Source organism: Microbacterium testaceum StLB037 (assembly GCF_008763945.1).
Classification (GTDB): Bacteria; Actinomycetota; Actinomycetes; order Actinomycetales; family Microbacteriaceae; genus Microbacterium; species Microbacterium testaceum_G.
On the sequence record NZ_VTQH01000001.1, the window covers coordinates 1,646,491 to 1,741,041 of the forward strand.

Annotated in this window: 81 protein-coding genes and 2 riboswitches (1 of these 83 only partly in view); of the genes, 56 read left to right on the forward strand and 25 right to left on the reverse strand. The window is 71.2% G+C overall.

Annotation, left to right across the window (positions count from 1 at the left end):
- The 4 genes from cofC to cofG form a co-directional block, all read right to left on the reverse strand.
- On the reverse strand, positions 1-454 hold the 5' portion of the coding sequence (cofC, locus tag F9B98_RS07720; protein WP_150955160.1) for a 2-phospho-L-lactate guanylyltransferase. It extends 182 nt beyond the left edge of the window; only the first 454 of its 636 coding nucleotides appear in the window; the start codon lies at positions 452-454; its stop codon lies off the left edge, out of view.
- Between the two features lie 198 nt (positions 455-652).
- Positions 653-1,663: a glucose-6-phosphate dehydrogenase (coenzyme-F420) gene (gene fgd / locus F9B98_RS07725; protein WP_150955163.1), complete on the reverse strand. Its 1,011-nt coding sequence runs from the start codon at positions 1,661-1,663 to the stop codon at positions 653-655.
- Positions 1,664-1,680: 17 nt separating this feature from the next.
- Positions 1,681-3,150 carry a flavin-containing monooxygenase gene (locus F9B98_RS07730; RefSeq protein WP_150955166.1) on the reverse strand — a complete coding sequence of 490 codons (1,470 nt, stop codon included), beginning with the start codon at positions 3,148-3,150 and terminating at the stop codon, positions 1,681-1,683.
- Positions 3,147-5,501, reverse strand: a complete 2,355-nt coding sequence (gene cofG / locus F9B98_RS07735; protein WP_150955170.1) for a 7,8-didemethyl-8-hydroxy-5-deazariboflavin synthase CofG — start codon at positions 5,499-5,501, stop codon at positions 3,147-3,149. The genes F9B98_RS07730 and cofG overlap by 4 nt, the downstream gene beginning before the upstream one ends.
- 120 nt (positions 5,502-5,621) lie before the next feature.
- Between cofG and F9B98_RS07740 the strand changes: the two genes are divergently transcribed.
- Positions 5,622-6,011 (forward strand): hypothetical protein, encoded by a 390-nt coding sequence (locus F9B98_RS07740; RefSeq protein ID WP_150955173.1) that lies wholly within the window; start codon positions 5,622-5,624, stop codon positions 6,009-6,011.
- Between the two features lie 10 nt (positions 6,012-6,021).
- Here F9B98_RS07740 and F9B98_RS07745 read toward each other — a convergent pair whose 3' ends face one another.
- The 3 genes from F9B98_RS07745 to F9B98_RS07755 all read right to left on the reverse strand — a co-directional run bounded on the left by F9B98_RS07745 (position 6,022) and on the right by F9B98_RS07755 (position 8,975).
- The gene (locus F9B98_RS07745) at positions 6,022-6,840 is read right to left on the reverse strand and encodes a sulfite exporter TauE/SafE family protein (protein ID WP_150955176.1); all 819 of its coding nucleotides are present in this window, start codon (positions 6,838-6,840) and stop codon (positions 6,022-6,024) included.
- Between the two features lie 69 nt (positions 6,841-6,909).
- A complete protein-coding gene (locus F9B98_RS07750) occupies positions 6,910-7,728 on the reverse strand; it encodes an ABC transporter permease subunit (RefSeq protein ID WP_150955178.1) in 819 nt (272 codons plus the stop codon).
- Positions 7,725-8,975 carry an ABC transporter ATP-binding protein gene (locus F9B98_RS07755; protein WP_150955181.1) on the reverse strand — a complete coding sequence of 417 codons (1,251 nt, stop codon included), beginning with the start codon at positions 8,973-8,975 and terminating at the stop codon, positions 7,725-7,727. Before F9B98_RS07755 ends, F9B98_RS07750 begins: the two co-directional genes overlap by 4 nt.
- Before the next feature lie 109 nt (positions 8,976-9,084).
- Between F9B98_RS07755 and F9B98_RS07760 the strand changes: the two genes are divergently transcribed.
- The 5 genes from F9B98_RS07760 to F9B98_RS07780 all read left to right on the forward strand — a co-directional run bounded on the left by F9B98_RS07760 (position 9,085) and on the right by F9B98_RS07780 (position 12,828).
- Positions 9,085-10,200, forward strand: coding sequence for an enoyl-CoA hydratase/isomerase family protein (locus tag F9B98_RS07760; RefSeq protein ID WP_150955185.1), 1,116 nt, complete (start codon positions 9,085-9,087; stop codon positions 10,198-10,200).
- Positions 10,201-10,218: 18 nt separating this feature from the next.
- Positions 10,219-11,052, forward strand: coding sequence for an LssY C-terminal domain-containing protein (locus tag F9B98_RS07765; RefSeq protein ID WP_150955189.1), 834 nt, complete (start codon positions 10,219-10,221; stop codon positions 11,050-11,052).
- Positions 11,049-11,591 (forward strand): hypothetical protein, encoded by a 543-nt coding sequence (locus F9B98_RS07770; RefSeq protein ID WP_150955192.1) that lies wholly within the window; start codon positions 11,049-11,051, stop codon positions 11,589-11,591. The genes F9B98_RS07765 and F9B98_RS07770 overlap by 4 nt, the downstream gene beginning before the upstream one ends.
- A 94-nt stretch (positions 11,592-11,685) precedes the next feature.
- Positions 11,686-12,612: a DnaJ domain-containing protein gene (locus F9B98_RS07775; protein WP_150955195.1), complete on the forward strand. Its 927-nt coding sequence runs from the start codon at positions 11,686-11,688 to the stop codon at positions 12,610-12,612.
- Positions 12,613-12,645: 33 nt separating this feature from the next.
- Positions 12,646-12,828 (forward strand): DUF5302 domain-containing protein, encoded by a 183-nt coding sequence (locus F9B98_RS07780; protein WP_150955198.1) that lies wholly within the window; start codon positions 12,646-12,648, stop codon positions 12,826-12,828.
- Positions 12,829-12,885: 57 nt separating this feature from the next.
- Here the strand turns inward: F9B98_RS07780 and thiD are convergent, their stop codons facing one another.
- The 5 genes from thiD to F9B98_RS07805 all read right to left on the reverse strand — a co-directional run bounded on the left by thiD (position 12,886) and on the right by F9B98_RS07805 (position 18,590).
- A complete protein-coding gene (gene thiD, locus F9B98_RS07785; protein ID WP_150955201.1) occupies positions 12,886-14,322 on the reverse strand; it encodes a bifunctional hydroxymethylpyrimidine kinase/phosphomethylpyrimidine kinase in 1,437 nt (478 codons plus the stop codon).
- Entirely contained in the window at positions 14,319-14,981 is a 663-nt protein-coding gene (locus F9B98_RS07790) for a thiamine phosphate synthase (RefSeq protein ID WP_150955204.1), read from the reverse strand. Before F9B98_RS07790 ends, thiD begins: the two co-directional genes overlap by 4 nt.
- On the reverse strand, positions 14,978-15,802 hold the full coding sequence (gene thiM, locus F9B98_RS07795) for a hydroxyethylthiazole kinase (RefSeq protein WP_150955207.1): 825 nt from the start codon (positions 15,800-15,802) through the stop codon (positions 14,978-14,980). The genes F9B98_RS07790 and thiM overlap by 4 nt, the downstream gene beginning before the upstream one ends.
- Positions 15,794-15,885: riboswitch (TPP riboswitch) on the reverse strand. It overlaps the preceding gene by 9 nt.
- Positions 15,886-16,439: 554 nt before the next feature.
- On the reverse strand, positions 16,440-16,796 hold the full coding sequence (locus tag F9B98_RS07800) for a GntR family transcriptional regulator (RefSeq protein ID WP_150955210.1): 357 nt from the start codon (positions 16,794-16,796) through the stop codon (positions 16,440-16,442).
- Between the two features lie 3 nt (positions 16,797-16,799).
- Positions 16,800-18,590 (reverse strand): D-alanyl-D-alanine carboxypeptidase family protein, encoded by a 1,791-nt coding sequence (locus F9B98_RS07805; protein WP_225310256.1) that lies wholly within the window; start codon positions 18,588-18,590, stop codon positions 16,800-16,802.
- A 37-nt stretch (positions 18,591-18,627) separates the two neighbouring features.
- A riboswitch (TPP riboswitch) is annotated at positions 18,628-18,738 on the forward strand.
- On the opposite strand from F9B98_RS07805, the gene F9B98_RS07810 reads away from it, so the two are divergent.
- The 3 genes from F9B98_RS07810 to F9B98_RS07820 all read left to right on the forward strand — a co-directional run bounded on the left by F9B98_RS07810 (position 18,730) and on the right by F9B98_RS07820 (position 21,595).
- Positions 18,730-19,365 carry an ECF transporter S component gene (locus tag F9B98_RS07810; RefSeq protein ID WP_150955213.1) on the forward strand — a complete coding sequence of 212 codons (636 nt, stop codon included), beginning with the start codon at positions 18,730-18,732 and terminating at the stop codon, positions 19,363-19,365. It overlaps the preceding riboswitch by 9 nt.
- The gene (locus tag F9B98_RS07815; RefSeq protein ID WP_150955216.1) at positions 19,365-20,813 is read left to right on the forward strand and encodes an ABC transporter ATP-binding protein; all 1,449 of its coding nucleotides are present in this window, start codon (positions 19,365-19,367) and stop codon (positions 20,811-20,813) included. The genes F9B98_RS07810 and F9B98_RS07815 overlap by 1 nt, the downstream gene beginning before the upstream one ends.
- Positions 20,810-21,595 carry an energy-coupling factor transporter transmembrane component T family protein gene (locus tag F9B98_RS07820; RefSeq protein ID WP_150955219.1) on the forward strand — a complete coding sequence of 262 codons (786 nt, stop codon included), beginning with the start codon at positions 20,810-20,812 and terminating at the stop codon, positions 21,593-21,595. Before F9B98_RS07815 ends, F9B98_RS07820 begins: the two co-directional genes overlap by 4 nt.
- A 28-nt stretch (positions 21,596-21,623) precedes the next feature.
- Here F9B98_RS07820 and F9B98_RS07825 read toward each other — a convergent pair whose 3' ends face one another.
- Complete coding sequence (locus F9B98_RS07825) at positions 21,624-22,118, reverse strand: GNAT family N-acetyltransferase (protein ID WP_150955222.1); 495 nt, start codon at positions 22,116-22,118, stop codon at positions 21,624-21,626.
- A gap of 140 nt (positions 22,119-22,258) precedes the next feature.
- Between F9B98_RS07825 and F9B98_RS07830 the strand changes: the two genes are divergently transcribed.
- Genes F9B98_RS07830 through F9B98_RS07845 form a run of 4 tightly spaced genes read left to right on the forward strand, consistent with a single transcriptional unit; the run spans position 22,259 to position 25,652 of the window.
- Positions 22,259-23,224 carry a hypothetical protein gene (locus F9B98_RS07830; protein WP_150955225.1) on the forward strand — a complete coding sequence of 322 codons (966 nt, stop codon included), beginning with the start codon at positions 22,259-22,261 and terminating at the stop codon, positions 23,222-23,224.
- Between the two features lie 45 nt (positions 23,225-23,269).
- On the forward strand, positions 23,270-24,031 hold the full coding sequence (locus F9B98_RS07835; protein ID WP_150955228.1) for an SDR family NAD(P)-dependent oxidoreductase: 762 nt from the start codon (positions 23,270-23,272) through the stop codon (positions 24,029-24,031).
- Positions 24,028-24,804 carry an enoyl-CoA hydratase/isomerase family protein gene (locus F9B98_RS07840; RefSeq protein ID WP_150955231.1) on the forward strand — a complete coding sequence of 259 codons (777 nt, stop codon included), beginning with the start codon at positions 24,028-24,030 and terminating at the stop codon, positions 24,802-24,804. The genes F9B98_RS07835 and F9B98_RS07840 overlap by 4 nt, the downstream gene beginning before the upstream one ends.
- Positions 24,801-25,652: an SDR family oxidoreductase gene (locus F9B98_RS07845; RefSeq protein ID WP_150955234.1), complete on the forward strand. Its 852-nt coding sequence runs from the start codon at positions 24,801-24,803 to the stop codon at positions 25,650-25,652. The genes F9B98_RS07840 and F9B98_RS07845 overlap by 4 nt, the downstream gene beginning before the upstream one ends.
- 219 nt (positions 25,653-25,871) lie before the next feature.
- On the opposite strand, the gene F9B98_RS07850 is transcribed toward F9B98_RS07845, so the two are convergent.
- Positions 25,872-26,729 (reverse strand): Cof-type HAD-IIB family hydrolase, encoded by an 858-nt coding sequence (locus tag F9B98_RS07850; RefSeq protein WP_150955237.1) that lies wholly within the window; start codon positions 26,727-26,729, stop codon positions 25,872-25,874.
- A 314-nt stretch (positions 26,730-27,043) separates the two neighbouring features.
- Here F9B98_RS07850 and F9B98_RS07855 point away from each other — a divergent pair, with 314 nt between their 5' ends.
- The 12 genes from F9B98_RS07855 to F9B98_RS07910 all read left to right on the forward strand — a co-directional run bounded on the left by F9B98_RS07855 (position 27,044) and on the right by F9B98_RS07910 (position 40,102).
- Entirely contained in the window at positions 27,044-28,945 is a 1,902-nt protein-coding gene (locus F9B98_RS07855) for a beta-glucoside-specific PTS transporter subunit IIABC (protein WP_150955240.1), read from the forward strand.
- Positions 28,932-30,383, forward strand: coding sequence for a glycoside hydrolase family 1 protein (locus tag F9B98_RS07860; protein WP_150955242.1), 1,452 nt, complete (start codon positions 28,932-28,934; stop codon positions 30,381-30,383). The genes F9B98_RS07855 and F9B98_RS07860 overlap by 14 nt, the downstream gene beginning before the upstream one ends.
- 44 nt (positions 30,384-30,427) lie before the next feature.
- Entirely contained in the window at positions 30,428-31,258 is an 831-nt protein-coding gene (locus F9B98_RS07865; RefSeq protein ID WP_150955246.1) for a PRD domain-containing protein, read from the forward strand.
- 18 nt (positions 31,259-31,276) lie between these two features.
- The gene (locus F9B98_RS07870) at positions 31,277-31,543 is read left to right on the forward strand and encodes an HPr family phosphocarrier protein (protein ID WP_150955250.1); all 267 of its coding nucleotides are present in this window, start codon (positions 31,277-31,279) and stop codon (positions 31,541-31,543) included.
- 191 nt (positions 31,544-31,734) lie between these two features.
- Entirely contained in the window at positions 31,735-33,018 is a 1,284-nt protein-coding gene (gene rlmN / locus F9B98_RS07875; protein ID WP_150955253.1) for a 23S rRNA (adenine(2503)-C(2))-methyltransferase RlmN, read from the forward strand.
- 83 nt (positions 33,019-33,101) lie between these two features.
- Positions 33,102-33,977 carry an ABC transporter ATP-binding protein gene (locus tag F9B98_RS07880; protein WP_150955256.1) on the forward strand — a complete coding sequence of 292 codons (876 nt, stop codon included), beginning with the start codon at positions 33,102-33,104 and terminating at the stop codon, positions 33,975-33,977.
- On the forward strand, positions 33,974-34,777 hold the full coding sequence (locus tag F9B98_RS07885; RefSeq protein WP_225310257.1) for an ABC transporter permease: 804 nt from the start codon (positions 33,974-33,976) through the stop codon (positions 34,775-34,777). The genes F9B98_RS07880 and F9B98_RS07885 overlap by 4 nt, the downstream gene beginning before the upstream one ends.
- Positions 34,777-36,000 carry a sensor histidine kinase gene (locus tag F9B98_RS07890; protein WP_150955260.1) on the forward strand — a complete coding sequence of 408 codons (1,224 nt, stop codon included), beginning with the start codon at positions 34,777-34,779 and terminating at the stop codon, positions 35,998-36,000. Before F9B98_RS07885 ends, F9B98_RS07890 begins: the two co-directional genes overlap by 1 nt.
- Complete coding sequence (locus F9B98_RS07895; RefSeq protein WP_150955264.1) at positions 35,997-36,629, forward strand: response regulator transcription factor; 633 nt, start codon at positions 35,997-35,999, stop codon at positions 36,627-36,629. Before F9B98_RS07890 ends, F9B98_RS07895 begins: the two co-directional genes overlap by 4 nt.
- Positions 36,630-36,742: 113 nt before the next feature.
- Complete coding sequence (locus F9B98_RS07900; protein WP_150955267.1) at positions 36,743-37,756, forward strand: aldo/keto reductase family protein; 1,014 nt, start codon at positions 36,743-36,745, stop codon at positions 37,754-37,756.
- Between the two features lie 214 nt (positions 37,757-37,970).
- On the forward strand, positions 37,971-39,617 hold the full coding sequence (locus F9B98_RS07905; RefSeq protein ID WP_150955270.1) for a DUF4407 domain-containing protein: 1,647 nt from the start codon (positions 37,971-37,973) through the stop codon (positions 39,615-39,617).
- Positions 39,617-40,102 (forward strand): NUDIX domain-containing protein, encoded by a 486-nt coding sequence (locus F9B98_RS07910; RefSeq protein WP_150955273.1) that lies wholly within the window; start codon positions 39,617-39,619, stop codon positions 40,100-40,102. Before F9B98_RS07905 ends, F9B98_RS07910 begins: the two co-directional genes overlap by 1 nt.
- Before the next feature lie 168 nt (positions 40,103-40,270).
- Here F9B98_RS07910 and F9B98_RS07915 read toward each other — a convergent pair whose 3' ends face one another.
- Entirely contained in the window at positions 40,271-41,245 is a 975-nt protein-coding gene (locus F9B98_RS07915; RefSeq protein WP_150955276.1) for a zinc-binding dehydrogenase, read from the reverse strand.
- A 91-nt stretch (positions 41,246-41,336) separates the two neighbouring features.
- Here F9B98_RS07915 and F9B98_RS07920 point away from each other — a divergent pair, with 91 nt between their 5' ends.
- The 6 genes from F9B98_RS07920 to F9B98_RS07945 all read left to right on the forward strand — a co-directional run bounded on the left by F9B98_RS07920 (position 41,337) and on the right by F9B98_RS07945 (position 47,675).
- A complete protein-coding gene (locus F9B98_RS07920; RefSeq protein ID WP_150955280.1) occupies positions 41,337-41,921 on the forward strand; it encodes a TetR/AcrR family transcriptional regulator in 585 nt (194 codons plus the stop codon).
- 197 nt (positions 41,922-42,118) lie between these two features.
- The gene (locus F9B98_RS07925; RefSeq protein ID WP_150955283.1) at positions 42,119-42,748 is read left to right on the forward strand and encodes a GntR family transcriptional regulator; all 630 of its coding nucleotides are present in this window, start codon (positions 42,119-42,121) and stop codon (positions 42,746-42,748) included.
- A complete protein-coding gene (locus F9B98_RS07930) occupies positions 42,745-44,271 on the forward strand; it encodes an MmgE/PrpD family protein (RefSeq protein WP_150955286.1) in 1,527 nt (508 codons plus the stop codon). Before F9B98_RS07925 ends, F9B98_RS07930 begins: the two co-directional genes overlap by 4 nt.
- Positions 44,271-45,170: a methylisocitrate lyase gene (prpB, locus tag F9B98_RS07935; RefSeq protein ID WP_150955289.1), complete on the forward strand. Its 900-nt coding sequence runs from the start codon at positions 44,271-44,273 to the stop codon at positions 45,168-45,170. Before F9B98_RS07930 ends, prpB begins: the two co-directional genes overlap by 1 nt.
- A gap of 142 nt (positions 45,171-45,312) precedes the next feature.
- Positions 45,313-46,497: a bifunctional 2-methylcitrate synthase/citrate synthase gene (locus F9B98_RS07940; protein WP_150955293.1), complete on the forward strand. Its 1,185-nt coding sequence runs from the start codon at positions 45,313-45,315 to the stop codon at positions 46,495-46,497.
- Complete coding sequence (locus F9B98_RS07945; RefSeq protein WP_150955296.1) at positions 46,497-47,675, forward strand: thiolase family protein; 1,179 nt, start codon at positions 46,497-46,499, stop codon at positions 47,673-47,675. Before F9B98_RS07940 ends, F9B98_RS07945 begins: the two co-directional genes overlap by 1 nt.
- 170 nt (positions 47,676-47,845) lie before the next feature.
- Here the strand turns inward: F9B98_RS07945 and F9B98_RS07950 are convergent, their stop codons facing one another.
- Entirely contained in the window at positions 47,846-48,283 is a 438-nt protein-coding gene (locus F9B98_RS07950; protein ID WP_150955299.1) for a GNAT family N-acetyltransferase, read from the reverse strand.
- A 74-nt stretch (positions 48,284-48,357) separates the two neighbouring features.
- Here F9B98_RS07950 and F9B98_RS07955 point away from each other — a divergent pair, with 74 nt between their 5' ends.
- Positions 48,358-49,089, forward strand: coding sequence for a Type 1 glutamine amidotransferase-like domain-containing protein (locus F9B98_RS07955; RefSeq protein WP_150955302.1), 732 nt, complete (start codon positions 48,358-48,360; stop codon positions 49,087-49,089).
- 109 nt (positions 49,090-49,198) lie between these two features.
- Here F9B98_RS07955 and F9B98_RS07960 read toward each other — a convergent pair whose 3' ends face one another.
- Positions 49,199-52,945 carry a choice-of-anchor I family protein gene (locus F9B98_RS07960; protein WP_150955305.1) on the reverse strand — a complete coding sequence of 1,249 codons (3,747 nt, stop codon included), beginning with the start codon at positions 52,943-52,945 and terminating at the stop codon, positions 49,199-49,201.
- A 150-nt stretch (positions 52,946-53,095) separates the two neighbouring features.
- Between F9B98_RS07960 and F9B98_RS07965 the strand changes: the two genes are divergently transcribed.
- The 3 genes from F9B98_RS07965 (at position 53,096) to F9B98_RS07975 (ending at position 56,052) form a co-directional block, all read left to right on the forward strand.
- Complete coding sequence (locus tag F9B98_RS07965; protein ID WP_150955307.1) at positions 53,096-53,830, forward strand: VIT family protein; 735 nt, start codon at positions 53,096-53,098, stop codon at positions 53,828-53,830.
- An 80-nt stretch (positions 53,831-53,910) separates the two neighbouring features.
- A complete protein-coding gene (locus F9B98_RS07970; protein WP_150955310.1) occupies positions 53,911-55,089 on the forward strand; it encodes an acyl-CoA dehydrogenase family protein in 1,179 nt (392 codons plus the stop codon).
- A gap of 174 nt (positions 55,090-55,263) precedes the next feature.
- Complete coding sequence (locus tag F9B98_RS07975; RefSeq protein WP_150955314.1) at positions 55,264-56,052, forward strand: enoyl-CoA hydratase-related protein; 789 nt, start codon at positions 55,264-55,266, stop codon at positions 56,050-56,052.
- A 4-nt stretch (positions 56,053-56,056) separates the two neighbouring features.
- Here F9B98_RS07975 and F9B98_RS07980 read toward each other — a convergent pair whose 3' ends face one another.
- On the reverse strand, positions 56,057-56,584 hold the full coding sequence (locus tag F9B98_RS07980; protein ID WP_150955316.1) for a MarR family winged helix-turn-helix transcriptional regulator: 528 nt from the start codon (positions 56,582-56,584) through the stop codon (positions 56,057-56,059).
- Positions 56,585-56,761: 177 nt separating this feature from the next.
- On the opposite strand from F9B98_RS07980, the gene F9B98_RS07985 reads away from it, so the two are divergent.
- From F9B98_RS07985 to F9B98_RS16130, 3 genes are all read left to right on the forward strand, one after another.
- On the forward strand, positions 56,762-57,538 hold the full coding sequence (locus tag F9B98_RS07985) for an electron transfer flavoprotein subunit beta/FixA family protein (RefSeq protein ID WP_150955319.1): 777 nt from the start codon (positions 56,762-56,764) through the stop codon (positions 57,536-57,538).
- Positions 57,538-58,503 (forward strand): electron transfer flavoprotein subunit alpha/FixB family protein, encoded by a 966-nt coding sequence (locus F9B98_RS07990; RefSeq protein WP_150955322.1) that lies wholly within the window; start codon positions 57,538-57,540, stop codon positions 58,501-58,503. Before F9B98_RS07985 ends, F9B98_RS07990 begins: the two co-directional genes overlap by 1 nt.
- Positions 58,504-59,298: 795 nt before the next feature.
- Positions 59,299-60,333 (forward strand): cytochrome b/b6 domain-containing protein, encoded by a 1,035-nt coding sequence (locus F9B98_RS16130; protein WP_225310258.1) that lies wholly within the window; start codon positions 59,299-59,301, stop codon positions 60,331-60,333.
- Between the two features lie 129 nt (positions 60,334-60,462).
- Here F9B98_RS16130 and F9B98_RS08000 read toward each other — a convergent pair whose 3' ends face one another.
- Positions 60,463-61,011: a TetR/AcrR family transcriptional regulator C-terminal domain-containing protein gene (locus F9B98_RS08000; RefSeq protein WP_150955328.1), complete on the reverse strand. Its 549-nt coding sequence runs from the start codon at positions 61,009-61,011 to the stop codon at positions 60,463-60,465.
- Positions 61,012-61,064: 53 nt separating this feature from the next.
- On the opposite strand from F9B98_RS08000, the gene F9B98_RS08005 reads away from it, so the two are divergent.
- Genes F9B98_RS08005 through F9B98_RS08015 form a run of 3 tightly spaced genes read left to right on the forward strand, consistent with a single transcriptional unit; the run spans position 61,065 to position 62,949 of the window.
- Complete coding sequence (locus F9B98_RS08005) at positions 61,065-61,667, forward strand: biotin transporter BioY (protein ID WP_150955331.1); 603 nt, start codon at positions 61,065-61,067, stop codon at positions 61,665-61,667.
- Positions 61,664-62,350, forward strand: a complete 687-nt coding sequence (locus F9B98_RS08010; RefSeq protein ID WP_150955334.1) for an energy-coupling factor ABC transporter ATP-binding protein — start codon at positions 61,664-61,666, stop codon at positions 62,348-62,350. Before F9B98_RS08005 ends, F9B98_RS08010 begins: the two co-directional genes overlap by 4 nt.
- The gene (locus F9B98_RS08015; protein ID WP_150955337.1) at positions 62,344-62,949 is read left to right on the forward strand and encodes an energy-coupling factor transporter transmembrane component T family protein; all 606 of its coding nucleotides are present in this window, start codon (positions 62,344-62,346) and stop codon (positions 62,947-62,949) included. The genes F9B98_RS08010 and F9B98_RS08015 overlap by 7 nt, the downstream gene beginning before the upstream one ends.
- Before the next feature lie 152 nt (positions 62,950-63,101).
- On the opposite strand, the gene cofE is transcribed toward F9B98_RS08015, so the two are convergent.
- Together cofE and F9B98_RS08025 are read right to left on the reverse strand one after the other, a co-directional pair.
- On the reverse strand, positions 63,102-63,860 hold the full coding sequence (gene cofE / locus F9B98_RS08020; protein ID WP_150955340.1) for a coenzyme F420-0:L-glutamate ligase: 759 nt from the start codon (positions 63,858-63,860) through the stop codon (positions 63,102-63,104).
- Between the two features lies 1 nt (position 63,861).
- On the reverse strand, positions 63,862-64,368 hold the full coding sequence (locus F9B98_RS08025) for a GNAT family N-acetyltransferase (RefSeq protein ID WP_150955343.1): 507 nt from the start codon (positions 64,366-64,368) through the stop codon (positions 63,862-63,864).
- 141 nt (positions 64,369-64,509) lie between these two features.
- Between F9B98_RS08025 and F9B98_RS08030 the strand changes: the two genes are divergently transcribed.
- Positions 64,510-65,070 (forward strand): acyl-CoA thioesterase, encoded by a 561-nt coding sequence (locus tag F9B98_RS08030; protein ID WP_150955346.1) that lies wholly within the window; start codon positions 64,510-64,512, stop codon positions 65,068-65,070.
- A 10-nt stretch (positions 65,071-65,080) separates the two neighbouring features.
- On the opposite strand, the gene F9B98_RS08035 is transcribed toward F9B98_RS08030, so the two are convergent.
- On the reverse strand, positions 65,081-66,058 hold the full coding sequence (locus F9B98_RS08035; RefSeq protein WP_150955349.1) for an acetylxylan esterase: 978 nt from the start codon (positions 66,056-66,058) through the stop codon (positions 65,081-65,083).
- Positions 66,059-66,314: 256 nt separating this feature from the next.
- Here F9B98_RS08035 and F9B98_RS08040 point away from each other — a divergent pair, with 256 nt between their 5' ends.
- The gene (locus F9B98_RS08040; protein WP_150955352.1) at positions 66,315-71,822 is read left to right on the forward strand and encodes an alpha-L-arabinofuranosidase C-terminal domain-containing protein; all 5,508 of its coding nucleotides are present in this window, start codon (positions 66,315-66,317) and stop codon (positions 71,820-71,822) included.
- Between the two features lie 77 nt (positions 71,823-71,899).
- On the opposite strand, the gene F9B98_RS08045 is transcribed toward F9B98_RS08040, so the two are convergent.
- Complete coding sequence (locus F9B98_RS08045; protein WP_225310259.1) at positions 71,900-73,027, reverse strand: S1 family peptidase; 1,128 nt, start codon at positions 73,025-73,027, stop codon at positions 71,900-71,902.
- A 211-nt stretch (positions 73,028-73,238) separates the two neighbouring features.
- Between F9B98_RS08045 and F9B98_RS08050 the strand changes: the two genes are divergently transcribed.
- From F9B98_RS08050 to rocD, 4 genes are all read left to right on the forward strand, one after another.
- Positions 73,239-76,979 carry a proline dehydrogenase family protein gene (locus tag F9B98_RS08050; protein ID WP_150955355.1) on the forward strand — a complete coding sequence of 1,247 codons (3,741 nt, stop codon included), beginning with the start codon at positions 73,239-73,241 and terminating at the stop codon, positions 76,977-76,979.
- A 91-nt stretch (positions 76,980-77,070) separates the two neighbouring features.
- On the forward strand, positions 77,071-78,585 hold the full coding sequence (locus tag F9B98_RS08055) for an alpha-N-arabinofuranosidase (protein ID WP_150955358.1): 1,515 nt from the start codon (positions 77,071-77,073) through the stop codon (positions 78,583-78,585).
- A gap of 275 nt (positions 78,586-78,860) precedes the next feature.
- On the forward strand, positions 78,861-79,745 hold the full coding sequence (gene ddaH / locus F9B98_RS08060) for a dimethylargininase (RefSeq protein WP_150955361.1): 885 nt from the start codon (positions 78,861-78,863) through the stop codon (positions 79,743-79,745).
- Positions 79,742-80,959, forward strand: a complete 1,218-nt coding sequence (rocD, locus tag F9B98_RS08065; RefSeq protein WP_150955365.1) for an ornithine--oxo-acid transaminase — start codon at positions 79,742-79,744, stop codon at positions 80,957-80,959. The genes ddaH and rocD overlap by 4 nt, the downstream gene beginning before the upstream one ends.
- Before the next feature lie 132 nt (positions 80,960-81,091).
- On the opposite strand, the gene F9B98_RS16280 is transcribed toward rocD, so the two are convergent.
- Positions 81,092-81,913: a molybdopterin-dependent oxidoreductase gene (locus F9B98_RS16280; RefSeq protein ID WP_412177034.1), complete on the reverse strand. Its 822-nt coding sequence runs from the start codon at positions 81,911-81,913 to the stop codon at positions 81,092-81,094.
- An 861-nt stretch (positions 81,914-82,774) separates the two neighbouring features.
- Here F9B98_RS16280 and F9B98_RS08075 point away from each other — a divergent pair.
- The 7 genes from F9B98_RS08075 (at position 82,775) to F9B98_RS08105 (ending at position 90,848) form a co-directional block, all read left to right on the forward strand.
- Positions 82,775-83,833: an acyl-CoA dehydrogenase gene (locus tag F9B98_RS08075; protein ID WP_225310260.1), complete on the forward strand. Its 1,059-nt coding sequence runs from the start codon at positions 82,775-82,777 to the stop codon at positions 83,831-83,833.
- Complete coding sequence (locus F9B98_RS08080) at positions 83,827-85,194, forward strand: bifunctional PIG-L family deacetylase/class I SAM-dependent methyltransferase (RefSeq protein WP_150955371.1); 1,368 nt, start codon at positions 83,827-83,829, stop codon at positions 85,192-85,194. The genes F9B98_RS08075 and F9B98_RS08080 overlap by 7 nt, the downstream gene beginning before the upstream one ends.
- A gap of 5 nt (positions 85,195-85,199) precedes the next feature.
- Positions 85,200-85,910, forward strand: a complete 711-nt coding sequence (locus F9B98_RS08085) for a glycosyltransferase (protein WP_225310261.1) — start codon at positions 85,200-85,202, stop codon at positions 85,908-85,910.
- An 85-nt stretch (positions 85,911-85,995) separates the two neighbouring features.
- On the forward strand, positions 85,996-87,177 hold the full coding sequence (locus F9B98_RS08090; RefSeq protein ID WP_150955377.1) for a zinc-dependent alcohol dehydrogenase: 1,182 nt from the start codon (positions 85,996-85,998) through the stop codon (positions 87,175-87,177).
- A gap of 131 nt (positions 87,178-87,308) precedes the next feature.
- Positions 87,309-89,030 (forward strand): circularly permuted type 2 ATP-grasp protein, encoded by a 1,722-nt coding sequence (locus F9B98_RS08095; protein ID WP_150955380.1) that lies wholly within the window; start codon positions 87,309-87,311, stop codon positions 89,028-89,030.
- On the forward strand, positions 89,024-89,956 hold the full coding sequence (locus tag F9B98_RS08100) for an alpha-E domain-containing protein (protein WP_094733836.1): 933 nt from the start codon (positions 89,024-89,026) through the stop codon (positions 89,954-89,956). Before F9B98_RS08095 ends, F9B98_RS08100 begins: the two co-directional genes overlap by 7 nt.
- 46 nt (positions 89,957-90,002) lie before the next feature.
- Positions 90,003-90,848, forward strand: coding sequence for a transglutaminase family protein (locus tag F9B98_RS08105; protein ID WP_150955383.1), 846 nt, complete (start codon positions 90,003-90,005; stop codon positions 90,846-90,848).
- 9 nt (positions 90,849-90,857) lie between these two features.
- Here the strand turns inward: F9B98_RS08105 and F9B98_RS08110 are convergent, their stop codons facing one another.
- Positions 90,858-91,478 carry a TetR/AcrR family transcriptional regulator gene (locus tag F9B98_RS08110; protein ID WP_191966713.1) on the reverse strand — a complete coding sequence of 207 codons (621 nt, stop codon included), beginning with the start codon at positions 91,476-91,478 and terminating at the stop codon, positions 90,858-90,860.
- 73 nt (positions 91,479-91,551) lie between these two features.
- Between F9B98_RS08110 and F9B98_RS08115 the strand changes: the two genes are divergently transcribed.
- Positions 91,552-93,024, forward strand: a complete 1,473-nt coding sequence (locus tag F9B98_RS08115; protein WP_150955389.1) for an MDR family MFS transporter — start codon at positions 91,552-91,554, stop codon at positions 93,022-93,024.
- A 63-nt stretch (positions 93,025-93,087) separates the two neighbouring features.
- The gene (locus F9B98_RS08120) at positions 93,088-94,344 is read left to right on the forward strand and encodes an alpha-hydroxy acid oxidase (RefSeq protein ID WP_150955391.1); all 1,257 of its coding nucleotides are present in this window, start codon (positions 93,088-93,090) and stop codon (positions 94,342-94,344) included.
- Positions 94,345-94,551 lie beyond the last annotated feature (207 nt).

Consider the following 94,551-nt stretch of genomic DNA (forward strand, 5'->3'; position numbering starts at 1 on the left):
ACACGGCTCCGGCGCGAGCGGTGATGAGCGTGGAGCCGGTGCCCTCGGCATCCGGGACCAGACCTCGCTCGACGGATGCCGCGAGCTCGAGCGCGGCGTCGAGATCGGCGGGGCGCAGGGCGGGGACATCGCCCAGCAGCGCGGCGCGCGGGGTGCCGACACCCGCGGCGGCCGCGCCCCGGGCGATCGCGGCGTCGAGTCCGCGGGTGTCTCCTTCGGGGACGACCTCGACGGTGCGCGAGCGCCGGAACTCGGCGCGGACGCCCTCGTCGTCGGTGACCACGATGACACGCGACACCAGATCGGCCGCGGCCGCGGCGGCGATGGTGTCGAGCGCGATGGCGCGCGCGAGCGTCTCATGGTCGGTGCCGACGTCGGTGAGACGCGTCTTGCCGACCGCCGCGGGCTTCACCGGCACGATGATGGTCCAGCCGGACGTGTCAGGGGTGCTCATCGGTTCTATTGTGTGCCGGGCATCGGACATTCCCGTGCGGGGGTGGCGGGGAGCCGCGAAACGTGCAGGCGGCGCGGCGAGATGACCGGACCTCGCCGAGATGACCCGGGATCAGAGCCAACCGCGGGTCATGTCGACGAAGGCGCGTGATCTGGCCGCGCCGGGCGTCGGGCCCGACGCGTGCAGCCCCGCCCGGCCTCAGGCGAAGCGCTTGCGCAGGCGCGGCAGGATCTCGTCGCCGTACATGCGCAGGAACTCCTCCTGGTCGTGGCCGGGGTCGTGGAACACGAGGTGGCGGAAGCCGAGGTCGACGTACCGCGCGATGCGTTCGACGTGCTCGTCGGGATCGGTCGAGACGATGAAGCGCGAGGCCGCTCGCTCGATCGGCAGCTCGTTCGCGAGGCGCTGCATCTCGATCGGGTCGTGCACGCTCATCTTCTCTTCGGCGGTGAGCGCGAGGGGAGCCCAGAAGCGGGTCTTCTCCATCGCGGTGTCGTGGTCGGGGTGGTACGACACCTTCACCTCCATGAGGGTGTCGACGTCATCGCGCGAGCGACCGGCCTTCGACAGCCCGTCGTCGAGGGCGGGCAGCAGCTTCTCGGTGTACAGCTCGGGGTGCTTGCCGCTCGTGGTGATGTACCCCTCGGCGATGCGTCCGGCCAGGCGCGTGGCCGCGGGGCCCGACGCGCCGATGTAGATCGGCACCTTCTGCTCGGGGCGGTCGTAGATCGTGGCGTCTTTGACCGAGTAGTAGGTGCCCTCGTAGGTGACGCGCTCGCCGGCCCACAGCTCGTTGATGATCGTGATGGCCTCCTTCAGCCGCTGGAAGCGCTCGGGCGGTTCGGGCCACTCCAGCCCGAGGGTGACCTCGTTGAGGGCCTCGCCGGTACCGACGCCGAGAACGACGCGACCCGGGTACATCACGCCGAGGGTCGCGAACACCTGAGCGATGACGCCCGGGTGGTAGCGGAAGGTCGGGGTGAGCACGCTGGTGCCGATGATGACGCGTTCGGTGCGCGCGCCCAGGGCGCCCAGCCAGGGGAGGGCGTTGGGAGCGTGGCCGCCGTCGTGCATCCACGGCTGCAGGTGGTCGGAGAGGAAGACCGAGTCGAAGCCGACCTCCTCGGCCAGGACGCCGAAGTCCAGCAACTCGTTGGGCCCGAACTGCTCGCTCGAGGCCTTGTAGCCGAATCTCAGGGGAACGCTCATCTGTGACTCCTCCAGTGTCAGCTGCGCACGGGGCTGTGCGCGGGTTCGAACTCCGACCCGTCGGCGCCGGCGAGGCGCTCGCGGAACGCTTGCACGGTGCCCGGCCACAGCAGGGTGAGCCGGCCCGAGCGCGCGTCGACGTACCAGTTGCGGCATCCGCCGGTCATCCAGGGAGTGGATGCCGCGGCGGCGTCGATCTCTGCGGTGTAGGCCGCTTCGGCCTCGGGGCGCACGCGCAGCACCCGCTGGGGGCGGCGGTCGCGCTCGGCGAGGGCGCGCACGACGTAGGCGGCCTGCTCTTCGGCCATGAGCACGGCCGAGTTGTGGCCGAGGCTCGCGTTGGGGCCGTTGAGCACGAAGAGATTGGGGAAGCCGGCGACGACGGTCGAACCGAACGAGGTCATGCCCGCCGACCAGTGCTCGGCGAGGGTCTCGTCCTCGCCGCGGACGAGGTCGGCGTAGGGCTGCTCTGCCGAGGCGAATCCGGTCGCGAGCACGAGCACGTCGGCCTCGTACGTCTCACCGCTCGCGGCGGTGAGTGTCGACCCATCGACGCGCGCGAGGGCCGTCGGCTCGAGGGTCACGGCGTCCGACGCCACCGCGGGATAGAACGCGTCGGAGAGCAGCACGCGCTTGCAGCCGAAGGCGTAGTCGGGGGTGAGCGCGGAGCGCAGCGCGGGGTCGGCGACCTGCGCGTGCAGGTGCGCAAGGGCCGTGTCACGGGCGGTGGCGGATGCCGCGGCGTCACCCGAACGCGACGCGAAACGCTGCTCGCCCTCGGCGTAGAGCTCCGCCCGCAGGCGCGCGAGGGCCCCGGGGCTGTCGGCGAGACGTTCGCGCTCGGCGACGGGGATGTCACCGCCGCCGCGGGGGACGATCCACGCCGGGGTGCGCTGGAAGAGCGTGACGTGCGCGGCGCGGCGCGCGAGCTCGGGCACGAGCTGCACGGCGCTCGCCCCGGTGCCGACGACGGCGACACGCGTGCCGGTGAGGTCGACGTCGTGGTTCCACCGCGCGGAGTGGAACAGCGGCCCCGCGAACGACTCGAGTCCGGTGATTGTGGGGACGAACGGCTCGGTCAGGCGCCCGCACGCGAGCACGAGCGAGCGGGCGAGGAGCTCTTCGGCTCCGGTGTCGATGCGCCACACCGACGTCTCGGCGTCCCACGCGGCGCCCAGCATCGGGGTGCCCAGCCGCAGCTTGTCGCCGAGCTCTTCGCGAGCGGCGACGTCGCGGAGGTAGTCCTGGATCTCGCCGCCTGGAGCGAAGGTGCGCGACCAGCCCGCGTTGGGGTGCGCGGCGAGGCTGTAGAGGTGTGCGGGCACGTCGCACGCGACGCCGGGGTAGGTGTTGTCGCGCCACGTGCCGCCGACGTCGGCCGCGCGTTCGAGCACGATCACGTCGTCGCGTCCCGCGCGGCGCAGCGCCCCGATCATCGCGAGACCGGCGAACCCGGCCCCGACCACGACGGTGTCGACGACCCTCACGCGCGGGCTCCCTCGGCGGTGCGCGGCGCCACCCGGTAGTCGGTCGTCCGCAGGCGGAACGGCCGCATGAGGCTGCGGGCGATGCGCTCGGCCGCAGCGACCGGCAGCTCGAGCCCCTGCTCGATGCCCGTGTCGGGCAGCACGCGGCCGTCGTAGAGGGTGCCGCCGAGGTCGTCTCCGCCCGAGCGCAGCAGCACGGCCGCGGTCTCGCGTCCGACGCGGGTCCACGGGATCTGTACGTGCGAGATGCTCCCCGACAGGGCGAGGCGCGACACGGCGACCATCGCGCGGTGTTCGTCGAGCGCGCTGCGCCCCTCGACCAGCGCGACGTCGCCGCCGGGCAGGGGGATCGGCACGAACTCCGCGAAGCCGCGAGTCTCGGCCTGAATCTCGCGCAGGCGTCGCAGGTGCGCGATGCGCTCCTCGGCGGTCTCGACGTGGCCGTAGAACAGCACCGAGGTCGAGCGGAACCCGGCGCGGTGCGCCGCGGCGATGCCCTCGACCCAGCGATCGATCTCGAGGTCGCCGGGCGCGACGAGGGCGCGCACGCGCTCGCTGAGGATCTTCACGCCCGTGCCCGGGACGGTGTCGACCCCGGCCTCACGCATCGCGGCGAGGGCGCCGTCGAGTCCGAGCCCCCCGCGCTCGACGAGGTCGCGCACGTCGAGCGGACGGTACGCGTGCACGTGAATGCCGGGAGCTGCGCGCTTCGCCGCCCGCACGAGGTCGAGGTAGCCCGAGGGGTCTTCGTCGGATCGGAGCGCGCCCTGGATGCAGATCTCGGTCGCGCCGAGCGCGGCGGCATCCTCGGCGATCTGCTCCGCATCGTCGAGGTCGAACTCTCCGGCGCCCGCCCGACCCGTGCGACGGAAGCCGGTCGAGGTGAGGTTGCGGTTCTGCACGAGGGTGATCGGCTCGCCGACCGTGTAGCGGCGGGCGTCGTCCGCCGCGGCGGTGAGGGCGTCGAGCTCGGCACCGGTGGCGCGAAGCAGCCGGACCCAGTCGTCGTCGCCGAGGTCGAGAGGGGCGGATGCCGCCCGCTCGGCCAGCCGCTTCACGCCCGGGTCGACGGCACTCGCGGCGGGCACCGTCACCGGGGCGAGCGCTGCAGCGGGCTTCACGTCGGCCGCGAGTCCCGCGGCATCCGCCAATGCCCGAACAGGAGCGTGCAGCGCCGGGTCGATCCAGCGCTCGGCGTCGCCCACGAACTCGGGGTGCGCGGTGAGGCGCTCGCGGAGGACGTATCCCCGCTCCGCGGTCTGGGCCGCGAGGTCGTCGATCTGCGGCCACGGACGCTCGGGGTTCACGTGATCAACGGTGAGGGGCGAGACGCCGCCCCAATCGTCGATACCCGCGTCGATCAGCAGGCTCAGCTCGCGCGGGTCGGAGAGGTTCGGCGGCACCTGGATGCGCATGTCGGCGCCGAACACGAGTCGCGCGACGGCGACGGTGGCGAGGTATTCGTGCATATCGGCATCCGGTGCGCCCTGCATCGCGGTGCGGGGCTTCGCGCGGAAGTTCTGCACGATGACCTCTTGCACGTGGCCGTGGCGGTCGTCGATCTCGCGCAGAGCGACGAGCGACTCGGCGCGGTCGCGCACCGTCTCGCCGATACCCACGAGAATGCCGGTCGTGAACGGGATGCTGGCAGCCCCGGCGTCGTCGATGACCTTGAGGCGCAGAGCCGGGTCCTTGTCGGGCGAGCCGAAGTGCACCTGCCCGGGCTCTTCGTACAGGCGCCGGGACGTGGTCTCCAGCATCATGCCCATCGACGGCGAGACCGGCCGCAGCGCGGCGAGTTCGTCGGGGTGCATGACGCCGGGATTGGCGTGCACGAGCATGCCGGTCTCGGCGGTGATGAGCCGGGCGACATGGGCGACGTAGTCGATGGTGGAGGCGAATCCATGCTCGTCGAGCCACGCGCGGGCCTCGGGCCAGCGCTCTTCGGGCCGGTCGCCGAGGGTCAGCAGAGCTTCTTTGCAGCCCATCGCCTGGCCCTGCCGCACGACCGTGAGCACCTGCTCGGGGCTCATGTACGCGGGCTTGCGCAGCAGGGCGAGCTGGCCGGGGGTGTCGACGAAGATGCAGTAGTGGCACCGGTCGCGGCACAGGGTCGTCAGCGGCACGAAGACCTTGCGCGAGTAGGTGAGGACGCTCGGTCGGCCCGCGCGGTCCAGTCCCTCGTCGCGCAGCGCCGCCGCGACGCGGAACAGCGCGGGCAAGGGGGCGTGGAGAAGCGCCTCGGTCTCATCGACGTCGGGGCGGTGACCCCCCGAGATCGCCGCGAGGAGATCGTCGATCGAGGTGCCTCGGGCCGGTGCGACTCGCGGCGCAACGCTGCCCGTGCTCATTCGTCCAGGCTATCCCCCGGCTCCGACATCCGGGCCGTGGTCGCGCACAGCGGGTGATCGTTGCGGTCCTGTGAGGTGAGGCACCGGTGCGTGCCGCCGGACGCTGGCAGGATGGAAGCCATGGTGACCCTGCTGCTCGATTCGACGCAGCTCGAGGTCGTGCTCTCGCCGACCGAGCGTGCGCTGTCCTTCCGCAAGAGCAACATCGTCGTCCCGCGTGAGCACATCGAACGGGTGCAGCTCACCGACGACGCGTGGACCTGGATCCGCGGCGTGCCGAACCCCGGGATCAACCTGCCCGTCGCCGTCGGCGCGGGCACGTGGAAGTCGGCCGGGGGCAACGACTTCGTCATCATCCGCGGCCGTAAGCCCAGCGTCGTCGTCGACCTCCGAGGTCATGCCGAGTTCGAGCGACTCGTGCTGACGACCAAGCACGGGGTCGCGTTGCTCAAGGCGCTGCGGCTCGACGTGGCATCCGAGCCCGAGAACGTCGCCGACATCGTGAGCTGACGAGCGCCGTCTACGACGTGAACTGCACCACCGTGTCCCACGCGAGCTTCACGATCAGGATCGACAGCGTCACGAGGAACACGATCCGCACGAAGCCGCTGCCGCGTCGCGTCGCCATGTGAGCCCCGATGAAGCCGCCGGTGATGTTCATCGCGGCCATCGCGAGCCCGAGCACGAGCAGGATCTCGCCGTGCACTCCGTACACCGCGAGCGCGGCGAGGTTCGTGGTGAGGTTGGCGATCTTGGCGTTGACGCTCGCCTGCAGAAAGCCGTAGCCGAGCACGCTCACGATGAGGATCACGAAGAACGAGCCGGTTCCCGGACCCAGGATGCCGTCGTAGAACCCGACCGCGAGACCGATCGCCGCCGCACGCCAGGCGATGGCCGTCGCCTTGTCGTGCCGGGGCTCGTGGTGCAGGCCCATCTGCGGCTTGAAGAGCGTGTAGAGCGCGACGGCGATCACCGCGACGAGCACGATCGGGGTCAGCACCTCTCGAGGGACGAACCGCGAGAGTGCGGCGCCGACCGTGGAGCCCGCGTACGCCCCCGCCACGAGCGGGATCAGCAGCACGAGCTGCACCCTGATCTTGCGCAGGTAGACCCAACTGGCCGAGAGCGTGCCGAAGAACGACGACAGCTTGTTCGTTCCGAGGATGAACGGGGTCGCGACGTCTTTCGGGACGCCGATCACGAGGGCGGGGAGCTGGATGAGCCCACCCCCGCCGACGACGGCGTCGACCCAGCCGGCGACACCCGCGGCGATCAACAGCAGCACGAGCGCGGCCACCGAAACGGGGAGCCACTCGGCGATCACCGGTCCATCGAGCACGGTTGATTCTCACCGAACCGAGACGGGCCGACCAAATGCCCGGACGGTGCGCGCACACGCGCGGCTCGTTCAGTCGATGTCGCGGCGCCAGGTGGTGAAGAAGCCGATGACGAGGAAGACGACCGCGTACCCGAGCAGCACGAGGCCGCCCGCCCACCACTCGAGACTGCTGTTGGCGCCCGTCCCCATCGTGCCGAAGATCGTCTGGCCGACCAGGGCGTCGCTCGCAGCGCTCGGGAACCACTTGACGACGTCGCCGAACCCCTCGACCAAGCCGCCGATGGTGCGCACGATCGGCTCGACGAAGAGCGTGACCGCGAGGACGATGACGATCGCGGCGACCTGGTTGCGCACGACCGTGCCGACTCCGATGCCGACGAGGGCCCAGAGGGCGAACGCCAGCAGCATGCGTCCGATGAGCACCCACGTGTCGGAGTCGCCCAGGGCGGCGTCGATCCCGAAGATGCTCAGGACCCCCGCGCCGGCGGCGACCGCGGCGATCGAGCCCAGGATGCCGTAGAGCAGCCCGACCACGATGCCGACGACGAACTTGCCGACGAGGACGACGCCGCGGCGCGGGGTCGACAGGAACGTCGGCGTCAGCGTCTTGTGGCGGAACTCGGTGGTGACCATGAGCGTGCCGATGAGCAGCGGGAAGACGTAGCCCACCGCCGTGGCGGAGCTGTAGACGAGAGGGGGGACCCCCTCGGTCGACATCGCGGGGCCGTTCGCTCCCGCGAGCTCGCCGGAGGCGACGCCGCCGAAGACGAAGGCGAGGGCGGCGGCGGTGAAGCCGACGTACGCGACGAGGACGATCGCCAGCACCCACCATCCGACGGTGCTGAACTGCTTGGTGTACTCCGCGCGCGTGGCGGCGACGAGGCTCATCGCTGGACCTCCTGGTCGGCGGGCTGTGCGGCGGGTCGATCGGCCGGCTGGTCGGGCGAGACGATGTCGATCACGCCGGTCGAGGCGACGGCGTACGACTGCCGCGGACCCGTGTCGGGTGCGGCGGTCGCGGGGCGCAGCGTGCGCGGCGGGGTCAGAACCGCCACGAGGGCGGTCGAGGGGCGGGCCTCGTCACGCGGGGCCGAAGCTTCCGCCGAGAGTGCGTCGTGGCTCACGGCCGGCGCGGGTTCTGCGGCCGGGTCAGGGAAGGCGTCGAGGCTCGTCGCGGGCGCCGGGGTGCCGGCATCCGGAATCGATCCTGCCGCGGAGACCGCGCCCGCGCTCTCGTGGACGCGCACGCCGCTCACGAGTTCGAGGAAGATGTCTTCGAGGCTCGCGCCCTTGCTCTGGAGGTTCGACAGGGCGATCCCCGCACCGGCGGCCAGCCCGCCGATCTCGACCGGATCGTGGTGGCGGATCGTGAAGCCGTTGCGCAGCAGCTGGTACTCGATGCCGCTCTCGTCGAGCACGCGCGACAGACCCGGGCGATCGGGGGAGTCGACGACGGTCGCGAACTCGTCGGGATCGGCGAGGTCTTCGATGCCGCCCTGGAACACCAGACGGCCGCGCGAGATGATCAGCAGCGCGTCGACCGTCTGCTGCACCTCGGCGAGCAGGTGCGAGGAGATGAGGACCGTGCGTCCCTCTTCGGCGAGGTGCCTCAGCAGCGAGCGCATCCAGCGGATGCCCTCGGGGTCGAGGCCGTTCGACGGCTCGTCGAGCACGACCACCCCCGGGTCGCCTAGGAGGGCGGTGGCCAGCCCCAGGCGCTGGCGCATGCCGAGCGAGAAGCCGCCGACGCGGCGACCGGCGACGTCGGCCAGTCCGACGAGACCCAGCACATCGTCGATGCGGGAGGTCGGCAGGCCCGCGGCGCGGGCGTAGACGTTGAGGTGGTTCGCGGCGGATCGACCCGGGTGGAAGCTCGAGGCCTCGAGCGCCGCGCCCACCGTCTGCAGCGGTGAGGACAGCTCGCTGAAGCGCTTGCCGCCGATCGTGGCGGTGCCCGTGGTGGGGCGGACGAGCCCCAGCAGCATGCGCAGGGAGGTGGTCTTGCCGGCGCCGTTGGGACCGAGGAAGCCGGTGACCTGCCCGGGTTCGATGCGGGCGGAGAGATCGTCGACCGCGGAGATCGCACCGAAGCGTTTCGTGAGCCCGGCGAGCTCCAGCACCTGTCCGTCGGGCATACGGCACCTTTCGTTCTGCGTGCGTTCTTCCCATCTTCCCCGATCCGGGGGCGAAAACACAGTTGTCCACAGCCGAGGGCGCGGCGGGGCGGCTGTGTAACGTGGCACCGTGCACGCACAGCGAACCGAAGACGTCAGCGCGGGCGAGAGCGCGGGCGAGACCCCCGCCGCCGGCGCCCCCGCCGACAGCGTCCTCGTCGGAGGCCGGGGCGGCCTCGGTCACCTGACGCTGAATCGCCCGCGGGCCATCAACGCCCTCGACCTCGAGATGATCCGCGCTCTGCACCTCACGCTCGACCGCTGGGAGAACGACACCGACGTCGACGTGGTCCTGCTCGACGGCGCGGGCGAGCGTGGCTTCTGCGCCGGCGGAGACGTACGCGCGCTCCACGAGATGGTCACGGCGGGTCGGGTCGACGAGGTGCACGCCTTCTTCCGCGAGGAGTACGCGCTCGATCACTGCATCGCGATCTCCCGCAAGCCGGTGATCGCGATCGCCGACGGCGTCTGCATGGGCGGGGGCATCGGGCTCGCCGGTCACGCGGCCATCCGCATCGTGACGGAGCGCTCGAAGCTCGCCATGCCCGAGACCCGCATCGGCTTCACCCCCGACGTGGGCGGCTCATGGTTGCTGGGTCGCGCCCCCGGCCGGATCGGCGAGTACCTGGCTCTCACGGGCGGGACGATGGATGCCGCGGACGCGGTGTACGCCGGCTTCGCCGACCACATGGTGCCCACCGCGCACCTCGAGGCGCTGTACGAGGCGCTCGAGAACCGCGCCGACCCGTCGAGCCCGACCGAGCTGGTTCTGCTCTTCGACGAGACCCCCGAGCGCTCGCGGCTCGAGGACGCGCGCGAGTGGATCGACGACGCTTTCGCGGCCGAGGATGTCTTCGGCATCCTGGACCGCCTGCGTCGGCGACCCGAACCCGAAGCGCGCGAGACGGCCGAGCTGCTCGCGTCGTCGGCGCCGACGGCGCTCGCCGTGACGCTCGAGGCGGTCCGCCGCGCTCGGGAGCTGCCGTCTTTGCGGGCGGCTCTGGCGCAAGAGTACGGACTGGTCATGTGGTTCGCCTTCACGCAGCCGGATCTCGTCGAGGGGATCCGCGCCCAGGTCGTCGACAAGGATCGGTCGCCGTCGTGGTCGCCCGCGCGCCTCGAGGATCTTCCCGCCGAGCGCGTCGCCGAGGCCTTCGCCTACGCTCCCGACCCCGCGCTGTGGTGACGAAGAGGTGATCCGGACGTGACCTCGCCGCGGCGCCGCTGGTCGATCGGTCGAGCCCTCGACGGGTTCTTCTTCGTCTTCGCCGGTCTCGCCGCGATCTGGCTCGCGTACCTGAGCCTGACGCAGTCGTTCTCGCTCGGGTGGGCGGGCGTGCTCATGGCCATGGCCTTCTGGGTGCTGCTCGCCTATCTGGTGCTGCCGCGGTTGCACCGGATCCTCACCGCGATCTACGTCCCCGACTACTTCATGGGGCGCACCCGCACGTCCGACGGTCTGCTGGGCGACCCGGTCAACCTGGCTCTGCTGGGCGAGCGCGCCCAGATCGAGGCGGTGATGCTCACGGCGGGATGGATCCCGGCCGATCCGGTCGATCTCCGGTCCTCGTGGCGCATCATCGCGTCGACGCTGACCCGTCGCAGCTACCCCCGCGCGCCGGTGAGTCCGCTGTTCCTCTTCGGTCGGATGCAGGATCTCGCGTACCAGCAGGAGGTCGCCGGCTCTCCCGCCCAGCGTCACCACGTCCGCCTGTGGCGGTGCCCGGACGGATGGTTGCTGCCCGGGGGACGTCGGGTCGACTGGCTGGCGGCCGGCACCTTCGATCGCGCGGTGGGCCTGTCGCTGTTCACCCTGCAGGTCACGCACCGGATCGATGCCGACACCGACATCGAGCGCGATCACATCGTCTCGAGCGTCACCGCCGTGCCCGGGGTGCGGGTCGACGTCATCCGCGATTTCGCGACCGGGTATCACTCCCGCAACGGCGGAGGGGACAGCATCACCACCGACGGCGACCTGCCCATCGTCGACGTGCGGGGCGTCCGCCCGTCGGGCCAGGCGGGGGTGACGTCGTGACGGCGGATCGATCCGCCGGGGGCGCTCCGCGCAAGAGACCCGCGTTCGAGCCGCCTCTCGACCCGGCGGCCGATCCGCCACGGCGCCGGCCGATCGCCATCGTGGCGGGAGCGGTGCTCGTGCTGCTGCGGGCGGCCGCGGGGGCGCTGTGGGCGGTGAGCGTGGCGTTCTCGCTCCCGCCCTGGCTCCGGCAGATCGCGGGGGCGGCCAGCGGCGACGCCAGCGAGCCCGCGGACTTCACCGTGTCGGATGTCGGAATCGGCACGACGGTGTTCCTCGTGATCCTCGGCATCGTCTGCGCGGTGCAGGTGGTGCTCGGCATCCGGATCCTCTTCGGGGGGAACCTCTCGAGGGTCGTCGTCATGCTCATCTCGGTCGGCTCGATCTCGGCGAGCTTCGTGGGGTGGTGGGAGTTCGGTCAGGAGATCACGGTGAGAACGACCCTGCTGACGCTGAGCCTCGACATCCTGGTGCTCCTCGCCCTCTCGAGCCGGGATGCCGCGGCGTTCTCGCGCGCGAAGAGGTCGCGGCTGGGGTGAGACGGCGCGTTCCGGGGGTGCGTCCGGGCCGTACCCAGCCGTGGCGGGTTAGCCTGAGAGGCGCCGCGTCCTGGCGGCAGAACGGATGACGCACGTGTTCGACAGTCCCATGTCGTCCTCGGCATACGAGGTGCTCCGCGTCGCGGCCGACATCGACGATGAGGGTCTGCGCCGCGCGTATCGCGTGCGTCTGCGCGAGACCCACCCCGACACCGGTGGCGACGCCGCACTCTTCGTCCAGGTGCAGCGCGCCTGGGAGCTCGTCGGAACGCCCGAGGCGCGCAGCGCCTACGACCGCGGTCGCGGAACGGCTTCCGGGGAGTGGGGCGGCGGGGTGCCGGCATCCGCCCCCTCTCGTCCGACCGACACGCGTCCGCGTGCACGCTCGCACGGCCAGCCCGGTGGGTGGCGTCGCGAACGGTATCTCGGACTCATCCGCGAGTGGGTGGGGCGCGGCGTCGACATCCCCGACCCCTACGACCCGGCGCTGGTCCGTTCGGCCCCGCCCGAGATCCGGCACATCCTCGCCGACGCGCTCGCCGAGGAGGAGACCGCGCGCCTCGTCTCGGAGCTGGGCATGGGGTACACGGTGTGGCACGACGTCTTCGCCGACCGCGACGGCCGCGATCCGGAGCAGAAGCTCGACCACCTCGTGCTCGGACCCAGCGGCCTCTACGCCCTGCTCAGCGAGGACTTCGGCGGTCCGGTGGGCGTGCGGCGCGGTGAGATCACCGGCCCGAACGTCATCGGGTCGCCGGTGACCGAGCTCGTCTCGCGCGCCCGCGTGATCGCCCGTGCGGCGGGCGTCCGCTTCAGCGGAGCGATGGTCGTCCTTCCCGACGACGCCGTGCTCGACGCGATCACCGAACTCGGCAAGGTGCGCGGGACGCCCGTGGCCCTCGTCACCCGCAGCGCCCTGACCACCCTGCTCCGACGCGGTATCACCGGGGGGCGCGAGGTCGGCGGCACCGAACTGTTCGACATCCGCACGCGACTGCAGCAGCGCGTGCGACACGTCTAGATCCATCCGCGCGGGCGTGTCTAGGGTGGAGTCATGAGTACCGACGAGACCTCGGGTGCCTCGGCATCCGACGACATGAAGCGCAAGTTCAAGGAAGCGCTGGAGAAGAAGAACGGTCAGCAGCGTTCGGGCCAGGCGCACCTCGACGGCCACTCCGCCGTGCAGGGCACGCACGGAGCGGTCACCAAGCGGGAGTTCCGTCGCAAGAGCGGCTGAGCCCCTCTCCCCGACGTGAGGTGCCGGGGACCCCTCTCGCGAGCGGTCCCCGGCACCTCACGTGCGTTTCAGGGGCGCGTCGAAGAACGCCCGCTCGAGCTCCATGGATCGGTCATAGGCGGCGGCCATCTCGCGGCGGGCGGCGGGAGATGCCGATCGTGCGGCGGCATCCGCGATCCTCTCCGCCTCGGCGGATGACGCGGCGAACGTCTCGTCGCCGTAGGCCGTGAGCCAGTCGGCGTAGGGATGGTCGGGGGTGAACGTGCCACGCCAGCGGACCCCGATGTCGGTGTAGAGCACGTAGCAGGGCAGGATCGCCGCGACCAGGACCGCGTACGACCCGCCCGCGGCAGCGGCGTGGAGGTGGTCGGTGTACGCCCACGTCGTGGGTGCGGGCTCGAGCCCCGTCGGATCGACGTGCGACTGGTGCAGCGCCGCCTCTTCCACCAGGCACGACACCGAGGCCGCCGCCCAGAACCGCTGCTCCTCGACGGTGGGCGCGAGGGCTGCGGCGCGCGCGAGCACGCGGGCGTATTCGCGCAGATACAGCAGATCCTGCCCGAGGTACCGATCGAAGGCATCGCGGTCGAGATCTCCGGATGCCAGACCCCGCACGAACCCGCACGCGTCGACCTCCGCGCGGATCGAGGCGGTGGCATCCCACCGCTCGCCGCTCCACGATCGACCGAGGTCGAGGTGCGGGCGCAGTTCGTGCAGGTGGTCGATCGGGCCGTTGCCCCGACCGACGTGCAGGGCTTCGGCGTGCTCCAGGGCCCCGGTGAGCCAGCGCTTCGCGCGGGTGAGGGCGTCGGGCCAGGCCAGACCGTGCGCGGCCAGTGTCGCCATCGCCGACGACAGCGAGCAGCCGGTGCCGTGGGTGTGCGGGGTGTCGACGCGGCGGCCCGAAACCTCGTGCACACCGGTGGCGTCGACGATGGCATCCGGGCAGTGTCGGCCGTCCAGGTGACCGCCCTTGAGGAGGACCGCGGTGTCGGCCACTGCCGCGAGCTGTACGGCCTGGGCGACCGCGGCCTCCCAGGTCGTCGCGACGGCTTCGCGCACCAGCACCGCGAGTTCGGGGAGGTTGGGGGTGACGAGGTCGGCGCGGTGGCAGAGTGCGCGCACGGCGTCTTCGGCGTCGGCCTCGAGGAGGCGGTCACCGCTGGTGGCGACCATGACGGGGTCGAGGACGACGATCGGCGGTCGCGTGGCGGTGAGCCACGCATCGACGGTGGCGATGACGTCGGTCGAGCCGAGCATGCCGATCTTTACCGCGTCGATCTCGACGTCGTCGCTGACCGCACGCAACTGCTCCTCGAGGAAGGTCGTCGGCGGCACGTGGACGCTCCGGACCCCGCGGGTGTTCTGGGCGACCAGGGCCGTGACCGCGGCCATTCCGTATCCGCCGAACGCGGCGATCGACTTCAGGTCGGCCTGAATGCCCGCCCCGCCAGTCGGATCGGTGCCGGCGATGCTCAGGACGCGGGGGATCACGCCTGTTCCTCCCACGCCGCGCGGAGGCGCCGGACGACCTCGCCCGGGTCGTCGGCCTCGCTCACCACAGAGACGACGGCGACTCCCGCCGCACCGGCGCGGCGGAGGGCGGTGACGTCGTCGAGACCGATTCCCCCGATCGCGACGCACGGGAGGGGAGTGGATGCCGCGAGCTCGCCGAACCCTCCGATGCCGAGTGGTCGCGGGTGGTCGGGCTTCGTCGAGGTGGCTCGGATCACGCCGACGCCGAGGTAGTCGACCGTGCCCGCGGGCAGCGCCTCCACCGCGGTGAGGTGCGCCGGGGTGTTCGCCGTCCATCCGATGAGGGCGTCGGATCCGAGCAGGGCGCGCGCCGCGTCGGCGGGCAGGTCGTTCTGGCCGAGATGGACGCCGTCGACGCGAGCGCGGTCGTGGTGACGGAGGTGCTCGCGCGCGGCCAGGACGACGTCGAGGCGATCGTCGACGACGAACCTGCAGCGTCCCGCGACGACGTCGGCGAGGTCGAGGGTACGGGCGAACAGTTCTGCGCCGCTCGCGACCTTGTCGCGCAGCTGCACCACGCTCGCGCCCGCGGTGACGGACTCGTCGACGAGGTCGCGCAGGCGCGAGAACGGCACGCGGTGATCGGTGACGAGGTGCAGGGACAAGTCGGCGGTCATCGTGCGACCTCGGTGTCGACGCCGACGCGTCCGTCGAGGTCGGCGGGCTGGATCGCGGCCAATTCGTCGAGGAACGCCACCGCGAACGACCCCGGCCCTCCTGTTCGGGATGCCGCCCGCTCCGACGCCACGGCCCAGATGGCGCTGGCGGCGCTCGCCGCATCGAACTCGGGGGCGACGGCGAGCAGGCTCGCCATCGCGGCCCCGAGCGCGCAGCCGCCGCCGGTGACCTTGGTCAGCAGGGCGCTGCCGCCGGTCACGCGCGCCGTGCGGGTGGCATCCACGATGAGGTCGGTCTCTCCCGAGACGGCGACGGTGCCGCCGGTGCGGATCGCGAGGGAGCGTGCGGCGTCGAGGGCGTCTTCGGCGGAGTCGGTGGCGTCGACCCCGCGGCCGCCGGCGCCGGCTCCCGCGAGGGCGAGGATCTCGGACGCGTTCCCGCGGATGATCGCCGGTCGGTGTTCGAGGAGCTCGTGTGCGAGGGCGGTGCGCACGGGCAGGGCGCCGACGGCGACGGGGTCGAGGACCCAGGGGGTTCCCGCGGTGACGGCCTCTCGGGCGGCATCCCTTTGCTCGCTGGTGGGGGTGCCGAGGTTGATGAGCACCCCGCCCGAGATTCCGGCGAACATCCCGGCCTCTCCGGGGATGTCGCACATCGCGGGCGCCGCGCCGAGGGCGAGCAGCGCGTTGGCGGTGAAGTTCGTCACCACCGCGTTCGTGATGCACTGCGTCAGCGGGGCGGCCTCGCGCAGAGCGTCGAGGGCTGCTACGGCGGTGCTGGTTGTGAGGGTGGACGGAGACGACGACGTGCGAACGACCATTCGCGACATCCCTTCGCTAGTACGAACTAGATCAGGTTCGACGGGTGTGTTCTCAGCCCTTGCGGGCACCCCGTGTCACTGTCTGGCACGCTAGCAGGTCGTCGGCCTACGGATGCCGGGCTCCGGATGCCGCGCCTCAGTCGTCGCGCGAGCCCGCGGCGGCGTTCTCGGAACGAGGGCCGGTCTCTTCGTCGTCTTCGAGACGAGGGGCGATGGGGCCGCCGAGGCCGCGTCGCTCGTCGCGGCGATCGGAGCGTGAGCCCGCGCCCATACCTCCGGCGCCCCGGCTGCCGGCGGCGCCGGCCGTGCCGCCGCCGGCTCCACCGGTGGTGGCCGACGTCCCGGCTCCACGGCTTCCGGCCGCGGCGGCGTTCGCGCCGGTTCCGGATGCGCCCGTGCCGCCTGCGCCGCCGCCCAGGGAGCCGGTTCCCGGGCGTCCGCCGAGCCCCGTGCCGGTGCCCGAGGCTCCGCTCTTGCCGGGTTCGTCGGGGAGGAGCCATCGTGCATGTGTGCATGCTAACGGGGACCTCCGACATTGGCCGGGGGAGAAAATCCCAGGTGGGGATAATTTCTCACGGGGTGGGCCTGTGGAGGAACAGTGCCCGAGGGGGAGTCCGGCTATGGAAGCAGGGGCACCTCACCGATCGCGCAGCGCCGCCCGCACGAACTCGACCGCATCGTCGGCCGAGACCCCGAGGCGGCGCACAGCCTCGACGTACGTGCGCGCTGCACCCGCGGCGCGAGCGGAGGCCGCGTCGGCCCCCTTCACGAACGTGCCGGCACGGCCGCGCGTCTCGACGTAGCCCGCCTCCTCGAGTTCCTTGTAGGCGCGCGCGACGGTGTTCGCGGCGAGACCGAGCTCCGTCGCCAGAGCCCGAACGGGCGGCAGCCGCGTCCCCGCGACGAGCTCGCCGGCGTCGATCTGCGCGATGACCTGCGTCCGCACCTGCTCGAACGGCGGCGTCGGGGAGGTGGCATCCACGGAGAGGTTCATGACTCAGTCGTTCAGGCCGAAGAGGTCGAGAGGGTGGGTGAGGCGCCACCACGGGCTCGGCGGGTCGATCTCGCCGGTGAGCTTCACATCGACCGTGTCGGCGTCGACGGGACCGGTCGCGGTCAGTGTCCCGACGGTCGAGCCCGCCGTGGTGGTGTCGCCGAGGCTGAACGACGTCGAGGTCTGCGCCGCTCCGCCGTTCCACAGCACGACCGTGGCGTCGGACGCGGTCACGAGATCGATGTCGGGACCCCACAGCGTCTCGACCTTGCCGACCAGCGTGCCGGCGGACACCGACGGCTTCGGCTGCAGCTCCTGCTCGATGCGGGAGAACAGATCCCGGGCCGCCTGATTGCGGCTGTCGGGACCGGGCTGACCGAGCACGGCGGCATATGCCCTCACGGTGGCGGAGCCGATGGTGATGTCTTTCGCGGTCAGCAGGTTCCAGGCGTCGAGGGTGCCCGTCTTCACCCCGACCACTCCGGGGTCGGCCAGCAGGGCGTTGCCGTTCTTGAACGTGCCTGCCCCGGGCAGGGTCAGCTCGGGGGTGCGCACGATCTCGGCGATCACGGGATTGGCGAGCGCGCGCTCGGCCAGGGCGATGAGCGCCGCGGGAGTGGCGGTGTTGCCGGCCTCGATGCCGGTGGGGTTCGCGATCGTGATGCCCCCGATAACCCGCTCGGCGAGGTACTGGGTCGCGGCGGCCGAGAACTCGGCATCCGTTCCGAAGAGGTCGTTCGACAGCCGCTGCGCGTAGTTGTTGGCGGAGGCGATGAGCATGCCCTGCAGCATCTGCAGCTGCGTGAGGCTACCGTCGACGGGGACGTCGAGCGAGGACTCCCCGCGCGCCCGGTACTGCCAGTAGTCGGCGCTGTCGGCCTGGGTGAAGGAGTAGCTCTTGCCCTGTTCTCCGGGGGCGAGCGGCAGCCGGTCGAGGACGACGAGAGCCGTCACGACCTTGGTGATGCTCGCGATCGACTCGGGCGCGCTGGCCGACGACGACAGGGTGTCGGGGACGCCGTCGATCGCGATCGCCGCTTCGCCCTCGGTGGGCCACGCCGGAACGGCCGCCGCAGCGGCGATCGGCTGCACGGCCACGGGACGGGTCGTCGGCATGACGGCGTTCAGCGGCCACAGCAGCGTCGTCGCGGCGTACGCGGCGATGATCAGCACGAAGAGAAGCGTGGGGATGACCGTGCCGGGGCGCAGGATCGGCCGGCGCGCGCCGGCGAGCAGATCCGCGGAGCGGGACGTGGCACCCGAGACGACGAACGCGGGGGCCGGGCGTGGGGCTCCCGCATCGTCGGGATCGACCCAGAGCAGCGCACCGAGCGCCACAGGAAGAGACGTCGCGGGGGTGGATGCCGCAGGCTCGGTCGCCGCGGCGGACGCAGCGCCCGCAGGGGAGACGGATGCCGGAGCCGTCACGCCGGGGGCGTCGCCGGCGGGGGAGTCGGATGCCGGGATCGCGGCGGGTGCACCGCCGGCGAGGGGGACGGACGCCGCGGAAGGTGCGTCAAGGGAAGAGTCTCCGGATGCCGTGGACTCACCCGCCGCGATGGGCGCGGGCGTCACATCGGTCGAGCCGTTCAGCGCGGGCGTCGAGGACACCTCACCCTCTCGGACCGCCGGCTCCGACCGCACGGCCGGGTACGTGGCATCCGAAATCGAGAGGGCGGGGCCCAGATCGCCCGTCGTCGACAGGGCGGGCCCGAGGTCGTCGGCGATCGCCGCGCGAGGCGGGGAATCCTGGGTACGCAGCGCACGCCGTGAGGCCGGGGTCTGCTCGTGCACCCGCCCACGCTACCCCGCGACACCCCTCTATACTCATCACGACAACCACGGGAGTCCGGTGAGCCGGGCTGAGAGGAAGCGAATCCACGCTTCGACCGTCGAACCTGATCCGGATCATGCCGGCGCAGGGAGGAGAGAAATGCACACGTCCCCGTCTGCCCTCGCGAACCGTTCGTCGGTCGCCACCACGGACCGGTTCCGCTGGCGCGTCGTCGACATCGTCGTCGCCGCCGTCCTCGGCGTCGCGATCGGACTGCTCTTCTGGGGCTGGAACACCGTCGGCGGCGTCTGGTTCACCTCGATGGACGGCCTCACCCCGGGCCTGGGCGGCATCGCCGTCGGCATCTGGCTGATCGGCGGCGTCATCGGCGGCCTCGTGATCCGAAAGCCCGGCGCGGCCCTGCTCGTCGAGCTCATCGCGGCGATCGTGTCGGCCCTGATCGGGAACGTATGGGGCGTCACCACGATCTTCTCGGGCCTCGCCCAGGGCCTGGGCGCCGAGCTGATCTTCCTCGCCTTCCTCTACCTGCGCTTCACCCTCCCCGTCGCGATGCTCGCGGGTGTGGGCGCGGGCGTCGGCGCGTGGGTGCTCGAGCTGTTCCTCACGCCCAACCTCGCCAAGTCGCTCGAGTTCAACCTCATCTACCTCGGCACCCTCGCCATCTCGGGCGCTCTGCTGGCCGGCCTCGTCGGTTGGCTCCTCGTGCGCGCCCTCGCCGCCACCGGAGCGCTCAGCCGCTTCGCCGCGGGCCGGGAAGCGCGCCGCGACGTCTGATGACGGGCCCCGCACGCGTCGACGTCGAGGGCTGGGGCTGGCGCTACGCCGGTCGTAAGCTTCCCGCCACGCGCGAGGTCGACCTCGTCATCGAGCCCGGGGAGCGCGTCCTGCTGCTCGGCGCCTCGGGGTCCGGCAAGTCGACCCTGCTCGCGGGCCTGGCGGGCTTGCTCGGCGGCGCCGACGAGGGCGAGGTCACCGGACGCATCCTCGTCGACGGCGCCCCGCCCGAGACGCAGCGGGGCGGCATCGGCCTGGTGCTGCAGGACCCCGAGGCGGGCATCGTGCTGTCGAAGGTCGGCGACGACGTCGCCTTCGGGTGCGAGAACCTCGGGGTTCCGGCCGCGCAGATCCCGGCGCGGGTGGCCGAGGCCGTGGCATCCGTGGGTCTCGCCGTTCCCCTCGACCGCCCCACGAAGGCGCTGTCGGGCGGGCAGAAGCAGCGTCTCGCCCTCGCCGGGGTGCTGGCGATGCGACCGGGACTCCTGCTGCTCGACGAACCCACGGCCAACCTCGACCCCGAGGGCGTTGCCGGAGTCCGAACCGCCGTGGAGCGGGTCGTCGCGCGCGAGAGGACAACCCTCGTGCTCATCGAGCACCGCACGGCGGTCTGGGCCGACCTCATGACCCGGGTCGTCGTGCTCGCCCCCGGCGGCGGCGTGCTCGCCGACGGCCCGCCCGAGCGCGTGTTCGCCGAGTACGGGGACGCCCTGGCCGCCGCGGGCGTGTGGGTGCCGGGTCGCCCGGTCGACCTTCCCATGCTCGAGCCCGTCTCGCGTCCGGATGCCGTGCTGTCGGCGTCCGCGCTGTCGATCGGGCGCGAGCGGCGTACGGTCGTCGCGTCCGGGCTCGACGTGGTCGTTCCGCGCGGGGCCGGAACCGTGATCACGGGTCCCAACGGCGCAGGCAAGTCCACCCTCGCGCTCACTCTCGCGGGACTGCTCCCCGAGCTCGCGGGCGAGGTCCTCGCCGCCGACGAGCTCACGGCCCGCGGAATCCGACGCCCCTCGCGGTGGCGGTCGACCGAGCTGCTCACCCGCATCGGCACGGTCTTCCAGGAGCCGGAGCACCAGTTCCTCGCCTCGACCCTGCGCGACGAGCTCGCCGTCGGACCCCGCGCCCTGCGCAAGACGCCGACCGAGGTCGACCGCATCGTCGACGAGCTACTGGAGCGACTCGATTTGGCATCCCTCGCTCTGGCGAACCCCTTCACGCTGTCGGGAGGGCAGAAGAGACGCTTGTCGGTCGCGACGGTGCTCGCCGCGTCTCCCGCGGTCATCGTGCTCGACGAGCCGACGTTCGGCCAGGATCGCCGCGGGTGGATCGAACTGGTCGCTCTGCTGCAGCGCGAGATCGAGCGCGGACGCTCGGTGGTCGCCGTCACGCACGACGCCGACGTGGTGCGTCACCTGGGGCAGCACCGCATCCGGTTGGGGGAGGCCGCGTGAGCGCCCTGACCGTCGAGAGCCCGCGCACGGCCTGGCTCGACGGGGTGAACCCCGTGACGAAAGTCGCTATGGTCCTCGTGCTCGCGGTGCCCCTGCTCGTCTCGATCGACGCGGTGAGCGCCGGGACGGCGTTGGTCCTCGAGCTGCTGTGCGCGCCGCTGACGGGAGTGGCCTACGCCACCGTGCTGAAGAGGCTCGTGCCGGTGATCGTCTTCGCCCCCGTGGCCGCGGTGAGCATGCTGCTGTACGCCCGCCCAGGCGGGACCGTCTACGGCACCTTCCTGTTCGCCACGGTCAGCGACGACTCGATCGCGCTGTCGCTCGCGGTTCTGGTGCGCGTCGTGGCTCTGGCGGCGCCGATCATCCTGCTCTTCGCACGAACCGACCCCACCGAGCTCGCCGACGCCCTCGCCCAGGTGGCGAAGCTGCCCAGCCGGTTCGTCCTGGGGGTGCTCGCCGGCGCCCGCACGGTCGGGCTGTTCGTCGACGACTGGCGCACCATGACCCTGGCCCGTCGAGCGCGGGGACTCGGCGATCGGGGGGCGCTCCGCCGGTTCTTCTCGATGGCGTTCGTGCTGCTCGTGTTCGCCGTGCGGCGCGGCACGAAGCTGGCCACGGCGATGGAGGCCCGGGGGTTCGGCTCCGACATCGAGCGGACGTGGGCTCGTCCATCGACTCTTTCGGCTCGGGATGCCGTGGCCCTCGGCGGGGCGATCGTGCTCATCGTCGTGGCGCTCGCGGCGGCGGTGCTGTCGGGGGCGTTCCGGGTGGTGGGGACGTGAATTCTCCTTCCCGCGCGCCGGCTTCGTTTCAGAACACGTACTCGAAACAGAGCGAGCGCGGCATCGTCTCGAGGTACGGCTCGTAGACGGGGATGGGGGTGAAGCCGGCGGCGGCGTACATCCGCAGAGATTCGGGCTGCATGCGCCCGCTCTGCAGGATCACGCGTCGCGCACCCCCGCGCCGGGCGAGATCGACCACCGCGGCGGTCAGCGCCGAGCCGATGCCGCGCCGACGCCCCGCGGGCACCACGATCAGGCGCTTGAGCTCCCACTCCTCGTCGAGGCGGCGCAGGATCACATGCCCGAGCGGGGTGTCGTCGGCATCGATCGCGAGAAGCGTCGCCACGACCTGCTCGGGATGCACGGCGAGGGCCTCGCCGCGCTTCGCGGCGAACTCGGGGGTGTCGTCGGCGTCGGCGTCGCGATACCGCTCGTCGAGATCGGCGTCCAGAACGCTGCGCAGCGCGACGGCACGGGGGTCGTCGACATCGACCTTCTCGATGCGGAAACCGGGGGAAGTCACCCGTCGAGCCTAAGCGTCAGCGGGGTACCGGTGAGCGGGGGGTCGCGCTGTTGCGCATCCGAGGGGTGCGCCGGGTCGGAAGGGAATGCGCGCGGCGGCCGATCTGTTTCGACAGCGGCAGAATGTGCACGGGGGATGCCATGGAACTGTCGTTCGGATTGCTCGCGGTCAGCGCGGCCGTCGCGGGTGCGGTGATGTTCGTCGCCCTGCCCCGCCTCGGCGCTCCCGCTCCCCTCACTCTCTTCTTTCGGTTCGCCGCCGTCGCCGGCGTGACGGCGGTGGGATCCAGTTGGATGTACGCCATCTACGGCGCGGGCGGCGGCATCCCGACCCTCGTCGTGGGGGATGTGGCGATGGTCCTCGCCCCCGGGCTGCTGCTCATCGCGCTGACCGCCCTGGCGGGGCGGCGCACGCGGAACGCGACGGTGGTGGTCCTCGCGCTCGCGGTCGGGGTGGCCGTCGTCACCGCCACCGTGCCGCTGCCGGGCTCGCTCGCCGTCAAGGCGCTCGCTCTGGCGGCGACCTGCGGGGCGTGCGCGTGGGCCGCGAGCCGTTCGCCCGTCGAGCCGTTCGCCCCGCTGCGCGTGATCGCCCTGACCACCGCGATGTACGCGGCGTATTCGCTCTCGCGGGTGGTCGTCGGCGGCACGGTCGGGTGGGACTCCGCGCTGTACGGCATGGCGTTCTCGTTCGTCCCCGCCACGGTGCTGGGCGCGCTCGCCGTGCTCGCGGTCGGCGCCGCGGTGGTGCGCGTGCGGTTCGGACCGCGCGACGAGGCGGAGACCCCGCAGTGCCCCGCGGGGGCGGCGGTCGTCGTGGGCGATTGGGATCTGGCATCCGCCGCCTATGGCCCCGATCGCATGCGGAACCTCGTCGCCGACCTCCGCGCGGCGGCCCGCGACCTCGACCCGGTCGCGGTCGATGTGCCCCGCGGTGTCGAAACCCACGTCCCCGACGCGATCCCCGCTCTCGGTAACCGCTTGCGGAGCGCGTACGGATGGGAGCCCGAGCAGACGATCCTGCTCGTCGACGGCGCGGCCACGGCGGCGATCCGCACCCGGCCGGGGCGTCGGGCCCGTAAGGTCCGAATCTCGGCGCGGACCTGAGTCTCGACTAAAGTGGGACTCGGTTTCAGCTTCGAAGGAGAACGCATGGATATCGCAGGAGCATCCGCCCTCGTCACCGGCGGCGCCTCGGGCCTCGGGCTCGCGACCGCGCGGCGCCTGGCGGAGGCCGGAGCCCGGGTCACGATCGTCGACCTGCCGTCCTCGAACGGCGCCGCGATCGCCGAGGAGCTGGGAGGCTCGTTCGCCCCCGCCGACGTGACGGACGCCGAACAGATCGCCGCCGCCGCCGCCCTCGCCGCCGACGCGGGTCCGTTGCGGGTCGTCGTCAATTGCGCAGGCATCGCGCCCCCGGCCAAGGTGCTCGACCGCGACGGTCGTCCGTCTTCTCTGCAGGACTTCGAGCGCGTCGTGCGCGTCAACCTCATCGGCACGTACAACGTGATCGCGCAGACCTCGGCGGTCATGGCGAAGGTCGAGCCGACCGCCGGCGGTGACCGCGGCGTCATCGTGAACACCGCGAGCGTCGCGGCCTTCGACGGGCAGATCGGCCAACCGGCGTACTCGGCGAGCAAGGGCGGTGTGCACGCGATGACGCTCCCGGTCGCACGGGAACTCGCGCGCTACGGCATCCGCGTCGTCACCATCGCCCCCGGGATCATGGAGACCCCGATGCTCATGGGCCTGCCGCAGGCGGCTCAGGACTCTCTCGGCCAGCAGGTGCCCTACCCCTCGCGGCTCGGCGCCCCCGACGAATACGCGCGTCTCGTGCTCGCGATCGCCGACAACGGCTACCTCAACGGCGAGACGATCCGTCTCGACGGCGCGATCAGAATGGCACCGAAGTGACCGACGGCATCCTGCTCCACATCTCGGAGGGCCTGGCGCGCGTCACGTTCGACCGGCCCGCGTCGCTGAACGCGATGGACTTCCCGATGGCCGCGCGCTGGCGCGAGGTCGCGCACGAGGTCACCTCCGACTCCTCGGTCGGAGCGGTGATCCTGGATGCCAACGGCCCCGCGTTCTGTGCGGGCGGCGACGTGGTGGCCATGGCGACGACCGGCTCGTCGGGCGCCGAGGTGACCGAGACGGCCGCGGCGATCCACGACGGCATCCGCACCTTCGCCGAGGCGCCGCTCCCGATGGTGGCGGCCGTGCAGGGAGCGGTGGCGGGCGGGGGCCTGGGGCTCATGCTCACCGCCGATTACGTCGTCGCGAGCGAGAACGCGCGCTTCGTCAGCCGGTACGCCAACATCGGGCTCACGCCCGACCTGGGCGTGTCGACCCTGCTGCCCGCGGCGATCGGTCAGCGGCGGGCGCTGCAGCTGTTGCTGCAGGATCGCATGCTGACCGCCGCGGAGGCCCAGGACTGGGGACTGGTCGCGGAGGTCGTGGCATCCGGAGATCTGGTCTCGCGCGTCGAGGAGATCGCGCGGTTCTGGCTCGACGGAGCGACGGCCGCCTTCGGCCAGGCCACGCGGCTCGTTCGCGTGGGGGCCGGTCGCACCTTCGCCGAGAACCTCGCCGACGAGGCCGCCACCATCGGCGCCGCCTTCGATACCCCCGAGGCGAAGGCGCGTGTCGCCGCGTTCGCCGCCGCCTCCGCGAAAGGACGCTCATGACCACGCCTTCTTCCGGCGCTCCGCTGGCGGGCAAGACCATCCTCATGTCGGGCGGAAGCCGCGGTATCGGCCTGGCGATCGCGCTGCGCGCGGCCCGCGACGGGGCGAACATCGCGATGCTGGCCAAGACCGACACCCCGCACCCCAAGCTGCCGGGGACGGTGCACACGGCCGCGGACGAGATCCGGGCGGCGGGCGGGCAGGCGCTGCCGATCGTGGGCGACGTGCGCGACGGAGACTCGATCACCGAGGCCGTCATGCGGACGGTCGGGGAGTTCGGCGGTATCGACATCGTCGTCAACAACGCCAGCGTCATCGACCTGTCGGGCTCGCTCGAACTCGCCACGAAGAAGTACGACCTGATGCAGGACGTGAACGTGCGCGGGACCTTCCTGCTCTCGCGGGCGGCCGTACCGCAGCTCCGCGAGGCCGCCAACCCGCACATCCTGTCGCTGTCGCCGCCGCTGAACGTGACGGCGCGCTGGCTGGGGGCTCACACGGGGTACAGCCTCGCGAAGTTCGGCATGACCATGGCCACGCTCGGGCTCGCGGCGGAGTTCGCCGGGGCCGGGATCGCCGCCAACACCCTCTGGCCGCGCACCACGATCGCGACCGCGGCGGTGCAGAACGTCATCGGCGGGGACCGGCTCATGGCCGTCTCGCGGACGCCGGAGATCTACGCGGATGCCGCGTACGAGGTGCTGATCTCGCCGTCGCGCGAGCGGACGGGGCAGACGCTGATCGTCGAGGACGTGCTGCAGGCCGTTGGGGTGACCGATTTCTCGGGATACGCCGCCGTGCCGGGGACGCCGGATGAGGCGATGTACCCGGACATCTTCCTGGACTGACGCGGGGTGCGGGGTGCGGGGTGCGGGGTGCGGGGTGCGGACGGGGCGGCGCGCGCCTGACCCCGCGATAAACGCTCGCTGCACTCGGAAACGCTCTCGGCGGGCGTTTCCCGGTGCAGCGAGCGTTTATCCAGCGGGCGCCGCGGCCGGCAGCCAAGCAGCGACCGGGCCCGGTGACGGGCGGGCGCTGCGGCCCGGCTGGCCGGCAGGCCCCCGGCCTCAGATCAGGCCCAGCTCCGCGAAGGCGTTGTGTACGCCGTCGTCGAGCACCGCGCTCGTCACGCGACCGGCCAGGCGCTGCAGCTCGGGCACGGCGTTGCCCATCGCGACGGGGGTGCCGACCACCTCGAACATCTCGACGTCGTTCCAGCTGTCGCCGATGCCGATGGCATCCGTCGCCTCGATACCGAGCAGGGTGAGCACCTCGGTGATCGCGGAGCCTTTGGTGACGCCGGCCTGACCGATCTCGCCGTTCGAGCCGCCGGGGAGCGGGATCGACCCGGGGATAACGTGGAACGAGTCGCCGAGCTCCTGCGCCGCGTGGGTCACGGTGTCGATGGAGGGGCTGACGAACACGGCCTTGGCGACGGCGTCGCGGTCGACCTCGGCGACCGGGCGCGGTTCACGCCAGAGGGGCTGCTCGGGAGGCAGGCCCTGAGCCTTGAGCTCGGCCGCGCGCTTGTCGTGTCGTTCGCGCCGGTAGGCGGTCATCACCGGGCCCATGCCTTCGCTGGCATATACGCCGCCGTGGGTCTGGAGGAAGTAGTGGATGCCGTGTGCCTCGAAGTACCGCTCCACCGCCTCGACGTCGGCCCGGGGCATCGGGTGCGCCACAATCAGCGCATCGTCGCCCGGCTCCTCGCCGCGCGTCGCGTACGCACCGCCGTTCGTGATGGCTCCGTCGAACCCGATGGCGCGCACGTCGGGGTGGATGTCGCCCGCGGATCGTCCCGTGCACAGCCATACGAGGTGGCCGTTCGCGCGGGCTCGGCGCACGGCGGTCACGGTGGAGGGGGCGATGGTCGAACCATGCTCGAGGATCGTGCCGTCGACGTCGAGGAAGGCGATGCGGGTCATGTGCGCTCCACAGGGATCGACGCCGGAGCGCGATCGAGTCGGGTTCTCGACGCGGATACCGCGTCGAGAAAGGTCGGTGCCGGGCTCGCGAGCATCGGCGACACCGCCACGGTACTCGACCGATCTTCACGCCCACCGTCGCGATTCGACATGTCGGAATCGTCGTGTACAGTGACCGACGGACATGTGACTGGTCATGCAGGCAGGATCCGAACGCAGTGCGAGAGCACCGCCTTCGGGTCCTTTTTTGTTTGTCCGGGCGACTTCGGAGTCGACGTCGCACCGCGTGTCCTTCGATCCAAGGAAGGACTTCGATGACCAATCAGGACAGCGCCCGCGCGATCCTCGAGCACGTCGGAGGTGCGGCCAACGTGGCCTCGCTCCACCACTGCTCGACCCGCCTCCGCTTCACGCTCGCCGACGACTCGCAGGCCGACGAGGCCGCCCTCAAGGCCACACCCGGCGTCATCGGCGTGGTGCTCGGCACTCAGACGCAGGTAATCGTGGGTTCGGGTGTGAACGACTACTTCCGCGAGATCGAGAAGCTGCGCGCGGGAAGCGGCACGCGCGCCGCCGCACGCACCGATGCGACGAAGCCGAAGTTGACGCTCAAGCGCGCCGGGTCGGTGTTCATGGACTTCGTCGTCGGCGTGTTCACCCCGATCATCCCCGCCGTCGCCGGCGCGGGGATCTTCAAGTCGTTCCTCATCCTCGCCGTCGCGCTCGGCTGGCTGCAGACGACCGACCAGACCTATCAGGTGCTCACCGCGATCCCCGACGCGGTCTTCTTCTTCCTCCCGCTGCTGGTGACCTACACCGCCGCGAAGAAGCTCGACGTGAACATCCCGCTCGCGCTCGGCATCGTGGGTCTGCTGGTGTTCCCGGCCTTCGCCACCCTTCTCACCCAGGAGGGCGGGGTTGCACTGTTCGGCCTGGCGGTGCCCGCGATCGCCTACAACGCGCAGGTCTTCCCGCCGATCCTCGCCGTGCTGCTGCTCGCCGTGGTCGAGCGCTTCGCCCGCCGCATCAGCCCGAGCGTTATCAGCACGTTCCTCGTGCCGCTGATCTGCTTCGTCGTCGTGGCACCCGCCACGATCTTCCTGCTCGGTCCGCTCGGCTTCTTCCTCGGTACCCTGCTGACCGGCGCGATGCTCTGGCTCTACGGCACGCTCGGCTGGATCGCCGTCGCGCTGATGGCCGCGGCCCTTCCCTTCATCGTCTCGGTCGGCATGCACAAGGCGTTCATCCCGCCGACGGTGGCCACGATGGCCTCCGCGGGCAAGGAGAGCTTCTACCTCGTCGCCTCGCTCGCCCACAACCTCGCCGAGGCGGGCTCGAGCCTCGCCATCGCCGTGCGCACGAAGAACAAGACGCTGCGCGGCACCGCGATCTCGTCGGGCATCTCGGCCTTCTTCGGCATCACCGAGCCGGCCCTCTACGGCGTGACGCTGCAGAACCGGCGCGCGATCATCTCGGTCGTCATCGGCGCGTTCGTGGGCGGTTCGTACCTCGGCATCGCGGCGATTTCGGCTTTCGCTCTGGTCAGCCCCGGAGCGGCATCCATCTCGATGTTCATCGACATGGCCAACCCCTGGAACCTGCTGCACGCGGTCATCGGTGCGCTCGTCGCCATGGTCACCTCGTTCATCGTGTCGTTGGTGATCTGGAAGGACTCCGACTCGGCCACCGTACGTCTGCTCGAGCAGCAGGCGGGCACGTCGACCCCGGTCACGGCAAGCGTCGCCGGCGAGATCGTCGCCCCCATGACGGGTGAGGTCATCGCCCTCGAGCAGGTCGACGACCCCGTATTCTCGGGAGGCATCCTCGGACCGGGCGTTGCCATCCGACCCACCGACGGCGAGGTGCGCGCTCCCATCAGCGGAACCGTCTCGAGCCTGCTGCCCTCGCGTCACGCCCTCGGCATCCTGGGCGACGACGGCCTCGAGGTGCTCGTGCACGTCGGCCTCGACACCGTGCGCCTCGAAGGTGCCCCCTTCACCGCGCACGTGGCCCAGGGCGACCGCGTCGAAGCCGGTCAGCACGTGCTGACCGCCGACCTGGCCGCGATCGAGGCCGCAGGCCTCGACATCACGACCCCCGTCGTCGTGCTCAACGGCGATGCCTACGACGTCGCCCCCCTCGTCACCGGACGCGTCGCCGCGGGCGCCGCTCTGCTATTGACCGATGCGAAGGAGACCGCGAATGGGATTGCCTGACGGATTCCTCTGGGGCGGCGCGCTCGCCGCCAACCAGGCCGAGGGTGCCTGGAACGAAGGGGGCCGCGGCCCCGCGGTCTCGGACGTGTCGAAGTACCGGCCGAACGTCGACCCGCGCGAGTACGCGGTGCACCACCAGCACACGCTCGAGAGCATCGCCGCGGCCATGGCCGACGACGACATCGCGTACTACCCGAAGCGTCGCGGCATCGACTTCTACCACCGCTACCGCGAAGATCTCGCGCTGTTCGCGGAGATGGGCTTCTCGGTGCTGCGGGTCTCGATCGCCTGGTCGCGGCTGTACCCGACGGGCGAAGAGCTCGAGCCGAACGAGGAGGGCATCGCGTTCTACCTCGACCTGTTCACCGAGATGCGCCGTCTCGGCATCCGGCCCCTGGTGACGCTGTCGCACTACGACCCCCCGCTCGCGCTGGCGCTGAAGAACAACGCGTGGGTCGACCGCGGCATCATCGCCCTGTTCGAGCGCTTCTCGCGCACGTGCTTCGAACGCTTCGGTCACCTCGTCGACCTCTGGTTGTCGTTCAACGAGATCGACGGCATCATCCGCCACCCCTTCACCTCGGGCGGCATCATCGACGAGACCGTCGACGGCTCCCTCGAGCAGGCCTGCTACACGGCGCTGCACCACCAGTTCGTGGCATCCGCGTCGGTGACGAAGATGCTGCACGAGATGTGGCCCGAGTCCGAGATGGGGTGCATGCTGACGATGCTCACCACGTACCCAAACACCTGCCACCCCGACGACGTCGCGGCGACCCAGGCCAAGGAGCGCCTGCTCTACCTGTGCACCGACGTGCAGGCCGGCGGCGCGTACCCGCGCTTGGCGCTGAAGGCGCTGGAGGCCCGGGGCATCGGCATCCCGTTCGAAGAGGGCGACGTCGAACTGCTGCGCGACCACCCGGTCGACTACATCTCGTTCTCGTACTACATGACCCTCACCGAGTCGGTGCGACCGGATGCCGAGCGCACTCCGGGCAACACGGTGCTCGGTGTGAAGAACCCGTTCCTGGAGTCGAGCGAGTGGGGGTGGCAGATCGACCCCGTCGGCCTGCGGATCTCGCTCATCGACCTCTACGACCGCTACGGCAAGCCGCTGTTCATCGTGGAGAACGGCCTCGGCATGCGCGACGAGCTCACCGACGACGGCCGCATCCACGACCCGTACCGCATCGATTACTTCCGGTCGCACTTCGCGGAGATGATCCGCGCGGTCGATGAGGGCGTGGAGCTGCGCGGGTACACGAGCTGGGCGCCGATCGACATCATCAGCGCCTCGTCGTCGCAGATCTCGAAGAGGTACGGTTTCATCCACGTCGACCAGGACGACCTCGGAAACGGCACCGGCGAACGACGTCGCAAGGACTCCTTCTTCTGGTACCAGAAGGTCATCGCCTCGAACGGGGCCGACCTGGCGTGACGATCGCACTCGTTGCGCGTCCGCCGGGGTCGACGGAGACACCCATGCAGATCATCAAGAAGGTGCTGAACTCCAGCGTCGTACTCGTCGAGGACGAGCGCGGCGTGGAGCGCGTGCTGCTGGGCAAGGGCATCGGGTTCGGCGCGCGCCCGGGCGACACCGTCGCTCCGGGATCGACCGACCGGGTGTTCGTCGCGCTCGACGACGCCGACCAGCGCAATCTCGTCGAACTGCTGGCGCAGATTCCGGGCGGCTTCGTCGAGTTGACGAGGGCGATCGTGATGGATGCCGAGAAGTCGGGCATCGAACTCGACGCGCACATCTACCTGACGCTCACCGACCACCTGCACTTCGCGGTGGAGCGGCAGCGGCGGGGGCTGCAGGTCACGAACCGTCTCGCGTGGGAGGTACGCACGGTCTATCCGCGCGAGTACGAGGTGGGCCTGCGCGCCCTCGGGCTGCTGCGTGACCGCACGGGGGTGTCGCTCCCCGACGAGGAGGCCGCCAACATCGCGTTCCACCTCGTCAACTCCGAGGTGGGCCGCCCCGCGGTCGATTCGATGCGGGTCGTCGGGCTCGTGTCCGACATCACCACCATCGTGACGCACGCCGGGGGAGTGACCCTGGATGCCGATGACCTCCACACCCGGAGGTTCCTCACGCACCTGCAGTTCTTCGCGGAGCGTTTGTTCGGCGACCGCCTCGCCGCACAGGACGAGGACCTGCTGTTCGCGACCATGACGGCCAAGCACCCGCGGGCCGTCGCGACGGCGGAGCGCATCCGCACGTTCGTCCTCGCCGAACACGGGGTCGCCATCTCCGACGAGGAGGTGGGCTACCTCGCCCTCCACATCGCTCGCGCCCAGTCGAGCTGACATCCCGAAAGGTTCCCCATGGCACAGCGCACCGCCGTCTTCGGCTCCTCGTCCGGCCTGCACTCCCGCCCCGCCGCGACCCTCGCCCGCGCGGCCGCGGCGTCGAAGCACAGCGTCACCCTCGCCTCGGGCGGCACATCGGTCGACGCGCGCAGCATCCTCGCGCTGCTGCAGCTGGGCGTGAAGACGGGCGACGAGGTGGCGCTCGAGGTCGACGGACCCGAGGCCGACCGCATCGCCGACGAGCTTCAGGCGCTGCTCGAGCAGGATCTCGACGCCGCCTGACCCGAACGCGTGACGGGCCGCCCCGGGTGTACCCCCGAGACCCGGCATCCCGGCCCCTCACGTGCCCCACACCTCGCGTGAGGTGTCGAGATCTGTCGCCCGGCGCCCCGCGAGGCGACGATTTCCGACCCCTCGCGCGCGGGCCGGCGCACCCAGCCGCAGTGCAGGCGCTCCCCGGTACCCTGGAAACCATGACTGATCAGCCCCCCGTGCGCACGACGACGCCCCGGCAGGCGCGCCCCGAGGGGGCCCCGGCGAACACCGGCATCCGCCAGGTGCGCCCCAAGACCGAGGGCTGGCAGCAGGCCAAGGACGAGACCGGTCGTCCGCTGCTGCAGTTCGCCAGCCCCAAGCGCGGCAAGCCGCCCGTGCACCTCGCCGACCTGACGCACGACGAGCGCATCGCCAAGCTGAAGGAGCTGGGGCTTCCCGGGTTCCGCGCGAAGCAGCTCGAGAAGCACTACTTCACGCATTACACGTCGGATGCCGCCGACATGACCGACCTCCCGGCATCCGATCGCGAAGAGCTCGTCGCGGGAATGTTGCCGCCCCTTCTCACCGAGGTCCGCCGGCTCGAGACGGACCGCGGCGACACGATCAAATTCCTGTGGAAGCTGCACGACGGCGCCCTCGTGGAGTCGGTGCTCATGCGCTACCCCGGCCGCATCACGCTGTGCGTGTCTTCGCAGGCCGGGTGCGGCATGAACTGCCCGTTCTGCGCCACCGGCCAGGCGGGGCTGACCCGCAACATGTCGGCGGCCGAGATCATCGAGCAGATCGTGCGCGCCAACGCCCTCATCGCCGCCGGCGGCCTGGGCGGCAAGAAGCGCGACGACCACTCGCTCGATCGCGTGAGCAACATCGTGTTCATGGGCATGGGCGAGCCGCTCGCGAACTACGCACGGGTCATGCAGGCCGTCCGCGTGATGGTCGACAAGGAGCACGGCCTCGGCATGAGCGCCCGCGGCATCACCGTGTCGACCGTCGGGCTCGTCCCCGCGATCAAGAAGCTCGCCGACGAGGACATCCCGGTGACCTTCGCCCTCTCGCTCCACGCCCCCGACGACCACCTGCGCGACGAGCTCATCCCGGTGAACTCCCGCTGGAAAGTCGATGAGGCGCTGGATGCCGCGCGCTCCTACTTCGACAAGACCGGTCGCCGCGTCTCGATCGAGTACGCCCTGATCAAGGACATGAACGATCACGCCTGGCGCGCCGATCTGCTGGCCGAGAAGCTCAACGCCCGCGGTCGCGGCTGGGTGCACGTCAACCCGATCCCGCTGAACCCGACGCCCGGCTCGATCTGGACGGCATCCGAGGTGCCCGTGCAGAACGAGTTCGTGCGACGCCTCAACGACGCCGGCATCCCGACGACCCTCCGCGACACCCGCGGCAAAGAGATCGACGGGGCGTGCGGTCAGCTCGTCGCGACCGAAGAAGACGAGGCGGCCGCGGCGGTCGCGCCGGTCGGCTGAGGCCGGCTGCTCCACCGATCGGTGGATGCCGACTCCACCGTCCCGTCGTTCCTGTGGCGGCCCTGCCCCGTCAGACTGAGGGCATGAGCGAGAACGTCGTCGAGGTCGAGAACCTCCGGAAGACCTACAAGGGCGGTCTCGAAGCGCTGCGCGGGGTGTCGTTCGACATTCACCGGGGCGAGACGTTCGCGCTGCTCGGGCCCAACGGCGCGGGCAAGAGCACGGTGATCGAGATCCTCGAGGGCTACCGCGATCGCACGAGCGGCGAGGTGCGCGTGCTCGGCGTCGACCCGCACCGCGGCGGTCTCGACTGGAAGGCGCGCCTGGGCATCGTGCTGCAGAACACCGGCGAGGCGCCCACCGCCAGCGTGCGCGAGCTGCTCGCGCACTTCGCCTCGTTCTATCCGCGGCCGCGCGACGTCGACGAGGTCATCGCGGCGGTGGGGCTGACCGAGAAGGCCACGGTCTCGGTGCGCAAGCTCTCGGGCGGCCAGCGTCGCCGCGTCGACGTCGCCCTCGGTATCGTCGGGCGGCCCGAGCTGCTGTTCCTCGACGAGCCGACGACCGGCTTCGACCCCGAGGTCAGACGGCAGTTCTGGGACCTCATCCGCGACCTGCAGCGCGAGGGCACCACGATCCTGCTGACCACCCACTACCTCGACGAGGCAGCCGAACTCGCGGAACGCGCGGCGATCATCGTCGGTGGGGAGATGGCATCCGTCGGTCGAATCGACGAACTGGGCGGCCCGGACGCCCGCGTGCCCCTCGTGCGGTGGCGCGAGGGCGGCGAGACCCGCGAGCAGCGCACGCAGGACCCCGGGGCGCTGGTCGCTCAGCTCTACTCCCGCCTCGGCGAACCCGAACGGCTCGAGGTCGTGCGCCCGAGCCTCGAGAACGTGTACCTGTCGTTCCTCGGCGACGAAGCGCGCCGTACGACCGCGGCGGGGGGCCTCCTGTGAGCCGCGTGCTGCGGCTGGGCGCCGCGCGGATCGCGTTCGAGGTGCGCTCGTACTTCCGCCAGGGCGACTCGGTCTTCTTCACGTTCCTGTTCCCCGTGATGATCCTGCTGATCTTCGCCGTCGCCTTCGACGCGCAGACCTTCGGTCCGCCCGGAGAGGAAGTGGATGCCGCGCAGTTCTACCTCCCCGCGATGCTCGCCGCCGGAGTGCTGCTGTCGGGTCTGCAGAACATGTCGATCGACATCGCGATGGAGCGCAGCGACGGCACGCTCAAGCGCCTCGGCGGAACCCCACTCAGCCCCGTGTCTTACTTCATCGGCAAGCTCGGGCAGGTGCTCGTGACCGGCTTTTTGCAGTCGGTGCTGCTGATCGTGGTGGCCGCGGTGTTCTTCGGCGTGCCGCTGCCGACCGACCCGGAGCGCTGGCTGACCTTCGCGTGGGTGTTCCTGCTCGGGGTCACGACATGCGCGATCCTCGGCATCGGCCTCTCGGCGCTGCCGCGCACCGGCCGCAGCGCGACGGGCGTCGTGATTCCGATCGTGCTGCTGCTGCAGTTCATCTCGGGCGTCTACATCAACTTCGCCGCCCTCCCCGAGTGGCTGCAGAACGTCGCCAGCGTCTTCCCGCTCAAGTGGCTCGCTCAGGGCTTCCGCTCGGTCTTCTTGCCCGAGGGCTTCGCCGCGGGCGAGCCGTCGGGCTCGTGGGATCACCCGCTGATCCTGCTGGTGACGGGGCTGTGGCTCGTGCTCGGGCTCGCGCTCGTGCGGCTGACGTTCCGGTGGATTCGGAAGGACGCGTGATGTCGAACCTCATGACTGCCTCGGTCGCCGCCTCGGACAGGGCGGATGCCGGACTCCCCACGACCCACGGATGGATCGCGGCCTTTCTGGCCGCGGGAGTCCTGGGCGCGGGTATCGCGGTTGCGTCGGCGCTCGTCGCCGGCATCCCGTGGGTTTCGGCCATCGCCGCGCTGGCGCTGCTTGCCGTTTACACCGTCTTCATGCTGTTCGTCCTGCCCCGTCTGCTCGGTCGCGAGGCGGGGGGGATGGGAGCCCTCGAACTCGTCACGATGGTGATCACGGTGCTCGTCGTCGCCCTGCTGACGGCGCTCGTGCCGTGGATGGCGATGCTGCAGTTCTGGGTCTTCCCGCTGCTGTGGACGCTGGCCGCCTCGACCCGGGTCGCCGTGATCGCGAGCTTCGTCTCCGCCGCAGCCATCTTCGCGGCGCTCCTCCCCTGGACGGGTGGAGGATCGTGGGCGGTCATGGCCCTCGTGCAGGGAGCGTCGTTCGTCTCGGCCGTGGTGCTCGGACTCTGGATCAGCGCGATCTCGCGATACGGCTCCGAACGCGACGTTCTCGTCGCCGAATTGACGGCAGCGCAGAGCGAACTCGCCTCTCTGCATCACGACGCCGGCGCGATGTCCGAGCGCGAGCGCCTCGCGGCCGAGATGCACGACACGATCGCGCAGAGCCTCGCGGGCACGGTCATGCTCGCACAGCGCGCCCGCCGCGAACTGGCCGAGGGAGCTCTGTCGCTGTCGACCCTCGAGCTCGTCGAGGAAGCCGCCCAGGCAGCCCTCGCCGAGACCCGGGAGTTGGTCGCCGGGGGAGCACCCGCCTCTGTCGGCGTCGGCGGACTGGCCGAAGCGTTGCGCACGGTGGTCGCGCGGGCCGTTCGCGAGACGGGTCTCGACGTCGAGCTCGTGACCTCGGCCGTACCGCCGCTCGATCGCGAGGCCGAGGTGGCGCTCCTGCGGTGCGCGCAGGAAGGCCTGTCCAATGCGAGACGGCACTCCGGCGCCCGTCGCGTCGAGGTGACTCTCGCCGAGCGGCACGGCGTCGTGGAGGTCACCGTGCGCGACGACGGCGTCGGTTTCGACGGCACCGCCAGCGCTCACGGCTTCGGCATCGAGGGGCTGCGAGCACGCCTGAGCGCCCTCGGCGGGTCGCTTGAGGTCGACGGCACCCCCGGGGCAGCGACCGTGCGGGCCGGAGTTCCGGCGACGGTGGGACGCTCGTGATCCGCGTCGTCGTCGCGGACGACCACCCGATCGTGCGCGTGGGGCTCGTCGGCCTGTTGGACGCCGCCGACGGGATCGACGTCGTCGGAGCGGCCTCCGACGGGGTGGAGGTCGTTGCCCTCGTCGAGAAGGAACGTCCCGATGTGGTGCTGATGGACATGCGGATGCCGCGCCGCGACGGCGACGAGGCGACCGCGATGCTGCGCGAGAGCGTGCCCGCGACACGTGTCATCGTCCTGACGACATACGAGAGCGACGACGTCATCATGCGAGCAGTTGCCGCGGGGGCGAGCGGGTACCTGTTGAAGGCCGCTCCCGAAGCGGAGCTGATCGCGGGCATCCGCGCGGTCGCTGCGGGTGAGGTGGCTCTGGCGCCGAGCGTTGCGCGGGTGCTCGTGGCGCAGGCCGGGCACGCGCGCGACGCTCCGACCCTGACCCCTCGGGAGGTCGAGGTGCTCTCGCACGTCGCCGAGGGGCTGAGCAACCGAGAGATCGGGGTGCGCCTCCACCTGGGCGAGGCGACGGTCAAGACGCACCTGCTCAAGGCCTTCACCAAACTCGACGTGGCGGATCGCACCCGCGCCGTCACGAGGGCGATGGAGCTCGGCATCCTCCGATCGCCCTCGTGAGAGGTCGTGATGTGTCGCTTCCGGCGCATTGCGGCGACAGTTTCCGACTCCTCGCGCGGGAGAGGGGCGGATGCCGCGGCCCCGGTGTCGGTGGCCGGGTCTAGCGTGGAGGAATGGTCGCTTATCGCTATCTCGGCAACAGTGGATTCAAGGTCTCGGAGATCACCCTCGGCAACTGGGTGACCCACGGCTCGCAGGTCGGTGACGACGCGGCGATCGCCACGGTGCACGCCGCCCTCGACGCGGGTATCACGACGTTCGACACCGCCGACACCTACGCCAACACGGCCGCCGAGACCGTCCTCGGCAAGGCCCTCGAGGGGCAGCGCCGCGAGTCGCTCGAGATCTTCACCAAGGTCTACTTCCCGACCGGTCCGAAGGGGCCGAACGACACCGGGCTCAGCCGCAAGCACATCATGGACTCGATCAACGGGTCGCTCAAGCGCCTCGGCACCGACTACGTCGACCTCTACCAGGCGCACCGTTTCGACTACGAGACCCCGCTCGAAGAGACCTTCCAGGCCTTCGCCGACATCGTGCGCCAGGGCAAGGCGCTCTACATCGGCGTCTCGGAATGGACGGCAGAGCAGCTGCGCGACGGGCACGCGCTCGCCACGCAGCTCGGCATCCAGCTCATCTCGAACCAGCCGCAGTACTCCATGCTGTGGCGCGTGATCGAGGGCAAGGTCGTGCCGGCCAGTGAAGAGCTCGGCATCTCGCAGATCGTCTGGTCGCCGATGGCCCAGGGCGTGCTGAGCGGCAAGTACCTTCCGGGTCAGCCCGTGCCCGAGGGCTCGCGCGCCACCGACGAGAAGAGCGGCGCCACCTTCATCAAGCGCTTCTTGAACGACGACACGCTCGAAGCCGTTCAGCGCCTCAAGCCCATCGCCGACGAGGCCGGGCTCTCGATGCCCCAGCTCGCGATCGCGTGGGTGCTGCAGAACCCCAACATCGCGGCGGCGCTCGTGGGGGCCTCGCGTCCGGAACAACTCGCCGACACTGTCAAGGCGTCGGGTGTGACCCTGGATGCCGACACCCTCGCCGCCATCGACTCGGCCCTCGGCGACGCGGTGTTCTCCGACCCCGAGAACACCTACGAGGTGTCGCCGAAGCAGCGCGTGGCCTGACGCACGCGGACGGGCCGGGCGTGCGCGCCCGGCCCGTTGTCGTGTGTGCCGGGTGCGGCGCTTATCGCGGCCCACATCACGTGACGTCGTCGAGACCACACGCCACGGCGTGTGCGTTCGCCCACGTCACGTGATCTCGCGCGCACATGTCCCGCTCGGCTGCGCCTCAGGCCCCGCTCAGGCGAGAGCAGGGTGGGCGTCGTACCCTGTGCGAATGTCCTTTTCCGCTCACCGGCCGGGCCGTTTCGGCTCCGATGGCCGTATCGAGTTCACGACGGACGAGGAGCGCGAGCAGTATCTCGACGACATCCTCGCCGCGCAGAACGCGGCCAAGCGTCCCTCCGACGCGCAGGAGCACACGTCCGAGCCCTGGGGCGCACCGCCCGCCGACGACGAGCCGCTCGACCCGTTCGTCACCGACCCGCGCGACGCGGAGCCGGTCGAGACCCCCCGCGACGACGCCCCCGCCGACGACCACGACACCGTCGTGATCGACCGCGCCGAGCGTGCGCGCGCCGACGACGAGACCGCGGTGATCCCCGACGAGGCGCCCGAGCCCGAGCCCGTGGCATCCGCCCCTCTGTCTTCCGAGCCGCGCCAGCCCCGCCTGCGTCGACACGACCCCCGTCGTCCGCGCCTGTCGCTCATCCGCCGCATGGCGGTGCTCGGCGGTGCCGACAACGACGTGCTCGACGAGGTGCCCGAAGAGGTGCCGCGCTTCGTGCAGATGTTCCTCGTGCTCGCGGGGACCGCGCTCGTCTCGTCGCTGTCGATGATGTTCGCGCTGCTGACGGGCGTTCGCGTGAGCCTGTGGCTCGCCGTGCCCCTCGCGATCGTGTGGGGCCTCATCATCTTCAACCTCGACCGCTTCCTCACCTCGACGATGCGTTCGACGAAGAACATCTTCCGCCTGCTCGGCCTGGCCATGCCCCGCGTGATCATGGCGGCGCTGATCGGCATCGTCGTGGCCGAGCCGCTCGTGCTGCAGGTGTTCCAGAACGACATCGTGCGCGAAGTGAACTCCACCAACGTCACGCAGGCCCTCACGGATCAGGATGCCGTGACCAACGGCCCCGAGAAGCAGGCGCTCGACGCCGCGAGCGCGCAGGTGTCGGCGCTCGAGAACCAGGCGGCGACCGGCATCGTGACCGGAACCTCGTCGACCTCGGCCGAGTCCGCCGCCGCGCAGCAGAGCGTCGACCAGCTCACCCAGCAGCTCGCCGCGCAGCAGACCGTGATCGACCAGGCTCGCGCCGTGTACCAGTGCGAGCTCACCGGCCAGGGGGCCGGAACGGTCCCCGGCTGCACCGGGGTCGCCGGCAACGGTGCGAGCTCCGACGCGGCGCAGGCGCAGCTCGCGCAGGCCCAGTCGGCGTACGACTCGCTGTCGACCCAGCTCGCCCAGGCGCAGTCGACCCTCGCCGCCGCGAACTCCGCCGGTGCCGAGGCCGCCGCCTCGTCGGCCGATGCCAACAAGCAGCAGGCGGAAGACCAACTGCCCGCAGCGCGCGCCCAGTACGAGTCGGCGCTCGCCGCCTACAATCAGCGCGCGTCGTCGGTCGCCGATGGCAACGCGGGGGCGGTCGGTCTGCTCAGCCAGATCACGGCGCTCGAGCGGCTGTCGGACCGCGAGCCGACGCTCCGCTGGGCGCACTACCTGATCGCCGCGCTGTTCTTCATGATCGAGCTGCTGCCGGTGCTCGTGAAGGTGCTGACCGGGTTCGGCGGCCCCTCGCTGTACGAGAAGGCCGAGAAGATGCGCGGCCAGATCGCGCTCGATCGTGTCTCGGCGCGAACGTTCCGCAAGCGCGCCGACATCATCGCCGACGAGGCGAACCGCGTGCCGGCCACCGTCACCTGATGGTCGTGTGGAGCGCGGGACTCCTGCTGTACCGGCTCACACCGGAGCCGCAGGTGTTCATCGCGCACATGGGCGGGCCGTTCTGGGCGAAGAAGGACGCCGGCGCTTGGTCGATCCCGAAGGGCGAGTTCGACCCCGAGTCCGAGGGGGCTCTGGATGCCGCGCGCCGCGAGTTCCGCGAAGAGCTCGGTGTCGAGCCGCCCGAGGTCGATTGGGCCGAGCTCGGCACCTTCGCGTCCTCGAGCGGCAAGAAGGTGGTCGTCTTCGTGGGCGACGGCGCCGGGTTCACGGCATCCGGAGACTGTTTCACCTTCGGCGAGTTCGAGATGGCCTGGCCGCCTCGGTCGGGACGGACGGCGTCGTTCCCCGAGGTCGACCGTGCCGAATGGATGGCTCCGGATGCCGCCCGCGAAGCGCTCGTGAAGGGCCAGCGCCCCGCGATCGACGCGCTCGAAGCCGCGCTGGCGGAGCTGCCCGGCGCCTGACGCGCCCCGTACAGAACGCAGGAGGAACGGCGACGGCCCCGACGCCCACCCGCGGAATGGCGGGGGAGTCGGGGCCGTCGGCGTGCGGATCTCCGGAGTTCTGCACGTGAAGCGGGGCGGATACCGGCCCGCGGCGCCGCGAGAAGGCGGCACCGCGAGCCCGAGGCCTTACGGGCGCAGCAGGATCTTGCCGACGCGGGGCGAGTCGCTCGCGGTGACGGCGTCGACGATGTCGTCGAGACTGAAGGTGGCGGCGACGGGGAGGGTAAGGGTGCCGTCGGCGAGGTAGCGCGACAGCTCGCCGAACAGGGCGCCGCGGGTTTCGGCATCCATCGTCTTGCTGACGACGCTGCCCCAGAAGCCCTTCACCGTGGCCTGGCGGAAGATGAGGTCGCCGGCGCCGAGTTCGAGCTTGCCGGTGCCCATCGATCCGAAGATCACGAGCGTGCCGTTCTCGCTGAGCAACGACAGCACCTGGCCGGCCGCGGGGCCCCCGACCGAGTCGACGCCCGCGACCACCGTGCCGTCGCCCACGAGGGCGAGGGCCTGGTCGCGCCAGTCGTCGGCGTCGGTCGACACGACGTTGTCGATGCCCTGGGCGGCGAGCTCCTCGACGGCGCTCTGGCGGCGCACGAGACCGACGACGTTGACGCCGCGGGCCTTGGCGATCTGCGCGACCATGCGGCCGACGGCACCGTTGGCGGTGTTCTGCACGATCCAGTCGCCGGCCTTCAGGTCGAGCGAGTGCAGCAGGCTGATGGCGCTGAACGGCATCGAGACGAGCTGCGAGGCGACCTCGTCGCTCAGGCCCTCGGCGACGGGGATGAGCCCCGCGGCCTTGGCGACGACCTGCTCGGCCCAGACGCCGAAGGTGCCGCCGGTGGCGACGCGCTGGCCGACGGAGAGGTTCTCGACGCCCTCGCCGAGCTCCTCGATGACGCCGACGGCCTCGGTGCCGGCGCGGGCGGGCAGCTCGGGCTTGAAGCCGTAGGTGCCGCGGATGGTCCACAGGTCGTGGTTGTGGATGGGCGACAGCAGCACGCGCAGGCGCACCTCGCCGGGGCCGGGGGTCGGGGTCTCGACCTCTTCGGTTCCGACGACGTCGGCCGGCTCGCCGAACTGGTGGTGGATGACTGCGCGCATGGAATGCCTCCTGTGGTTATTTTGTAACGACCGGTCTAATATAGACCCCGAGGGTGGGAATGCAACCCCGAGCGACGCAGGGAGAGAAGTCATGGGCCGGATGCCGAGCTTCGAGCGCTCCGCCGTGGTCGACGCCGCGCGCGACGTTTTCTGGCGCCGCGGCTACGCCGAGACCGGCATCGCCGAGCTTGAGGAGGCGACCGGCCTGACCCGCTCCAGCATCTACAACGCCTTCGGCAGCAAGCGCGGACTGTTCGACGCCGTGCTCGCGGCCTACCTCGACGACGTGGTCCGCACGCGCCTCCGGCCGCTCGGCGGGGGTGACCCCGGCGCTCTCGAGGCGTACATCGACGAGATGCGCTCGGCCATCGAGACCGATGCCCCGCGCGCCCGCCTCGGCTGCCTGCTGCTCAACGCCGGCTCCTCGCCCCTCGCGAGCGACGACGCCGAGGTGCGCACCCTCGTCTCGGACTACGCCGCCGAGATGCGCGCCGCGATCCGCGCGGCCGTCGCCGACCGGCGCCCGGATCTGACCCCGGATGCCGTGGACGCGCTCGCCGCGGTGTGCGCCTCGCTCGTGGTGGCCGGCCTCACCCTCGCGCGCGCCGATCGTGACGCGGCGCTGGCGACCCTGGCATCCGTGCCCTCGACGTTGGATTCGTGGGGGCGGGGCTGACCGCTCGATGCCCCCGCGCCGGTTCAGCCGAGCTTCATGGTCGTGACGAGCATGCGCCCAGTGTGGCAGGTGGCCGTGCGTCTCGCGAGGGCGAAATCGCGCCGCTTTGTGTATACCTAGACAGGGCTCAGGACGCCGATAAATCCCGCTATCCCGTCGGAATGCATACACTGGGGAAGTGGCGGCGAGGAGGCGGTATGCGGGCGAGTGAACGCGCATACGCGACCCTCCTGGAAGAGATCCAGAGCGGGGCGCTGTCTCCGGGAACCGTCCTCGGCGAGGTCGAGCAGTCCACGCGCCTGGGAGTCAGTCGCACCCCCCTTCGTGAGGCCCTGCGCCGGTTGGCATCCGATGGGCTCGTCGCTCAGGCATCGGCGCGTGTCACCGTCGTCGCCGGGATCGATGCCCACGACATCGGGTCCCTCTTCGACCTGCGCCGGGCGCTCGAGACCGAGGCCGCGCGGCTGGCGGCGCGGCGCGGCGACCGCGCGGAGTTCCTCCGGCTCGCGACCGAGTTCGACGGCGTCGACACCGCCGATGCCGACGCCTACTACTCCCTGATCGCCCGCTTCGACTCCGCGATCGACGACGCCGTCGACAACGCCTATCTCTCCGCCGCGCTCCGGAGCGTGCGCACCCACCTCGTGCGGGTGCGGCGCATGGCGCGAGACAACCCCCTTCGCCTCTCGGCCTCGGCCGGGGAGCATGGATTGATTGCGCGAGCGATCGGCGCCGGCGACCCCGAACTCGCCGCCCACGCCACCCACGTGCACCTGCACAACGCCCTCACCACCATCCTCGAAGCCCTCACGGAGGAGCCCTCATGACGATCACCCACCACGTGCGCGTGCACCGCAGCGACGAGAACCTCGCCCGCGAGGGGCAGCTCGCCTGGGCTCTGGCACGCGTCGCCGTCGATCCGGTGGCCGTCGACGACGACGTGGTCGACATGATCGTCAACCGGCTCATCGACAACGCCGCCGTCGCCGCAGCCTCCCTCACGCGACAGCCGGTCAGCGCCGCGCGCCAGCAGGCCCTCGACCACGCCGTCTCGATCGGCGGCCCGGGCGCCACGGTCTTCGGCTGCCTGCTCGAGCGCCGCACGAGCCCCGAGTGGGCGGCGTGGGCCAACGGGGTGGCCGTGCGCGAGCTCGACTATCACGACACGTTCCTCGCCGCGGACTACTCGCACCCCGGCGACAACATCCCGCCGGTGCTAGCCGTCGCCCAGCACACCGGTCGCGACGGCGCCGCCCTCGTGCGAGCCCTCGCCACGGCGTACGAGATCCAGATCGACCTCGTGCGCGCTATCTCGCTGCACAAGCACAAGATCGACCACGTCGCCCACCTCGGCCCCGCCGCCGCCGCCGGCATCGGCACCCTGCTCGACCTCGACCAGGAGACGATCTACCAGGCCATCGGCCAGGCCCTGCACGTCACCACCGCCACACGCCAGTCGCGCAAGGGCGAGATCTCGACCTGGAAGGCGCACGCCCCCGCCTTCGCCGGGAAAATGGCGATCGAAGCGGTCGACCGCGCGATGCGCGGTGAGACGAGCCCCTCACCGATCTACGAGGGCGAGGACGGGGTGATCGCCTGGATGCTCGACGGCCCCGACGCCTCCTACGACGTGCCCCTGCCGGGAGACGGCGAGAGCAAGCGCGGCATCCTCGACTCGTACACGAAGGAGCACTCCGCCGAGTACCAGGCGCAGGCCTGGATCGACCTCGCCCGACGCCTCGGCACGGAGCGCCCGGAATTGCGCGACCCCGCCAACGTGGCATCCGTCGTCCTTCACACCAGCCACCACACGCACTACGTGATCGGCTCGGGCGCGAACGACCCGCAGAAGTACGACCCGACCGCCTCGCGCGAGACGCTCGACCACTCGATCCCGTACATCTTCGCCGTCGCCCTGCAGGACGGCGCGTGGCACCACGTCGACTCGTACGCCCCCGCCCGCGCGGGCCGCGAAGACACGGTGGCCCTGTGGCACAAGATCACCACGGCGGAGGATGCCGAGTGGACGCGCCGTTACCACTCTGAAGACCCCCACGAGAAGGCCTTCGGCGGTCGCGTCGTCATCACGCTGACCGACGGGTCGACCGTGGAGGACGAGATCGCCGTCGCCGACGCCCACCCGCTCGGCGCCCGGCCCTTCGCGCGCGAGGACTACATCCGCAAGTTCCGCCTGCTCGCCGAGCCGGTGCTGCTGCCCGAAGAGATCGAGCGCTTCCTCGAGCTCGTGCAGCGTCTTCCCGAGCTCACCCCGGCCGAGGTCATGCAGCTGTCGATCGTCGCGAAGCCCGGTGTGCTGGCCCTGTCGCCCGCGCCGAAGGGGCTGTTCTGATGCTCTACGCCCAGACCACCGCTCAGCAGAAGCGTCGCGCGCTGCGCGAGAAACTGGCATCCGGAGAACTCGTCCGCATGCCGGGAGCCTTCAACCCGCTGTCGGCCCGGCTCATCGAGCGCAAGGGTTTCGAGGGCGTCTACATCTCGGGCGCCGTGATCTCGGCCGACCTGGGCCTGCCCGACATCGGGCTCACGACGCTCACCGAGGTCGCCGGTCGCGGACAGCAGATCGCCCGCATGACGGAGCTGCCGGCGATCATCGACGCCGACACCGGCTTCGGCGAGCCGATGAACGTCGCGCGCACGATCCAGACTCTCGAAGACGCGGGGCTCGCGGGCACCCACATCGAAGACCAGGTCAACCCGAAGCGCTGCGGCCACCTCGACGGCAAGAGCGTGGTCGACGCCGACACGGCGATCAAGCGCATCCGCGCGGCGGTCGACGCCCGTCGCGACCCCGACTTCCTCATCATGGCCCGCACCGACGTGCGCGCCGTCGAGGGGTTGGACGCCGCGATCGACCGCGCGAAGGCCCTGGTCGACGCGGGCGCCGACGCGATCTTCCCCGAGGCGATGCGCGACCTCGGCGAGTTCGAGGCGATGCGCTCGGCGCTCGAGGTGCCGATCCTCGCGAACATGACCGAGTTCGGAAAGAGCGAGCTGTTCTCGACGCAGCAGCTGCGCGACGCCGGGGTGAACCTCGTCATCTGGCCGGTCTCGCTGCTGCGCCTCGCGATGGGTGAAGCGGGACGGGGCCTCGACGCCCTGGCATCCGAGGGACACCTTCGCGACCAACTCGGACAGATGCAGCACCGCGCCGACCTGTACGACCTCATCGACTACGAGGGCTACACCCGCTTCGACGCCGACGTGTTCGACTTCACCGTCGAACGCTGACGCCCTGCGTGGCCTGTGAGGTGACCATGTCCCGAAATGTGCAGACGATGTCCCAGAAGTGGTCGTCTGGACGAGGCTCAGACAGCCGAAGTCGGGACATGAGCCCCCGTACGAACACCGCACACGACTCAAGGGAGAGACGATGACCGACATCAAGAAGGGCCTCGCCGGGGTCACGGTCGACGAGACCGCCGTCAGCAAGGTGAACCCCGAGACCAACAGCCTGCTGTACCGGGGCTACCCCGTGCAGGAGCTCGCGGCCACGCAGTCGTTCGAGGCGGTGGCGTACCTCCTGTGGAACGGAGAGCTTCCGGATGCCGCGCAGCTCACCGACCTGCGCAGAGTCGAGCGAGCGCACCGGGCGTTGACCGACGACGTCCGCGCCGCGATCGACCTGCTGCCCACGAGCGCCCACCCGATGGACGAGGTGCGCACCGCCGTCAGCGTCATCGGAGCGCGCGAGACGGCCGGGATCTCGAATGTGATGGATGCCGTGGGCACCCCTGCAGAGAACCTCGAGCGCAGCATCCGCCTGTGGGCGCAGCTGCCGGCCGTGGTCGCGTACGGTCAGCGCCGCCGCCGCGGCGAGGAGCTCATCGAACCGCGGGACGACCTCGACTACGCGGCCAACTTCCTGTGGATGACCTTCGGCGAGGAGGCCGACGAGGTCGTCGTCGACGCGTTCACCCGCTCGATGATCCTGTACGCCGAGCACTCCTTCAACGCCTCGACCTTCACCGCGCGCGTGATCGCGTCGACCCTCAGCGATCTGTACTCCGCCGTCGTCGGCGCGATCGGCGCGCTCAAGGGCCCGCTGCACGGCGGCGCGAACGAGGCCGTGCTGCACGTGTTCACCGAGATCGGCTCGGCTGAGAACGTCGGGCCGTGGCTCGACACCGCCCTCGCCGAGAAGCGCAAGATCATGGGCTTCGGGCACCGCGTCTACAAGCGCGGCGACTCGCGCGTCCCCACGATGAAGGCGGCACTCGACACCCTTGTCGCGCACTACGACCGCCCCGACGTCGCCGCCCTCTACGACGCCCTCGAGTCGCAGTTCGTCGAGCGCAAGGGCATCTACCCCAACCTCGACTACCCCTCGGGCCCCGCGTACGACCTGATGGGCTTCGACACGCTGACCTTCACCCCGCTGTTCGTCGCGGCGCGCGTGACCGGCTGGACCGCGCACATCCGCGAGCAGCAGGCGTCGAACGCGCTGATCCGCCCGCTGTCGGAATACGTCGGCGCCGACGAGCGGCACATCGAGGGCTATGTTCCGGATGCCGACGCCCTCGAGGCTCAGGAACGTCCCGAGGAAGCGGCGGGCTGATGTCGGCGCCGAAGATCGTCCTCGTCTCGGGGGCTCGCACGCCCATCGGGTCTTTCGGCGGGTCGCTCTCGGGCGTCGACGCGTACGAGCTCGGTGCGGTCGCGGTCTCGGAGGCCCTGCGTCGCGCCGGAGTCGCCAAGGACGACGTCGACGAGGTCGTCATGGGCTGCATCGCCCAGAACGGCCCCGACGCCTACAACGCGCGCCGCGTCGCGCTCGCCGCGGGGCTGCCTACGCGCGTGCCCGCTTTCACTGTGAACCGCCTCTGCGGCTCGGGCCTGCAGGCCATCTGGTCGGCGGCGCAGGAGCTGCGCTGGGGCGGCATCGACGTCGCCGTCGCCGGTGGCGACGAGAGCATGTCTCGCACCCCGTTCCTCGACTACGGTGCGCGCGGCAACTCCCGGCTCGGCGACCGGACGCTGCTCGACGGCACGCTCGCGATCCTCACCGACCCCTTCAGCGGCCGGCACATGGGGACGACGGCCGAGGTCGTGGCATCCCGATACTCGGTCTCCAGAGAAGAGCAGGACGCCTTCGCCGTCGAGAGCCAGCGCCGAGCGGCGACAGATGCCGCGCGCGCGGCCTTTGCGGAAGAGATCGTGCCCGTGACCTCCGGCGGCCGGAAGCCGGTCGAGGTATCGGTCGACGAGCACCCGCGGCCGGGGACGACCAAGGAAGCCCTGGCGGGGCTTCGACCCGCGTTCCAGAAGGACGGTTCGGTGACGGCCGGCAACTCCTCGGGCATCAACGACGGTGCTGCGGCGACGGTGCTGATGCGCGAGGACGACGTGCGCGAGCGCGGGCTGACAGGCCTTGCGACCCTCGAGGCCGTGACCACGGCGGGCGTCGACCCCGAGATCATGGGCTACGCCCCGGTCATCGCGCTGCAGCGCCTGTGGGAGCAGACGGGGCTCACCGCCGCCGACGTCGACGTGATCGAGCTGAACGAGGCCTTCGCCGCTCAAGCGGTCGCGGTGATCCGCGACGGCGGTCTCGACCCCGAGAAGGTGAATCCGTACGGCGGCGCGATCGCCCTCGGCCACCCCGTCGGGGCGACGGGCGCGATCCTCACCGTGCGCGCGGCCCTCGACCTGCAGCGCCGCGACCTCGAGTACGCCGTCGTGACGATGTGCATCGGCGGCGGCCAGGCCCTCGCGGCGTTGTTGCGGCGGTACTGACCCGGGGCGCGCGCTCTCGCGTGAGGGGTCAGAAACTGTCGCCTAGCCGCGCTCGAGGCGACAGAAATCGACCCCTCACGCGGGGTGCGGGTCCGGCCCGTCCGCTCTCGCGCGCGTGAGCGGTCAGAAGTTGTCGCCTAGCCGCGCCCGGGGCGACAGAAAATGACCTCTCACGCGCGAGGCGCGAGGGTCAGGAACACGTCGACCTCGTCCTCGGAGTCGAGGGTGGAGCCGGCGCGCTCGTAGAGGCGGCGGGCGGCGCTGCCCCGCAGCACGTTCAGGCGCGTCGCGCCGTCGTGCGGTTCGGTCAGCACCTGTGCCAGCACGGCGCCGCCGACGCCGAGACCTTGGAGAGCGGAAGCCAGGTAGAAATGCTCGATCCAGCGGGTCGCTCCGTCGGGTCGGGCCGTGATCGAGCCGGCATCCGCCCCGTCCACGACGATGATCCGCGTCCACTCCGGGTCGAAGCCGTCGCGCAGGCGCTGGCGCACCCGCTGCTCGTCGAAGCGCCCCAGGCGCTCGAGGTCGGCGCGCAGCACCTCGGCGCGCAGCTCGACGAGCCACTCGATGTCACCGGCGACGGCCGGGCGCAGGCGGAAGTTCACCATTCGACCCTAGATCCGCGTGCGTCGCCGGATTCGGCTACGCACGCGAGGGGCGGCAGCCGCGGGATACTGGGCGCGTGAGTGTTCATCTGCTCGGCGGTGGCCGTGACGTCGACCGCTGCGGCGACCTGCTGCGTCCTTTCGTCGCCGAGGCGCGACAGCGAGCCGCGGATCGCGCGCCCGTGATCGCGCTGCTGCTCGTGCTCGAAGCCGACGACGATTCGTCGGTCGCGCGTTTCACGGCGATGCTCGAGGCGGCGGGCGCCACCGCGGCGGAGATCCGCGTCGTGGCGATCGTCGAGGGCGAGGTCTACGGCACCGCGGCGCTCGAGGCGGATGCCCTGTTCGTCGGCGGTGGCCTCACCCCGGCGTATCTGAGAGCGTTCGGGGAGATTCGGGATGCCGTGACCGCGCGCGTCCGCGAGGGAGTCCCGTACGCGGGTTTCTCGGCCGGCGCGGCCATTGCGGCGGGCCCCGCGCTCGTCGGCGGATATCGCGTCCGCGGGGTCGAGGTCGGTTCCGAGGACGCGGCCGAGGAGCTCGACGAGGTCGAGGTGCGCCCGGGCCTCGGGCTTCTGGACTTCGCCGTCGACGTGCACGCCGCGCAGTGGGGGACCCTGTCGCGCCTCGTCGCCGCGATCGACGCGGGCCTCGTGGGCGACGGCGTGGCCGTCGACGAGCACACGGCCCTCGTGATCTCGGCGCAGGCGGCCCCGGCCGTCCGGGGCAGCGGGCAGGTCTGGCGCGTGGAGTCCGCGGCATCCGGGGTACACGTCCAGGTGCTTCGCGCAGACGCCGCACCCGCGTGAGGGGTCGATAAGTGTCGCCTCCCGCGCGTCCGGGCGACACTTTCTGACCCCTCGCGCGAACGGGAACGGCCCCCACCCCGAAGGGTGAGGGCCGTTCCGGTGTCCAGTGTCAGACGGTGTGGCGGCGGCGCAGGGCGAAGGCGAGACCGCCCGCGACCACGAGCATGCCGCCTGCGAGGGCGATGCCCCAGGGGGCCTCAGCACCCGTGGTGGCGAGGGTGCCCTTGCGGACGACCTCGATCGCGAGCGCGGGGAGCACCGTCCCGTCGGCGCGGGTGATGACCACCGTGTGCGAACCGGGGGTGAGCCCCGCGGGTACGCTCACCCGGAAGGACACGGCACCCGACGCGTCGGCTGCGGGGATCCCCGTGATCACGATCGGCGTGCTGTTCAGCGTCGCCGTCAGCTGCTCACCGGCGTTCAGCCCCGAGACGGTCACCGTGAACGATCCGCCCTGCTCCACCCGGGTGGCGCTCGCGCTGACCTTCACCGAGGCCGACGGCGAAGCCGTGGGGCTGCCGGAGGGCTGACCCGTGGGGCTGGTCGTCGGGCTCGTGGTGGTCGTCGGGGTCGGCGTCGGGGTGGAGGTCCCCTCGTCGACGGGCTTCGAACCGACCAGGTACGCCCGACCCAGCGGCGATGGGGCGATGCTCTTCTTCGCGGTGAAGAAGTCGACCGTCGCCTGCAGGTCGATCTGGCCCGAGTCGGCCTTGCTCGTGCCCTGGGCGAAGGCGGTGAAGTTGTCGCCGCCGGCCGCCAGGAACGAGTTGGTCACGACGCGGTACGACGCCTTGTCGTCGATCGCCGTGCCGTTCAGCTGGACGGACGTGATGTGCGAGCCCGTGGCCGCGGCCGGGTCGTACTCGAAGGTGAAGCCCTTCGAGACGCCGAGGGCGAGCACCGGTCGCGCGGCACCCGAGGGCTGCCACTGCTGCTCGAGCACCTGCTTCAGCTGCGCCCCCGTGAGCGACAGCGTCACCAGGGTGTTGCCGAAGGGCTGCACGTTCGCCGCCTCGCGGTACGAGACCGAGCCGTTGTCGGAGCCGTACAGCAGGTCGGCGCGCAGGCCGCCGGGGTTCATGAACGCGATCTGCGCATCCTGGCCGTTGAACGAGGGGTTCTCGCTCGTCGCCCAGAGGTAGACGTCGGCCACGGTGTTGCCGAGGGTGGAGTACGCCCCGCGGTCCTCACCGCCCGAGCTGTTCTTCGCGCGGGTGATGTCGGCGGTGATCTTGCCCACCTCGACCTGGCCCTTCACGTCAGCGGTGGCCTTGGCATCCGCCACGATCTTCGCCGTCGCGGCCTGCGGGTAGGCGATGTACTGCGTCACCGCGGGGTCGAGCAGCGCGCGCACTCCGGGCGTGATCGAGGAGAGCTTGCCGTTCGAATCCAGATCGATGTCGAGCGTGCCGAGGTTCGTTCCGTACGAGCCGGTCTGGATGACCGAGCGCCCGCCGATGGTGCACGAGTACTTCTGGTGCGTGTGCGCCGAGACGATCGCGTTCACATCGGCCGACGCGCCGCGGACGACGGAGCCGAAGTCGCTCGACTCGGTCGCGATCGTGGCGCAGTCCGTACTCTCGGAGCCGTCGTGGACCAGGACGATGACGATGTCGGCACCCGCCGCGCGGGCGTTCTTCGCCTCGCGGTTGATGGCCTCGGTCTCGTCGCCGAATTCGATCGTGGTGATCTTCGACGGGTCGACCATGCCCGCGGTCTGGGGCGTCACGGTGCCGACGAAGGCGACCTTCGTGGTGCCGACCTGCTTGATCGTGTACGGCTTGAGGGCGGGGGTCTTCGTGCCCTTGGTGTAGACGTTCGCCCCGAGGGCGAAGTCGCTCGACGCGCCCGTGTTGCCGCCGTACGCCGGGATGACCCGATCGGTCAGGTCGGCGAAGCCGCGGTCGAATTCGTGGTTGCCGACCGCGCTGACGTCGAGCGTCGCGGCCTTCAAAGCCTTGATCGTCGGGGTGTCCTGGTCGATGAACGATTCGAAGGCGCTCGCGCCGATGTTGTCGCCGGCCGACACGAACAGCGTGTTCGGGTTCTGCTGGCGGTACTTCTCGACCGCCCCGGCGAGAACGCCGGCACCCGCCACGCCCCCGGTCTCCTGCAGCAGGCGACCGTGGAAGTCGTTGATCGTGAGGATCTGCAGGTCGGGCGTCTTCGGCTGCGTCGGGCGCACCTCGAACACGGTGGTGGTGCCCGAGACCTCGTTGCCGGTGACCAACAGCGGCACGCCGGTGGGCGAGCGCAGGGCCGAGACGAAGGCGATGCCTTCGGGGCCGAGGTCGCCCGACGCGGCGGTCTTGACGTCCGCTGCGGCGTTGCGGTTGTTGACGTAGGTGACGTACGTCGCCTTGGTCGGGTCGGTGATGTCGTAGACCATCACTCCACCCGCGCGCTCGAGGCCGATGAAGGCGTAGGTGCGGCCGTCGACCACGCCGATCGTGACGTTCTCGGGCTCCGGGCCTTTGTCGTCGCTGCGGTCGTCGACGGTGTTGTTGTCGTTCGAGACGTTGAACAGCTGCGGGGCGACCTCCTTGAGCTTCTGCTCGAACTGGTCGCCCGAGTCGAAGACGAGCGCACCCTTGGTGTCCCAGATCGAGAACGAGCGGCCGCCGTAGGCGTACAGCTCGCTGTAGCAACCGTCCGCGGTCTTGCCGAGGTCGGTGACGACCTTCAGCCGGCCGAGGTCGGTGTCGGCCGAGCGGCCGGCCAGAGGCGAGGTGGCGCAAACGGCGCCGAGGCCGTTCTTGCCGAGGTCTTTCACGCGGGCCTCGTCGGTGAACGTTCCCCACTCGCGGCCGTCGCCTTCGTTCGCGGTGACGAGGTAGGTCGTCGCCTTGCCGTTGGCGGTCGCCGAGTACGACGCGATCCCGTCCGGCATGTACAGGCCCTTCAGCCCCTGCACCGTCCGGATGTTCACGCCGTCCTTGTCGCTGGGGTCGAGTCCGACGGTGCCCCAGTCCTTGTACCCCAGGGGCAGGATGCCGGTCACCTCGGCCTTCGTCAGATCCACGGTCGCGACGGCATTGTTATCCTGCAGGGTGACGTAGGCGACGGTGCCATCGGTGGTGATGTACTCGGGCTCGAGGTTGCGCGAGACGCGGTTGGTCGACAGGGTCGCGGCATCCTGCCCCGGGGCGGCGACGTCGGGGCCGAAGACGCGCACCCTGGAGTCGAGCGTCTTGCTGCCGCCGGGCTCGAAAGCGCGGAAGCCCGCCGTCTTGACGGCGCTCTGCGCGGGGGCGGCCAGGGCGGACGACAGTGCGATGACGCTGACCGAGCCCTCGGGATCGACCGAGAAGTCCGCCGCCGGCTCGCCCTCGTTGGCGACGACGGCGTAGGAGCCGTCCTTCGAGAAGGTCACCATGTCAGGGAGAGCGCCGACGGTGACCTCGCCGAGCTTCGCGCTCGCGGCATCCGTTTTGTTGGCGTCGAAGAAGACCAGGTGACCGGGGTCGGTCTTCGTGGTGGCCTCGAAGGCGATGACGCCCAGACCGTCGTCGCGGACCGCGACCGAGTTGGCGACCCCGTTCGAGGAGATGTCGAAGAGCTTGACCGGTTTCTTGGGGTCGCGGTTGTCGAGCACCGTGACCGTGCCCGCCTGCGCGTTGACGACGAAGAGGCGGTCGCGATAGGCCTGGACGATCTCGGCCGCGGATTCCTTGTAGATGCCGGTGTCGTAGGAGCCGACCGGGGTGACCGACAGGGCCGCGCCGGGGGCGCTATTCGAGACGGGCTGGGGGACGATCGCGGCGGAGGCCGCGGTGGCGCTCGACAGGGCGAGCGCACACACCGCCGCGGTCGTCGCGGTGAACGCGGCGGCGCGGCGGAGGAGGGTCGAAGGCATGGCTGTGTCCTCGGGTTCGGGTGGGGATGTGATCCGCGCGGGCGGCGCGATCATGTGAATTTTGCCTGGGGTCCGTGACATCCCGGTGAACGGGGAGGGAACGCGGCGGCGGCGGGCCCCGGTCGCCTCGAGCGGTCCTACGCTCAGTCCATGAGCGAGAACCTGCCCGCGGCGACCCCCGGTGCGCACCCCGACGAGCCGCATCGCCAGGGGCTCTCGCAACGCCTGAACTGGCTTCGCGCCGGCGTCCTCGGCGCCAACGACGGCATCGTCTCGACCGCCGCCGTCGTCGTCGGGGTCGCGGGGGCGACCAGCGACACCGGGCCGGTGCTCATCGCGGGCCTCGCCGCTCTCGTCGGCGGGGCCATCTCGATGGCGCTGGGCGAGTACGTCTCGGTGTCCAGCCAGCGCGACAGCGAGCACGCGCTCATCCAGAAGGAGAAGCGCGAGCTCGCCGACGACCCCGAGACCGAGTTCGCCGAGCTGATCGGTCTGTACGAGGCGCAAGGGCTCTCGCGCGACACCGCGACGCGCGTGGCGACCGAGCTCACGGCATCCGACGCCCTCAAAGCCCACCTGTCGGTCGAGCTGAACATCGACGCCGACGACGTGGCGAGTCCGTGGGCGGCGGCACTGGCCTCGGCCGTGGCGTTCACGATCGGCGCTGTATTGCCGCTGCTGACGATCCTGCTGGCCCCCGCCGAGGTGCGCGTGCCGCTCACCTTTGTGTCGGTGCTCGTCGCGCTGGCCATCACCGGGTACGTCGCCGCGTGGATCGGCGGTGCGCGCCGGGGCCGCGCGATCCTGCGGACCGTCATCGGCGGGGCGCTCGCGCTCGCGGCCACCTACGCGGTCGGGGCCCTTTTCGGCGCCTCGTCCGCATAATCGACCCCTCTATTAATTAGTAGGACGTCCAGCTATTCTGGAGAGCGCGACGACGCCGTCGCCTCACGAAGGAGAGCCGCATGGACACCACCCCTGCTCCCGCGCTCGACGTCGTGTCCGGCAGCACCCTGTCGGCCGACGAGCGCACCGCCATCCTCGACGCCGTGCGCGACTTCGCCGCCACGGAGCTCGCTCCGCACACCCTCGAATGGGATGCCGAGAAGCACTTCCCCCGCGACGTGCTGCGCCGCGCCGGGGAGCTGGGTCTCGGCGGCGTCTACGTCAACGACGACGTGGGCGGCGCCGGGTTGTCGCGCGCGGATGCGGTCGCGATCTTCGAGGAGCTCGCGTACGGCGACCCGACGGTAACGGCCTACATCACCATCCACAACATGGTCGCGTGGATGATCGACACCTACGGCACGCCCGAGCAGCGCGAGCGGTGGTTGCCGTCGCTGGTGGCCATGGACGATCTCGGCGCCTACTGCCTCACCGAGCCGGGCGCCGGGTCGGATGCCGCCGCGATCACCACCTCCGCGATCCGGCACGGCGACACCTACGTGCTGACCGGCGTGAAGCAGTTCATCTCGGGCGCCGGCGAGGCCAGCGTCTACGTCGTCATGGCGCGCACGGGCGAGCCGGGGGCGCGCGGGATCAGCGCCTTCGTCGTGCCGGCCGACGCCGAGGGCCTGTCATTCGGGCCGAACGAGAGGAAGATGGGCTGGAACGCCCAACCCACTCGGCCCGTCATCCTCGACGAGGTGCGCGTACCCGCCGAGAACCTCCTCGGTGGGGAGGGGCGCGGCTTCTCGATCGCCATGACCGCGCTCAACGGCGGTCGGCTCAACATCGCCACCTGCTCGATCGGCGGAGCGCGATGGGCGCTCGATCGTGCCGTCGCGTATGTGCACGAGCGCTTCACGTTCGGTGAAGCCCTGAGCGAGAAGCAGTCCGTCGTGTTTGCCGTGGCCGACATGGCGACCGAGCTCGAAGCCGCGCGGCTGCTCGTGCGCGATGCGGCGACCGCGCTGGATTCGAAGACTCCGGATGCCGCGACCCGGTGCGCCATGGCGAAGCGGTTCGCGACCGACGTGGGCTTCCGGGTCGCCAACGAGGCGCTGCAGCTGCACGGCGGCTATGGATACCTGCAGGACTACGGGATCGAGAAGGTCGTGCGCGACCTGCGCGTGCACCAGATCCTGGAGGGGACCAACGAGATCATGCGGCTCATCGTGGGCCGCAGCGTCCTCGCGGCCTGAGGTGCAGACTTTCCGGTTCGGGGCGGAATCCGCCCCGGACGCTCACGGGGTGGCCGGTGAGGCGACGTCGCCGACGCGTCGCGGCAAGACCCTGGGGCGATGTCGGCGGTGCGTGCGACCATCTCAGGGCGGGCGCAACCGCTCCGACCATTCTTCGACACGACGGGAGCACTGATGAGCGAGCCGGATGCCGGGTACGAGACCATCCGCGTCGAGCAGCGAGGACGCGTCGGGTGGATCACCCTGGACCGACCCGAGGCGCTGAACGCGCTGAACACGCAGTCGATGCGCGACGTGGTCGCCGCCGCCGAGGCGTTCGACGCCGACGAGGGGGTCGGGGCGATCGTCGTGACCGGGAGCGAGAAAGCCTTCGCCGCCGGCGCCGACATCAAAGAGATGGAGCAGAAGTCGGGCCTCGACATGGTGCTCACCGATCACTTCGGGGCGTGGGCCCGGTTCGCCGCGGTCCGCACTCCGGTGATCGCCGCGGTCTCGGGCTATGCCCTGGGCGGCGGGTGCGAGCTCGCGCTCATGTGCGACGTGATCCTGGCATCCGATCGGGCGAGATTCGGCCAGCCCGAGGTGCAGCTGGGGGTCATCCCGGGAATGGGGGGAACGCAACGTCTCGTGCGGGCGCTCGGGTACTACAAGGCCGCCGAACTCGTGCTGACCGGACGCATGATCGGCGCGGAAGAGGCCGAGCGGGCAGGACTCGTGTCCCGCATCGTGCCCGCCGACGAGCTGCTCGACGAGGCCGAGAAGGTCGCGCAGACGATCGCCGAGAAGCCACTGCCCGCGCTCTACGCCGCGAAGGCGGCGCTCGACGTCGCGCTGGAATCGACCCTCGCCGAGGGCGTGCGATTCGAGCGGCAGGCCTTCGCCGCGCTGTTCGACACCGCCGATCAGAAAGAGGGGATGGCGGCGTTCCGCGAAAAGCGGTCGCCGTCGTTCACGCACCGATGAGCGCTCAGAGCGGGTCGGGCACCGGTGAGGGGTCGGCGAAGTCGCCGGCACCCTTGCGGAAGCGCGCGATGATCCGCACGAGCGCGGTCGCATCGTCCTCGTCGAGACCCAGGTCGGCGAAGACCTCGTTCAACGCCGCGGTCGCCTCCTCCACGCGTCGGCGCCCGTCGTCGGTCAGCGCGAGCAGAGCCGCGCGCCCGTCGGTGGGGTGCGGCTCACGGGTCACGAGCCCGTCGCGAGCGAGGCGCTCGACCGTGTTGGTGACGCTCGTCGGGTGCACCTGGAGGCGGGCGATGGCGCTGGCCATCGGCATCCGGCCCTCCTTCGTGAAGGCGAGCAACCGCAGCATCTCGAATCGCGCGAACGACAGGTCGAACGGCTTCAACGTCCGTTCGATGGATGCCATGAGCAACTGGTGCGCGCGGATCACCGAGGTCACGACCGTCATACCGTCGGCCGCCTCGTCCCACCCGTGCGCAAGCCACTGGCGCTTGGCCTCGGCGATCGGGTCGACCGGCAATCGTCGCGTCATCGGTCCTCCTCGCGTTTCACGGTACCGCTCGGTCGGGTTCCGCACGCGGCTCCCGGTCCCTCCGACAGGCTCGGCGACCGGGCCTGTGCGGCTGGGCCCCTCGCCGACGGCGAGCCCCGCACTCTTCCGTTGCCGCGAGGTCGCGGCATCCGTCCCCTCACCGAAGGAGCCAGGTCGATGAAGATCGTGGTGCTGATCAAAGAAGTCCCCGACACCTGGGGGGAGCGTCGCCTCGACCTCGAGACCGGGCTCGCCGACCGCGCCGCGTCGGCACCGGTGCTCGACGAGATCAACGAGCGCGCGGTCGAAGCCGCCCTCGCGCACGCCGACGCCCACCCCGGCACCGAGGTCGTGGTGCTCACGATGGCACCGGCCTCGGCGACGGCGAACGTCCGCAAGGCCCTTGCGATGGGCGCGAGTGCGGCGGTGCACGTCGTCGACGACACCCTGCGCGGGGCGGACCTGCTGCTCACCGCCGAGGTGCTCGCGGCGGCGATCCGGCGCACGGGCTTCGACCTGGTGATCGGCGGAAACCTCTCGACCGACGGCGGCGGGGGAGTCGTCCCCGCGATGGTCGCCGAACTGCTCGGCGTGCCGCAGCTCACCGCCTTGTCGAGCCTCGCGCTGACCCACGACACCGTGTCCGGCGACCGCGTGAGCGACGCCGGGACGATGCGGGTGTCCGCCGCCCTTCCCGCGGTGGTCTCGGTGACCGAGGCCCTGCCCGAGGGGCGGTTCACGACGTTCAAGGGGATCATGGCCGCGAAGAAGAAGCCGTACGAGACGCTTGATGCCGCAACGCTCGGCGTGGAGCCCGAAGACCCCGCCCAAGCCCGGTACATCATGCTTTCCGTCGCGCAGAGGCCCCCGAGAGAGGGCGGGACCAAAATCGTCGACGAGGGCGACGCGGGGGAGAGGCTGGCGGCCTTTCTCGTGGCCGAGGGGGTGGCGTGATGACTGTCGCACTCGTGCTGCTCGAGGTGGTGCCCTCTGGTGCGCTCGCCGCGTCGTCGGCGGGTCTGCTGGTCGCGGCGGCGCGGGTGGGGGAGCCGGTCGCCGTGATCGCCGGTCCCGCCGATGTGCTCCCGGGCGCCGCTGAGGCGGCCGCCCGTCTCGGAGCGGTTCGCGTGCACACGGCCGAGGTGGACTCCTCCGCGCTGACGGGACCCGTGGTCGACGCGGTGGCCGCCGCGGTGGCGGCGGAGAACCCCGACCTCGTCCTCGCGTCGAACGCGATCGAGACGCGCGACGCCGTCGCCCGCCTCGCGGCGCGGCTGCGCCTTCCCCTCGCGACCGACATCGTCGGGGTCGCGCGCGACGACCTCGGGGTCGTGGCCCACCACTCGGCGTTCGGCGGCGCCTTCACCGTCGACGGGGCGCCCACCTTCGGGCCCCTGGTCGCGACCCTGCGCCCCGGGTCGGTCGAGGGGCAGCTCGACCCGCAGCCGCTCATGGTGCGGGGCCTCGAGGTCCTGGCATCCGGGATCCCGTCCGGTCGGGTGGAGGCGTTCTCCGAGACGGCGGCAGCCTCGACGAGGCCCGAGCTGCGCGGAGCGGCCGCGGTCGTCGCAGGAGGCCGGGGCGTGGGCTCGAAGAAGGACTTCGCCCTCGTCGAGCAGCTCGCCGACGCGCTCGGGGCCGCCGTCGGCGCTTCGCGCGCTGCCGTCGATGCGGGATACGTGCCCGCGACCGCGCAGGTCGGGCAGACGGGGGTCTCGGTGTCGCCCAAGCTGTATGTCGCCCTGGGCATCTCAGGTGCGATCCAGCACCGGGCGGGAATGCAGACCGCGCGCACGATCGTCGCGATCGACAAGAACCCCGAGGCGCCGATCTTCGACATCGCGGACTTCGGTATCGTCGGAGACCTGTTCACCGTCGTTCCGCAACTCATCAGCGCGCTAGAGGCCCACAAGAAGTAGATGGCGTCCACACCCCGCACTCCGCGACGCGGGCTGCCGCGCGTCCCCGGTGGGGAGCCCTGGCCGCCCGCGGGCTCGGGCGTGCCCGAGGACACTGCCGGGGCCGGGGGCATGGACACTCCCGGGGATGCTCCCGGCGTCGTCAGCTCGCAGAATGGCGCGAATCTCGCAGAACCTGTGGCTCACAGTGCGAGTTTCGTGACGGAGTCCGAGATCGCGACGCAGGATGCCGGTGGTCCGGGGCGGTCCGGGTCTTCCGTGCGCCGAGGACTGCCGCGCGAGGCCGGCGGGGAGCCGTGGCCGCCGGGATCCGCGGTCCCGCCCGATCGATCCGAAGAGCCATCGACGACGGAGCCGGAACAGGGCACCGCTTCCGAGGTGCCGTCGGCTTCGCTTCGCGCGTCTGCGGTGCGCGCGAGCGACGCGCGCGAGCCGGAACCGGCACCTCGGATCGCAGAGACGGATGCCGCGACCAGCGGCATGCGTCGAGGACTACCGCGCGAGCCGGGCGGGGAGCCCTGGCCGCCGGCAGCCGCCCACCCGGCCGCCCGCTCTGGCGGGCGGGACGAGAGCGACTCGCGGGGACACGACGGCCGCGGGCCGGCGGCGACGGCGCCTCCGAACCCGGCGCTCGCGCCCGATACGGCTGAACAGCCCGCCGCAGCAGCACGACCCGCTCCGTCCGACCGCGGTGCGGCGGGTGAGAGCGCGCTACCCGTCCGTCCGCAGGCACCGCCTGCGAGCTCCGCCGGCGCGCCCGATGCCCTGCGCCCAGCTCCGCGCCCACCCCTCACGGTGACGCGCACCGTCTGGCCCGGCGCCGCCGCCCGGCGCGCTGCCTCGCGCGGCGCGAGCGCGCGCCCCGCCGTCACGCCCCGGCCGGCTCCCGCGGCATCCCGTCGCGTCTCCCTCGGCGATTACACGCCCGTCCAGCTGCTCGGCTCGACCGCGGTGCTCGGCGTGTTCGCCCTCGCCGTCGTCGGGATCGTCGTGCTGCTCGCGCGCTTCGTGCTGGCGATCGGCCCGGGCCGCGAATTCCTCGCGGCGTTCCCCGGCGAGTACCCCCTGCCCGAGTCCGCTCCCGTGGGGCTGCCGGCCTGGCTCAACTGGTCGCACTTCCTCAACAGCTTCTTCCTGCTGTTGATCATTCGCACCGGGTGGCAGGTGCGCCGCGAGAAGCGACCCGCCGCCTTCTGGTCACCCCGGAACAACAAGAAGCGCCGCATCAGTCTCGCGCTGTGGTTCCACCAGGCGCTCGACATCCTGTGGATCGCGAACGGCGTGATCTTCGTCGTCCTGTTGTTCGTCACGGGGCAGTGGATGCGGATCGTCCCGACCTCGTGGGAGGTCTTCCCCAACGCCCTGTCGGCGGCGCTGCAATACGCCTCCCTCGATTGGCCGACCGAGAACGGCTGGGTGAACTACAACAGCCTGCAGCAGCTGTCGTACTTCGCGATCACCTTCCTCGCCGCGCCCCTCGCGATCGTCAGCGGGGTGCGCCTTTCGGGGGTGTGGCCGAAGAACGCCGAGAAACTGAACCGGCTCTACCCGATCGAGTGGGCGCGCAAGATCCACTTCCCCACGATGCTCTTCTTCGTGGCGTTCATCATCGTGCACGTCGCCCTCGTGCTCGCGACCGGAGCCCTGCGCAACCTGAATCACATGTACGCCGCACGCGGCTCGGAGGACCCCGGCGCGTACACGAGCGATCCGACCGGGTTGCTGATCTTCGCGGCATCCCTCGCGGTGATGGCCGCGGCGTGGGTGTCGGCGCGCCCCGTGGTGCTCGTGCCGATCGCGCGCCTGTTCGGCGAGGTCAAGCAGCGCTGACTGCGGAGCCGAGGCCGCGTGCATCGCGCGAGACCCGCCGCGTCGAGCCACCGAAACCCCGATCGACCGCGGGGCGCGAGGTGCGGTCCCGGCCCGCCGTCCCGCTCGGAGGCGCGCCCGCGGGCTCGCTCAGACCCGCGCCCGCAACCCCGCGGCGATGAGGTCGAGGCCCGAGGCGAAGTCGTCGTCGGCCAGTCCGCCGGCCGCGTCTTCGCGAGCTCCCGCGCTGTCGTACTGCAGGCGCTGCTGCTCGTGCCACACGAAGCCGAGCACGTAGTGCAGCACGGTCGTGGCCACGCGGCGGGCGCTCTCGTCGTCGAACCCCTCGGCGACCACGGCCGCCGCGAGTCGATCGTGCGCCAACGACGACCCGAGGCCCATCGCCAACGTGCTCGAGACCACCTCGGCGCCGTCGCGGTAGGCCAAGAGGGCCTCGCGCAGGGCGCGCGCCTCGGCCACGAGGTCTTCGGCTGTTCGAGATGCCACGCGCCCGACGATCCGATCGGACAGCTCCGCGAGCAGGGTCTGCTTGTTGGGGAAATGCCAGTAGAGCGCGCTCGGCTGCACATCGAGGGCGGTCGCAAGCCGACGCATCGTGAGGTCGGGGAGCCCGTGATCGTCGAGGATCCGCAGGGCGGTCAGGGCCACGTCGTCGGCGGAATGTCCTCGGGGAGCCATGTCACGAGTATAGTGAACGCCGTTCAAGTGAACACCGTTCAGGAAGGCCGCTCATGACCCGCACTCTCGACGCCACCGACCTCGCTCGCGTCGCCGTCTTCGCCGCACTCATCGCCGTGTTGGGGCTGCCCGGCAGCTTCCCGGTGTTCGGGGGCGTGCCGATCACCGCGCAGACCCTGGGCGTCATGCTGGCGGGGGCCGTGCTCGGACCGTGGCTCGGGGCGTTGTCTGTCACCGTGCTGCTCGCGCTGGTCGCGGCGGGGCTCCCCCTGCTGGCCGGGGGTCGGGGTGGGTTCGGCGTCTTCCTCGGTCCGACCGCCGGGTACGCCGTGGGGTGGATCCTCGGTGCCGTGGTCATCGGTCTCATCGTCCACGCGGGAGGCCGCCGCCCGGTCGTCTGGCGGACGGCCCTCGCCATGATCGTCGGGGGAGTGATCGCGATCTACGCCCTCGGCATCCCGGTGCAGAGTCTCGTGACACGACTCCCGCTCGGAGAAACGGCGCTCTCCAGCCTCGTCTTCGTGCCCGGCGACCTGGTGAAAGCCGCCGTCGCGACGCTCGTCGTGACGACGCTGGTGCGCGCCTACCCGCGCGGTTTCCGCCGGATGTGGCGGGTCGCGACTCCGGAGCGGGATCGGGTCGGCGTCGCGGCGTGAGCATCGTCCGCTGTGCGGGGCTGAGGGTCCGCCTCGGCGCGCGCGAGGTGCTGGGGGAGGTGTCCCTCGATCTGTCGGCGCGCACGATCGCCCTCGTCGGCGACAACGGCTCGGGCAAGTCGACGCTCGCTCGCGTGATCGCCGGGCTCCTGCGGCGCACGGGGGGTGACCTGCGGGTGATGGGGTGCGACCCTGATTGCGACCCGGCCGCGCTCCGTGCGCGAGTCGCGCTGGTGCTGAGCAACCCCGACGCCCAGATCATGATGCCCACCGTCGCCGAAGACGTCGCGCTGTCGTTGCGTTCGGCCCGCCTGCCGCGTGCCGAGCGCGACGCCCGCGTCGACGCCGCACTCGCGCGCTTCGGGCTCGATGGGCTGGGCGACCGGCCCGCCCACGATCTGTCGGGAGGCCAGAAGCAGCTGCTCGCCCTGTGCGGAGCCTTCGTGCGCGGGCCGCGCCTGGTGATCGCCGACGAGCCGACCGCGCTCCTCGACGGGCGCAACGCGCGCCGCGTCGCGGATCACCTGCTCGCCGACACCGGACACGCGCTCGTACTCGTCACGCACGATCTCGCCCTCGCCCGGCGCTGCGAGAGCGCCGTGCTGATGGCGGACGGTCGGGTCGCGGCATCCGGAGCCTCTTCCGCCGTCGTCGATGCCTACGAGTCAGCGCTGACGTGCTGAGCCTGTTCGTTCCGGCCATGGGATGGATGCACCGGATGCCGGCGGGCCCGAAACTCATGATGCTCGCGGCGGCCGCCGTGGCGGTGGCGTCGTCGCCGTCGACGTGGGTGACGGTGATGGTGCTGGTGCTGCCGGTGGCCCTGTACGCCGGGGCTGGCATGGGGATCCGGCGCGGTCTGCGCGTGCTGGCGGGGGCGGTGTGGGGGCTGCGGTGGGTCGTCGCGATCACCGTCACCGGTCAACTGATCTTCCTCGGACTCGAACCCGCGGTGGCGAACACCTGCCGCGTCGTGGCGGCACTGCTCATCGCTGGCCTTGTGCCGGTGAGCACGTCGGTCTCGGCGCTGCTCGACGCCCTCGAGCGTGGACTGTCGCCGCTCTCACGGTTCGGCGTCGACCCCGGCCGCGCCGCGCTGCTGCTGACGCTGACGATCACCACGATCCCCGTCCTGGCGCGCCTGGCCGCCGAGGTGCGCGATGCCCAGCGCGCGCGAGGGCTGCGTCCGTCGCTCGGGCGCGGCGCGCTGCCGCTGCTGGTGTCGGCTCTCCGTCACGCCGACGACCTCGGCGAGGGGCTCGCGGCTCGCGGCATCCGCTGAGCTCCCCGGCCGCCCGATACGGGAGCATGTCCCCCTCCCGGCTGCTTCGAAGGGCTATAGCCACCCAGAACGGGAACACGGTCTGCGCATATCGAGACATGGTCCGTCCGCCCAGCTCACGGCGCGAGGAACCGGCAGCCCGACCCGCGCCCTCAGCCCGCGGCGGCTCGCCCCGCGGCGAAGCCCTCGGCGTACGCCTCGTCGGCGCCCTGGCGGAACATGTCGCGCACGGGGTCGCGCACGATGGAGCGGGCTCCGGGCAGGTCGAGGTCTCCCACCAGGTCGGCACGGCCCCGCACGATCGCCACGGGTCGGCGCGCGGCTTTGCCCTTCACGAGGTCGGTGGCGGCGGCGAGCTCGTCGGCCACGCAGGGCAGGGTCACCACGAGGGGGCGGCCCTCGGCATCCGTCGTTCCGCGGAGATCCTCGAAGACGTGCACGCCGCCCGCGCCGATGGCGTGGTCGGTCTGGCCCTCGCGCCACGCGCGTCCGAGGGTGTCGGTGACGATCACGCCGACGTGGACGCCGGTCGCGCTGCGCAGGCCCGTCGCGAGCGCGCGCGCCGAGGCGTCGGGGTCGACCGGCAGCAGCAGCACCGTGCCCTCGGGGGTGTTGCTCGCGTCGACCCCGGCGGCGGCCGAGACGATTCCGAGCGGGTTCTCGACGATGCGCGTCACGTGCCCGGTCGGTGAGGTGCGGGATGCCACGAGGCGCACGGTCTCGCGGGTGATGGCGTCCTCGCGGTCGTCCGCGCGGAGGATGCGCCCCTCGGCCTTCGACACGACCTTGCTCGTGACCACGACGATGTCGCCGTCGCGCAGCGGTTCGGTCGTGGCATCCAGGATCATGCGGACGAGGTCGTCGCCCGGGCTGATCTCGGGGATGCCGTCGAGGGCCCAGATCTGCAGCACGTCAGCGGACGAAGCGCACCTCGGTGAGCTCCTCACCGAGGAAGGGCTGCACCTGCGAGGCGCCGTCGAGCGAGAAGCCGTTGCGCGTGTAGAAGCGGTGCGCGCGGGGGTTGTCGTCGGCGACCCAGAGGTAGACGCCCTCGTCGTTCTCGATCGCCGCGTCGAACAGCTGCTGGCCGATGCCGGTGCCGTGGAACGCGTCGAGCATGTAGATGAAGTACAGCTCGCGCTCGCGCGGCGCGTCGTCGTCGCGGGCCGGGCCCGAGCCGACGAAGCCGACGATCTCGCCGTCGACGAGCGCGGCGTGCATGCGGTAGTCGTCGCCCTGCGAGGCCCAGTGGGTCCACAGTTCCGCCATGCGGCGGGGGGAGACGGCCTCGAGGGCGGCCTTGCTGATCAGGTGGTCGTAGGTCTCGTGCCAGCAGGTGGCGTGCACGCGGCCGAGGGCCTCGGCATCCACATCTCTTACCGGACGGACGACGATGTCGGTTCGGGGTTCCGCAGTCATGGCGCGACTCTACGCGGGGGTCCCGCGCGGGTGAAATCGAACTGCGCGGGCCGTCCGATGCGGTATGCGCCCCGCGCGGCGATTGTCGAAACCGCACAACGACATCGCCGTTGCGTGGTCGAATCGCTACGCTCGCCCCTCGTGAACGTCCTCTGGCGCACCCTGCTGGTGCTCGCTCGTGCTCGCCGCCGACTTCGTCGCGAGGGGCCCATCGACCCGAACACCGTGACCCGCATGTCGATCCGCGTGCTGCCCACCGACATCGACCTGCTCCGTCACATGAACAACGGCCGGTACCTGTCGCTGTTCGACCTCGGCCGATGGGACCTGCTGACGCGCGCGGGACTGGTCGCCGCGATGACGAAACAGGGCTGGTACGCCGTGGTCGCCGCCGAGACCATCACCTTCCGGCGCTCGCTCGAGCTGGGTCAGCGGTTCGACCTCGAGACGCGCCTGATCGGTCACGACGACCGCGCGGTCTATCTCGAGCACCGCGCTCTCGTGAAGGGCGAGATCTACGCCCGCGCGATGATCCGCGCGCGCATTCTGCGTCGCACCGGCGGCACCGTCCCGCACGACGAGCTGTTCGCGGCCGTCGGGCGTCCTGAGGGGTTGCCCGACATCGAGCCGTGGGTGCACGACTGGGCCGCGGGATCGGCGTTGCCCTCGACCAAGCGCCCCGCTCCCAGCGTCTGGGAGTGAGACCGGCGGCTCAGCGTCCGAAGCGGGCGTCGAGCCAGGCCACCTGCTTCATCCAGTGGCGGTGGCCGCCACCCTCGTGGCCGTTGTAGGGGTACTCCTCGAGGGCCGCGTCGTCGGAGGCGAGCGCGTGGAAGGCGGCGAAGACGCCCGAGGGCAGCACCACGTCGTCCATGAACGCCACCGAGAAGTACGCCGGCTGGGTGATGCGTCGGGCGAGGATCGCGCCGTCCATGTACGACAGGGTGCGCAGCACGGCCGCCGTGTCGTCGCGATGCACGGCGAGGTAGCGCGTGATCTCGGTGAAGGGCGCCGAGGGGGTGCGCGTGATCGCGTTCGGGAAGTCGCACAGGAACGGCACGTCGGGGAGGACCGCGGCGACCGCGTCTCCCGCGAGAGCCGCGGCCGCGATCGAGAGTCCGCCGCCCTGGCTCCCGCCGGTCACCGCGATCCGCTCGGGGTCGACCCCGGGCAGGGTCCGCACCTCGTCGACCAGGCGCACGGCGTCGGTGAACAGGCGTCGGTAGTAGTACTCCTGAGGATCCCGGATGCCACGGGTCATGACGCCCGGGTAGGCGGCGGCCGAACCGTGGGGGTCGGGGGTGTCGCCCACGCTCCAGGTCGACCCCTGACCGCGCGTGTCCATGACGACGTGCACGTAGCCGGCGGTCGCCCAGTTGACCCGCTCGCCCGGGAGTCCGCGGCCTCCGCCGTAGCCGATGTACTCGATGACCGCGGGGAGCACCTCGTCGCCGCGGGGCCGCACGACCCACCCGCGGATCTCGTCCCCACCGAAGCCGGTGAAGGTGAGATCCGAGACGCCGAGGGCCCGCACCGGGGCGCCGACCGGGGCCAGGGTGGCCGGGCGGGCCGCAGCTCGCGCCTGCGCGAGCGTGTCGGCCCAGAACTCGTCGAGGTCGGCCGGAGCCTCGAGGGCGGGGCGGTACGCCCGAAGCGCCTCGATCGGCATATCGGTGAAGGTGACGGCCATGAAGTCCTCCTGGGGTGCGGGGCGAACCGACAGTAGCAACAGGCGCAGCGCCCGCGGGTCACGGCCCGCGCTCGTCGCAGGAGCTTATCGTCGCGACGGTGCGGAATGTGAGGCCTCACACGTCGAGAAAGGCGACACGAATACTGCTTGACAGCGGTCTCAGCCGCCTCCAAGATTGCGGAGAGTGAGCGCTCACAAAATTGTGCTCGCATCCGCCGGCCCCCGCCGGACCCCCCCATCGTCGAGGAGGACGAACATGGTGCTGTCACGACCTGTTTCCGAAGACCGGGGCCGGAGGAGCATCGCGCGTCGCGCGGGAGCGCTCGTCGCGGCCACCGCCGTCGTTCTGAGCGGTCTGGTCCCCGCCGTCGCCGCGACGGCGGCTCCGCTGCCCGAGCCCCTCGCCTTCTTCGACTTCTCCGCGACCTCCGGCACGACGGTGCCGGACGCCTCGGGACACGGTCACGATGCGACCATCGTCGGCACCGGATCGTCGATCGACGGCGACGCCCTTTCCCTCCCTGGAGGGGGATCCGGGTCGTCCGCCGCGTACGTCGAGCTGCCGAAGGGCCTGTTCGACGGCCGCAGCACCATCACGGTCTCGGCCTGGCTCCAGGACCGCACGGGGGCGGGCAACCAGGCGGCGATGTTCTTCGGCACGACCGAGAACCTTCCGCAGCAGTACTGGTTGCTCAACCCCGCCAACCCCGCAGGTCAGGTCAAGTCGGTGGTGACGGACGGACCGCGCAGCGGCCAGCCCTGGACCCTCGAGCGCGGAATCTCTCCGACCGACGGCACCCGCGGCATCCCGGGTCCGGCCGCCACCTCCGAGTGGGCGCTCTACACGACGGTCATCACCCCCACCTCGATCACCGCCTACCTCGGCGACACGAAGATCGGCACGGTCTCCACCTCCCGCACCGTCACCGACTTCGGCTCGGACCTGGTGGGTTACATCGGGCGCTCGTCCTACCCCGACCGCTTCTGGGCGGGCGGCGTGCGTGACGTGGCGATCTTCGACAGCGCGCTCGGCGACGACGACGTCAAGGCGCTCGTCGCCCAGGGCACGCCGACGAACGAGCAGGACGTCGCGACCGCGGCGAAGGCCCTCTCGATCCCGGATGCCGATGACGTGCGCGGCAACGTGACTCTGCCCACGACCGGGTCGAACGGGACGACGGTGTCGTGGACGTCGTCGAACGCGCAGGTCGTGACCCCCACCGGCGAGGTCACGCGACCGGCCACCGGCTCGGCCGCAGCGAAGGTCACGGTGACCGCGACCATCTCGAAGGGGTCGAGCGACACCACGCGTTCCTTCGAGCTCGTCGTGCAGCCGAAGCCCGAGGCGCAGAAGCTCGAGGGATACTTCTTCCCGTTCTTCACCGGAGAGAGCACGACCACCGACGAAGAGATCTCCTTCGCCACGAGCCGGGGCGACGACCCCAAGAACTGGCTCACCCTCCACGACGGCAAGCCCGTGCTCAGCTCCGACCAGGGCGAACAGGGCATCCGCGATCCCTTCGTGATGCGTTCTGCCGACGGCGACCGGTTCTACATGCTGTCGACCGACCTGAACATGTTCGACCGGTACAACGGCGACTTCGGCCGCGCCCAGGAGGTCGGCAGCCGAAAGCTCAACGTCTGGCAGTCCGACGACCTGGCCACCTGGTCACCGCTGCGCCAGATCACCGTCTCGAGCGAGCTCGCCGGCAACACCTGGGCCCCCGAGGCCACGTGGGACCCCGACCGCGGCGAGTACGTCGTGTACTGGGCGTCGAACCTGTACCCCAGCGCGTCCACCGCGGGGCGGAAGGCGTCCGACACCCACAACCGCATGATGATGGTCACCACGCGCGACTTCGTCACCTTCAGCGAGCCGAAGCCGTGGGTCGATGTCAAGCGCGGCGCGGGCAAGGGCACCATCGACGCCACCGTCGTGCGCGACGGCGACACCTACTACCGCTTCATCAAGGACGAAGCATCGATGACCGTGCGTCAGGAACGCTCGACCGATCTCACCGCGACCGTCACCGGATCGCTGCCGACCACCACGTCCGCCCCCGGCTGGCAGCTGGTCAAGGAGCAGATCGGCGTCGGCCAGCCCAACCCCTGGGGCGGGACCTTCACCAACGGCGAGGGTCCGACGGTGTTCGAAGACAACGCCGAGGCCGGCCACTGGTACATGCTGATCGATCAGCCGAGCTACCACGGCGGCCAGGGCTACATGATGTTCGAGACCCGCGACATCGCGTCGGGCACCTGGACGTCGGTTCGGGATGCCACCCTCCCGGCGCGTCCGCGGCACGGAACCGTCCTGCCCATCACCGCGGCTGAGCAGCAGAGACTGCTCGCGGCGTACCCCACGGATGAGACCGCCGACTACTCGATCACGGCCGACCCCAGCAAGAACGGCGCGGAGATCGACGACGCGATGTACGGCGTCTTCTTCGAGGACATCAACAACGCCGCCGACGGCGGCCTGTACGCCGAGCTCGTGCGCAACCGCTCGTTCGAGTTCCTGCCCGTCGACAACCGCGGCTTCACGGGGATGACGGCGTGGACGCCCGTGGCCGTCGGCGGCGGTTCGGGATCGGCCACGCCGGTCAACGACGACAAGCGCATGAACGAGCGCAACCGCACCTACCTGCAGCTCGATCTGACCAGCGGTGCCACGGGCACCTACGGCGTCGAGAACGCCGGGTTCGACACGGGCGTGGCTCTCACCAAGGACGCGGCGTACGACGTGTCGTTCTGGGCGCGCACGACGGCGGCGGGCGGAACCCCCGTCTCGCTCGTACTGCGCTCGGCCGACGGCTCGGCGCTGTCGAACCCGTTCACGGCGACCGTGGGCGGAGACGGATGGCTGAAGTACCGCGGCTCCGTGACGGCGACGGCCACGACCGATGCCGCGCGGGTGCTCGTGCAGGCCGCGGGTGCCGGAACGGTCCGGCTCGACGAGGTGTCGGTGTTCCCGAAGGACACCTTCATGGGCCGCGAGAACGGCCTGCGTAAAGACATCGCGCAGAAGATCGCCGACCTGCACCCGAAGTTCGTCCGATTCCCCGGTGGCTGCATCGTCAACGTCAACAGCCACGAGGACTACTCGGCGGACTCGAACTACGAGCGCGCCCGCTCCTACCAGTGGAAGGACAGCGTCGGTCCGGTCGAGACCCGCGCCACCAACGCCAACTTCTGGGGCTACAACCAGTCGCTGGGCCTCGGGTACTACGAGTACTTCCAGTTCGCGGAAGACATCGGCGCCAAGCCCGTGCCCGACGTGCCCGCCCTGATGAACGGGTGCGGACAGGCCCTCCAGCCGACCGACCCGGCTCTGCTGCAGCGTCACATCCAGGACACCCTCGACCTGATCGAGTTCGCCAAGGGCGACGTCACCACGACGTGGGGCAAGCTCCGCGCCGACATGGGGCACCCCGCCCCGTTCGCGCTCGACCGCATCGAGATCGGCAACGAGGAGAACTACCCCGAGGCGTTCATGGCGAACTTCACGAAGTTCCGGGATGCCATCGCCGCCGCGTACCCCGACATGATCCTGATCAGCAACTCGGGCCCCGATGCCGAAGGCGCGAACTTCGAAAAGCACTGGGAGCAGAACACGGCCGAGAAGGTCGACATGGTCGACGAGCACTACTACCGCGATCCGTCGTGGTTCCTCTCGCACAACCAGCGCTACGACTCCTACGACCGCAACGGACCCAAGGTGTGGATCGGCGAGTACGCCTCGCGCGACAACCTCTTCGCGAACGCCCTGTCCGAGGCGGCCTACATGACGGGCCTCGAGCGCAACGCTGACGTGGTCAAGATGGCGTCGTACGCGCCGCTGCTGGCCGACACCAGCAACGTGCAGTGGCGCCCCGACCTCATCTGGTTCGACCGTGATCAGGTGTGGGGCTCGGCGAACTACGAGGTGCAGAAGCTCTTCATGCGCAATGTCGGCGACAGGGTCGTTCCGACCACGGCGGCCGGGGACCTGGCATCCACCACCGTCTCCGGCGCCGTAGGGCTGTCGACGTGGAGCACCTCCGCCCGCTACGACGACGTGAAGGTCACGACGCCCGACGGCAAGACGCTCTTCGCCGACGACTTCTCGGACAAGAACGACGACGGCTGGACGAAGCTCGCGGGCGCGGGCTCGTGGTCGGCGGCCGACGGCAGCTATGTGCAGTCGTCGACGACGGCGAACAACACCCTCGTCGCGGGACCGGCGCTGACAGCCACCGACTACGACGTGTCGTTGAAAGCCACCAAGCTCGCGGGTGCCGAGGGCTTCCTCGTCGGCTTCGGCGTGCAGGGCTCGGCCGACTACTTCTGGTGGAACCTCGGCGGCTTCGGCAACACCCGCAGTCTCGTGGAGAAGGCCGTGGGCGGCGCGAAGTCGACCGTGGCCGAGACCGGGACGCCGCGCATCGAGACGGGTCGCACCTACGACCTGCGCGTGCAGGTGCGCGGCTCGCAGGTGACCCTCTTCGCCGACGGCGTGCAGCAGGGCCAGTTCACCAACACGGCGGTCGAGCCCTTCGCCCAGGTCATGACGAAGGACGAGGCCAGCGGCGACGTGATCCTCAAGGTCGTCAACGCCCAGGCGCAGGCCGCGGTGACGAAGGTCGACCTCGGCGGGCTCACCGTGCTGCCGACGGCCGACGTCACGATGCTGTCGGCGGCCCCCTCGGCGCTGAACACCGCGACGTCGACGCCGGTGGCACCGAAGAGCTCGCAGATGGCGGTCTCGAGCAGCTTCACGCACTCGTTCGAGCCCTACTCGGTGACGTTCGTGCGGATGCACACGCGCACCGACGCGACGCCCCCGACCGTGACGGTGCAGACCGCCCCGGCCCAGCCCGACGGTGCGGACGGCTGGTACGTCTCGCAGCCCTCGATCACCGCCACGGCGACCGACGACGTCGATGCCGCTCCGCGCCTCGAGGTGAGCACCGACGGAGAGAAGACGTGGTCGGTGTCCACCGGCGCGGTGACCCCGGCAGAGGGGGCGTGGACCTACGCGTTCCGTGCGATCGACGCCGCGGGCAACGTCTCGGCATCGGTGACGGCGGCGGTGAAGATCGACCGCACCGCCCCGGTGACGACGACGGCGACGGATGCCACGGCCCGCACCGTCACGCTCACGGCGAGCGACAGCGGCTCGGGGGTGGCGCGCGTGGAGTACCGCGTCGGCGACGCGGCGACGTGGACGACGGCACCCGGCGCGCAGGCGGTCGTGGCCGTCGGCTCCGGGGCGACGACCGTGTCGTACCGCGCGGTCGACGTGGCCGGCAACGTCAGCGGAACGGGGTCGACCTCGGTCGGCGCGACCGCGACGGATCCGACCCTGGCGGTGTCGGGCGACCTCGTCGCGGGCGGCGTGATCACGGTGTCGGGAACGGGCTGGCCGGCGAACGCCGACGGTGAGCTGGAACTGCATTCCACTCCCGTGAAGCTGGGCACCGTCCGCACCGACGCCGCGGGGGCCTTCCTCGTGAACCTCACGATCCCGGCCGACACCCCCGCAGGCGCCCACCGGGTGATCGCGCGCATCGGCGGGGTCGAGGCTGCGGTGGACATCGAGGTGAAGGCCGCCACCGGCGGCTCCACCCCGGTGGTGCCCCCGGCGCCGGCGGCCTCGAACGGCTCGACGCCGTCGCCGCTGGCGGTGACCGGTGGCGTGGTGTCGGGTGCGGCGCTCGCCTTCGGGTTGATCGCCCTGCTGATCGGGGCGACTCTGAAGCGCCGCCGTCGCGCGATCGGCTGACACCGGAGCTCGAACGGAATGCCCCGGCCGCCGTGAGGCGACCGGGGCATTCCATTGGGGGAGGGTACCCGGAGGGATCAGCTGGTGAGCAGACGCAGGCCGTAGGTCTGCAGGATCTCGTTCACGGGCTGGAAGTACGTCGTCCCGCCGCTCGTGCAATCGCCCGAGCCGCCGGAGGTGACGCCCTGCGCCTGGTTGCCCGCGAGGAGCGAACCACCGGAGTCGCCCTGCTCCGCGCAGACGTTCGTGCGGATCAGGCCCGAAACCGACCCCTCGGCGTACCGCACCGTTGAGTTGAAGCCCTGGATCTGGCCGCAGTGCCAGCCGGTGGTCGAGCCCGAGCGGCACACGGTCGCACCGACGGCGGCGGCGGTCGAACCCTTCACGGCGACGGATCCGCCGGCGTAGTTCGACACCGATCCGACGGGGGTGTGGGTGGGCGTGCTCACCCAGGCGTAGTCGTTGCCGGGGAATGAGGAGCCCTGGAACGTGCCGTACGTGGTGCTGTCGCCCGCGACGCCGCAGTGGCCGGCGGTGACGAAGCCGCCCTGCACCGCGAAGCCCACCGAGCAACGGAATCGGTTGTTGATGTTGTAGGCGACGCCGCCCTGGATCGTGGCGAAGGTCTCCGGCGTCTCGGCCCCGGTTTCGAGGCGGACGGCGCCCGCGGGCGCGTCGAGGGTCGCGACGAAGTCGGCCGCGGCCTGATCGCCGCCGGCGACCACGTCGACGACGAGGTCGTTCTGCTCGACGTCGATCCACCACGAGGGGATGACGTCGGGCAGGGCGGGGTCGGTCTCGAGCCGCGCGGCGATCGCCTCGAGGTCGTCGAGCGAGTGCTCCGCGGCGACGGGCACGGCTCCCGCCGCGGAGGCCGCTTCTCGAGCGGCGTCGGTGGTCGCCGCGGCGTAGACGGTGCGCGTCGACTCGTCGAGCCAGGTGCCGGCGAAGGCGTCGCCGGCGACGGCGGCCACCTCGTCGGAGGTGCCGGCCGCTTCGGCCTGGAAACGCAGGACGTCCTGTGCTCCGGCGACGTCGGTGCCGAGGTCGGCGGCCATCGCCTCGAGCAGCTGCGCGTCGACGCCGTCGACGGCCGCGTCGGGCGACGACGTGGGGGTCTGCGCCAGCGCGGGAGCGGTGGCGGCGGTGGTCAGGAACAGGCCGAGGGCGGCGGCGCCCACGACGGTCTTCGATATGCGGTTCACGTGGAGTGACCTTCCATCCAGGGGGATAAATGGCGGGGTACCCGCCGCCATACAAACACGGCGGAGACGAAAAGCGAAGGAATTCCTGTGGATTTCTGATCAGGGTACAAAAATGTCGGTCGTTTGGGGGACACACGTCCCCCGCCCCGGATCCTCGGGTTGCGCGGCGGGCCGCCGAGGTGCCACGCGCGCGATGTTTAGGCTGACGGGCATGAGCACGAACGACTCCGGCGCTTCCGTTCCCGCGCTCTCCCTCGACCTGCCCGCGCGTGCCGCTCGCGTCGCCACCACCTTCTCCCGTCGCACACCGGCCCCCACCGCTGCGCGCCGCGGCGACCTGCCGCGAGACCCCGCCGCCGCGGCGTTCCTGGCCGCCGCGATCGACGGCGTCGCCCGTCCCGAGTCGCTCACCTCGGCGGCGTCGGCTCTGCACCGTCTCGCCGAGGACCTCCCGTCCTCGCTCCCGTGGTTCGTCCGCGGAGCGCTGCAGCTGGGCGGGGCGGTCGCGCCGGTCATGCCCACGCCCGCCGTCCCCCTCGCCCGTCGCGCGCTGCGCGAGCTCCTGGGCGCCCTCGTCCTCGACGCGCGCCCCGAGCGACTCAGCCCCGCCCTCGCCGCCCTCGGTTCCGAGGTTGAGGTGCGCCTGGTCGGACCCACGGTCGTGGGCGACGCCGGTGCGAGGCGCCGGGTGGACGGCATCCGGTCGCTCCTCTCGAGAGAGGACGTCACGCGGATCTCCCTCGCGGTCTCCGACGCCGTGGTCGCCCCCTCGCCCTGGGCGTTCGACGCCGAGGTCGAGCACGCCGCCGAGCGTATGCTTCCGGTCTTCCTCGACGCGGCCGCCGCGCGCACCCACGTGACCCTGGTCGCCGAGGGCCGTGACGACCTCGACCTCACCGTCGCCGTGCTCACCCGGGTGCTCGAGGAGCCGCGGCTGTCGGGTCTGCGGGCCGGGATCCAGCTGCCGATCGCCGTGGCCGAGTCGCTCGACGCCGTCCGAGAGCTCGCGGCCTGGGCGCGCGTGCGCACGTCCGCGGGCGGAGCCCGCCTGACGGTCCGCCTCAGCGACGCGCCCATCGAGACACCGGATGCCGTGTCGGCGGCGCGCCACGGATGGCTCGCCCCGGCGCTCACCGCGCGCGACGAGGTCGATGCCGCTCTCGTGCGCGGCCTCCGCGAGGCTCTGAGCGCGCGCGGGCAGGAGGGGTTCGTCGTCGAGGCGGCGACCGCCGATCCCGAGCGCGCCGCCCTCGTTCTGGCCCTCGCGGCCGAGGCGGAGATCGACGTCGCGCTGGTGCTGCCGCACACCTCGCCGTGGACTCCGGGCGAGGGGTACCTGCAGACGGCGCCCGCGGCCTACCCCGACGACCTCGACGCCGTCGCCGCGCGCTTCGCCGCGAACTACGCATCCGCCGTGGCCGGTGCTCCCGACCTCCCGCTTCCCGTGCCCGAGGCCGCCTCCGCGCCCGGAGCCGTCGACGACGCGTCGCCCGACGACGTGCCCGTCGACGACGCGTCGCCCGACGACGAGGCGCCGGAGACCGCGTCGATCGCGGCGCGCGTGCGACGCGCCCTCGCCGCGGCCGAGCTCCCGGGTCCCGCCGTCCGGGCGGCGCAGCGCGACATCGAGGCCGATCCCGCGATCCTGCGCGAGCGCGTGGGGGACGATTCCGACGACCCCGGACTCACGCAGGCGGTGCTGGGGATCGCGCGCGAGGCCGCGGCATCGGGAGACACCTCCGCTCTGGGCCCCGACGTGCAGCAGATGCTCTTCGGCGGCCAGGCCTTCGTCGACACCGCCGTCTTCTCGGCCCGCGAGAGCGCCGAGCTCGCCGGCGGTGCGCCCGGGTTCCGCAACGTGTCCGACACCGATCCGACCGTTCCCGCCGACCGCGCATGGGCACGGGCCGCTCTCAGCCGCGTCGCCGGGTCCACCGCGGGAGACGCGACAGCCGCCGCGGGTCGCATCGACGATGAAGCCGGACTGGACGCGGTCGTCGAGCGCGTGCGCGCTGCCGCCGAACCGTGGGGCGCCCTCGCCGCCGCCGACCGCGCGGTCGTGCTGCAGGCCGCGGCGCGCACCCTCGAGCAGCGCCGGGCCGAGCTGATCGAGGTGCTCGCCGGCGAGGGGGGAGCGCTGCTCTCCGAAGCCGATGCCGAGGTCAGTCAGGCCGTCGACGCCGCCGCCTACTACGCGGCCACCGCCAAAGAGCTCGACCGGGTGCCCGGCGCCGTCTTCGAGCCCGACCGGCTGAGTGTCGTCGCCCCGCGCTGGAACGCCCCGGTGGGCCTGTGTGCCGCCGAGACCCTCGCCGCGCTCGCCGCCGGATCCGGCGTGGTGCTCACGCCGTCGCCGCGCGCGCGTCGTGCCGGAGCCGTCGTCGCCGAGGCGCTGTGGGCCGCGGGAGTGCCCCGAGACGTGCTGGCGTACGTCGATTTCGACGAGGACGCCTCGGGTCGCGTGCTCATCGCCCACCCCGGCGTCGACCGGGTGCTGCTGGCCGGAGCCCGTTCGACGGCCGAGCGGTTCGCCGAGTGGCGGCCGTCGCTGCCCGTGCAGGCGCTCACCGCCGGCCGAAACGTCGCGATCGTCGCGCCCTCCGCCGACCTCGACGCGGCCGTCGCCGACATCGTCGCCGGCGCCTTCGCGCGCGCGGGTCAGGCTGCCACCGCGGTGTCGCTCGTCATCCTCGTCGGGGCCGTGGCGCGCTCGTCGCTGTTCACCGAGCAGCTGAAGGACGCGGTGTCGTCGCTGCGCGTGGGCCCCGCCGACGACCCGCTCTCCGACATCGGCCCGCTGGTCGAAGAGCCCACGGGTGAGGTGCGCCGCGCCCTGACCGTGCTCGGCGACGGCGAGCGGTGGCTCGTCGAACCGCGAGAGCTCGACCTCGGGCCTGAGACGGCGGGTCGCTTCTGGTCGCCGGGCGTGCGCACGGGCGTCACCGCCGGGTCGCACCTGACCCGGGCCGCGGTCGCGGCGCCGGTGCTCGGCATCCTGCACGCCCCCACCGTGACCCGCGCGATCGAGCTGCAGAACGCGATCGCTTCGGGCTTCGTCGCCGGGCTCCACACGCGCGACGAGGCCGATCTCGACCTCTGGCTCGACAACGCCGAGGCTGCCGTGCTGCGGGTGAACCGCTCCTCGACCGGCGCGGTGGTCCAGCGCGAGCCGCTCGGCGGCTGGGGCGAAGCGTCGGTCGGGGACGGGGCGATGTCGGGCGGCCCGAACCGACTCGTGACGCTCGGCTCGTGGCGGCCGTCGTCGGGCGGGGCGTCGTCGTCGACCCTGCACCTGCGCGGGCTCGACTCGCGCATCACGGCCCTGATCGAGGCAGCCCAGCCCACGCTCTCGTACGAGGCGTTCGACTGGCTCCGCCGCGGCGCCCTCTCCGACGCCGTCGCCTGGGATCGTGAGTTCGGCCGGGTACGCGACGTCTCTCGTCTGGGTGTCGAGCGCAACCTGCGGCGGTACCGTCCTGTCGACGTGGGGATTCGCGCGAGCGGCGACGCCACGTGGCAGGCGGTGCTGCGCGTGCTGGTCGCGGCCGTGCGGTCGGGATCGGCGTTCACCCTGAGCACACCGGTGGGGCTTCCCGCCGACGTCCGGCACCTGCTGGGAGAGAGCGGGATCGCGGTCTCGGTCGAGAGCGACGACGAGTGGCTGCAGCGCCTGGCGGGTGGCATCCCGGATGCCGTCGAGACGGACGCCGACGCCCTCGTCGCCGTCCCGCGTCCCGGGCGCCTGCGCCTGGTGGGTCCGGCCGCGACCGTGTCGACGCTGCGCGCGGCCGTCGCCGAGACGGTCGGGGGCGATGTGTCGCTGACCGTGTACGCGAACGAGGTCACCACGGCCGGTCGCCTCGAGCTGCTGCCGTTCCTGCGCGAGCAGGCGGTGTCGATCGGCGCGTTCCGCTTCGGCGCCGTCGACGCCTGGAGCGCCGCGGTCATCTGACCGGGGCCCCGCTCCGCCCGCCCCGGGTTTCGAAAACGTTTAGCGCGGCGGCCGCGCCGGGGTACCGTCATCGAAACCGCGAGGAGCACCGATGACCGCTGCCCGACTGACCGTCGACCCCCGTTTCGCGATCGGCCCCGTGCGCCGACGGCTGTTCGGCGGGTTCGTCGAGCATCTCGGCCGACACGTCTACGACGGCCTCTACGAGCCCGGTCACCCCGAGGCTGACGAGCGCGGGTTCCGCCGCGACGTGATCGCCCTCGTCCGCGAGCTCGGGGTTTCGACGATCCGCTACCCCGGCGGCAACTTCGTCTCGGGCTTCCGGTGGGAGGACAGCGTCGGCCCGCGCGCACAGCGCCCGCGCCGCCTCGACCTCGCCTGGCACTCGACCGAGACGAACGAGGTGGGCCTGCACGAGTTCTCGAACTGGCTCGAGGCCGTCGGCAGCCACCTCATGCTCGCCGTCAACCTCGGCACGCGCGGCACCCTCGAGGCGATCGACGTGCTCGAGTACGCCAACGTCCCCGGGGGCTCGACCCTCTCGCAGCGGCGCATCGACAACGGCCGCGCGAAGCCGTTCGACGTGCGGGTGTGGTGCCTCGGCAACGAGATGGACGGCCCCTGGCAGCTCGGCCACCGCTCCGCCGACGACTACGGAAAGCTCGCCGCGCGCACCGCGAAGGGCATGCGCCAACTCGACCCCTCGATCGAGCTCGTGGTGTGCGGCTCGTCGGGCGCGCAGATGCCCACCTTCGGCGAGTGGGAGCGCGTCGTGCTCGAGCACACCTACGACGACGTCGACATGATCTCGTGCCACGCCTACTACCAGGAGCATGACGGGGACGCGGCATCCTTCCTCGCCTCGGCCGTCGACATGGACCGCTTCATCGAGGCGGTCGTCGCCACCGCCGACCACGTCGGGGCGGCGCGCGGCAGCACCAAGAGGATCGACATCTCGTTCGACGAGTGGAACATCTGGTACATCGACCGCGTCGACGCGGTGAAGCCCACCGCGATCGACGACTGGCCGATCGCCCCGCGTCTGCTGGAAGACGTGTATTCGGTCCAGGATGCCGTGGTCTTCGGCAGTCTGCTCATCTCGCTGCTGAAGCACGCCGACCGGGTGGCGTCGGCCTCCCTCGCTCAACTGGTGAACGTCATCGCCCCGATCATGACCGAGCCCGGCGGTCCCGCGTGGCGTCAGACGACGTTCTTCCCCTTCGCGATCACCTCGCGCCTCGCGCGGGGGAGCGCGGTGCGACTGCCCCTCGAGGCCCCGACGCTCGACACCGCCCGGTACGGGACGGTTCCCGCGGTGGATGCCGTGGCCACCGTCGACGACGAGACGGGCGCCGCAGCGGTCTTCGTCGTCCACCGCGGTCTCGAACGCCCCGTCGACCTCGACATCGACGTCAGCGCCCTCGGTGCGGTCGAGGTGGTCGAGACGCACCTGCTGCACGACGACGACCCCGGCGCCTCCAACACCCTCGACGACCCCGAGCGGGTGGGGCCGCGGCCGGTCGAGACGCGCCTCGAGAACGGCATCCTGTCTCTGTCCCTCCCGCCCGTCGCGTGGGCCGCGGTGTCGCTGCGGCGCGTGGGCTGAGGGGTCACCCGCTCGCAGAACGGTCGCTTTCTCGCAGTTCTCCGGGCGAAAAAGTGCGAGATACGTGCGTTCCCGCGAGAAACGGGCCGGGCCGCGCGGTCCGTCGTGCCGCGTCGCTCGCTCTCGCGCGCACGCGCGTGCGACAATGACACCGGCGTGCTCGGACCGACCTTTCCCCGCACGGCGCCACATGAACCTGATGGGCGCCGCACGGGTTCGAAGGGCCACCGAGCCCCAGGACAGCGTCCGCCGCACCTTTCCTCCGAGGAGCAGAGATGTCCGCTACCCCCACCGCCACCACCGCCGAGTCCTCTACCGGCGCGCGCGTGCAGCAGCACCGTCGGTACCTCATGTGCCGGCCCGAGCACTTCACGGTGAGCTACAGCATCAACCCGTGGATGGAGCCCTCGCGCCCCACCGACACGAACCTCGCCCTGACGCAGTGGAAGTCGCTGTACGACACCTACGTCTCGCTCGGCCACGAGATCGAGCTCATCGACCCGCTCGAGGGACTGCCCGACATGGTCTACACGGCCAACGGCGGCTTCGTGATCGACGGCATCGCGTACGGGCCGAAGTTCCGCTTCCGCGAGCGCGCCGCCGAGGCCCCCGCGTTCATCGACTGGTTCGCCGCCAACGGCTTCGAGGTCGCCGAGCCCGTCGAGGTCAACGAGGGCGAGGGTGACTTCCTGCTCGTGGGGAACACGATCCTCGCGGGCACGGGCTTCCGCTCCACGGGTGACAGCCACCGTGAGGTCGGCGAGGTGTTCTCGCGCGAGGTCGTCTCGCTGACGCTGACCGACCCGCGCTTCTACCACCTCGACACCGCGATCTCGGTACTCGACCCGGTCGAGGGCCCCGGTGGCGTCGACAAGGCCAACATCGCCTACCTGCCCACCGCATTCGATGAGCGCAGTCAGGCGATCCTGCGGGAGCGGTACCCGGATGCCATCCGGGTGGCGGATGCCGACGGCGCGGTGTTCGGCCTGAACTCGGCGAGCGACGGCAAGAACGTCATCATCTCCCCGCGCGCGGTCGGCTTCGAGGCGCAGCTGCGCGAGCGCGGCTACACCCCCGTCCTCGTCGACCTGTCCGAGCTGCTGCTCGGCGGCGGTGGCATCAAGTGCTGCACGCTCGAGCTGCGCGGAGGTGCCCGATGAGCACTACTGTCGACGCACTCGGCGCGCGTCTGATCGCCGAAGAGGGCGCCCACCTCGCCCACAACTACCACCCGCTCCCGGTCGTCGTCTCGCGCGCCGAGGGCGTGTGGGTCACCGACGTCGAGGGCAAGCGCTACCTCGACCTGCTCTCGGCCTACTCCGCCCTCAACTTCGGGCACGGCCACCCCGCGATCCTGGCGGCGGCGCGCGAGCAGCTCGACCGGCTGACGCTGACCAGCCGCGCGTACCACAACGATCGTCTCGGCCCCTTCGCCACCGCGCTCGCGCAGCTGTGCGGCAAAGACATGGTCCTGCCGATGAACACCGGCGCCGAGGCCGTCGAGACCGGCATCAAGGTCGCCCGCGCGTGGGGCTATCGCACGAAGGGCATCGCCCCGGACGCCGCGACGATCATCGTCGCCAACGGCAACTTCCACGGCCGCACCACCACGATCGTCGGCTTCAGCGACGACCCCACGGCGCACGACGACTTCGGTCCGTACGCGCCGGGGTTCGTGCACGTGCCGTACGGGGACGCGGATGCCATCGCCGCGGCCATCGACGAGAACACCGCCGCCGTGCTGCTCGAGCCCATCCAGGGCGAGGCCGGCGTCGTGCTCCCGCCCGAGGGGTTCCTGCAGCGCGTGCGGGAGATCTGCCGCGAGAACAACGTGCTGTTCATCGCCGACGAGATCCAGTCGGGTCTCGGACGCGTGGGCGAGACGTTCGCGTGCGACCGCGAGGGCGTCGTGCCCGACGTGTACCTCCTCGGCAAGGCGCTCGGCGGCGGCATCCTGCCCCTGTCGGCCGTCGTGGCGAACGAGGACGTCCTCGGGGTCATCCGCGCGGGCGAGCACGGGTCGACCTTCGGCGGCAACCCGCTGGCCGCGGCCGTGGGTCTGCGGGTCGTCGAGATGCTGGCATCCGGAGAATTCCAGACCCGCGCGAAGGCGCTGGGCGCGCACCTCGAGGCGTCGCTGCAGACGTTGATCGGGCACGGGGTCACCGCTGTCCGCATCGCGGGCCTGTGGGCCGGTGTCGACATCGACCCCTCGTACGGCACGGGCCGCGAGGTGGCTGAGAAGCTGCTGGCCCGCGGAGTGCTCGTGAAGGACACGCACGGCCAGACGATCCGCATCGCGCCGCCGCTGACGATCCACGCGACCGAGCTCGACTGGGCCGTCGAGCAGGTTCGGCTCGTGCTGGCTGCCTGAGCGCCGCCCGCGGGCGCGACTCTGTTGTGCGATAAACGCGCGCTGCACCGGTAAACGCTCGCTGCGGGCGTTTCCGAGTGCAGCGCGCGTTTATCGGCGGGGTGGATCTTCCCGGCGGCCTCGCGAGTGGGCTCAGGCGACCGAGACCGTGCGCTGATCCCAGCCCGTGGCGCCGTCGGGCGCCGGGGCCGCGGTCGCGCTCGTCTGCGTCTCACCCGTGGCCGACACCGCGCGGCAGCGGATGACGTGCGATCCGCTCGTGGCGTTCCACGGCAGGCTCCACTGCACCCACGTGTCGGCCGAGATCGCCGTCGCGAGCGTCGCGGTCTGCCACGGACCGTCGTCGACCTGCACCTCGACGTCCGAGACGCCCACGTGCGTCTGCCACGCGACCCCGGCGATGACGGTGTCGCCGGCGGCGACCTGTGCGCCCGACCGGGGGACGTCGATGCGCGACTGCAGTTTCACGGGTCCGCGCTCCGACCACCCGCGCGAGGTCCAGTAGCCCTCGGCACGGTCGAAGCGGGTGACTTCGAGCTCGCTCACCCACTTGGTCGCCGACACGTAGCCGTACAGGCCCGGCACCACCAAACGCACGGGGAAGCCGTGCTCGATGGGCAGGGGCTCGCCGTTCATACCGATCGCGAGCAGGGCATCGCGGTCGTCGGTGAGGGCCTCGAGGGGAGTGGATGCCGTGAACCCGTCGACCGAGTGCGAGAGCACCATGTCGGCCTCGGCGGTCGGCACCGCCCGCGCGAGGATGTCGCGGATCGGCACGCCGAGCCACCGGGCGTTGCCGATGAGCGATCCGCCCACCTCGTTCGACACGCAGACGAGGGTCGCGACCGTCTCCTTCTGGGGCAGGGCGACGAGGTCGTCCCAGCGCAGCACCACCTCCTGCTCGACCAGGCCGTGCACGCGCAGGGTCCAGGTCGCGGGGTCGACCTGGGGCACGACGAGAGCGGTGTCGATGCGGTAGAACTCCGAGGCGGGCGTGATGATCGGCCCCAGCCCGCCGATCCCGAGGTCGGCTCCGGCGGGAACGGTCGTCGTCGTCGCGGGGGTCGGAAGCCGCAAAGCGGAGCGGATCGCGCTGACGGCGCGCGCGCCCCCGCTCACCGCGACGGACCCGATGGCGGCGAGGGCCCCGGCCATGACGGCCACCCCCGAGAGTGCGAGCACGCTGCGCCGCGAGACGCCGTCGTCATCGGGGGCCTTCGTCGAGCGTCGCCGGAGCCGGGCGACCAGCAGTCCCGCCACCAGGGCGGCGGCCGCGCCCGCGACGAGCGACGGGAGGGGGGAAAGCGTTCCGGCGTCCGCCCGTGTCATCGACACGACGGCGCCGACCACACCGAGCGCGATGAGGACCACCCGCCCCCAGGGCGCCTTCCGGCGCTCGATCACCCCGGCGACGCCGGCGACGATCAGCAGCAGCACCGCGATCCCCACGAGCAAGGCCGCCTTGTCGCCCGTGCCGAACAGGTCGATGGCCAGGTCTTTCGCCCACGCGGGGGCGAGGTCGATCATGCCCCCGCCGATGACGGCGAACGGACTCGCGGTGGGCGAGACGATCGCCGCGGCGAGCTCCCCGAGGCCGGCGCCGAACACGGTGGCCGCGATCGAGGCGACGATCGCCGCCAGGTCGCGGCGACGGGAGGATGCGGGGGTCACGAGGGGAGCCTAGGGAGCCTCGGCGAGCCGGGCGCCGGGCGCGCGGGATTCACAGGCAACCGGAACCCGCGGTCCGCCCTGTCCGACCTGGCTCCCCGTGTCAAGGATCTATCCGAGAATCCGCGAGGTCCGCACGCTGTCGCGGTGAGACACCGCGGCCGATCGGCATCCCCCCTCCTTCTTCCCGACGACCTGCCCGACGACGACCCCGACCTCGACGAGGTCCGCGAAGCCCTCGAGCGGATGGATGCCGTGGAGGGGCTCGGCACCGACATCGCCGCCACGCTCGCCTGGGCGACGAGCACGACCCCGCCGCGCTCTCTGGCTGCGACCTGGGAGCTGCTCGCGTCGGTCGCCGCTCGCGATGTCGCCGCCGCGCGCGTCCTGGAGCCGCACCTCGACGCCCTCTCGATCCTGAGCGAAGCCGCTCGCGAGGGGGTCGCCGTCGACGTCGAACCCGGGGGATCGTGGGGCGTCTTCGCGGCCGAGGGGCCCGGCATGCGTCTGGAGGCGCGACAGGATGCCGGCACCTGGACGCTGCACGGCAGCAAGCCGTGGTGCTCGCTGGCGGCCCACCTCGACCGGGCGCTCGTGACCGCGTGGGTCGACGACGACCGGCGGCAGCTCTTCGCCCTCGACCTGCGCGGTCCTGCCGTGACCGCGCGGCCCGGTCCCTGGCACGCGCGCGGGCTCGACCGCGTCGTCAGCGCCCCGATCGACGTCGACGGGGCGGTCGCCGTCCCGGTCGGCGAGCCCGGCTGGTACCTCCGTCGCTCCGGCTTCGCGCACGGAGGGGTCGGGGTCGCCGCGTGCTGGTGGGGCGGGGCCCTGCCGTTGCGCGACGCCCTGCGCGAGGCCGCGGCGACCGACCGCGCCGATCAGCTCTCGCGGGTGCATCTCGGTCGCGCCGACACCGCGCTGTGGGCCGCCCGCGCCGTGCTCCGCGAGACGGCGACCGTGTTCGGGGCCGGGGTCTCGGCATCCGCGGGTCTGCGTGCCGCCCGCGCGCGCACCGTGGTCGCCGACGCCGTCGAGACGACCCTCGCCGAAGCCGCGCGCGCCCTGGGGCCCCTGCCGCTCGTCGCCGACGAGGAGCACGCGCAGCGTGTCGCCGACCTGCAGGTGTACGTCCGCCAGCACCACGGCGAGCGCGACGTCGCGCGCATCGGCGCCGACGTCGCCGCGGGAGCGAGCGCATGGTGAGCTTCGACCACCGCGATCCCGGAACCGACGAGGGCGTCTGGACCGACGCCCTCCGCCGCGACCTGCCCCCGCTCGATCTCGACGTCGAGCGCCTGGTCGTGGTGGCCGCGCACCCCGACGACGAAAGTCTCGGAGCGGCGGGTCTGCTCTCGACGGCGGCGGCCCGTGGCATCCCGATCGATCTGCTCGTCGTGACCGACGGCGAGGGCTCGCATCCCGACTCGCCCACGCACAGCCCGGCGACCCTCGCTCTGCTGCGTCGCCGCGAGCTCGTCGACGCCGTACGCATCGTGGGGCTGGTCGGGGACCCGGTGTTCCTCGGGCTGCCGGACGGCGGGACGGACGGACATCGGGATGCCATCGCCGCAGCTCTGCGCGAGAGGCTCGACGCCGCCGCCGGGAAGCGCGTGCTCGTCCTGTCGCCGTGGCGGGGAGACGGGCACCGCGACCACCGGGTGGTCGGAGAGATCGTCGAGCAGGTCTGCGCCGCACTCGGGGTGCGCTCGCGCGCCTTCCCGATCTGGCTGTGGCACTGGGGCGGCCCGGACGACGTGCCGTGGGACCGCCTCGAACACCTCGCCCTCGACCCCGCCGCCCGGGATGCCAAAACACGCGCCCTCGACGCTCACCGCAGCCAGCTCGAGCCCCTGTCGGACGCCCTCGGGGACGAGGCAATGATCCACGCCGGGATGCGCGCGCACGCCGAGCGCGACGTCGAGGTCTTCATCGCCCCGGAGGAGCCCGCGACCCCGGCGGGCAGCGTCGGCCGCGCGTACTTCGACGACATGTACGCCCGCCACGACGACCCCTGGGGCTTCGACTCGCGCTGGTACGAGGAGCGCAAGCGCGCCGTGCTCCTCGCCGCGCTCCCGCGGCACCGGTACCGTTCGACCCTCGAGGCGGGGTGCTCGACGGGTGCGCTGACGGCGCACCTGGCCGAGCGCAGCGACCGCGTGCTCGCCGTCGACCTCGCCCCCGCAGCCCTCGAGCGCGCGCGGACGCGCCTGGCGGGTCGGGAGGATGTCGAGCTGCGCCTGGCGACGCTCCCCGACGCGTGGCCCGAGGGCGAGTTCGATCTCGTCGTGCTGTCGGAGGTGGTCTACTACTGGGCCGGCGCCGACCTCGACCGCGGGCTCACGGCCGCTGCCGCCTCGCTCAGCGCCGACGGTCATCTCGTCGCCTGCCACTGGCGGCATCCGGTCGCGGAGTACCCGCGCACGGGCGACGAGGTGCATGACGCGCTCGCCGCTCGACCCGACCTCGTGCGTCTCGTGCGTCACGAGGAGCAGGACTTCGTGCTCGAGGTGTACGCGCCTCCCGGCGCACGGTCGGTGGCGGCCGAGTCCGGACTCGTTCCGTGAGGGCCGTGGCCGTGGTGATCCCGGCGCACGACGAAGAAGCGCTGATCGGTCGGTGCCTGGCCTCGGTGATCCGGGCCGTGTCCCGGGCGCGCGAACGCGAGCCCGACCTGGAGGTCGCGGTCGTCGTCGTCCTCGACGCCTGCACCGACACCACCGCCCCGCAGGTGGGTCGATGGCCGGTCGTCGCGATCGAGATAGCCGCTCGCCGTGTGGGCACGGCCCGCCGCGTCGGCGTCGCGCACGCGCTGTCGCAGCTCGCCGCCGGTGCCGGCGACACCTGGATCGCGATGACGGATGCCGACACGGTCGTGCCCCCGAACTGGATCACGCACCAGCTCGACCTCGCCGACGCCGGCGCCGATCTGGTGCTGGGAACCGTCCGCCCCGACTTCGCCGACCTCAGCGCCCGGCATGCCGCGTACTGGCGCGCGACGCACCATCGGGGCAGGCCTGCCGGGAACGTCCACGGCGCCAATCTCGGCGTGCGGGCGAGCACGTACGCCCGGGCGGGCGGCATCCCGGATCTCGTCGAACACGAAGACGTGGCGCTGGTGCGCGCGATGCGCGGTCTCGGTGCTCGAGAGCGCGCGAGCGATGAGCACGAGGTCGAGACCTCGGGCCGTTTCACCGGTCGCACGCCCGGGGGATACGCCGCCTTCCTCGCGCGCGTGCACGCCTGGGTCGACGCGCCGCCGCTCGCCGCACCCGGAGCGTGACCCACCGGGTGGGGGTTCGTCAACCACCTCGGCGGCCTCGCGCGCGCACCGCAGACTGGCGGCCCCCGGAACGAAAGGCACGACGATGAAGGCACTGACCTGGCAGGGCACGCGCAACGTGAGCGTCGAGGAGGTCCCCGACCCCGAGATCCTCGAACCGACCGACGCGATCGTGAAGATCACCTCGACCGCGATCTGCGGCTCCGACCTGCACCTGTACGAACTGTTCGGCCCCTTCATCGACAAGGGCGACGTGCTCGGCCACGAGCCGATGGGCGTGGTCGTCGAGGTCGGCTCGGCGGTGACGAACCTCGCGGTCGGCGACCGGATCGTCGTGCCCTTCAACATCTCGTGCGGGCACTGCTTCATGTGCCGCCGCGGTCTGCAGTCGCAGTGCGAGACGACGCAGGTGCGGGAGTACGGCAGCGGCGCGGCCCTGTTCGGCTACACCAAGCTCTACGGTCAGGTGCCGGGCGGGCAGGCGGAGTACCTGCGCGTTCCCCTCGCCGACTACAACCACATCCGCGTCGGCGATGACCTGCCCGACGACCGTTACCTCTTCCTCAGCGACATCGTGCCCACGGCCTGGCAGGGCGTGCAGTACGCGAACGTCCCCGAGGGCGGAACGCTCGCGGTCATGGGCCTCGGCCCGGTCGGGCAGTTCGCGGCCCGCATCGGCGTGCACCTCGGCTACCGGGTGCTCGCGATCGAGCCCGAGCCCGAGCGTCGCGCGATGGCCGAGCGTCACGGCATCCTGACCTACGACCTGACCGACACCGTGGTCGACGAGCTGATCGATCTCACCGAGGGCCGCGGGGCGGATGGAGTGGTGGATGCCGTGGGCATGGAGGCCCACGGAAACGGCGGCATCAAGCTGGCCCAGAACGCCGTCGGACTGCTCCCCGACGCCCTCGCGCAGAAGCTCATGGACAAGGCCGGGCTCGACCGCCTCGCTGCGGTCTACGCCTCGATCGACCTCGTGCGCCGCGGCGGCACCGTCTCGCTGAGCGGTGTGTACGCGGGAGAGGCCGACATCCTGCCGATGAAGACGATGTTCGACAAGCAGCTCAACCTGCGGATGGGCCAGTGCAACGTCAAGCGCTGGATCGACGACCTGCTGCCGCTCGTCGAAGACTCCGCCGACCCGCTCGGAGTCATGGACCTGGTCACGCACCACGCCCCGCTCGAGGACGCCCCCGGCCTGTACGAGACGTTCCAGAAGAAGGAGGACGGCTGCATCAAGGTCGTGCTGCGCCCCGGCTCCTGAGCCGCGCCGCACCCGCGTGAGTCGCCAAGATCTGTCGCTAGGGGACCCGCCCAAGCGACGAATTCTGGCGACTCACGCAAGGCGGAGGCGGGGAAACGTGTCCGCAACACTGCTCTGAGTAGAGTCGTCGCATGGGTGACCTGTTCGACGGTTACGGCTCCACGCTGGCGCCGCGCAAGACCGCATCCGGCATCCCGGCGTTCGACGAGATGTTCGGCGTTCCGGCGAGTCCCGGAGAAGCCGCCCCCTCGCGTGAGGCGTACCGGGAGCTGTACCAGACGCTCGCGCAGATGACGCAGGAAGAGTTGCGCGGGCGCACCGAGTCGCTCGCCAGTTCCTATCTCGCGCAGGGCGTGACCTTCGACTTCGCGGGCGAGGAACGACCTTTCCCGTTGGATGCCGTGCCCCGGGTCATCGCGTACGACGAGTGGTCGCGCATCGAGGCCGGCGTCAAGCAGCGGGTCAAGGCGCTCGAGGCGTTCCTCGACGACGCCTACGGCAATCAGCACTGCGTGCGCGACGGCATCCTGCCCGCCGGTCTCATCTCGTCGTCGCAGTACTTCTACCGTCAGGCCGCCGGCATCCGCAGCGCCAACGGCGTGCGCATCCAGGTGTCGGGCATCGACCTCATCCGCGACGAGCACGGCGAGATGCGCGTGCTCGAAGACAACGTCCGCGTGCCCTCGGGCGTCTCGTACGTCATCTCGAACCGCCGCGTCATGGCGCAGACGCTGCCCGAGCTGTTCGTGTCGATGCGCGTGCGCCCCGTCGGCGACTACCCCAACAAGCTCCTGGCCGCCCTCAAGGCGTCGGCCCCGCCCGGGATCGACGACCCGAACATCGTCGTGCTGACCCCCGGTGTCTACAACTCGGCGTACTTCGAGCACACCCTGCTCGCGCGCCTGATGGGCGTCGAGCTCGTCGAGGGGCGCGACCTGCTGTGCATCGGCGGCAAGGTGTTCATGCGCACCACCCGCGGCCCGCAGCGCGTCGACGTGATCTACCGCCGCGTCGACGACGACTTCCTCGACCCCCTGCAGTTCCGCGCCGACTCGATGCTCGGGGCGCCCGGGCTCATGCTCGCCGCGCGCCTCGGTAACGTCACCATCGCCAACGCGGTGGGTAACGGCGTCGCCGACGACAAGCTGCTGTACACCTACGTGCCCGATCTCATCCGGTACTACCTCGCCGAAGAGCCCATCCTGAAGAACGTCGACACCTGGCGTCTCGAAGACCCCGGGGCCCTCGAAGAGGTGCTCGACCGTCTGCCCGAACTCGTGGTGAAGCCGGTCGACGGATCGGGCGGCAAGGGTCTCGTCGTGGGCCCGGACGCCTCGCCCGCCGAGCTCGATGCCCTGCGCAAGCGCCTGCTCGCCGACCCCCGCGGGTGGATCGCGCAACCGGTCGTCATGCTCTCGACTATCCCGACCCTCGTCGAAGACGGCATGCGCCCGCGTCACGCGGATCTGCGCCCCTTCGCCGTCAACGACGGTGACGACATCTGGGTGCTGCCCGGGGGCCTCACCCGCGTCGCCCTCCCGGAGGGGCAGCTCGTGGTCAACTCCAGCCAGGGCGGCGGCTCGAAGGACACGTGGATCGTCGGCGGCTCGGCCCCCTCGCACGTGGAGTACGGACAGGGCAATGGCGTCTCGGGACTCGTGGCCGACCAGGCCGCGGTGACCGAGTCGATTCCGATCATCTACGACGGGCAGCCCGCGCCCTCGACCTCGCCGCGCGACCCGCGCCCGGGCTCCGGCAAAGAGCAACAGGAGCAGCAGCAGCAGGATGCCGCGGTGCAGCACGGTCCGCAGGCCGAGCAGCAGCAGCAGACCCGGGAGGCGGGATCATGCTGAGCCGCATCGCGGAGAGCCTGTTCTGGATCGGTCGCTACATCGAGCGCAGCGACGGCACCGCGCGCATCCTGGACGTGCACCTGCAGCTGCTGCTCGAAGACCCGTGGATCGACGAAGACACCGCCTGCCGGTCGCTGCTCAGCGTCATGGGCTCCGCGTGGCCCGAGAACGTCGACACCGTCCGCCGCGACGACGTGCTCGCCCGTCTCGCCGTCGACCGCATGAACCCGTCGAGCATCGCCTACTCGCTCACCGCGGCGCGCGAGAACGCCCGACGGGCACGCGAGATCGTCTCGACCGAGCTGTGGGAGATCCTCAACACCACGAACGCCCGGATGCCGCGGCGCCTGCAGACCGACAAGGTGCACGAATTCTTCCAATGGACGCGGGAGCGTGCGGCCCTCGCGATCGGCATCGTCGACTCCTCGACCAACCGCGACGAGGCCTGGCAGTTCTTCACCCTCGGCCGCAGCATCGAGCGCACCGACATGACCGCGCGCCTGCTCGCGACCCGTTCGCTCACCGAGGTCTCGGGCCCGTCGTGGACGACGATCCTGCGGTCGTGCGGCGCGTACGAGGCGTACCTGCGCACGTACCGCGGAATGCCGAGCGCCCGCAACGCGGCGGAGTTCCTGCTGCTGGACCGCCTGTTCCCGCGCTCGATCATCTACTCGATCCAGCGCGCGGAAGACTGCATGAGCGCGATCGACCCCCGCGCCGATCGCGTCGGGCATTCCAACACCGTGCTGCGCGCCCTCGGGCAGATCCGCAACGACCTCGAGTACCGCCCGGTCAGCGACATCCTCGCCGAGCTCCCCGAGCACATGCAGCGCGTGCAGACGGTGACCCGCGAGGCGTCGGAGGCGATCCGCTCGCGGTTCTTCCCGACGCAGGCCGAGCCGAGCTGGATCGGAGAGATCTCATGACGGATGCCGTGACCACCGGCCGGACGACAACCTCGGGGGGCCGTCGATGAAGCGCCTGCGCATCGAGCATCAGACCGGCTTCGTGTACCCGGGCGACGTCGTCGCCTCGTACAACGAGGCGCGGATGCTGCCGCACTCGACCGATAGCCAGTTCGTGCTGAGCTCGTCGCTCGACATCGAGCCGTCCACGTCGGTCAACCAGTACGTCGACTACTTCGGCACGCGAGTGGCGGCTTTCGACGTGCTGTCGCCGCACGGCGCGCTGACCATCACCGCGCGGTCGCTGGTCGAGGTGCGCCCGCGGCCCATCGAGCACGCCGACATCACCTGGGAGCAGCTCGCGGCGGAGGCGGCGCGGTCCATCTCGACGGTCGAGCAGCTCACTCAGACGCGGCGTACGACCCCCCATGCCGAGGTCGCCGAGCTCGCGCGTTCGATCGCCGCCCAGCACGACCGGCCCGGCCCCGCGGCCCACGCCATCGCCGAGGCGATCGGCGACGCCATCGACTACATGCAGGGTGTGACGGGCGTGCACTCGACCGCGGTGGACGCCTGGGAGGCGCGCAAGGGCGTCTGCCAGGACATCGCGCACATCGCCATCGGGGCCTTGCGCGAAGTCGGCATTCCGGCCCGCTACGTGTCGGGCTACCTGCACCCGAAGCCCTCCGCCGAGGTGGGCGAGGCCGTGACGGGGGAGTCGCACGCGTGGGTGGAGTGGTTCGCGGGGGACTGGCAGGGCTTCGACCCGACGAACAACATCGAGATCGGCGACCGTCACGTGCTCGTCGGCCGTGGTCGCGACTACAACGACGTGCCGCCGCTGCGCGGCGTGTACGCCGGCCCGGGCAAGAGCAACCTCAAGGTCAAGGTCACGATCACGCGCGAGACCTGAGCCTCGTCCTCACGCGGATGCCGCGGCGCCCAGTAATCCCTGGACGTCGCGGTGCAGAGCGAGCAGGTCGGCCGTCTCGCCGCGGTCGGCGCGGCGCGCCCACTCGTCGAGCGCGGTGCGCATCTCGAGCGCTGCGAGGCCGATCGCAGCCCGCACGGGGAGTTCGGCCAGGCCGACGCGCGCGGCGATCTCGGGGATGAACGCGTCGGACGACGTCGTCTCGCGGCGGATGGCGGCGCCCAGCAGCGACGGCTCGTGACCGATCAGCCGTCGTACGCGGAGAAACCGCGCCCGTGCTCGCGCGTCGGCGTGGAGGCGACCGAGCTCGAGGGCGAACACTTCCCTCAAGGCGCGGGTGAGGGCGGGGATGTCGTCGCCCTCCGCGCCCACCTCGGCGAGGGCTGCGACGAAGCGCTCGTCGTCGATGAAGACGGCGTCTTCTTTCGTCCCCGCGAGACGGAAGAACGTGCGTGCCGAGATCCCGGCGCGAGCCGCGATCTCGTCGACGGTCGTGCGGGCGACGCCCTTCTCCTCGAAGAGGTCCAGGGCCGCTTCGCAGATCTCGAGGGTCGTCTCGCGGCGGCGGCGGTCGCGCAACCCCTCGCCGACGGGTGTCGCTGACGTCTCCATGTCGGCTACAGTAGTCCATGTCTTATTGGCAGTAACTGCCAAGTTGTCTTTGTCTGCACAGATTGGTCGTTCCATGATCGCCACCGGAACCGTCCCCACCGTCGCCCCGCCCGAGAAGAACCAGGTGCGTCCGGGTGCCGTCATCGCGCTGCTGGTGGTCGCCGCCTTCGTCGTCATCCTGAACGAGACGATCATGGGTGTCGCCCTGCCCGAGCTCATGCGCGAGCTCGACATCACCGCCGCCACCGGGCAGTGGCTGACGACTGCCTTCCTGCTCACCATGGCGGTTGTCATCCCGACCACGGGCTTCCTCATCCAGCGGTTCCCGCTGCGCACCCTGTTCTTCACCGCGATGGGGCTGTTCACCCTGGGAACCGTCATCGCCGCGGTCGCTCCCGGGTTCGGCGTGCTGCTGATCGGTCGGATCGTCCAGGCCTCCGGCACCGCGATCATGATCCCGCTGCTGTTCACCACGGTGCTCAACGTCGTGCCGGCGAACCGCCGCGGACGCATGATGGGGCTCATCTCGATCGTGATCTCGGTGGCGCCCGCGATTGGTCCGACCGTCTCGGGCCTGATCCTGTCGGTCTTCCCCTGGCGCGCGATGTTCATCGTGATGATTCCGATCGCCCTGATCGCCGTCGCCCTCGGCGCTCGGTGGGTGCGTAACCTCACCGAGACCCGACGCGTGACCCTCGACGTGGTGTCGGTCATCCTGTCGGCGCTGGCTTTCGGGGGCATCATCTTCGGCCTGTCGAGCATCGGCGAGGCTGCGGACGGTCATGCTCTCGTCCCCGTGTGGATCCCGCTCACGGTCGGGGCGCTCGCGCTCGTGATCTTCGCCGTCCGCCAGCTGCGTCTGGCGTCGACCGATCGGGTGCTGATGAACCTCAGCGTCTTCCGTCACTCCACGTTCACGGTCGCCGTGATCCTCGTCATCGTGGCGATGACAACCCTGTTCGGAGTCCTCATCCTGTTGCCGCTCTACCTTCAGAACGTGCTCGGCCTCGGCACCCTCCCGACCGGTCTGATGCTGCTCCCCGGCGGTCTGGTGATGGGCCTGATGGCGCCTGTCGTCGGTAACCTGTTCGACCGGTTCGGCGCCCGCCCGCTGGTCCTGCCCGGTGCCGTCGTGGCCAGCCTCGCCCTGTGGGGTTTCGCGACCCTGTCGACCTCGACCCCCATCGGCTTGGTCATCGCGGTCCACTGCGTGCTCAGCCTGGGGCTGGCGTTCATGTTCACCCCGCTCATGACCTCGGCCCTCGGATCGCTCCCGCGTGCGCTCTACCCCCACGGCTCGGCGATCGTCTCGACCGTGCAGCAGCTCGCGGGCGCGGCCGGGACCGCGGTGTTCGTGACGCTCATGACGGTGGGTGCCGCTACTGCCGTGGCGAACGAGGGCGCTTCGACGGTGGATGCCACGGCCTCCGGCATCCACACCGCCTTCTTCGTCGCGGCCTGCCTGTCGCTGGCGGTGATCGTGCTCGCGGCGTTCGTGCGAACGCCGAAGCAGGTCGAGGGCGCCGAGGCGATGCCCGCGCACTGACCCTGGCCAGGGGGCCCTCTCGGGCGTACGATGTGGTCTGACCACACCGACGAGAGGGTCCCCATGGTTCAGCGACAGCTCCCCAAGGTCGGCGAGCTCCTCGAGCTCATGCAGTTCAAGAAGCCCGAGCTCGACGCGCGCAAGCGCCGCCTCGACGCCGCGCTGACGATCGCCGACCTGCGCGCGATCGCCAAGCGCCGCACGCCCAAGGCGGCGTTCGATTACACCGACGGTGCCGCCGAGGGCGAGCTCTCGCTCGACCGCGCCCGTCGCGCGTTCGAAGACGTGGAGTTCCACCCCGACATCCTGCGTCCCGCGGCCGACGTCGACACCTCGTGCGAGATCCTCGGGGGCCCCTCCGCCCTTCCCTTCGGCATCGCGCCCACGGGCTTCACGCGTCTCATGCAGACCGAGGGTGAGACCGCGGGGGCGTCCGCGGCGGCAGCCGCCGGCATCCCGTTCACGCTCTCGACCCTGGGAACCACGTCCATCGAAGATGTCAAGGCGGCCAACCCCTACGGTCGTAACTGGTTCCAGCTGTACGTGATGAAAGACCGCTCCATCTCGTACGGTCTCGTCGAGCGCGCAGCCAAGGCCGGCTTCGACACCCTGCAGTTCACCGTCGACACCCCGATCGCCGGCGCCCGCCTGCGCGACAAGCGCAACGGCTTCTCGATCCCGCCGCAGGTGACGGTCGGCACGATCGTCAACGCGATTCCGCGCCCGTGGTGGTGGATCGACTTCCTCACCACCCCCAAGCTCGAGTTCGCCTCGCTCAGCACCACCGGCGGCACCGTCGGCGAGTTGCTGAACGCCGCGATGGACCCCACGATCAGCTACGACGACCTCGACGTGATCCGCGGCATGTGGCCCGGCAAGATCGTCGTGAAGGGCGTGCAGAACGTGACGGATGCCGCGCGCCTGGTCGACCAGGGCGTCGACGGCATCGTGCTGTCGAACCACGGCGGCCGCCAGCTCGACCGCGCGCCCATCCCCTTCCACCTGCTGCCGAAGGTCGTGCGCGAGGTCGGCAAGGACGCCACGGTCATGGTCGACACCGGCATCATGAACGGCGCCGACATCGTGGCATCCATCGCCCTCGGCGCGAAGTTCACCCTGATCGGCCGGGCCTACCTCTACGGCCTCATGGCCGGCGGGCGCCAGGGCGTCGACCGCACGATCGCGATCCTGCGCAGCGAGATCGAGCGGACCATGACCCTGCTCGGCGTCTCGTCGCTCGCCGAGCTCGAGCCCCGCCACGTCACGCAGTTGACGCGTCTCGTGCCGGTCGAGGGCGTGGGGGTCGACGCGCGCGTGTGACGCCGGTGGGCGTGCAGCCTCAGTTATTCGCGCATCCTCAGCTGGGAGGGGGCGGATGCCGCTGAGTTTGTGCAGATTGCTGAGCTTGTGCCGTGGCTGGAGGCGCGGCAGCCGCAACCTCAGTGATTCGCGCATCCTCAGGCGGGAGGGGGCGGATGCCGCTGAGTTTGTGCAGATTGCTGAGCTTGTGCCGTGGCTGGAGGCGCG

Bases quoted from the DNA above. Each gene is read 5' to 3' on its own strand.
- F9B98_RS07950 (WP_150955299.1), bottom strand. From the start codon at position 48,283: ATGGTGAACTTCCGCCTGCGCCCGGCCGTCGCCGGTGACATCGAGTGG.
- F9B98_RS07905 (WP_150955270.1), top strand. From the start codon at position 37,971: ATGTCCTTTTCCGCTCACCGGCCGGGCCGTTTCGGCTCCGATGGCCGT.
- rocD (WP_150955365.1), top strand. From the start codon at position 79,742: ATGAGCACTACTGTCGACGCACTCGGCGCGCGTCTGATCGCCGAAGAG.
- F9B98_RS08025 (WP_150955343.1), bottom strand. From the start codon at position 64,368: ATGACTGCGGAACCCCGAACCGACATCGTCGTCCGTCCGGTAAGAGAT.
- F9B98_RS08050 (WP_150955355.1), top strand. From the start codon at position 73,239: ATGAGCACGAACGACTCCGGCGCTTCCGTTCCCGCGCTCTCCCTCGAC.
- F9B98_RS08090 (WP_150955377.1), top strand. From the start codon at position 85,996: ATGAAGGCACTGACCTGGCAGGGCACGCGCAACGTGAGCGTCGAGGAG.
- F9B98_RS07930 (WP_150955286.1), top strand. From the start codon at position 42,745: ATGACGATCACCCACCACGTGCGCGTGCACCGCAGCGACGAGAACCTC.
- F9B98_RS08095 (WP_150955380.1), top strand. From the start codon at position 87,309: ATGGGTGACCTGTTCGACGGTTACGGCTCCACGCTGGCGCCGCGCAAG.
- F9B98_RS07925 (WP_150955283.1), top strand. From the start codon at position 42,119: ATGCGGGCGAGTGAACGCGCATACGCGACCCTCCTGGAAGAGATCCAG.
- F9B98_RS07780 (WP_150955198.1), top strand. From the start codon at position 12,646: ATGAGTACCGACGAGACCTCGGGTGCCTCGGCATCCGACGACATGAAG.
- F9B98_RS07945 (WP_150955296.1), top strand. From the start codon at position 46,497: ATGTCGGCGCCGAAGATCGTCCTCGTCTCGGGGGCTCGCACGCCCATC.
- F9B98_RS07845 (WP_150955234.1), top strand. From the start codon at position 24,801: ATGACCACGCCTTCTTCCGGCGCTCCGCTGGCGGGCAAGACCATCCTC.
- F9B98_RS07890 (WP_150955260.1), top strand. From the start codon at position 34,777: ATGTCGAACCTCATGACTGCCTCGGTCGCCGCCTCGGACAGGGCGGAT.
- F9B98_RS08040 (WP_150955352.1), top strand. From the start codon at position 66,315: ATGGTGCTGTCACGACCTGTTTCCGAAGACCGGGGCCGGAGGAGCATC.
- rlmN (WP_150955253.1), top strand. From the start codon at position 31,735: ATGACTGATCAGCCCCCCGTGCGCACGACGACGCCCCGGCAGGCGCGC.
- F9B98_RS08000 (WP_150955328.1), bottom strand. From the start codon at position 61,011: ATGGCTCCCCGAGGACATTCCGCCGACGACGTGGCCCTGACCGCCCTG.
- F9B98_RS07800 (WP_150955210.1), bottom strand. From the start codon at position 16,796: ATGAACCTCTCCGTGGATGCCACCTCCCCGACGCCGCCGTTCGAGCAG.
- F9B98_RS08110 (WP_191966713.1), bottom strand. From the start codon at position 91,478: ATGGAGACGTCAGCGACACCCGTCGGCGAGGGGTTGCGCGACCGCCGC.
- F9B98_RS07880 (WP_150955256.1), top strand. From the start codon at position 33,102: ATGAGCGAGAACGTCGTCGAGGTCGAGAACCTCCGGAAGACCTACAAG.
- F9B98_RS07790 (WP_150955204.1), bottom strand. From the start codon at position 14,981: ATGACCGCCGACTTGTCCCTGCACCTCGTCACCGATCACCGCGTGCCG.
- F9B98_RS08080 (WP_150955371.1), top strand. From the start codon at position 83,827: ATGGTGAGCTTCGACCACCGCGATCCCGGAACCGACGAGGGCGTCTGG.
- F9B98_RS08115 (WP_150955389.1), top strand. From the start codon at position 91,552: ATGATCGCCACCGGAACCGTCCCCACCGTCGCCCCGCCCGAGAAGAAC.
- F9B98_RS08005 (WP_150955331.1), top strand. From the start codon at position 61,065: ATGACCCGCACTCTCGACGCCACCGACCTCGCTCGCGTCGCCGTCTTC.
- prpB (WP_150955289.1), top strand. From the start codon at position 44,271: ATGCTCTACGCCCAGACCACCGCTCAGCAGAAGCGTCGCGCGCTGCGC.
- F9B98_RS07855 (WP_150955240.1), top strand. From the start codon at position 27,044: ATGACCAATCAGGACAGCGCCCGCGCGATCCTCGAGCACGTCGGAGGT.
- F9B98_RS07975 (WP_150955314.1), top strand. From the start codon at position 55,264: ATGAGCGAGCCGGATGCCGGGTACGAGACCATCCGCGTCGAGCAGCGA.
- F9B98_RS07860 (WP_150955242.1), top strand. From the start codon at position 28,932: ATGGGATTGCCTGACGGATTCCTCTGGGGCGGCGCGCTCGCCGCCAAC.
- F9B98_RS07835 (WP_150955228.1), top strand. From the start codon at position 23,270: ATGGATATCGCAGGAGCATCCGCCCTCGTCACCGGCGGCGCCTCGGGC.
- F9B98_RS08100 (WP_094733836.1), top strand. From the start codon at position 89,024: ATGCTGAGCCGCATCGCGGAGAGCCTGTTCTGGATCGGTCGCTACATC.
- F9B98_RS07750 (WP_150955178.1), bottom strand. From the start codon at position 7,728: ATGAGCCTCGTCGCCGCCACGCGCGCGGAGTACACCAAGCAGTTCAGC.
- F9B98_RS07940 (WP_150955293.1), top strand. From the start codon at position 45,313: ATGACCGACATCAAGAAGGGCCTCGCCGGGGTCACGGTCGACGAGACC.
- F9B98_RS07985 (WP_150955319.1), top strand. From the start codon at position 56,762: ATGAAGATCGTGGTGCTGATCAAAGAAGTCCCCGACACCTGGGGGGAG.
- F9B98_RS07850 (WP_150955237.1), bottom strand. From the start codon at position 26,729: ATGACCCGCATCGCCTTCCTCGACGTCGACGGCACGATCCTCGAGCAT.
- F9B98_RS08105 (WP_150955383.1), top strand. From the start codon at position 90,003: ATGAAGCGCCTGCGCATCGAGCATCAGACCGGCTTCGTGTACCCGGGC.
- F9B98_RS07900 (WP_150955267.1), top strand. From the start codon at position 36,743: ATGGTCGCTTATCGCTATCTCGGCAACAGTGGATTCAAGGTCTCGGAG.
- F9B98_RS07815 (WP_150955216.1), top strand. From the start codon at position 19,365: ATGACGGGCCCCGCACGCGTCGACGTCGAGGGCTGGGGCTGGCGCTAC.
- F9B98_RS07990 (WP_150955322.1), top strand. From the start codon at position 57,538: ATGACTGTCGCACTCGTGCTGCTCGAGGTGGTGCCCTCTGGTGCGCTC.
- F9B98_RS07915 (WP_150955276.1), bottom strand. From the start codon at position 41,245: ATGCGCGCAGTCATCCACCACCAGTTCGGCGAGCCGGCCGACGTCGTC.
- F9B98_RS07810 (WP_150955213.1), top strand. From the start codon at position 18,730: ATGCACACGTCCCCGTCTGCCCTCGCGAACCGTTCGTCGGTCGCCACC.
- F9B98_RS07910 (WP_150955273.1), top strand. From the start codon at position 39,617: ATGGTCGTGTGGAGCGCGGGACTCCTGCTGTACCGGCTCACACCGGAG.
- F9B98_RS07965 (WP_150955307.1), top strand. From the start codon at position 53,096: ATGAGCGAGAACCTGCCCGCGGCGACCCCCGGTGCGCACCCCGACGAG.
- F9B98_RS07740 (WP_150955173.1), top strand. From the start codon at position 5,622: ATGGTGACCCTGCTGCTCGATTCGACGCAGCTCGAGGTCGTGCTCTCG.
- F9B98_RS07960 (WP_150955305.1), bottom strand. From the start codon at position 52,945: ATGCCTTCGACCCTCCTCCGCCGCGCCGCCGCGTTCACCGCGACGACC.
- F9B98_RS08120 (WP_150955391.1), top strand. From the start codon at position 93,088: ATGGTTCAGCGACAGCTCCCCAAGGTCGGCGAGCTCCTCGAGCTCATG.
- thiM (WP_150955207.1), bottom strand. From the start codon at position 15,802: ATGGTCGTTCGCACGTCGTCGTCTCCGTCCACCCTCACAACCAGCACC.
- F9B98_RS07830 (WP_150955225.1), top strand. From the start codon at position 22,259: ATGGAACTGTCGTTCGGATTGCTCGCGGTCAGCGCGGCCGTCGCGGGT.
- F9B98_RS07970 (WP_150955310.1), top strand. From the start codon at position 53,911: ATGGACACCACCCCTGCTCCCGCGCTCGACGTCGTGTCCGGCAGCACC.
- F9B98_RS07865 (WP_150955246.1), top strand. From the start codon at position 30,428: ATGCAGATCATCAAGAAGGTGCTGAACTCCAGCGTCGTACTCGTCGAG.
- F9B98_RS08035 (WP_150955349.1), bottom strand. From the start codon at position 66,058: ATGGCCGTCACCTTCACCGATATGCCGATCGAGGCGCTTCGGGCGTAC.
- F9B98_RS07755 (WP_150955181.1), bottom strand. From the start codon at position 8,975: ATGCCCGACGGACAGGTGCTGGAGCTCGCCGGGCTCACGAAACGCTTC.
- F9B98_RS07980 (WP_150955316.1), bottom strand. From the start codon at position 56,584: ATGACGCGACGATTGCCGGTCGACCCGATCGCCGAGGCCAAGCGCCAG.
- cofG (WP_150955170.1), bottom strand. From the start codon at position 5,501: ATGAGCACGGGCAGCGTTGCGCCGCGAGTCGCACCGGCCCGAGGCACC.
- fgd (WP_150955163.1), bottom strand. From the start codon at position 1,663: ATGAGCGTTCCCCTGAGATTCGGCTACAAGGCCTCGAGCGAGCAGTTC.
- F9B98_RS07920 (WP_150955280.1), top strand. From the start codon at position 41,337: ATGGGCCGGATGCCGAGCTTCGAGCGCTCCGCCGTGGTCGACGCCGCG.
- F9B98_RS08055 (WP_150955358.1), top strand. From the start codon at position 77,071: ATGACCGCTGCCCGACTGACCGTCGACCCCCGTTTCGCGATCGGCCCC.
- ddaH (WP_150955361.1), top strand. From the start codon at position 78,861: ATGTCCGCTACCCCCACCGCCACCACCGCCGAGTCCTCTACCGGCGCG.
- F9B98_RS07870 (WP_150955250.1), top strand. From the start codon at position 31,277: ATGGCACAGCGCACCGCCGTCTTCGGCTCCTCGTCCGGCCTGCACTCC.